Source organism: Bacteroides fragilis (assembly GCF_019583405.1).
Taxonomy (GTDB): domain Bacteria; phylum Bacteroidota; class Bacteroidia; order Bacteroidales; family Bacteroidaceae; genus Bacteroides; species Bacteroides fragilis_B.
Map to the genome: position 1 here is coordinate 1 of NZ_SZUU01000010.1, position 115343 is coordinate 115343.

The window sequence follows — 115343 nt, forward strand, 5'->3', positions numbered from 1 at the left end:
GAACGTCTTTTGAAACACTCTATGATGGGTAATATGTTTGTTATTAATCTATTATATACTTATTGTTTAGGCTTTCGGGGATTTTTTCTATTGATTTTATTTTTAATAGAAAAGGGACAAAGCCCCCCGACTTTGCCCCTTCCAATCTTTTTCCCCGTAACTAATACGAAGAAAACACCACTAATCAAAATTTATACCTTTGTGTGTCAGAAATTTCTTCCGGTGTCCCACCATAGACGAGTACCGCAATTATCGGCTCCACCCAAAGCATTTACCAGTTGGGTATATTGTTCCGGGTTGGTTGTTTTGATACCTACGAAGAAGTTTAGTCGGCGTGGCCCGATGCCGGTGTCTACTGTACCTTCACTCTGATTGACCAAAACAGGGAATAATTTTGGATAACCAGTGCGGCGTTGTTCTGCCCAGGCTTCTCCTCCTTCCGGATACATGGCCAGCCATTTTTGTGTAATGATACGACCCAGTTTATCTTCGTTGCTGGCAGCATCGTCCCATTTAGGGGTCAGCGTATTGACGGCTTTCACATTGTTCTCCGCTTTGAAAGCATCTATGTAGTCAGCGGGTTTCTTCTCGCTTTCCAGGTAAGTTTCTGCTCCTGCAGCACCCCATTGGGCAAATGATGCTTTTACACCTCTCTCATAACAATCTTTGACGGACTCATTACTCCATCCCCTCAAAGCTGCTTCGGCACGCAGGAACCATATTTCGGCAGAAGTCATCAGTATGGCATCACTCTGCTGGGTGATAGTACTTTTTGAATGTCCGTTATAGTTTTTGTGATTGAAGCCCGTACCTTGGCGGATACCTTTGTAAGTGCCCTTGTAATTGATAATGCTTGTTGCGTCGGAACCGGCTGCTTTATTAAAGTATTTTTCCAGACGGGGATCTTCATAGCCTACTAACAAGGACTCCATATTGGCGTTCATAAACACCTCGCCCCATCCAATATTGATTTCTCCGAAAGGATTGGTATAGCCCGACGCTGTCGATACGGCTACCACCTCATCATTTCCTTCCAGCAATCCTTCTTTGTCTGTAAGGGATTTTTGCGCCTCTGCAAGAGCCAGTTTAGAGTCTGCCATAGCGATGCGGACAGCCAGGCGCAAACGGAGAGAGTTCGCGAACCGGATCCACTCACTGAAAGTGCGTTTCCCCTGAGGCATCAGGATATCGAATTTAGCAAAACTCTCTATCTCCGGATTGGCTTTTTGATATTCACGTATCTTTGCGATACCTTCGTCCAGATCGTTGAAGAAAGCTTTGTAGGCTTCCGGTTGCGTATCGGGAGTAGAACCTGTTTTCGATCCGAACTGAGTATAAACGATCGGACCATACAAGTCGGACAAACGGTGCATCAGTTCCACCTTCAATATCTTGGTGATGCCATAGAATCCTATATTGTCTTTTTCGTTGATTGTCTCAGACTTCTGGACTTCCGGCATGATGTATCCGTAGGTGTTATCCCATGTGGAGCCGTTCCATCCGTCCATCATATAATAGGTGCTGTTGTTCTTCCCTTCGTTGAAAGGGTTAAAGTCGTGTACGTATCCCGAGAATAAATCTGCTCCCAGATTTTGCATGGTCTGGAAAGGCCAGTTCTTACCGCTTCCCCAGTCGTAATTAAAGTAGATTCCTTGCTGGATAATGCCCAGTGGAATACCATAATAGTTGAAATCCTGTTTCTTGCTATCGTTATCGAATCCCGCTTCGTTGGTATTGAATGATTCGAAAGAATCGGTACAGGCTGAAAATCCGATCAGTCCTCCTAAGAGTATACTTGCTATATATTTGATATTGTTTTTCATGATGAATCTCTTTTAGAATGTGAACTTAATATTGAAACCTAAGCTGCGGGTAGTCGGCATGCCGAATACGTCAATACCCTGATTATCGTTACCTGTTGAAAGAACAGCATCCGGGTCGAACGGAGCTTTCTTGGAGATAAAGAACAGGTTGCGTGCTACGAATGACAACTGGACATCTTTGAAAGCACCGCCGGCTTTGGCCAACCAGCTTTGAGGAAGTGAGTAGCCTAATGAAAGTTCACGGAGGCGGATGTTGGTGGCATCGTACATATAGTATTCCGTACATCCGTCACGTCCGCTGACTGCGGTATAGAACTTTTGCGGTTTCACTTGAGTCCCATCGACATTGACATAACCTGCATCACGGGCTTTTCCACTGTTCAGGCTGACACCTCTTTGGTCAAGTTCGGCCTGAGTCTGTGAAAGTACATCGCCACCGAAACGTCCGTCAATCAGGAAGTAGAGTGAGAAACCTTTGTAAGTGAAAGTATTGCTCCATCCCAGCATAAAGTCCGGATTACAGTTCCCTACTTTTTCTGTATTGCCGCCACCGATAACGTTTGGAATCTTGTCACCGTCTGCGTCTGTAGTGAACACCACTTTGCCATTCTTGTCACGCTCGAATGCCTTGCCATAAATATCACCGAATGAACCACCTTCTACCAGGCGCATGGAGTAGGAGGAAGAGAAACTTTCGTCACCATAAACAAATGTTTTCAGGTCCGGATGAAGCTTGATAATCTTGTTTTTGTTGGTAGAGAAGTTAAATTGAGTCTTCCAACGGAAAGCGTCATTCATTACCGGAGTAGCTCCTAAAGTGATTTCTATACCTTCGTTCTGAATGTTACCGGCATTTACCATGTAGTATTTATACTCGGCACCTGCCGATGAAGGCAATGTAAATAACTGATTCTTGGTGTTGGTACGATAATAGGTGAAGTCAAAATCCAGTCGGTAGTTGAAGAATTTCCATTCGGTACCGATTTCATAGGAAGTACTCATCTCGGGTTTCAGATCATTGAAAGGAGCTTTAGAGTAAGTAACGATGGCACCACCTGCACCGATGATATCATTACTGCCCGGAATCGTGTTGCTGATGAACAACGGGAGATCGTTACCAACTTTGGACCATGAACCTCTGATCTTTCCGAAAGAAATCCATTCGGGGAGTTTCACTGTATTGTTCAGCACCCATGACAGACCTACCGAGGGGTAGAAGAAACTGCTATGTTTGGTATAGGCCAATGTAGACGACCAGTCGTTGCGTGCGGTGACATCCAGATACAGGCTTTCTTTCCAACCTAACTGGGCAGTGCCGAACAGAGACTGTAATACTCTCTTTTGATTGATTTGTTCGTCGATATAAGCAGCCTGTGTCATTTTGATATTGGCTACGGTGAAGACGTTGGGGTAGTACAGTGAAGCTGTTTTGGAGTCCAGTCTCAAAGAATTGACATTCGTACTGTTAATGCTGCCGCCGATCGCGCCATTCAATGAGAAGTCATTCCATTTTTTGTTTATCATAGCCATGACATCACCGTAATACAATGTTTCAGTATGGTTCAAGTCAATATAACGTCCGTTTTGTCCTGATAGGGCAGGAGCAGTAGAAGCGTACATACGTTGTTGATACTGATCGTGTGTGTAATCGGCAGTACCACGAGCCTGGATATTCAGCCAGTCAGTGATTTTCACGTTGGCGGTCAGTGAAGCGATGGCGCGTGTACGTTTATCGTTGCTGTTGATGCGGTTGGTGATCCAGTAAGGATTCTGTTCCATATCCTGATAAGAAGTATACCAGTTCTGTACATTCATATTACGTGCCGGGTCAAACACTTCGAAGTTGTTTTTATATTCGGATAAGTCTTCACCTCTCGGGAAACCGTAGAGTCCCACCAGCGGATTCATATAATAGCCACCGGAAGTCGGACGATTTTTGATTGTTTGTGTCATCAGGTTGACATTGGCATCCAGCTTTAGGTAGTCGTTAAAGAAATTGGCTGTTTCGCGGAAATTCAGATTGTGCTTCTGCATTTTGTTTTTCTCGACTATACCTTTGGCAGTGGTATTAGCATAAGAGAAGTAAGTTTGCATCTTTTCACTGCCGTTCATAAAGGATACGGAATTGATAGCTGTTACACCATTCTGGAAGAAATTATCTGCATTGTCATAATCTTTTAGAGTTGCCTTTTTCCCCCAACCGTTTTTTGCTTCGGGATCCATGGCATAACTGTTTTGGAATTCGGGCAGGCAGATGGCATGGTCTACAGTCAAGTTAGAAGAGAATGTAATCTTCTGGATACCGGCTTTACCCTTCTTGGTAGTAATCAGGATGACACCATTGGCAGCTTGTGAGCCGTAGAGGGCTGCTGCGGAAGCTCCTTTCAGGATACTCATGCTTTCGATATCATCCGGGTTCAGGTTGGAGATACCGTCACCGCCATCACGGTTACCTGCATCGGCAGTACCACCGATGGCTGTGGAAGCCTGTTCGTTGCTGCTATTCAGCATCGGTACACCGTCAATCACATAAAGGGGTTGGTTGTTTCCGCTGATAGAGCGGCTGCCACGAATAGACACTTTGGCTGAGCCGCCCAGTCCGGATGAACTTTTGGTGATTTGTACACCCGCTGTTTTACCGGCAAGGGCATTAATCATATTCGGATCTTTGGCACGGGTCAGTTCATCGCCACCTACTTGTTGTGTTGAGTAGGTCAAGGAGGCTTCTTTTTTCTTGATACCCATGGCGGTTACGACTACCTGTTCCAGTGCCATGGCTTCTTCCTGTAGCTTTATGCTGAGGCTTTGCCGTCCGTTTACCTGTATGTTTTGTGGCTGATAACCGACATAGGTAATTACAAGGATAGAGTTGCTGGGTACATTAAGGCTGAAGTTGCCTTCCATGTCGGTGATGCAACCGTTTGTGGTACCTTTCTCCAATACATTGGCACCGATGATGGGATCGCCATTCTGGTCAGTAACTACTCCTTTTACGGTTACTCTGTCCTGCTGGGCTGTTGAGGCGTTATCGTTGTTTTTGGTCAGAACAATGTTGTGCCCTTCCATTACATATTTAATGTTGGTACCTTTAAATGCCTCGTCGAGAACTTCGGATACGGCTTTGTTGTCGGCCTGTACGTTTACTGTACGTCTGGTATCTACATTCTTTTTATTATAGACAAACAGATATTCCGTCTGAGATTCAATCTTCGATAGTAATTCGCTTACTTTCAGGCTTGAACGTGGTATGCTTATTTTAGCATTTTGAGAGTATCCATTCTCACTGTAAGCTTGGAGTGCTACGAAAAAGAGAAGGAATAATGTGATCTTCATGGTTAACAATATTTGTTTTGAAACAAAATTTTTTGGGCATAAATGCCTTGGCAAAGAAATTTTTCTCATATCTTTGTAACGTGTTAAGTTAATAAATTGATTAAGGTCGATTTTTGACTGTTTCGAATCGGAAAGTATGGGGGTACTTTCCGATTCTCTTTTTTGAGAATAATGGACTTTCTTTTCTACTTTTTCATGCGTATCTGGTTTTTAATGGTTTGTACTAATTTAAGGTTTATATTGAGCTCTTTCCTTATTTCTATTCAATGATGATACTGTCTTTTTCTTCATTGATGCGATATGTGAACTTATGATCCTTCTGAATGACTTTCAGAATATGCTCTATGCCATCCTGCTCTTTAAACTTACCTGTACAGCGGTAGTTCAGTATTTTCAGATTTCTTACGCTTATGTTCACATTGTAATATTTTTCCAGTTTGTTGAGCAGGCTGTTAAGCGGTGCGTCATCAAAACAGTATAATCCTTCTTTCCATCTCAGATAATCGTACGAAGGTAAAGTAGTCTTCTTGTACTTTCCGTTGTATGATCCGAAGAACTCGTCTTTGGTCAGTCGGGTGATCACTTGATCACTTCCTACCGGATAGATGTCGACAATACCTTCAATCAAGGTCGTTTCAAATTCGTTACTGCCTTTGTAGGCACAAACGTTGAAATGGGTTCCTACCACTTTTACCCGGTTTATTTCCGTGTTGACAAAAAATGGTATCTTTTTGTTTTTGGCTACTTCAAAATAAGCTTCTCCGTCCAGCTCTACGTTTCTTTCTTGGCGTCCGAAGTTGGATGCATAAGTCAAAGTAGACTTTGAGTTCAACCATACTTTTGTTCCATCTGCCAGTGTGATCTGTGCACGTTGTCCTGCAGGAACAGTTATGGTTTGCCGGTGGGCTGATTTTTCATATTGGTAATTCTTAAACAAGAACCCACAACTGACAGCTACGATGAGTACGGCAGCAATACGTGCACTCCACTTCAACATCGGGAGAATCCGGTTTTTTTTGTCTCTCCGGCTTATTTGTTTTTCATCCGTGAACAGAGCTATGTCGTATAGCATCCGTTCTTTTTGAAATGCTTTCCGGTTTTCGGGAGATGCATCCACCCAGTTTAGAATTAGTTTTTCTTCTTCTTCGGAGGCAGTTCCTTTAAAATACTTGTATAGTAGTTCCTGTTCCATAAAATGTTTTTAGTTTATATATTATCGGAGGCCTTATTTCCTCTTTCTGTATATATAACAGGATACTCCCGGACAACCCTAAAGGAAAATGAAGTTTTTTTTAGAAAAGTAGGGAAATAAGATAATCTTTGAGCTCAAGCCGCAATAATTTTAGCGCTTTAGTGATATGGAACTCTACACTTTTGATGGAAATGCCAAGTTGTTCGGCTATCTTTTTATTGGGAGCATTGTGATAACGGCTTAATATAAAGATGTGACGGCTTTGTTCCGGTAGCTGTTCAAGTGTTTTATATACAATGCGTTGTATTTCGGTGTCGAAGATCGATTCGGGTTCACAAGCTTCCAAAGTAGCAATGCGGAGGTCGAGTTCCCGCTGTTTGTGTGTGTTGATGGCTTCTTCGGCCCGCATACGTACCTGTTCGTGCTCAAGGTAGTTAAGAGATTTATTCTTGATGATAGTGAGCAATAATGCGTGGAGATTAGAATCCTTTTCCCATTTTTCACGGTTTTCCCACAGGCTAATCATTGCTTCCATCAGGATGTCTTCAGCTGCGGCTTTATTCCGGGTATATGAGTAAGCAAACGACAGAAACCTCTCCTGGTTTTCTTGGAAGAACCGACTGAATAGGTCCATGGTATGAAGACTGTTGTTGCTTGACATGAATAGATTTTAAAGGTTCGTTGGATTTTGTTATGACAAAGCAACATAAACTTTTTGGAATATCAAAATAAAAGAATGACTTTTATACTGATTGCCGGTTAAAAAATAACCTGGCTATAAATAATAGCCAGGTTATCAATCTGTCAGTAAGGACAGGAATTATTTATTTTTTTTCCGGACGGGGTAACAAAACTTTTCTTGAAAGTTTGAACTTACCTGTCTTCGGGTCAATGTCGATCAATTTCACTTCGATCTCGTCACCTTCTTTGATGCCGGCTTCTTCTACAGTTTCAAGGCGTTTCCAGTCAATTTCTGAGATATGGAGTAGACCGTCTTTTCCCGGAAGGAATTCAACGAATGCACCATAAGGCATGATTGAGCGTACCTTACCTTTGTATACTTCACCTATTTCGGGAACGGCAACAATGCCTTTGATCAGGCGGATTGCATCATCGATTGATTTCTTGTTGGTTCCGGAAATCTCGATGCGACCCACATTGTCGATCTCTTCGATAGTGATTGTAGCACCTGTCTCTTCCTGCATGCCTTGAATGATTTTTCCACCCGGGCCGATTACAGCACCGATAAATTCTTTAGGAATAGTCATTGTTTCGATACGAGGAGCATGATCTTTCAGTTCGGTACGCGGTTCAGAAATAGTTTCTTCTATTTTGCCAAGTATGTGCATACGTCCTTCTTTTGCCTGATTCAAGGCACGTTCCAGGATTTCGTAAGACAGACCGTCTACTTTGATATCCATCTGGGTAGCTGTAATACCGTCTTTGGTACCTGTCACTTTGAAGTCCATATCACCCAAGTGGTCTTCATCACCGAGGATATCAGATAATACGGCATATTTTTCTTCGCCTGCATTCTTAATCAATCCCATAGCGATACCCGATACCGGTTTCTTAATCTTCACACCGGCATCCATCAGGGCCAGAGTTCCGGCGCATACAGTAGCCATGGATGAAGAACCGTTTGATTCAAGGATGTCTGAAACAACGCGTACTACATATGGGTAATCTTCCGGAATCATTCTCTTCAGTGCTCTATGTGCCAAGTTGCCGTGCCCAATTTCACGACGGCCTACGCCACGTTGAGCTTTTGCTTCACCTGTTGAGAAGGGAGGAAAGTTATAGTGTAATAAAAAGCGTTCTTTTCCGTGGGCCAAAACGTCATCGATAATTTTTTCATCCAGCTTGGTACCCAAAGTGACTGAAGTCAATGACTGAGTCTCACCACGGGTAAAGATGGCTGATCCGTGAGGTCCGGGCAGGTAGCCGACTTCACACCAGATAGGGCGAATTTCAGTAGTCTTACGTCCATCCAAACGTTTTCCTTCATCGAGGATACAACGACGCATGGCCTCTTTTTCTACGTCATGGTAATAACGATCAATCAGTGCGCCTTTTTCTTCCAGCTCTTCTTCGGAGAACTGAGCTTTGAATTCGTCACGGATAGCGTCGAAAGCATCCTGACGTTCATGTTTGTTTCTGTTTCCGGAAGCTGCGATGGCATACGATTTATCGTAGCAGGCATCGTGAACGGCTTTGCGGAGTTCTTCGTCGTTTTCTTCGTGACAATATTCACGTTTTACGGTTTTACCAACCATTTCAGTCAGTTCCATCTGCGCTTTGCAATGTACTTTGATAGCTTCGTGAGCTACTTTCATTGCTTCCAGCAATTCGGCTTCCGATACTTCACTCATTTCACCTTCTACCATCATGATGTTTTCATAAGTAGCGGCAACCATGATGTCCATATCAGCTTTTTCAAGCTGGTCGAAAGTCGGGTTGATAACGAACTTGCCATCAATACGTGCAACACGTACTTCTGAAATAGGTCCGTTGAAAGGAATATCTGAAACAGCAAGTGCTGCTGAAGCAGCAAGTCCAGCCAATGCGTCAGGCATATCAACACCGTCTGCTGAGAAAAGGATAATGTTTACGTAAACTTCTGCGTGGAAATTATCGGGGAATAAAGGACGGAGAGCACGGTCTACTAAGCGGCAGGTAAGGATCTCATAATCAGATGCTCTTCCTTCTCTTTTTGTAAAGCCACCGGGGAAGCGGCCGAATGCTGCAAATTTTTCTTTGTACTCTACCTGAAGCGGCATGAAATCTGTTCCGGGAACTGCATCTTTAGCGGCACAAACAGTAGCTAACAACATGGTGTTACCCATGCGAAGCATCACAGAGCCATCTGCCTGTTTTGCCAGCTTTCCCGTTTCGAGTGTGATGGTTCTGCCATCTCCCAACTCGATCGTCTTAACAATTGGGTTAATCATAAAAATTGTTTTATCTAATATCTTTCTTTCAAAATTCCCGCAAAGATATACATTTATTGCACTAATATCGTGAAAATGAGATAAAAAGTTAGCAGGAATTTGATTTTTTTCAATTTTGGAACGAAGAACGCGGCAAAATGCTTTGACTAATCTTGAAAAGAAGTATATTTGCAGCTTGAAAAATAACACGCATATTATGAAAAAAGTAACGTTAGTAGCTCTTGTGGCTCTTGCTTTAAGTTCTTGTAATTCTGACCCTAAATTTAATGTAAAGGGAGATGTTTCGGGAGCAGATGGAAAAATGCTTTATCTGGAAGCTTCCGGACTTGAAGGAATTGTGCCTTTGGATTCTATAAAATTGAAAGGAGACGGTTCATTCAGTTTTAAACAATTGCGTCCCGAATCTCCTGAGTTTTATCGTTTACGGGTTGAAGATAAAGTAATTAATTTCTCGGTTGACTCAACAGAAACTGTTAGCATTCAAGCACCTTATACAGATTTCTCTACTGCTTATACAGTGGAAGGGTCGGAGAACTCTGCAAAAATTAAAGAGCTGACTCTGAAACAGGTTCGTCTGCAAAAAGATGTAGATGCGTTGGTAAAGGCTGCACAGGCTCATCAATTGGGTAACGATGTTTTTGAAGACAGCTTGGCCGTACTACTGAAAAATTATAAAGATGATGTGAAAATCAATTATATCTTTGCGGCACCCAATACTGCTTCTGCTTATTTTGCACTATTTCAGAAATTAAACAATTATATGATCTTTGATCCGTTGAATAATAAGGATGATATTAAATGTTTTGGTGCAGTGGCTACCAGTCTGAACAATACTTATCCACACGCGGTGCGTTCAAAGAATCTATATAATATAGTGATAAAAGGTATGAAGAATACCCGTACTCCACAACAGAAGACCATTGAGATACCGGAAGAAAAAATTGCTGAAACCGGTGTGATTGATATTGCTTTGAGAGATATGAAAGGTAATATCCGTAAGCTGACTGACTTGAAGGGTAAAGTGGTTCTGCTTGATTTTACTGTTTATCAAAGTGCGGTGGCAGCTCCTCATAACTTGATGCTGCGTGATTTATACAATAAGTATGCAAGTCAGGGTTTGGAGATTTATCAGGTTTCATTGGATGCCGACGAGCATTTTTGGAAAACATCAGCTGATAATCTGCCTTGGGTATGCGTGCGCGATGAGAATGGAATTTACTCAACCAATGCAGCTTTGTATGGCGTACAGAACCTGCCGGCTTTCTTCCTGATCAACCGAAACAATGAACTGAGGGCCCGTGGGGAGACGGTGAAAGATCTGGAAGGTACTATCAAGTCTATGCTTTAAGTTGTTATAAATTAGAAGATTTCGTTTAAATATGTTACATAGCATTGCTTTTTGCTTGACACATGTCATTTAAAAGGTTATCTTTGCGAAGAAATCATTGAAAAGAGGGTTCCAGCATGACTCATGTTGGAATTCTTTTTTGTTTTATATGACCGTTAAAAATAAAAGGAGGAAAACATCATGGCTTATATGTCAGAAGAAGGTTACAAGAAATTGATGGCGGAACTTAAAGAACTGGAAACAGTGGAACGCCCCAAAATTTCTGCGGCTATAGCTGAGGCGCGCGATAAAGGTGATTTATCGGAGAACGCCGAATACGATGCTGCGAAAGAAGCTCAGGGTATGCTTGAAATGAAAATCAACAAACTCAAAGCTGTTATAGCAGATGCTAAGATTATTGATGAATCGAAACTGAAAACAGATTCAGTACAGATTCTGAATAAAGTAGAATTGAAGAATACCAAGAATGGTATGAAAATGACTTATACCATCGTTTCAGAAAGCGAGGCAAATCTGAAAGAAGGAAAGATTTCCGTTAGCACACCGATTGCTCAGGGATTACTTGGCAAAAAGGTAGGTGATGTTGCTGAGATCCAAGTTCCACAGGGTAAAATCAGTCTTGAAGTAGTAAACATTTCGTTTTAACATGAGGGCAGGTCCATATTCGGGCTTGCCCTATTTTATATATTAGGATTATGGCAACAATATTCAGTAGAATCATAGCGGGTGAAATTCCATGCTATAAGGTAGCTGAAAACGAAAAGTTTTTTGCTTTCCTTGATATCAATCCGTTGGTGAAGGGACATACTTTGGTTGTTCCTAAACAGGAAGTTGATTATATCTTTGATTTGAGTGATGAAGATCTGGCTGCAATGCACGTTTTTGCAAAAAAAATAGCCCGTGCTATTGAAAAAGCTTTTCCTTGTAAAAAAGTGGGTGAAGCAGTGATCGGACTTGAGGTTCCACATGCTCATATTCATTTGATTCCTATTCAAAAAGAATCGGATATGCTTTTCTCTAATCCAAAATTGAAACTGGCGGACGACGAGTTTATTTCTATTGCCAAAGCTATTAGTTCTGCTTACGAAACAGCCAAATAAAATTCTTCCTTCATTAAATAATAGTAAAGGGGCTGAACGGCAACGTTCAGCCCCTTTTTCTTATTAACTTCGTGGCACTTATAAAGTTAATTTCCTAAGTATACGAAGTTAACTTCTTAGCTCTAATAAGTTAACTTCGTATACTTAGGAAATTAACTTCGTACAGTACTAAATATAATCTTCTCCTAATTTCATTTGTGCATCATTCACATACTTGCGTATGGCATGTTCTTCGTCCTTTTTGCAGATCAGTAATACATTATCTGATTCGGCTACCAAGAACCCTTCCAGACCTTCTATCACTGCAAGTTTACCTTTGGGTAATACAACGATATTGTCATTGCTGTTGTAAATCAATGAGTCACATTTTAGAGTTACATTTCTTTGTTCATCTTTAGGTGATAAATCATATAGTGATCCCCAGGTTCCAAGGTCTGACCATCCGAAGTCTCCTAAAGAAACATATACATTATCAGCCTTTTCCATAATTCCGAAGTCTATCGAAACGTTAGGGCACGCCGGGAAGTTTTCTTCGATAAAGTCTTTTTCTTCAGGTGTACCATAGATCTCTCTTCCGGGAGACAGTTTAGATGCTAATTCTGGTAGAAGAGTTTCTCCTGCTTTAATGATTGTATTGACATTCCACATGAAGAGGCCTGAATTCCAATAGAACTCTCCACTTTCAACAAAAACCTTAGCAAGTTCCAGTTCCGGTTTTTCTGTAAATGTCTTTACTTTGTAGAAGTTGTCTCCTTCCTGCTCTGCTATTTGGATATATCCGTATCCGGTTTCCGGACGATTGGGCTTTATACCTAAAGTGAGAAGTTTATCAGATTTTGATACAAAGTCCAGTCCTTTCTCTATAGCGGCTAAAAATTCTCCCTCTTTTAAGATCAGATGATCGGAAGGGGCAACTACGATGTTGGCATTTGGATTTAAGGCACGTATATGATAAGATGCCCATGCAATGCACGGAGCCGTATTTCTTCTTGCCGGTTCCAGCAAGATCTGTTTTGAGTCTAATTCTGGAAGTTGTTCTTTTATCAAGTCTGCGTATATCGCATTGGTTACGATAAGTATGTTCTCCGTAGGAATAATTTTGTTGAATCGGTCGAAAGTCTGTTGCAACAGTGAACGACCTGTTCCAAAGAAATCCAGAAACTGTTTAGGCATTGTCTTGCGGCTAAACGGCCAGAAACGACTGCCGATACCTCCGCCCATAATGACACAATAATTATCTTTGCTTGTCATGATATTGACTGTTTTAAATGTTTCTGCTAAAATACGGTTTATTCTCTGAAAATAGAAGCGTTTATGCGATCTTTTATTCTTTTTTTCTCCTTTTTTTTATAAAACTCTTGCAAGTTCAAAAAAAAGCCGTATCTTTGCACCGCATTTGAAACCAATGCCCAGATGGCGGAATCGGTAGACGCGCTGGTCTCAAACACCAGTGGATTCACTTCCATCCCGGTTCGACCCCGGGTCTGGGTACGAATAAACCCTGATAATCACCTGATTATCAGGGTTTTCTGCTTTTATAGGGCGTACTAAATGTGTACTGAATGACGAATACAAAGAAAAGGTGTACTTTAATAGTTTTCTTCCCCATATCTTTATAATTTCTTAACGCTTATCCTATCTTTTCTACCTTATTATTGCCGATGTTTTCGGGAAAAGTGAGATTCTTACCTTATATTTGTAGTAAGAACGTTTAAAGGCGCACGATTATGGAAAATCATATGGAAAACAATTTCAGAGAAATACAGAAGATATTAGATAGTTGTATAGCTCATGACTATAAAACTAAAGTAGATGCACTATTTTTAAAACGTGAATATTTGACGCAAGCCCAGCTAAAGGATTATTTGCGACAAGAAATTTTCCGTGTGACTGAAAATATTGTAGCCATCCAACAAAAATACCGTGTCGTGCGTAACATTGTATTGGATATGGATATTCCCGATTTTTTGTGGGAAAGTGGTTATTTTGAGGACTTGAATTCTGATGAAAGAAAAAAGTATATCGGTTTCCGCTGCTCTGATTTTGATATGGATGCATATTTGCATGAACCGTCCTGTTATGATGGGCGGCTTCCTTATTTGTCCATTATCGTTAATCTTGTCGTGCTTTCCAAGTATTTGTGTCATCTTCAAGAACAGGAAAGCAATTACTATACAGATGCGGTTGCCATCCAAGAACAAGCCTTGCCAAAAGAGAAAGAAGCGAGTACGGAAAATAAACCAGTTAAGATTGTAGGTAAAAGTAATCCTTTTAAATCCGTACTTACCCAAAAGGAAATCAGTCTGCTTACCGACTGTATCAATGAAGCTCATGTTTTTACTACCACTATAAATGCAAGAATACTTACCGATTTTTTCAACTGTAAACTTGACGGGGTTCTAAAAGTTAATAATACACGTTTGTTTACCTATCTTATGATGCAGCTTGGCTGCTATAATTACATTGTTTATGAATGGCAGTCTGTCATAGCAAATAACAAGCTGATATTAGGAAAGATAAAAGGAGAACCACTTACACGTACTGACTTATCCAGTGCGACAGACCAAGCAAAAAACATCTATCCGAAAGGATATGAAATCATAGACAAGTACATCAAACAACTGAAAAAAGGTTGAGCATAGATTGAACGCTCAAACAAAGGTCAATTAGACTTCATTTTCAAGCTCTTAACTTTGCCCCCGTTAACAAAAAAACGAGGGTGCGCACCTTCATATTGTTTCACCTAAATTCCTAAACAATATGGAAAGAGATTTAGAGTTAAGAGTTTCCGAACTCGAAAAGATGTTGTTCCTTTCAAAGAACGTGCTTAGCTTCGATGAAGCGAGTAAGTTCTTGAACCTTTCAAAAAGTTACCTGTACAAGTTGACTTCGGGTAACTTGATACCCCATTACAAGCCGCAGGGCAAAATGCTTTATTTTGAGAAAGCGGAATTGGAAGCATGGTTACGTCAGAACCCGGTCAAGACGCAGGCGCAGATAGAGCAGGAAGCGCAGAAGTATATCCTTAATCGTCCTCTAAAGAAATAACGGCTATGGAAAATAGAAAAGCGACAGAAGCCGGGCAGGGTGTTACCATGCAGAAAGAGGATTTCGCAGCCCTTTGGAAAACCATTCATCTAAAGGTAACGGACACTTACGAAGTGCCGCCCGAAATGCTCTGGGTGAACGGCTCTACCATTGGCACGCTGGGTAATTTCAGCGCATCCACGGGTAAAGCCAAGAGCAAAAAGACATTCAACATTTCCGCTATCGTTGCGGCAGCGTTGAAGAATGACGAGGTACTGAAGTATTCGGCATACCTGCCACCGAACAAGCGGAAAATCCTCTATGTAGATACCGAGCAGAGCAAATACCATTGCCACAAGGTCATGGAGCGTATTTTGCGGCTTGCCGGACTGCCTACCGACAAGGACAGGGACGATTTTGTTTTTATCGTGCTAAGGGAGCAGACACCCGACAAGCGGAAACAGATTATCGGCTATATGCTTGAAAATATGCCCGATGTGGGGTTGCTCATCATTGACGGAATCCGTGACTTGATGTACGACATCAACAGCCCCAGCGAATCAACCGACCTAATCAACCTCTTGATGCGCTGGTCAAGCGGATATAACCTGCATATCCATACCGTGCTGCATTTGAACAAGGGGGATGACAACACAAGGGGACATATCGGTACGGAACTGAACAACAAGGCTGAAACCGTCCTGCAAATCACGAAAAGCCAGCAGGACGGCAACATAAGCGAGGTAAAGGCGATGCACATACGTGACCGGGAATTTGACCCGTTCGCATTCCGTATCAATGACAACGCTTTACCCGAAATCGTGGATGATTATGTATTCCAACAACCTAAGCAGGACAGGAATTTTCCGCTTACGGAACTGACTGAACAGCAACACCGGGAAGCGTTGGAGAACGGTTTCGGCAAGCAGGTGGTACAGGGCTATTCCAATGTCATAGCGGCATTGAAACAGGGTTATGCGAGTATCGGTTACGAGCGTGGACGCAATGTTCTTGTGTCGCTTAACAAGTTTCTTGTGAACAAGCGCATGATTGTGAAAGAGGGCAAGGGCTACCGCTATAATCCCGATTTCCATTATTAAAAATCAGTTTGGTTTAGTCCGGGTGTATATACAAGAGGAATGGACTTACTATTTCTCTGTATCGGAACAGGCAGGTTTAGTATGGTACGGGTATATATATAACGGACTAAACAGGACTGGCGCACTTTTCAACTATTTTTTAATCCCCAAAAAAGAAAATGTTATGAATATCGAAGATGTGAAACAAATACCCATCGCAGACTATCTGCACAGTTTAGGCTATTCTCCTGTCAAGCAGCAGGGCAACGGCTTATGGTATAAATCACCGTTAAGGGAGGAACACGAACCGTCTTTCAAGGTGAACACTGACCGCAACCTTTGGTATGACTTTGGCGCAGGCAAGGGCGGCAGCATCATTGCACTGGCAAAGGAACTCTATTGCTCCGACAGCCTGCCATACCTTTTAAACCGGATAGCGGAACAGACACCGCACGTCCGCCCGGTCAGTTTTTCTTTTCCCCAGCGTAGGGCAGAACCGAGTTTCCAACATTTGGAAGTCCGTGACCTTACCCATCCGGCATTGCTCCGTTACTTGCAGGGACGGGGTATCAATGTCGAACTGGCAAAAAGAGAATGTAAGGAACTCCATTTTACCAATAACGGCAGACCGTTCTTTGCTATCGGTTTCCCGAACATGGCAGGAGGTTACGAGGTTCGCAATTCCTTTTTTAAGGGCTGCATCGCCCCGAAAGACATCACCCATATACGGCAGCAGGGAGAGCCGAGAGAGAAGTGTTTGGTATTCGAGGGTTTTATGGACTATCTTTCTTTCCTCACGCTCCGGATGAAGAACTGCCCGACCATGCCTGACCTTGACAGGCAGGATTATGTCATACTCAACTCTACTGTCAATGTGCCGAAAGCCATTGACGTGCTGTACCCGTATGAACGCATCCACTGTATGCTTGACAATGACAAGGCAGGATATGAAGCGACACGGGCTATCGAATTGGAATACTCCTACCGTGTGCGTGACTTCTCGGACAATTACAGGGGGTATTCGGACTTGAACGATTATCTGTGCGGCAGGAAGCAGGAACAGAAGAACAGCATCAGCCAAGCGCAGGAGATAAAGCAGGAAACCGGACAACATGCCGCCCCAAGACAGAAAAGGGGCAGGGGCATTTAGTCCGGCAGGATTACCAGCGGCAGGCGGTTTAAATTGGAGAGCAAGGTTATGTTTCGGTAAACCGAAACTACCTTGCTTTGCTTGACAGCAAAGAAAATTTCTCCCGTTGGTCGCAATTTTTAAGATACCATTTAAATGTAAAAACCTATGACGAATATAAAGGATAAGCCGGGGGGACGTCCGGCAAAGAAACGGATAGAGAAGCAGCAACGGGTAGTCAGCACGAAACTGACCGAGTTGCAGTATTACGCCATCAGGAAGCGAGCCGGGGAAGCCGGGTTGCGTGTCAGTGAGTATGTCCGGCAGGCGGTTGTTTCGGCAGAGGTCATACCCCGGCTGAACAGGCAGGATGCGGACACCATTCGCAAACTGGCAGGGGAAGCCAACAACATCAACCAGTTGGCGCACCGGGCGAATGCCGGAGGTTTCGCACTGGTGGTGGAACTGGTGAAACTCAAAAACAGGATTGTCGAAATTATAAACCAGTTGTCGGATGATTGGAAAAATAAAAAAGGGAAGCGGGTTTAAGGGTTGTGTGAACTATGTGCTGGGCAAGGAGCAGGCGGCTTTGCTCCATGCGGACGGGGGTACTGACAGAAAGCCGGGGAGATATAATCCGCAGCTTCTGTATGCAGACCGGGATGAATCCCGACTTAAAAAAGCCAGTCGGACATATTGCGCTAAGCTATTCGGCAGTGGATGCACCCAAATTGACGGACGAGAAAATGATACAGCTTGCGCAAGAGTACATGCGTGAAATGAAAATCACCGATACGCAGTATATCATCGTGCGCCATCAAGACCGGGAACACCCACATGTGCATATCGTATTCAACCGTATTGACAACAACGGCAAGACCATTTCGGACAGGAACGATATGTATCGCAACGAGCAGGTATGCAAGAAGCTGAAAGCCAAACACGGGCTTTATTTTGCTGGTGGAAAAGAACAGGTGAAGCAGCACCGCTTGAAAGAGCCGGACAAATCGAAATACGAGATTTACCACGCTGTAAAGAATGAAATCGGGAAATCCCGAAACTGGCAGCAGTTACAGGAGCGGTTAGCGGAAAAGGGTATTACTATCCGGTTCAAGTACAAGGGACAGGCAAACGAGATACAAGGCGTTTCCTTTTCCAAAGGCGAATACACGTTCAAGGGTTCGGAGATAGACCGCAATTTCAGTTTCTCCAAACTGGATAAAAGTTTTGGGGATGTAGGGCAAACGACAGTCGGAAGCAATAAGCAGACGGTTACCGCACCTGTTCAGAAACCAGTATCAGCACCCGACAAAGCGGATAATTCTTTTATAACAGGTTTAGGTAGTCTGTTTTCCGGTTTGTCAGCCCCGGCTGATGAAATGCCCGATGATTCCTTTTTGAGAAAGAAGAAGAAGAAAAAACAACTAAAGTTATAAGCGTATGGAGGAAAATTTGATTTTAGAGGGGCTTCTCTCAATGGTTACTGAACTGAAAGAGAAGCAGGAAGCACAGGTAACGCCAGCCAGTCGGGAGGAAACTCTCGAAAGGCTGAACGCAATCGAACAGGCATTGTCGGAACTGCACAGTAACCCGGCTATTCCCGAAAAGGATTTGCAGGCTATCCGAAGCCAGCTTGACGAAATAAGGAACAGGATGCAAAGTCAGCAGAAACATATCGAGGACACTAAGAAAATAGTATTGGAAACCTATCGTTGTTTCAAGGTAATGATTGATGCTTTGGGCTCTTGCAAGACGGATAAAGAGGAAGCTACGCCCTTACCGCTCTATCAACGGATTTACAACAAAGTCGCTTCTTGGATTCGTCCGGGATTGTTCCTTTTTTCGGCAGTGCTGGTTATCTGTTCCGTTTCCATATTCTTGAATGTCCGTTTGGCTGAACGTATGCAGCAGTTGCAGGACAACGATATGAAATACCGCTATTTGCTGATGCAAGGACAGGCAGACGGGGAAACTTTTGATATGCTGGAAAACAAGTTCAAGTGGCAACGGGATAACGGTTTTATCCGAAGTCTGACCGATTCAGTGATAGATTTTGAATACCGCAGCCAAAAGCAGGCGGAAGCACTGGAACGTGCAAGGCTACTCAATGAACAAGCTGAACAGTTGAGAAAGGAAGTTGATAAGCTAAGTAAACCATAAGCGTACAAAACCGGAGCGATGAATAACATTCATTGCTTCGGCTGGTTATATTTAGTCTAACTTAGAAAAATATTTAGGGCGAAAAGAAAAAAATCATTTATTACGAATTTAAATCCAAAAATTCTTATTTTTGCATAGACTTTGAGTTTTTGAAGTCTATAAATGTTATATATTAAAGCGTTAGCTTTTATTCTTGCTTCTGAAATTTGGCGATTTTAAGTACTGCAATGAATTTAAGTGAACGCCTGCGCTATAGCGTGGGCTTTCCTTATTTGCAGTACAGGCTCGCCAAAGCCTCAGAAGCGTAGGGAATGTTCCACGCTTTATTATTTTTGAGGTATATACTGATAGAAAATATGAGAATGCTTATGAAGTACGTGTTGTTTTTAATTTTTTTTGTGGTTACTCTAGTTGCAAACGCACAAGTACAAACAAATATTACAGATATGAATTCTTTATTTAATTCATATTCTAGTTTTAAAGCGCTCAATTATGGAAACTCTTTTACGTCAGTAAAGAATATGAAAGTAGCAATAAATGGTACAAAGCTAAATATTTATTATGAGATAAAACCGGGAAGTGTATTAAGGAAATGTTCTGTATCTTTTGATGTTCAGAAATGTCAATTTGAACGATATTTTTCTGATGCACGTAAATTGTCGATTTATTCGAAAACAGGAATAGATTATCTAGAAAATTCATATTGGGAAGATGGAAGAGTATATGGGACTCCTAAAAAGGAAATGTTATCATATTGGTCTTTGGAAACGGGCAATGTAACTTTAACTGATCGTTTAATCAATGGCTTTTTGGCTATTCAAGCAGCGATAAAAGAACAAAAAATAGCTCCTACACCTGTACATCCATTAGATAATGCAGAAATTACTTTAATTGCAGTAAGTTTCACTGAACCTAATTCAAATCATCAACTTGATAAAAATGAAACTGGTTGTATAAAAGTACGTATAAAGAATAATTCTACAAATGATGCGTATGGTATCAAAGTACTTTTAACAGAAATAGGTGCTAGATCTGATAATTTATATTATGATCAGGTTGTAAATGTGGATAAAATTTCATCTTATACAGAAACAGATGTAAATATTCCTATAAAAGCGTCTTCTAATATAGAAAACAAGAAGCATTCTTTTAAGGTTGAGCTGATATATAAGAATTACGTAAAAACTACAAGCTTATCTATTAATTCAGGAGGTACTAATAATGAAAAAGGGCGTAAAGTTATTCAAATGAAGAAAATGGCAGGAGAGACATATTTAATAGCTTGTAAAGTTAATGGTTTGCCCCTTAATTTTATCTTTGATACTGGGGCTTCTTCTGTTACATTATCTAAAAAGGAAGCTGCATTTATGTTAAGTAATGGATATTTATCTACTGATGATATTATTGGGCAAGCATCATTTCAAACAGCTGATGGAAATATAGCTGTGGGAACTATTGTTAAACTGAAGAAAATTGAAATTAGTGGCTTAGTCTTATGTAATGTTAATGCCTCAATTATAAACAATGATAATGCACCTCTTTTATTAGGACAAAGTGCATTAAGTAAATTGGGAAAAATACAAATAGATTATAATAATTCTACATTAACAATTATCAGATAGTATGAAAAAGAGTAATAAATATTTGGCTAAAGTTTTGAAGCGGCTAAGTACTTTGGACTTTTCTAAGTATAAAAAAGGATATTTTAATCAAATAAAAATACTTAATAGAATTCCTTTTGAGGTATTTGATTTAGAACCAACTTCAACTAATTATGTTTATAGAGCTGTAATAAATAATCCAGATTCTCATTATGAGAAAATAAGTAGAATTGCATTCAATCCAAATCCTCAATATATTTCTAGGGCAAATCTTAAAGGGCAGGCTGTTGCATATTATGCTTGTGATTATGATATTGCATTAATAGAAGCTTGTCATGATAAATTAAAAGCGACAAATAAACGGACTTTTGAATTGACTGTATCTAAATGGAAAATTCAAAAAAAAATCTCAGTTCAAATTATCAATAGTAGTTCTTTGGCTCAAAGTGCAGGAACTGATTTAAGTTTGTATTATGAAAGGTGTAGATCAAAACGAAAAGCAATATTGCCTAAAAAAATGTACAGAACATGGTACTTGAAAACTAAATTTATAGCAGAGCAATTTGCTAAAGAAATTTCAAGTGATATGGATTATTATATAACAGCACGATATTCTAATCAAATACTTCATAAGACAGAAATCAAAGGTATTATTTATCCTAGTATTCGTTATTTATACAAAGGATTTAATTACGCTTTATCACCACAATTATTTGAAGATAATAGTTTACAGTTGGAAGAAGTGTCGGAATATAAAGTTGTTTTTGATGAAAGTGATATAACAAAATATCCAATCATAATAAAACAATATTCTACTTGTCGTTTTGATGGAGATAATATTCTGTGGTAATAGTGTGATGGTTAATTAATATAATATTATATAGGATGAAGACATTAAAATTAATTTTAAGTGCGATTGCTATAGGCGTTTGGACACTTGTTTTTCAAAATTTAGGGTTAATACCTAATATTCAAAAAGTTCGGGTTGTGAACGAAGTGGATGCAAATGTAGCAAATACCATAAAAGCAGATGTTTCAGGTTCTGTAAGCATAGACAATACAGTAGATGTGAATATTCATCAAATAAATGGCTATAATCAAGTAACAACAAAAATGGGAACACATTCTGTTTTTCCTTTTGGATATATGTTACCAGTAGATAGTTGGTAAATTAAAAAAGGAATATAAATTAAAGATTGTAGAATTTGGTTTGGTTTATGCTTTTGTCTATATAGCCAAAATGTACTAAACTTATTTTCAAAGATCTCCATATTTACTAGCGAAAAGAGAGATCGATTTCCTCTTTTCGCTAGTTTTGTTTTTTAACATTTTTAGTCTTTAATAGTTTGAGGAGGAAATGAATTTCTTTAACTCTTCCTCACTTGGAAGTTCTATCATGTATTTCTGTACAAAAATATTCGGGTCTAATCCGGCAGTGGCATACTTAACTAATGTATCTCCCTTTTCGGTGCAGAGCAAAATGCCGATAGGCGGATTATCATCCGGCTGCATCATTTCTGCTTTAAAATAGTTAAGATACATATTTAACTGTGAAGCATATTCATGGCGAAACTTGTCTATCTTCAATTCCACAATAACATGACATTTCAAAATACGGTGATAGAACACAAGGTCGGCAAAGAAATAATCTTCATCAATCAAGATGCGTTTTTGCCGGGCTTCAAAGCAGAAGCCATGTCCCATTTCCAATAGGAAGCGTTGCAAGTTGTCAAGAATGGCTTGTTCCAAATCAGTTTCTGTCACCAATGCACGTTCATTCAATCCTAAGAACTCCAAAGTAACAGGGGTGTTGATAACATCTTTAGGTTGTAATAAGGTTGCTTGTTGCTGGACTAAAGCGGAGAGGGCTTCTTTGTTTTTGGATAGTCCGCTACGTTCGTAATATAAAGATGCGATTTGTCGCTCCAACTCCTTTACAGACCAGCAGCCACGAATGGTTTCCATTTCATAGAAAGCACGTTTTACCGGGTTCTCAATTCCCGATATAGTGTTTAAATGGGTGGAAGATAATCTGTTGAATAATCTATCAGCTGGAATCATCCATGTTTCGGTTTGTGGGTATTCTGTTGATAGTTTCCAAACGCCATTTTCAGATTCGGCGGTTGGTGACCGCCGAATTTGAATTTGTGAAGCAATGTGTTGTGTGATAGGCTCTTTTAGTTGTGGATAAACAAGATACAACCGTCTAAATTCCCTGAATCTACGTTCATTCAGACCTTTTGTTTTCAGTCGTTGTTCCAACTTCTTCAACAGTTGTTCACCGTAGGCGGCACGGTCTTCTCCGTTCTGCTCAAATTCTACGATATAGTAACCCATAAGCCAGTTACGGGAAGTGAGGGCAAGGTTTACAGCGTGTGCGGCTTGTGCCTGCAACGTGTTCTGTATCGTGCTGATATGTTTTACTAATGCTTCAAAGTTCATAGTTACAAAGATAAGTCTTTTATGGTTAAAACTTTAGTTCGGGCAAGCTGTTTATTGCTTCCTCTTTCAATTTATCCACTGCACGGGTGTACTTCTCCGTATGCTTCAATCCGCTATGCCCTAAAAGGCTGGCTACAGTTTTGATATTAGCCCCATTGTTCAGAATGTTCACGGCAAACGAATGCCGGGCACAATGCCAGCTTATATGTTTGTCTATCCCGGCTCTCTTTACCCAACGCTTTACTGACTTACAGCAGCTTTCGTAAGTAGGCAAATCGAATATTAAACAGTTTTTATCTGCCGGGGCTTCACCAATGATAGACAATAGACCGTCATTCAGAGGAATAACCACACCACTACTGGTAGAATGTCCCTTTGTCTTGCTTTGCTCAAACTTCAATAACCGATTAGCGTAATCCACATTCTTATAGGTAAGGTCTTTTACATCACAGAAACGCAAACCACTGTATAAGCAGAAGATAAAAGCCCGTCTGACATTCGGGTTCTCGTTGTCATAATGGCAAGCCGCCAGCTTTTGGATTTCTTCGGGAGAAAGAACATCTTTCCGAAGCATTTGGCTATCCACTTTGCAGGTAACACTTTTGCATGGGTCTTTCAACATTACATCGTGGTCAATCGCATATCGAATAACTTTCTTGAAACGCTGGTAAATGCTTTTAGCACCCTCACCCACACTTCGGGATTGCAGATAGGCTACAAACTGCTCCATCATTTCTTTGGTGATAAGTTCCGGTTTGATACTAAACTCATTCATGGGGTATTGCTCTTTTAAGAAGTCCTTAAAACGGCTAAGCGCAATTTGTACCATGCGAATATCTTTCTTGGTATAACTGTTGATATAGGCTTGGAAATAGTCTAAGAAATTGACCGTTCTATCTTTTTTTAACCGATAGCCCAACATACTTTCTTTAAATTCCTGCTCACGCTCTGCACGTATCTTTGTGGCAAGCTCCAACGTTTCTTTGTTCTGCTGGCGTTCCGCAGGGGTACGGGGCTTATCTATCAGATACAGACTAAGGTTTTCTTTTCGCCTGTTGTGCTTTACTGCAAACTTGGGCTTACCTTGCATCTTTCCACTATCATAGTACACTTGATTGCCGTTTTCATCTAATACGGGCTTTTCCTCTCTACCTAAATAATACTCTAAGTAAAGGCTAATTCTACCATCTGAGAGCTTATTTTGCTCTAACTTGGGGTTTTCTTTCGTTTTATTTTCTAACTTTGCCATTGTTTAGAGGTTTTATCCCGATTTAGGTACCATAACCGGGTGATTATGCTAAATAGTTGATTTTCTTTTGTTTTCTGATATTGCAAAGGTACAAAAGAAAATGATATTTCAAAGTGTACTAAAAGTGTACTGAATAACGGAAAATGGGCAAAATATGGCAAAAATAGAGAAAATGGGAAATATACAAATAGCTGATAATAAGGAAAATAAATTCTCTTATTTTCCTATGATTTCTATGGCTTGTACCGGGTCTGGGTACGAAGAAAAAAGCTAAGTATTGAATAGTCAATTACTTAGCTTTTTCTTTTATCTGAATTTTCCTCACATTTTCCCCACACGTGCAAAAAATACGATATTAAATGAATGTTTTTCTTTGGCTGAACATAGTAAATACACTACCTTTGAAAAGAATAAAGCCTATTAAATAAAAAGCAATGGAACAAGGCGTTTGGCAAGAGATAGAACAGTTATACCAAAAGTTTCAGAAACTTGGTATCAATGAAGCGGTGGACTATGATAAGTACTACCTGTATTCTCTTATTACCCATTCCACAGCCATTGAAGGCTCAACACTTACGGAACTTGATACGCAGCTTCTTTTCGACGAGGGAGTAACAGCGAAAGGGAAACCGCTTGTGCATCATCTGATGAATGAGGATTTGAAGCAAGCGTATGAACTTGCCAAAACCGAATCCAGTAGCCTTGTACAGATAACTCCTGCCTTGCTACAAAGGTTGAATGCAACACTGATGCGCACTACAGGCAGTGTACACAGTGTAATGGGCGGTTCTTTCGATTCTTCGAAAGGGGATTTTCGTCTATGTGGTGTTACGACTGGTGTCGGTGGACATTCTTATATGAACTATCTGAAAGTTCCTGCTAAGGTAGATGAACTTTGCGCTATACTGCAAGCGAAGCAGAAGACAGTGGGGACACTTCGGGAACAATATGAACTGAGTTTCAATGCTCACCTGAATTTAGTAACCATACATCCGTGGGTGGATGGTAATGGCAGAATGGCTCGGTTGCTGATGAACTACATCCAATTTTGCTATCACCTTTTCCCGACGAAGATATTTAAAGAGGATAGAGAAGAATATATTCTTTCCCTACGCCAATGTCAGGATGAAGAAACCAATCAGGTTTTCTTGGACTTTATGGCAAGGCAATTAAAGAAATCCCTCTCTTTGGAGATTGAACGTTTCAATGCTTCACAAAAGAGAGGGTTCAGTGTTATGTTTTAGAGGTCTGAGAGCCTATCTTTCCGTAATAAACGCTGAAAATTAATAATTTGCAAATAAGCACCCAGTTTTATACCCAATAATGTAAAGCCGGGTGTTTTTGTACTATTTAACCAAATTCCTAAATTCCTCTTTTAGCAATTCAAAATAATGGCAATCTGTAAATACTCCATTCTTGAAACAGGCATTACGATGTATGCCACATTTACGAAAACCTATTTTTTCTAATACTCTCATCGATGCTATGTTGCCAGCATAAACATTTGCACAAATGCGCATCACATCTGTATGATGAAAATAGCAGCTAATAGCCAGTGCTAACATTTGGGTCATAATCCCTTTACCCCAATATGGTTCAGCAAGCCAATAACCTAATTCTGCATTGTAGCGCTCTACATCTATACCACGAGCAAAACTTATATTACCAGCCGCTTCCTGATTTACTTCGATACAATAATTATTTTGTTCGTTTTGAATTGAAACGGACAGGATGAATTGTTGCGCATCGTTTTCAGAATAAGGATATGGTAGGCTATCACGGCAATTATCCCATATCTTTTTATTATTAAGATATTTAGCTAAAGTGGAAAAATCGTCTTTAGACCAACTTCTTATTTTGTATTTATCCACATCCATTTCTTTATTCAATTCATTTACCATTATAAATTCGCTGTATGAAATAAATTACTTAGGAAATGTTTCTGCTATTTGTTTAGCAACACGTTTTATAGCACCTCTAATGTCTGCTGATGCGCTGAATCCTAAGGTTGTATATGCGCCACGGCATGAAGCTATCGGGCGACCAGTGAGATAATCTATGAAATTTACAGTTACGACAGATTCTTCTTCTAAAATATCTACTCCATATTTTACCATAAGCAACTTTGATTGTTGATTCGGAGAAAGTTCGCCAATACGTATATCATTGACAAGTTTAAGACGGGAACTCTCTATGGCATCAAATAGTTGTATTTCATATTCCATCAGTTGAGCCGGAATATGATAAGTGTTGTTGTTGATAATTGAGGCATATTCATACCTCGACAAGTCCGCCTTTTGTGATATTACACTTTTAGAGGTTGTACAAGATGATGCTACTATACCAATTAAAAGGAGGAATGTGACTATTACTTTATTCATTTTTTTATTGTTTAGGTTCAACGTGTAGATAATACTTCTCTTGTGTCAGGTCATCGGGGTCAGTGGAGAGTTGATGCAACATCAGTATACGGGTAGTCTTGTTTTCCCAATACAATTCAGCTTTCACATCCTCTTCGGGCAGGCATTTGAACAGGTTCTCTTTTCCACCAGCATTTTGCCCTTCACCAATGTTATTCTCCATCAGTGTTTTGATGGCTTTTTGCGCTGCTGCCGGGAAGTCTGAATCCGAGAGTTGCTTATGGTTCACCGGGATTATTTTAGAAAAGGGGTTATAATCCTTTGCCACGATGTCATACACCTGATACTCATAATCTGTGTCCAGCAGGCAATAGGTTGTAAGGTTCTGTGGACTCTGCAACACGATTGTCCCCCATTCAATCCCCAAGAAATCACGTTCGTACAGTCTCACAGCGAGCGAGGTCTCATATTCAACCTTTCCTTTGCGATAGCCTTTCAGGTAATTTTTGATGGTACCGCTTTTGAAGAAGTGCGAACTCCATTCCGTAGCAAGATGTGTTTCCGTCCCTCCCTCCGTTGTATTGCTTTCATAGACTCTGAACGTATGAGGGAAACCCTCGGCACTCCAAACAATAGAGTCGTAATATTGTGTAAACTCAGGAAAGCCCAGCGGGGTGTAATTGTCGTTTATATCCGTGATTCTGAACGTCACCAGATCGAGCGGTGCCGGGAATTGGGTGTCAAGGTGCATAAACGGAGTGAAGTATGCCTTTTTCATCTTGAATTTGGCTTCTTCGGGCAGAGGTTCCGGCTCTGGATCGGGTTGCCCTTCGTCCTTAAAGGTTCTAGACAAACAGATAATTGTACTTGCTGTTCTCTTTCCATCATTTGTCGAGATTGTAATCTCCTCGTATGCATCCGGGGCTTCCGCAACCTGACGGGGAAAATGAATCTTCAACTGATTGGCTTCCACCTTGAGCGTTGCCCATCCACAATCGTATGTGTAAGAACCGCCCGAAATAGGATTGAGCACATCGAAATTCTCGCAAGTCATCACGATATATCCCTCATTACCGTTTGCCTTGAAACATTCTTTAGGTATCCAACCTACGGTGCCACCTTCATACTCTACACTTTCCGGTGTCAGAATCTTATACGTCCAGAGCATCGGTCCACCGGGTAAAATATCATCCTTGTTGCAAGCCGTAAAAAGCAAGCAAACAAGCGTCATAAATGGCATAAGCAATTTATTCATATTCGTAATAATCCCTATGGCTCTATTGGGTTATTAAATTTATAATGAAAGAACGTGAGCCACCTATGCCACGTCTAAGTGAAGGTTGTAGGAAACCTTTGATGCAGATGTAACAATAACGGTCCACGCTATATGCGTGAGAACCACTATGCTATCTCTTACATCAGTCTGAAAATTTCTTACATTTTCACCTACAAGATAAACATAACGTTTCTTCTTTTCTCTAATGTCTTGGAAAGAGTTACCTTTATCCGAATACAAAATTAGCTATTTAATTGATATTTTGTATTATATAGAACGGAATTATAACTTGAATCCTCTACTTTTTCTAGGTTCTTCCGCAGACTGTCGTAAGCCAAAGTCTGCATTGCTGCCATATCCTCGTCATTGATTTACAGATTGATGTTGCCGTTTCCGTTTTGGATAATTGCCAATAAGTCTGTCATAGGCTTCTTAAAACTGCCGGTTGTAAGGCTTCTCGTTCTGGCAGTATTATAAACGAAAAGCCACTACCCCGATTAGGATAGTGGCGCAAATATATAATGAAAATCAATCGTAAAATAATGATATTCAGTTAGCTAAATTTGTGAAATCCAAAAGCGAATTAAACGAATTTTAATCGGATAAATAGGCTTTCAATTCTTCGATGGCATCATGGTCTTCGTCAACGTCTTTTATCAACTTTTTGCCGTTTCCAAGTGGCGAAATGAGATTTTTGTATGCTTTCTGAATACCTCTTTCATGAACGATTTCTTGTTTATTAAACTGGTTGTACAGGCATTTCTGAAAGTCTTGATGGGACACTTCCGCATAAAACGGTATTCCACTAATGCGATAAACAACCGTGCTATATCTGTTTCTGTGGCATGGGTTTTCAACCGTGTGCCAATTTTTTCAATTAGAATGTCATGCCTTTCTATCAGAAGTTCGGGTAGCGTGCGTGGGTCGGCTCTGCGCCCTGCGATCTTTGGCTGTTCTTCTGATAATGTATCTGTTTCTTCCTCATCCGTATCTTCATCTTCTTCTATAGCCCATTCCACAAGAGTATTTTCCTCTATGGCTTTCTGTGTCTTCCTGAAAATTTGCCAGTCCTCTTTGGTTCTCATTCCATTGGCAATGCTTTTTCTTATAATGAACTTGACCATGCAGGAAACAAGCCTATGTTCTTTGTAACGTTCAAGGATTTCTTTTGCCTTGTCATTAAGGGGGACACGTACTGTAACCGGATTCCCTTCTTTTGTTTTCTTGGGAATGTATTCTATGGCTTCATTAACCACATTTAGTTTGGTCATGCGGTATAGGTCGCTCACTCGACAGCCTATCAGTGTTTGGAATATAAATATATTCCTCTGTATTGCCAGTTGCGGAGTGGCTGATAGGTCGGCATTGATAATTCTGTCCTTTTCTTCAAGTGTTATGTAATGAGGTGTACCGTATGTACATTCTTCTATCGGGAATTTGTCGAAAGGTCTGTTGTTCAAGCTCCGTCCGGATATCTTGCAAAATCCGTAATCGTGTTACACTTATCCGTAATTTGTATACGGTAGATTTTGTTGTAACGGCATACTTTTGCATAGTGAATGTAGAGTAATAAATGTTATTAGAATTAGATCAAGGAAAAAGAGTTATGAATGACAGAAAGATTTTAGTGGCGTACTTTTCATGTAGCGGTGTAACTAAAGCTGCGGCAGAGAAATTGGCTGCAATTACTGGAGCAGATCTGTATGAAATTAAGCCGGAGATTCCTTATACGGAGGCTGACTTGGACTGGAATGATAAGAAAAGCCGTAGTTCGGTGGAGATGAGAGATGCTCTCTCGCGTCCTGCCATTTCCGGTACGTTGTTTCATCCGGAAGAGTACGAAGTTCTGTTTGTAGGCTTTCCGGTCTGGTGGTATATTGCCCCTACTATAATTAATACATTTTTGGAAAGTTATGACTTTGCCGGTAAAATAGTTGTTCCGTTCGCTACATCGGGAGGCAGCGGCATAGGAAATTGTGAAAAGAATCTTCATAAAGCATATCCGGATATCGTGTGGAAAGATGGAAAACTTTTAAATGGACGGATAACGAGTGATTTGGTTACGGAATGGTTTGAAAAGATTAGATTGTAAATTAAATGGAGGTATAAAAAATGTATATAGAAAATATTAGTTCACCGAAAGATATAAAAGAATTGTCAGTTGAACAACTAAGTGTGCTGGCTGAGGAAGTAAGAACTGCGTTAATCAGGAAATTAAGTGAACACGGTGGTCATATCGGCCCGAATCTTGGTATGGTGGAAACTACAATTGCACTGCATTATGTTTTTAACTCTCCCATTGATAAAATCGTTTTTGACGTATCTCATCAGAGTTATGTTCATAAAATGCTTACCGGAAGAATGACTGCATTTCTTGACCCGGCTAAATATGATGATGTCACCGGATATACTAATCCGGATGAAAGCGAGCATGATTTCTTTACGATAGGACACACCTCAACATCTGTTTCACTGGCAATGGGACTTGCAAAAGGACGTGATCTCACAGGTGGTAAAGAAAATATTATCGCTGTAATCGGTGACGGTTCGTTGAGTGGGGGAGAGGCTTTGGAAGGACTCAGCAATGCGGCAATGCTTCGGTCTAACATGATTATTATAGTCAATGACAATGATCAATCCATTGCTGAAAATCATGGAGGACTTTATAAAGGATTGAAAGAGCTTAGAGACACGAATGGGGAGAGTCCTGATAATATTTTTAAGGCTATGGGGCTGGAGTATTATTACCTTGGAGATGGGCATGACGTGTCAGCACTCATAAAATTATTTACGTCAGTCAAAGATATAGACTGTGCAGTAGTATTGCATATCCATACGATCAAAGGTAAGGGATTGAAATATGCAGAAGAAAATAAAGAATACTGGCATGCAGGAGGTCCTTTTCACATCGAAGATGGTTCTCCCAAAGGACCCGGATGGCCGGTGAATGAAACTGTCAGGGAGTCTGTTTTAGACTTGATTGAAAAGAGGTCGGATGTAGTTGCAATTACTGCGGGAACACCGTCTGTAATAGGATTTACGGAAGAGTATCGGAAGCGTGCCGGCAAACAGTTTGTAGATGTAGGTATTGCGGAAGAACATGCTGTTGCAATGGCAAGTGGTATTGCCAGGAATGGAGGAACACCGATTTTTGGAGTTTTCAGTCCGTTCTTGCAGAGAACGTATGACCAACTTTCGTCAGACTTGTGTTTAAATAATAATCCGGCTGTAATCATGGTGTTTATGGCTTCAGTATATGGGATGAATAGTAATACTCATTTGGGGATCTATGATATTCCGATGATTTCACATATACCCAATCTGGTATATCTTGCTCCGACGAGCAAGGAGGAGTATCTTGCCATGTTTAAGTATGCCACTACACAGAAGGCGCATCCCATTGCTATCAGAATTCCAATGATGATGCCTGAGACGGGAATTGAGGATACCACGGATTACTCTTTACTAAATAAATATCAGGTTGTACGAAAAGGTTCAGGTGTTGCGATTATTGCACTTGGAGATTTCTTTGAACTGGGCGTACAAATTGCCGATAAATATAAAATCCTGACAGGTAATGATGTAACACTGATAAATCCTAAATTTATCACAGGTATTGATGAAGAGCTGCTGGAATGCTTAAAAGCGGATCATAAACTTGTGCTTACTCTTGAAGACGGCATAGTGGAAGGAGGATTCGGGCAAACAATTGCAAGTTTCTATGGCTTATCGGATATGAAGGTTAAAAATTATGGAATAAAGAAATCATTCCCCACAGATTTTCGGCCTGAAGAACTGATGAGAGAGAATGGAATATCTGTAGAGCAAATAATAGGGGATATAGAATCCGTATGCAGAGAGAACGTTATGTGAGAACACTCACAATCTGTGGAATAAGTAAAAAGGAGGAAAACTCAGAATAAAAGAGATATTATGAAAAAGAATTTGGGTGCGACGCTGGCTTTATATCCAGCATAGGCTGTTGTCGTAGAAACAATGGAGGAGTTACGTGATGTAGTTCCTCCATTATTATCAGAAAAAGTTTCTAATTCTGTGAGAGTCTGTAATTATTCGGAACTACTCCGGTAATTCTCTTAAATAAACGGCTAAAGTATCGTATATTGGGGTATCCAAGTTTTTCCGTAACTACACTTACCGTATTATTAGAGTCGAGCAGCATGCTTTTAGCCATTTCCAAACGTTTTGACTCGAAATATTCATCGATATTTTTTCCACTTTCAAATTGTAGCAGGTCGTTGAAATAATGAGATGACAGTTGAAGTCTTTTTGCACAGTATCCCAATGAAGGCGATGTATTGCATTTTGATTTTCCGGATAGAATATAATCTTTCAACAATACATCTGTTTTCTTTATAATCTTTTTGTTAGCTTCGCAACGTGTGATAAACTGACGCTCGTAGAAACGGTTGCAATGATCTAATAACAATTCTATGTACCGTGAAATCAGTGTTTTGCTGTGGCAGTCTATCGCATGACAAAGTTCCTCTTCGATGTTGCATATGCATTCTACAGCCTTGGCCTTTTCCCGTTGAGAAAGGTGGAGTGCCTCCTCCGGATTGTAAAAAAAGAAGGAGTAATCTTTTATATGTTCTCCCAAAGAGGTTTGAGAAATCAAGTCCGGATGAAATGCCAGCAGCCACCCTTTTGAGGGAAGCGCTTTACTTTTGTTTATTTTGATAGATTCTCCCGGTGTGAGGAATACCAATGATGCATTGGAATAATCATAGTACTTGCGGCCATATAAAACATCATCGATCTCCCCTTCCATCATCAGGATGGTATAAAAATCAAATTTAATAATTTGCTGCTCCAGATTGGTCTTTGACAGGTTGATTACACTTACCAGCGGATGGAGTGTTTTGCAGCCCAGGCAGCAGTTGCATTGATGGACGGTTTCTATATTTAATATTCTTTCTTTCATAGGAGTCACTTATTTCTTGCGAAGATAGGATGTTCCGGCCAATATTGTTCTTCCTTGTCACTTATATCCGTAATCAAGGTTATGATATCTGTAATTTGTGTAAGAAGAGGTATGTCTTGCCACAATTTGCTATCATTGGGATAAAAGTGGAATGTTACGATAGATTGCTTTTGGAGTCTTTTCTGTTAATGAGGGTTAAATCTGCTTTTCTGAACAACTTAATAAACAATATTAGTAACACAGAGGTAAGTGACTGACATAGAAGTTCCTTATTGTTAGATGATTATAAACTACTTACCTTTGTATCATCTCAAACACAGAAAAGGAGATCTTTTTAATACTATTATTGATTAATAAATAAAGGAGTTATGAAGAATTATCAAAAAATGAGCGTAGCACAAGATGCACGTGTAGAGTTGCATGACAGTCTTGCCCTGACGGGTGCCGAAGTATCTATCAATCATCTTCCGGCCGGTGCCGGAGTCCCTTTTGTTCATTCACATAAACAGAATGAAGAAATTTACGGCATCCTTTCGGGGAAGGGCTTTATCACCATTGATGGCGAAAAGATAGAATTGCAGGCTGGGGATTGGCTCCGTATTGCTCCGGATGGAAAACGTCAGATTTCTGCTGCATCTGACAGTCCTATCGGTTTTATTTGTATTCAGGTGAAAGCAGGCTCCTTGGAGGGTTATACCATGACTGATGGAGTCGTACAATAAAAAGAATAGTTGATAAAACCGGTAAAAGGCTGAAGTGCACCCTAAAAGTTGGACAAAAAACTTTTGGGGTGCACTTCAGCCTTTTTAGATATTTTTACGGGATATAGCTCCGAAACGTGAGCAACTGTAGGGATTGGATATAATGGAAGTCTATGGCAGTAGAGAAAATTCGGATATTAACGTTTTTAGCTGTGATAAAATCTTTAGGTAAAAACAAGAAATTTAGTAACTCTCCGGCTGGTTTCATCCGGAAATTCTGTACATTTGCTGTGTAGGGTATAGATTGCGAGTATATGGTATGTATAGGTGATCATTAATTTCTCATTAAACAGAAAGGAAAAATATGGAAAATGTTATTCAGATACAATATTATCAATCGCCATGCGGAGAACTGATACTGGGGGCATACCGGGAAAAACTTTGCTTATGTGATTGGAAGATAGAAGAACGCAGGATCATCATCGACAGAAGAATACAAAAAGAGTTGCAAGCTTCTTATAAGGAGGGCATATCTGAGGTAATCACACGAACGATCGGTCAACTGGATGAATATTTTGCCGGACAAAGAACTACATTTGATATTCCTTTGCTTCTTGTAGGTACTGATTTTCAGAAAACTGTTTGGAACGAACTGCTGAATATTTCTTATGGAAAAACAATGTCTTATGCAGGGTTGTCTCAAAAGCTGGGGAATCCTAAAGCTATCCGTGCCATAGCTTCCGCCAACGGAGCGAACCCTATTTCGATACTTGTTCCTTGTCATCGTGTGATCGGCAGTGACCGTAAATTAGTAGGGTATGGCGGTGGGCTGCCTGCTAAGAAGATCTTGCTTGACCTGGAGTCCTCCGACAGGTTATTCTAACTGTTCAGGCTTATAAACGACTGACCGTATTATTAATGAAAGGTAGTCGAAAAATTGATTAGAAGAGTAACTTAAGCTCTTTGGCAATTCTGCAAGCTTCAATGGAGTTCTTTACCTGAAGCTTTTCCAATATATTTTGTCGGTGTCGGCTGACGGTATTTTTGCTTATAAACAGTTCCCGGGCGATCTCATGACTTGTTTTTCCCATATCGATCAACTGTAATATTGTCTTTTCCCTATCGGATAGCAATCTGCTACAATCTTGCTTTTCCAGTTCTATGACCTGTCCGTTTGTCGAGTTGATCACTCTGCAACTCATTGTAGGATCGACCGACAAATTGTAAAGACACAGAGCCAGCCACATACTGTCGTTTGAGTGAGTGGCTACATAGAACATCCTGTGTAGGATAGGGACATATTTCCCGGAAGGATCACGCATACGGAGTTTGCTCATAAGAAAGTAATCTGCACGTTTTTTGTGTGGAATCTGTTTCAGGAAATGGTAGAAACGGAGTTCCTGTACATACTTTTCCGCCAAGTCATCCGGATGGATATATTTAAAGACTTCTTTTTCCCAGATTGATTCAAGATTTTGATTGTCTCCTTTTCGGGCTATGCCCAATGTCTCAGCTGTTCCTCCATAATAGATATAGCTGATATTGGTATGCATATCACTTAGAACGGCAATTGAATTTTCTATTCGTGCATAGTTGTATGCGATTCGTTTGTATTCATTCAGTTCTTCCGGCAGCTGTTCATCTTTGCAGAAGGGCTGAGTCAGGAACTCTTTGTTCAGTTTGTCAACAATGTCCATATCGGGAAAAGAAATGGTTATTAATAAGCATTGTGTACTTAGATACAAGCTTTTACCTTTGCAAAGGTAATCATAAAACATAGTTATTTATGGAAAGTGAAAAAGAAAAAATGGGTACAGGCAGGCTTTACGATGCTAATTATGATACAGAATTGATAGCCGAACGTCAGTCTTGCAAAGAGCTGTGTTATACCTTAAATCATTTACCTCCCTCGCAGATAGCTGAACGGGAGGCCATTATCCGTCGGTTGTTTTGCAAGACGAAAGAACGTTTTCTGTTGGAACAGCCTTTTTATTGTGACTATGGCTATAACATTGAGATTGGTGAAAATTTCTATGCCAATATGAACTGTGTCATTCTGGATGAGGCTAAAGTAACGTTCGGTGATAATGTCTTTATCGCTCCATCCTGTGGCTTCTATACTGCAGGTCATCCTTTGGATGTGGAGCAGAGAAATCGAGGGTTGGAATATGCCCGTCCCATTCGTGTCGGAAATAATGTGTGGATTGGGGCACAAGTGTGCGTATTACCGGGCGTGACGATTGGTGACAATACAGTGATAGGTGCGGGAAGTGTAGTAAATAGAGATATTCCTGCCAATGTGATTGCTGCGGGTAATCCTTGTCGCGTGATTCGGGAAATTACGGAAGAAGATAAAACAAAATATTTATTATAGAATAAACATAATCAAAAGGTAGCAATGAAAAAAGTATGTTTAAGCCTGCTTATGGGCCTGATGGCACAAATGATGTTTGGGCAGACACTGGAAAAAATGCAATGGTTCAACGAACCGGAACAATGGGAGATAAAAAATAACGTATTGTCTATGTCCGTTACTCCGCAAAGTGATTACTGGCGTATTTCTCACTACGGTTTTACAGTAGATGACGCACCTTTCTATTATGCTACTTATGGCGGTGAATTTGAAGCGAAAGTCAAGGTTGTCGGAGAGTATAAAGAACGTTTCGATCAGGCCGGCCTGATGCTCCGTATCGATCATGAAAATTACATTAAAGCGGGTATTGAGTTTGTTGATGGAAAATTTAATTTGAGTACCGTTGTCACTCATAAAACGAGTGACTGGAGTGTGATAACGTTAGATAAAACGGTACCTTATATCTGGATAAAGGCTGTCAGGCGGCTGGATGCAGTAGAGATTTTCTATTCATTTGATGATAAAACTTACACGCTGATGCGTAATGCCTGGTTGCAGGATCATATTCCTGTGAAGGTTGGACTGATGGCAGCTTGTCCCGATGGTAGTGGATTCAACGCTAAGTTTGAATACTTCCAGGTAAAGCATCTGCCGGACCAGCGCAGAGTGGAATGGCTGAAGAAGAGTATGGAGTAAGCTTGGAATATGATCTGATTTTTTTATATATTTAATGTAAGGGCTACAATCTCAAGTATAAAGGTTTGCTATAACCAATGATATCTGGAGTTTGTAGCCTTTTTCATTGAGTATAATAGAAAAAATCTTATTTTGTCATCTCGCAAGGAGAGATTTTCGTTTTTTGTTTAAACACACGTGAAAAGTATTGTGGTGACTGAAATCCACACTGGAAACATACTTCTTTTATTGACATATCTGTATTTCGTAACAACTCAATGGCTTTATTGACCCGTGTCTGGTTCAGGTAGTCTAATGGAGCCAGATCTAAATTCTGGGAGAACATGCGTCTAAGTTGCCTTTCACTGATACCGATATGCTCGGCAACATTTTTAACATTGATGTTCGAATAGTAATTCAGACGGATATATGCAATGGCTTTTCTCAAAGAATCGTTTGTGCAGACTGGCAGGTAAGCTTCATCCATATAGCGATGAATAAGAATCAGTAATTCGGCATAATACATTACTACCAGATACTGGTAATGCGGACTCTTTACTTCCAGTTCGTTAATAATGCGTTGTACCGTACGTACGATGCGGATGTTGTTTGCTATTTTAATTAATTTGTTTTTCTCCGAAAACAAAGAAACAGAAGTATGGGCGAAATCATTCGTTTCCATGCTGGCATTCAAGTTGAAAAGTGAAAATATATCCGGCAGAAACTCCAGTTGCATTAGGATCGTTCCTTTTGGACCTGCCTCGAATAGATGGTTGACATTTGAAGTGATAATCATAGTTTCTCCTTCACGGAAAGTTACGCTTTCATTGTCCAGATGGAGAATACAACTTCCTTTCTTAACGTAGTTAATCTCAATGCGTTGATGTTTATGAGCCCCATACGTCTCTGAAGGGTGGAATGATATAAAACGAAAAACGTCCGCCAGGCGCTTGTTTTTGAGATTCTCTACAATATTATCTAATAAACTCCAAATAGAGTGTTGTTGTGTAGAATGGTTTTCCATAGTTCTGTTCCTAAATTATTTTGAAGTTATATCAAAAGTCTTTTTTATATCCTTGAAATTTTCAATGACTGCGGGGTCAAAATCTGTGCTATTCATATATCTCAATAACGAAATGAGCATCTGTTTGGCCACCGGTCTGTTTTCCAGATCCGACTGTAAATCAAATGTAGCCAACATTAACTTACCTTCATGCACTTTACCTTCATACAAAGAAGCCAAGCAGCGGTTGTTCGTAAAGTTATCAACCATTTCTACAATAGGAGTTCCTCCCCGGATGCTATCTACTATCATTGTTTTCGAATTTTTGTTTAAATCCCACCATTGCCAGTCGGTGTGCATGTCTGTCGGGAAATCAGCCAATGCTTTATGTGTCGGGTTGCATAATACTCCCATTGTTCCGGCCTGATTCGGAAAATGTACCGGGCTCCAGAATACAGGTACGAATTTGCCTTCAATACCTTTCATCTTTTTCCAATCCGGATTGAAAAGGACTTTTTGACCTTCACCTAACCATGTTAGGGCTTGATCATAGCTGCGGGTATATTTCACGCTGCCCCATTCTACTTTTTCTCCCTTTGGATAAACCCAAATATTCCATCTGTTTGCATAATCTGTTCCGTCCACCCGTACGCATATTTGAAGTTTAGAAGCACTGTGTACGTCTGTTAAGGGAACAGATATTTCGCCTAATTTCCCATTATAGCCAAACTTCAATTCCTTCGCTGGTGTTTTTCCATGCTTTATGGAATGTCCCTCTGAGAGGATGTCCCAGCACAACGTTTGGTCTGTTAAGACCTGGTTGCCGTAATTGCACAACTCGATTTCAGCTTGAAACGTTTCATCGTTTTTATAGATAGCTTTCGGAAAGCGCAGTAACGGTACCACCGGTGAGCAGAATTCCCGGAAATCTTTTCCACTGATAATTCCTTTACTTTCCCAAAAGGCGTTCAATAGTCCGACAAGTGCTGTCCCTTGTCCCGGAAAGTCATGTAAATCAAGTAATTGGAAACCACTGATTCCGTCAGTCTTCAATGCACGCTCAATTTCTTCTTTATATAAGATTGCGGCTAACTTTCCGGAAGCCATTAGATAATCGGGCGCTTTATCAAGTAACTTCTTTCTTTCAAGGTCATTCTTTACAGCCATAAAATTCAAGGGCTTCAGAACTCCGGTATATTTGGGAATCTCGGTTAAATCGGGATAAACCGAATATTGGCCTATTTCGTGCGTAATCAGAGGAACCTGTATACTTGCAACCGATTCACTGTAATCCTTATCGAATGCAGGGGGCAGTTGATTAAAAACTCCCTGCCCGCGTACCCAACCTTTATTGGTCCACTGCGTGACAAAAAAATCATCGTTTGATTCCGGCCATCCGCCATGTCCGCCTTCGAACGTGAACGAAGTTGTTACATATAAGTGTCTGTTATCTTTTGCTTTCAATTCGTCTAACATAGCAGACAGAATGGTAAAATCTCCCTGCAGTTCGTTTCCCAGACTCCAAAGGCAAAAAGAGGGGTGATTGCCGTAATTTTTGATGATCCGGTCTGCTTCTTCTCTTAAAAAGCGTACGGCACTTGAATCCTGCCCAATTGTAAGTACCCATGCGGGAAGTTCAACCTGTAAATAAAATCCCATTTCATCCGCTGCTTCAAAAGCTGCTTCGGGAGGGCACCATGAATGGAAACGGAGGTGATTCAGCCCATATTCTTTGGCTGCGGCATATACTTTTTGCCAACCTTCTTTATTCATCGGAGGAGTTCCGGTCAATGGGAATATGCAACACTCCAATGTACCTCTTAAGAACAAAGGTTTATTGTTCATCAGCATTTTATTACCGTTTGTTTCCAATTGGCGCATACCGAAATCTTCTTTTATTTCGGATACTTTTCCATTGGCCTCCAATGTGATCGTAGCCTGATACATTTCAGGAGTAAATTCATTCCATAACATCGGCTCATCTCCCATGTTATAAAGCAACTCAACCGATGAGGCTCCGGCTTTTACATCCATCTTTTTTATCTGTCTCTCGAGTTGCTGGGAGTCGTTTTTGGCAGATACTTTCATCGAAAGCAATGCATGTTCTGCGGCAGGCGTATCGTTTGAAAAAGAAATAACGGCTTTTACCTGTTTGTTTTTTACATCGGGGTATAGTTGTACACTTTCTAAACGTATTTTTTCCATGGCCCGGACAGTCATATCTCCTAAAATGCCATTCCATTTAATTTGTGTATGATCCGTATATGCATGTGCCATACCATTGGAGATATCATAGCGTTTGCGATTATCTACGCGTATGGTCAGAATATGCTTTTTACCGCACGTCATATAGGGAGTCAGATTGTAACGGTGCGGCGTGCTTAAGCTTTCTTCATGTCCTTCGACTTTCTTATTATCTACCCAAACCTGAGTATCCCACAAGGCCCGTTCCAAATCCAGAAACAGCTCTTTATCGTTCCATTGGGCAGGGACTGAGATCTCTCTTGAGTACCATGCAACTCCTACGTAACTGTGCAAACGTGTGAGATATAATAACTGGGGTTTGGACAGTGCAGGTTCCAAGGCATTGGGGGTTCCAAGTCCGGCATCGTCAGTTGTACCCGGTAACTGCATGGACGTTTCAAACAGGTTGCCTTGCCATGATTCTTTTATTCCAACATCTGTACTGTCCAGCCTGACAGTCCACTCTCCGGAAATATCCAACTGTTTCTTTTCAGAGGAGCATGATGTCAACAGAATAATGATCAATAAAGAAAATAGTAGTTTTTTCATATTATTACATTTAAAATATAACAAATAGCTGATCTTTCAACATTGCAAAATAGCTAAGAAAATATAACTTTGAAAATGTAAGAAAGGACTGTTATGATGTATAAAATCTCTGATTTTAAGTACTTGTATCATTGGTTGTCTTTAGAAATTCCTTAATAACCAGTGTCTTTAGATTAATTCAATAAAAAGAGTCGAAAAATATCTCGTTTTATAATAAAAATGTATATTTGCAAAAAGAGTGTAACTATGGAACGCAAAAAAGAAGGATTTACCAATCAAAGAGCGATTGTTCTTCCTGAAGCTATAAAAAAAATATTGGTCGGCAACGAGCTGACTAATTTGTTGTATGTAACGGATATCGGGTATTATCCACATGCCACCGGACACTACCGAGCCAGAAGATATGGTTCGCAACAGCACATTCTTATATATTGCACTGAGGGAGAGGGCTGGTATAGCATTCACGGTCAAAGGCAGAAAGTATGCAAAGATCAGTTCTTCATTATCGAAGCGGGTTTACCACACATTTACGCCGCTTCAGAAAACAGTCCATGGAGTATATATTGGTTGCATTTCACCGGAGAAAAAAGTCATTTGTTTAATTCATTCTACAACAAACTGCATAAAATAGATGAATCCCCCAACGCACGTATTAAAGATCGGATGCAGTTGTTCGAAGAAATTTACCAGAATCTGGAAATGGGATATAGTATTGAAAACCTGGAATACACTACACTGTGCCTGTGGCATTTTATAGCTTCTTTCAAGTTTGTTTCACAGTTTAGGGAAATTAACCGGGTCAAACAAGGAGATGTCACTCAGGAAGCGATCAGTTATATGAGAAAGAATATCGAAAAGAAACTCTCGCTGGATGATATAGCCGGCAGTGTCCACTATTCACCTTCGCATTTCGGGCAAGTGTTTTTAAAGAAGTCCGGATACACTCCTTTAAATTACTTCAATCAATTGAAAATCCAAAGGGCCTGTCAGTTACTTGACTTCTCCGACCTGAAAATAAAAGAAATAGCAGAGCAGCTTGGTTTTTATGATCAATACCATTTCTCTAAAGTATTCTATAAACAGATTGGAGAGACGCCAAGCAGTTACAAAAAAAGGAATAAAGGATAATGTATAACTGATAAATGTATCAGAGTAGTACCTAAAGTTTGTTTATAGGGTAAATTGAGTGTGTCTCAGCAGTCAAGGTGTATATCTTAGCGGCCAAGATGCAAATCTTAGCCGCTAAGATGCGTATCTTGCGACGCAAGATGAAACTTATCGTTTAGGGAAAAACACTTAACGAAGTATCTGGAGCAACTTTGTCCGGTATACTTGCCAAGTTTTACTTCCGACAAGCCCACTCTTCATCGGGTATCTTTACTCCTTCGCTGGGGTTGCGTGGCAAGGCCACACAGTAGTTGAAACGCTGGGCTAAACAACCCGAAACAGGTATTGATTATCGGAGACAGAGTTCGTACAAGATATATACGCTTCGTCCTCATCCATGAGTGTGTCCTTAATTTGCTAATAAATCCCAAACAGAGCGCTGTTGTGTAGAAAGGTCCTTCATAGTTCTGTATCTATACTATGTGTAAAATGTAAAAGGCTGGCAAATTCATATAAAATCATAGTGGAAAAATAGATATTGATACTTTTTTTGTGGATTTAATAACAACTCTTCCTTTTTGTGCACTTTTTGCTCTTTTCCTGTCCTAATAATACAAACCCATGTTGCCGGTTTTTAGTGTTCTACAGATTATTACTATTTAACTTTGCAGCAACCTTTAAAAAAAGTTATAACCTTTAAAAAATGAAACAATGTTTAGAAAACTAAGATCAGTAAGTATGCTGTTGTTCCTTATGGGAATCTTTGGTCCGGCAACTTATTCGGTTGCCCATCCGGGTGTTACCGATGTGAAAAGCACACAGCAGGCCGGTGCTTGTACCGGTATAGTAAAAGATGTAGCAGGGGAGCCTATAATTGGAGTATCTGTAGCTGTTAAGGGAACTTCCACTGGAACAATTACCGGATTGGATGGTCGTTTTTCTTTTGCAAACGCAAAGAAGGGTGATATTATTCGGATTTCTTATGTGGGCTATGTTACTCAAGAGATAAAATGGGAGGGTAAGCCCCTTAATATTATCATGCAAGAAGATAGCCGCGCTTTGGATGAAGTGGTGGTAGTGGGTTACGCTGTACAAAAAAAGGTAAATTTATCCGGATCCGTTGCTACTGTTTCCACTGAACAATTAGAAGACCGTCCGGTAACCAGTGTGGGACAAGCGCTGCAAGGAACGGTAGCCAACCTGAACGTAACTATAGGTAGTGGTAAGGCAGACGATGCTCCTTCTTTTAATATTCGTGGTACCACTTCTTTGAATGGTGGCGAACCGTTGGTTGTAGTTGATGGCGTTATTTCAAGCAGTTGGGCGTTGAATCACATGAACGGTAATGATATTGCCAGCATTTCGGTATTGAAAGATGCTTCTTCTTCAGCTATTTATGGTTCGCGTGCAGCATATGGCGTAATTTTGGTCACTACCAAGGTTGGTAAGTCGGATAAGCTGACCATTAATTATAATAATAACTTCTCTTTGCGGCAAAATACTAAGACACCAGAGGTTATCACCGATCCGTATCTTGTGGCTCAAACAAAAAACATCATGGGACGCCCTTTGTATAATATGTTTAATGAAGAGCAGTTGGCGTATGCCAAGAGAGTATCGGAAGATCCATCGGTTTCACCCTATTTCTTGAATCCGAATGGTACCTACAGCTATTTTGGGAATACGGACTGGGTGAACGAGGCTTACAAGAAGAACGGATTCTCGATGAACCATAACGTAGATATCTCAGGCAAGACGGATAGGGTAAATTACTTCTTCTCTGCCGGATATAACTTCACGGATGGTATGATTAAATACAATCCCGATAAGTTTCACCGATATAACCTGCGTTCTAAACTGAACTTCAAGATTACCGACTTCTGGAGTATCTCTAACAACACAAGCTTCACCATAAAAGACTATGAACGACCTACGTCATTGGGCTCGAGCTATTTTTGGGAAATCAATCGTATCAGCCCTCTGGAATTGTTGACAAATCCCGATGGCTCGTGGACCAAAAAGGGAGCACAGGTTCTTGGAGTGATGCAGGAGGGCGGACGTGCATCTGAACAGGGTTCAAGTATAAAGACTCAGTTTGCGACACGTCTGGATATTATAAAGGATGTGTTGTTTGTGAACGGAAATTTTTCCTATAACTTCGATAAGAACAGGAATAGGTGGCATTATCTGCCGGTTGCTTACTATGAAGGTCCTGAGATGGAGCCCAAATATTTCAATGAAACGACAAGCGCCTATAGCCAGTCGAATGAGACAACGCGTCTGACGTTCGATGCTTACGCTACATTCAACAAGACATTTAATGAAAAGCATGCGATCACTGTAATTGCCGGATTCAACCAAGAGGAATATCGTTATGAGAATACCCAGTTAGGTCGTAAGGATTTGATTTCCACCTCTCTTCCTACTTTGGGGTTGGCAACGGGCGATATGTCTGTCAGCGAATCGATTACTACTTGGGCGCTTCGGGGAGGATATGCGCGTTTCAATTATACGTTCGACGATAAGTACATCGCCGAGTTCAACGGACGATACGATGGAACTTCACGTTTCCCCAAGGATTCGCGCTTTGTCTTCAACCCGTCCGGTTCGGTCGCATGGGTAGTTTCGAGAGAAAAATTCTTTAAACCTCTTGAAAATATATTCAGCTTCTTTAAGTTACGCTATTCTTACGGCGTATTGGGAAACCAGGATGTAGGTGCTTATGCATATATCGCAACGATGGGATCGGGCAAAACGTCCCAGATTATTGACGGAGAACAACCGGTATACGTCAATGCGCCGGGACTGGTATCCGGAGGTTTGACTTGGGAGAAAGTATCCACTTCCAATCTAGGCGTGGAAATGAACTTTCTTAATAACCGATTGACTTTCAACGGAGATTATTATGTACGACGCACAAAAGACATGCTGACTACGGGAGAACCTTTGCCCAACGTGTTGGGAACCCCCGTGCCTACGGAAAATGCAGCCGATTTAAAGACCGAAGGTTGGGAAATCACATTGGGATGGAAAGACCGGTTTAAATTGGGGGGTAAGTCGTTTGATTACCAGTTAGGATTTAACTTGGCTGACAGCCGTGCTTACATCACTAAATTCAGAAATACGACCGGTACGTTAAGCAGTAATTACGAGGGCAAGGAAATTGGAGAAATATGGGGATACACTACCTTGGGATTCTTCACTTCGCAGGAAGACATCGATAACCATGCAGACCAGTCGAAGCTGGCATCTTATGCGAGCTCGCGTCCGATAGCTCCGGGTGATTTGAAATTCGCGGACTTGAATGGTGACGGTGAAGTGTATAGAGGTGCCAATACGTTGGATGACCATGGTGACTTGAGAGTGATTGGTAACTCAAGATCGCGTTTCACTTACGGCTTTACCGCGGGTGGAAATTGGAACGGATTTGACCTCAGCCTCTTCTTGCAAGGTGTAGGCAAGAAAGACTACAATCCATCGGGAGACTTGTATTTCTGGGGAATCTATGCACAACCTTGGACCAATATCACCAAAGGAAACTATTACGATCGTTGGACAGAAGAGAATCCCGACGGTTATTTCCCCCGCCTGAAAGGATATGTGGCCGAATCATCATCCAAAGAAGCCGGATTGGCGCAAACCCGCTATTTGCAGGATGCTTCTTACATACGTTTGAAAAACCTGACTTTCGGTTATACGTTGCCTGCGCAATTGATGAACAAGGTCGGGATCAACCGTGTGAGAGTTTATTTCTCCGGTGATAACCTGCTTACGATTTCGGGGTTGTATAAACATTATAAGGTAGATCCGGAAGGATTGGGGGGACAGCAATATCCGTTGCAGCGTTCTTACTCTTTTGGTCTTAATGTAACATTTTAAATAAGCAGAATAATATGAAATCAATAAAAAAACAATTATATACCACCGCCTTAGGCTTTGGTCTGTTGAGCATGCTGAGCAGTTGCAATGATTCTTTCATGGATCGTTTTCCGGAAACATCAATTACCGAGAAAGTCTTTTTTCAGAATGTGGGAGACTTGGAGTCGTACACCAATGGCATGTCTGGATATCTGAGCGGTTCTTATTGGGACGCTGTCTCGGACAACATGGTTTACAAAGAGGAAAGCTCTACTTATGAACTATTGAACGGTTTGCTTTCTCCGGAAACCTGGGGCACTTGGTCGTGGGGGGATATCCGTAAGGTGAACTTTATGCTCGCGCGTACCGGGAAGGTGACCGGTGACAAAGCCGAAATCAATCACTATATAGGGCTTGCCCGGATGTTCCGTGCTAAGCTGTATTACGACAAAGTAAAATCATACTCGGACGTGCCCTGGTATAGCACCGATTTGCAGACTACCGATACCGAGGAACTGTATAAACCACAAGACTCCAGAGCTTTGGTTGTAGATTCGATCATGGCCGATCTGGATTTTGCCGTAAAGAACATGAAGACGGGAGCAAGCAAGACACGCATTTTCAGGAATGTGGCTTTGGCGCTTCAGGCCCGGATCGCCTTGAACGAAGGTACATTCAGGAAGTATCATCCCGAACTTGAGCTGAATGACGCGGACCGCTTTCTGAATGTTGCGGTTTCGGCGTCAGAACAACTGATGGATGGCACATATAGCCTGTCGGAAGTGAAGAACGACGGACTGGAGGCTTACGAATCCCTGTTTTGCAGTCTGAACCTGACAAACAATCCGGAAATGATTCTGGTGAGTGATTACGACAAGGCGTTGGGACGTTTTCATAACTCACAGCAGGTTTGTGACTTTTACCATGGTCTCTCCCGTGATCTGATGGAGGATTACCTGGTCATTGACGGGAGTCGGACGAAGACCTTCCAATCGGTGCCGGGATATGCGACAAAAACGTATCAGGAGATCTTTGAGAACCGCGATCCGCGCTTGCGGCAGACCATCATGTGGCCCGGATATCAAAAGGCCAGCGAGAGTGATCCCCATCGTATAAATGTGGATGCGGGTGGCTATCCTCAGATTAAGTTCGACCCTCGTACGTACGACCAGATTGGGTGGAATAAAAGTTATACGGATTTGCCGATATTTCGTTACGCCGAGATCTTATTGATTTATGCCGAAGCAAAAGCGGAGTTAGGCACGCTGACTCAGCCGGATGTGGATCGCTCTATCAACTTGATTCGCAAACGCATCGGAATGCCGGAAGCTTCGTTGGCAGATTGGCTGGCGAATATCGATCCGGTGCAGGAGGCACGTTATTCCAACGTTTCCTCTACTCAGAAAGGAGCGGTTCTGGAGGTGCGCCGTGAACGCCGTATTGAATTGGCTTGCGAGGGTTTCCGCTATAACGACCTGATGCGTTGGAGTTGTGGTAAACTGATGGAAAAGACACCCGAGGGATCGTATATCCCGGGAATGGGATTGTACGATCTGACAGGTGATGGCCAACCGGATATTGCTTTCGTGAGAAATAAGGCAGAGGCTGACAATATCCCGGAAGAGGACAGAAAAAAAGTCACCGTTTATACATTGGAAGGGCATACCATCGAGCTGACCGAGGGAGATAAGGGATATATCCGTTTGAAATCTCAGGTAGGTAAGTTTAAGTTCGAAGAGCCTAAATATTATTATTCTCCGATAGCGGTGGATGATATTACATTGAATAAAAATCTGGTTCAAAATAAGTTCTGGGCACAATAAGAAGAGCGTCCTTATCAATAATAACGATGAATCGTTATTATTGATAAGGACTTTGTTTGGTTACGTTGATAGATAGATGAAGACTTGTGTATCGGTTTAAACCGCCGGTATGCAAGTCTTTCTTTTTGTCACTTTGATAATCAGTCGCCTTCAGAATCGTTTCTTTTCGTCCCGGAATACTTGTTGTGGCAAAAAACGCCTCCTGCTTGATTACTTTAATATCTTATTGCTTCTTATCTTTTTTGTTTGCGATTGAAAAGAAACCAAGTTATGCTCTTGGGCGTTTTATGGTGTCTCTCTTGATAGAAATAGGTGTCTTTCTGTCCTGCTGCCAAGCACGGTTTCTTTTCACCAACCAGAGATGAAAAAGCTCTCGTAAACCATCATTTGGGAAATAACAGGAGAAAATTCCGAAAATACAAGGATGTATTTTGAAAACATAAGGACTTATTGGGGAAATGTAACCGTCTTTAGAGGTAAATGCTTCCTTCTTTCCGCGAAAAGCAAGGCTCTTCATCCCCTGGAGCCCGGCTTTCCTCTTCGGAAAGCTCCTGTTTCTATCTTTTTATTTCCTGACTCATCCGTTTTTAACAAGGCTACTGTTACTGAAATGGGGCGTTTGATATCTTTTTGTCTTGAGATTTCGGCTGTTGTCTTACAAAACGTTGAGAGGCTGCTCCCTTGCGGAAGACAGCCTCTCTTTCCTCAGACTTTTCTTTTTACCTCTCTATGTGCGAATCAGGGATATGTGAGGTTGATTCGCGTTCTTTATCATTTCTTTATCGTACTGAAAGCGTATACATTTCCTCCAAAGTCGGTTGCTATCAATGTATTGCCCGATATGGCCACCGAACTGAATACAGGTGCTCCGGTGGTGTATTTCCAGACGATTTTTCCGGTTCTTTTGTCAATGCCGTATATGCCTCCGTCCGATGCGCCTACATATACGGTTTTTCCTGCCAATGCTGGGCTGGTTTCTATGGTTCCCGAAGTCGGGCGGCTGTATGGTGCGGTGTAGATCAAGGCATCGCCTATCGGGCAATTCCATTTCTCTTCCAACGTTTCGTTATCCAGCGCCACAAGTCCTTTGTTTGCCGTGCCGAAGATAATTTCTTTGTCGGTGAGTAGTGGAGTGGAAGTTGCGTCCAGGTTATAAGGCAAGGGCTTTCGTACAATTGTTCTTCCCGTAGCGGCTTCTAAGATGAAGAACGATTTTTCGGATATCAGGTATAACAGCGATCCGTGCATGGCGGCAGATGCGCCTCTGTTCCGCAGTCCATGGTTGCTGACGCTCCATAACATCTTGCCTGTTTTCGAGTCGTTGCCATAAAGTGCGCTCCATTGTACCGAACCTATCAGGATGCCGTTTCCTTGTGTCAGTGTCGAAGTGGTCCCTTCTCTTTGTGACCATCCTTCGTTCTTCCAGATTCTTCTTCCTGTCCGGGCTTCGAAGGCCGACAGGGCTTTTCCTGTACCCGCATATACCACTCCATCGCAGGCCACCAATCCGTCTATCAGTGCAGGCAATCCGTTTACGGGCAGTTTGCTTTCCCAGCATAGCTTTCCGCTTTCACAGTCCACTGCGTAGAGATTTCCCAGTACATCTTGTGCGAAAACAAGACCATTATCTATCGCGATGGTGTTTTTAACGGAACTTTTCACCGGATATTTCCATTTTATCTCACCGCTTTTTCCGTCCAGTGCATAGATATGCGCTCTCCCTTTCAGGTCTTCGTCTACCGAAGCGGTATATATGTTGCCATTATGTATCAGCGGAGAAGTCATGTATATATTGGCTCCTACGTTCTTCACCCACGCCAATCCGGGCATGCTGTCCAACGCGGCAGCGGCCTTGGCCGTGTGGGTGGCATTTCCCAACAGGTTGTCCCAGTTCTCGGTCAGTCTGATGTCGGCTTGTTGAGGCAGATAGACAAAGTTTTTTTCGGAACGGGCTGTCTCTCCGTTCTTGAATTCCGCTTCTACTTGTATGGTGAGTTCTTTGCCGGCATGCGTTTCCTTCAAAGGCAATGTTGCCGTCCAGCACCAGTCAGAGCTTTGGCTGAGGCGTTTATTTCTCAATACAGGTTTATCCCGATCCAGACAGGTGTAAGTGACCCGGCGCGCCGGCGATGCCGATGAATACACATTGACGGTCACTTCCGGTGAGGCTGTATGACCTGCAGGCGAAGCGATGCAGATGCTATTGTTCAGATACGAGTAGCGCAGTTCAGAGCTGAAATCTCCTTTCCCGTCCACATGCATGATTCGGAAAGCGCTGGTCGAGTGATCAATGCCGCCTTTGTCCAGTGAGCTGGTGCACACCGTGTATACATTTCCCTGTTTCTTCATGTGGTTGATGTGCCAATGGCCATATACCCATGCTTTCAGGTTGTGTTTGTTCAGGTCGATACTTTCCGTTTCGCTACCTTTATATATAAACTCGTCGCCATACGTCAGGATGTCGTGATTGAAAACAACAATCGGTGTCCCCGGTTTGATGTGTGCCAGATCATTTTTCAGCCATCTGCACACATCCAGGCGAGTATATCCCGGCTTGTGGTCTCCACCCGGCATCGGTGTGACGATGTAGTGCACATTGGCCACGTCGAACGAGTAGTACACAGGGCCATAATTGTTTTCGAACACCTCTTCGCCATACTTCCCTTTCACCAAGTCGTGGTTGCCGATGCAATAGAATACGGGAACGTTCATGTTTTCGGTGTTCATCAGCTTGATGTGTTTCTTCATGCCGTTCTCGTAACAGATATCTCCGGTATGTATAATGAACGCTGCGTTTTCATTGGCGGCATATTCCCGGATATTTCTCACCCAGGCTTCGTTGCCTTCGGTGTTGAATATTTCGGTATCCGAAACATGGACGTATTGATGCGATCCGTCTTTGCCAATACCCGGGTGATAAGTCAAAAGACCGAAATCGTACCCATTCGTCCGGGAGTCTATCTTATGATAGTGTTTGTTGAGCGTCTTGTATCCCGATGGGGTGGTGATAAAGATAAATCGTTGACGGGCGTGTCCGGGCAGTGTGTACGTTCCGTCTTTCGCGGTTTCCGTTACATTTAGTCCGTCAGACACTTTGATGCCTCCCAGTGTCTTCTCTCCACGCTCAAACTGCCCGTTGCTGTTCTTGTCAACAAACACGCGGCCGCTGTATGCGGCAGTTGCGCTTGTGGCAGCGGTCAGTAACAATAAGAATAAAATGTTTTTCTTCATGAATCATTATATATTTTAGAATAAATCAATTTCAGTGATGGTCACCGTCTTTCCGCCGGCAGCGATCTCGGTTGTTTCAATGCGTACGTAGCGTGCCTTCACCGCTTGTTTGAAGTAATGAAACCGCTTACTGGGATCATTGATTAAATTGCCGAACACGAATGTTTCCGCTTTTTGCCATTTCCTGCCATCCTTGCTGATCAGGATATCGCCTTTTGCCATCATGCCTTTCGAGTGTTCTTTCTGTGGAGTATAAGCGAAGCCACTCAAAGATTCTTCTTTTCCCAGATCAATGGTGAGGGTGGGAGGACCCCCCTCTTCACTGGTCCAATAGGTGCGCGGGTCAGCGTCAAAGGCTTTGTGCATCTCCTTTTTGCCTATTCCGCTGCTGCTCTCCAAGGGCTTCCATCCTTGCTTTATCAATCCGAACAGTTCGCTATGTACAGCCCCTTTCTGACGGTTGAGCACGGCTACGGCCTTCAGCTCCCCCTTTTCCATTTTGAAAGGAGCGGTGTAGAGTGAAGAGTTCGCATCGGGTTCTGTTCCGTCGGTTGTATAATAGATCTTAAATCCTGCGTTCAGATTTCCAGCGATGTCTTCGCCATGTGCTTTCCAGTTGAACTCCTGTTGCAATGGCTCGATGGTCATTATGCCATTCAAGGCTCTTTTAAAACTCAGTTGAGGGGGGCGGGATTGGTAATGATGTGCCGAGATGTTACTGATGGCGGGAGTGAGGCGCGCTTCATTGATGCGAATCCTGATTTTATCGGTAGTCACTTCCGGGAATCGCAGAATACGCTTGTAGCCGATGTTGGTGGCGTGGGCAATCTCTTTCCATGCTCCGTCTATCCATGCCTCTACCGTATGTTTTTCCACTCTTTCCCCATTCGTGCGGATAGCCTCTTGGATGAGTAGACGGTTGAATGTAATGGGGGCATTCATGGAAATCACAATATCGTCAGCTGATTTTATGTAAGTTTCGGCATCTCCGTCCAGCACCTCTTTGGGACCATTGGCATTTTTCAGTAAGTCTGTGCCGTACGTTTCCCTGATCCTTTTTCCGGTTTCCTTCAATACCTTGACATCGGCGGGAGAGAAGCGTCCCTCACGGTTGGGAGGAATATTCAGCAAAAAGGTTGAATTCCCCCCCACGGCACGTTCGTAAATATCGAATACATCATCCGTACTTCTCACTTTCTGTCGCGTATCATCTCTATAGAACCAGCCTTCGCGAATGGAAGTGTTGGTTTCCGCCTGCTGATAATGCAGGAACTTACCTTTGTATAATTGTTCCCGGCTTCCTAAGTCTTGGGCTTCCATGTCTGGAAAATAGGACGCTGTATCCGGATTCTGCATATATGGGATAACGTTCCATTCGGTTGATCGGGTACCTCCGGCTTCATTTCCGCACCATCGGATGTCTTCTCGTCCGAAAATAACCGCTTGGGGTGCCAATGTCTTGATGAGTTTCTTCCAGGCAGGATAATTGTAGGTCTGGCCTCCTTTCCGTTTGGGATGCGCTCCGTCGAACCATACTTCATGGATGGGACCGTATTCTGTCAGGAGTTCGAACAGCTGATTGAGGAAATATTCATTGTAATCATCCACCTCAAACTTGAATTGGGTTTTGTTCTTAAAAGGTCTTCCCGCAACTTCGCGCGGAATGGTTCTCAGCGTATATTTGCTCAGGTTGCCATACAACCCTTCCGGGTTTTCTATCTGATACAAGTCTGCCGGAGAGAGATAAACGCCCAATTTCAGATCGTATTTACGGCAAGATGCAGACAGCTCTTTCAACACATCTCCTTTCCCGTTTCGGAATGCGGTGGACATGATGCCGTGTCGGGTATATCGGCTTTGCCAAAGAACAAACCCGTCATGATGTTTCACCGTCAGGATCACCATTTTTATGCCGGCTGCTTTCATGGTCTCGCACCATTGGTCGGTATTTAGTTTCTTAAGGTCGAATATCTTCGGATCTTCCATACCGTTTCCCCACTCCATGCGGGTGAACGTGTTTGGTCCGAAATGGATGAAGGCGATAAATTCATTCTGCAATGCCTTTAATTGATTGGGGGTAGGCACTATGTGGGCCGCCTTGCTGATGATGGTTCCTTTGCTGTCGCCCGGAGCAATCTCAATGGTATTCGCAAAATGTATGTTTTCATTTTGTGCCTGAATACTTGTTAGAGCCATGAAGCTAACCATGGATAATAATAACTTCTTCATAGGGCATTTGTTATTTATTTGAAGATTGATTTAGGTACTTCTCCTGTCCAGGAAAGTGGCTGGTTCACCTTAAATAAGCGCAATATAACCGACGCGGTGTTCACTGTATTGTTAGGTTCTTCCATCTTGAAATCTTTTCTTATACCGGGTCCTGTAATGCCCCATGGTACGATCATTTCATTCACACTCATTCCTCCATGGCCATAGTTAATACCTCCGTGATCGCTTAAAAACATGAAATGTGTGCTTTCATACAAATTCTCCTTTTTCATCTTTTCGATGAATTTGCCTATCTCGACATCTGCTTCTTCGATGGATTTGATATATTCCGGAGACATCCATTTATGATTGTGCCCCGCATGGTCTGTATGTACGGAATACAGAAATACGAGGGTGGGTTGTTTCCGGTTTTCTACGATGAACTCGAAAGCCTTGTCGTAATTGGGAAGGTAAGCATCGTTCTCCAGATAGCTGACTTCATCAAAATAGGCTTTGTTATAGGGATAAAACAGGTTAATCCAATTGTAGTAGAAAGCGGTTTTCATTCCGCTAACCTTATCTTTCAGTACTTTGAATACTGACGGATAATAACCATCGGCATCGGTTTCGACAGACGGGAACTTCTTTTTATTGATTTCCCAGCCATTGTCTACGATCCCATGTTGTTCCGGTCCGCTGCCTGTTAAATGACTTGTCCAGTTGGGCAAGGTTACCGAAGGCATCACTACTCTGGTTTGAATCGAGAGCACGCCTTCTTTTAGCAGTGCGTCCAGATTCGGAGTGTTTGCTTTCTGAAAGCCTTCTACAGATATTCCATCCAAGGCAATTAATACTACTCTTTTGGCTTTGGGAGCGGAAAATCCTGTGAGTGAGCAAAAGCATACAAGTACTAATAAAAATGTTTTCATGACAGTCGTTTTAAAGAAGTAATCTTTTTGTTTATTGAATCTTTACTGATCTGATGAAGTATGTTTCATTTAATCATTTTTCTGAGTTTCTTTTCTACGGCAGCCGCTTGCCGCATCATGCCTACATCAGAAGGATGCACATAGTCGACCCATGCGTCCGGATCGTATGCCAGTTCTTCTCTTGACAGGTAATAGATCTCCTTTATTCCCGCTTTTTTCAGTTCTTTATACGCTTCCGCTTGTCCTTTGTTGGTGTGGCTGTAGGTTTCATATTGCTTTTGGTTTGTGGTTCCATTGCTGTATCCTGCATGTTCTACCAGTAATATAGGTGTATCGTGCTTTTCACGTATTTGAAGAACAGCCTGCTTTACCAGCTTTTTTATTTGTTCCACGTCATAGTCGCCTAAATTGGCCATGCAGTCAATTATATAAGCACATGCTTCCTGTTCGTTGATGAGGTCGAGCACTTCTTTCTCCAGTTTTCCATTTCCGGAGAATCCCAGATTAATAAGAGGGATCTCCAATGACCGGTTCACGATGTTTCCCCATGCCATTCCCGGGCGTGATGCGCAAGCTCCCTGCGCAATGGAGGTTCCGTAAAGAACGATCGGTTTTTTGGTTATCCGGGGTATGAAAGAGAACTTACTACCTTCGGGGATTCCTATTTCCATCGCTTTCACTCCATTGTACAGCGGCAGATACAGCGTATATTCCTGTTCGCCGCTTGAAAGGTTGCCACGGTCTATCTGATAATTATAACGGACGGAATCTCCGAAAGAATAACTGCCGAAGCAGAACCCACGGTCTGCGTTACGGTAAAGGTCGACTCCCGAAACTCCGGTAGCAGGCATGTGTGGCATGCTGTAGTTTCCTGTTGTTTTATACTTTACTTTGACCTCTTTCGCATCCGTTTTAAAACGAATGGCAAGTCCGGCCGATTCACCGGCAAGGCTCCATACTTTTTTTCTGACTTTAGCTTTGGCTCGTAATGGCAGGCGGCAATAATTGCCCCCGTCTTCGTTCCATCCTTGATTCTGGATAACGGAACCCTGGTTGGTTCCGTTATCCAGCGGGTTGTGCCACTCCCATTGTGCGTACACTCCTGATGCAATGAGCATCAGGCATACCAGTATAATGTTTCTTTTCATCTCTGTCGGTTAATAGTGGTTTATTGTTTCTTTCGCCTTTTTCACGACTTCTGCTGCCGGGTGGGTCTCCAGGCCGAACTCATCGAATGTCTTTAGAATTTTATGGATCTGATTCAGCCCCTGACGATTATTTTTCTTCTTGAACTCTTCTTTTAGCAGATGAATTTTTTCAAATGCCTGTATACCTTCTATCAATCTCTCAAAGCGAATGGAGCTACGTCCTCCCGGGTAGATGAGGTAAGTGTCTCCGGCAGCCCATGCCGTGAAACGGCTGTCTTGCAACGGATTCTTTACCCAGCTATTTAATGCCCAGCGGACATATCCGTCCAGATTCTCTTTGGCGGCAAACCATCCCAACCATTCGGCTTCGGCGGGCGGGCTGAAAGTAAATGTGTTAGGGCGGGGTTCTGTACAGCAAGTATAATAAGTGGTGACTTTGCCTGCTTTTCTGCGCGATTCAATAACTTCGGGGGGGAATTTTTCGCCGATGGCAATGCAGTAATCGTTCAGTCCTTGTACCAGTTCGTCATGATAAGTTCCGGCAAATGATACTTTGAAATTTTTGTCGGCTTTGGCAATGACTTTCAATGTTGCCTGCATCACGTCCATGGGGCGTTCGTCCATTGCGATATGTGTGATCTCGAACCATCCTTTTTCTTTCAGGTGTTGCGCGAACGATTTCAGCATGGTTTCCCAGAAAACTTCGTACTCTTTTTCTCCCGGTTTACAATTCTGATATTTGAATGAATTGCTTGCTTGGTCAAAGTATTGGAATGAAAGTTTCCATGGAACCATCGAATAACAGTCTATCTGCTTCTTGATGCCGAGTGACATCATAAACTCTACCCATTTGTCGAATACGGTATAATCGAAATACCAGGTTCCATCCGCCTTCTTGAGCCAGGTCACCATGCTTTCAAAGGCATCATACGTCTGTCCGTTCCAAGGCTTGTGAATGATAGAAGCGGTAATTACTTTTCCTCCGGCATCGGCATATCGCTGCATGATGGGGCGCATCAGATCAAAATGCTCCTTACTGAATAAGTCCACATCATAATAGCGGGCAACCGCATAAGGGTTTTGCCATAAATCCAAATGGAACTTCCAGTCGGACGATGCGGGAAGTGTACGGTTTTTTACATGGATGGTCAGGTGCAGTTTAGATAATGTTTTATCACCGTTTTTCACGGTAACGGTTCCTGTATACTTTCCCTCTTTAGTTTGTTGTGGTATGCGGATGCTAATCCATCCTGCCTGTGTAGAGCGTGCCGGAATGGAAAGTATGTGGGTATGATGATCGATAGGGTCGGCAACTAAAGTCGAATCAAAATCAGCTTTATTCCGATAACCGCAACCCCCTTTGCCGTCTTTGTTTAGTTCGTCAGTCACCACATAACGTACAAATCCGGTCTGTATGTTTCCGGTTGTGGTGATCTTGCCCTTACTTGAACGTAAATCACTGACTATGAATGACAGACGGTCCACATCCTGTGTGCTCCATACAACGAACTGTGCGGAAACTTTCTCTCCTTTCCAGGCAGTCAGTTTCATGCTTTTTTGTATACGGGAGATCGGAGCCGGTTCCTCTTTTTTATATCGTGAGTCCGTGCTTCCCCAACTCACCTGCGTAGTCTTGACTTTTGCCCATTGTGCAGGGTTGGTGGCAACCGGATTTGCCAATTCCCTATATGTCTCTTTTTTCTGGGCATTCAGTGTGATGGCAGATAATAATAAGGCACCTAATAAAATGACTTTTTTCATTCTTGTTCTATTTTTTTTGAAAATAAAAGGGGGTTAAAGGTATATTTTAGAATCTTATGTCTGCGTCTTCTATGACTGACACCAAAGGGAAAATGTCAATTGAGTCTTTCATATTCAAGTCTTTGGGTGTAGGAGGGGTGAAATCAGCTTTTGTTCCTTTTACCTTTGCTCCCTTACTATTCAAACTTACAATAGCATATAAAGGTTGGGTGTAAGTCATTGAATATTGTAAGATACCGTATTTTTTATTTATCTCTTCCGGATAACGTTTCTCTGTCTGTGTCGGTTCGCCTATCCATACATACGATGCACTGTTCATCTGCATGTAAGTGATTCCGTTTATTTCTTCAGTATAGTTGCTATGATTATGTCCGCTGAATGCCAGTACTACTTTCTTAAAGCCCGCGCGTTTGTTTTCGTCCTCCAGAATCCGGCGTACGACTTCTTTATTGTTCATCGCTTTTTCGATGCTTTGATGAGAGAATAAGATACATTTCTTGTCTGTGGCTTCCAAATCCTTTTTTAACCACTCCAATTGTTCCGGATCTACAAATGCGCGTTTTTTGGCATCGACATAATAGTTGGCCTTAGAATAATGGGTATATTTCTTGCCGTCATAGAGGTTATTTCCATCCAGGACGATGAAATGGAAATCTCCTTTGTCGAATGAATAGTATCGTCCCGGCATATTTCTGCCTTTTACGTATTCTTCAGGAGAATACCGATCCATGTCGTGATTCCCTATCACATGATATTTGTCACCGGTAAAGCTGTTCCAAACATTTAAATAAGGTATTGAAGCACTATCCAAACGGATGAAATCGCCTAATTCAATAATAAAATCCACATTATTATCTTTTGCGGCTTTGATAAAAGCTTCTATCCGCTCTTTTCCGTCGGGTACATCTTGCGCATGGAAGTCTGACGCAATGGCAAAAGTAAGAGTTTTCTCTTCTTGTTGTTTGCAAGCAGTGAAGTTGAATGTTAACAAAGCAAATAGGATATACTTTGTAATAGTACAGATTTGTTGTTTCATGTTCTTAATAGTTTTAATAGGATGGATAACAATAATTGTCGCAAAGTTAATCTGTCTGTTACTGTTTATGGCGATAACTCTATTTGGAAAATAGATACAAAACGGACTATATGCATCAAAGAAGTGTATAATTAGGAATATGGTAGAGGTGCTGTATTATATACTGTTGTCTGTACGATAGAAAAAATAAAGAGTAAAGCTCATTTGAACAGATGCTTTACTCTTTATTTAAATGTGATTGGAAGATATTTACCGGATATCCTGAGCCGGATAATGGTAACGTAGCGGAAACCTTTCTTTTTATTTATAAATCAAACGGCTTATAAACAGGTATCCTCCGAATATTTGCAGAGCCATTCCCGGCAGGCCGATACGGAAATCCTGTGCGGCACTGGAGAAATCGTTGACAAGGATCCACTCACCCAGAGTACCGGCCATCTGGTAGGCCAACACCACAACCAGCAGAATGGGAATGGAGATACGCTTATAATGATGGGCGGCATAACCGGCCGCTACAGCCAGAAGCACTGATTTTAAAAGGATAGCAGGTAAAACTGCCGGATGGGGCATACCGAATAACAATGAATTCAGGACAGGTGAAAAGAGTGCTGTCAACAATCCGACTTTCCACCCATATTTATAGGCTCCGATCAGAGTAAAGAAATAGATCGGTAACCAGGTGATACCCCCTTGGGGGATGAGATGAAAAAGTTGGGGCAATGCCATATTTCCTATGACAAACAGCATCGCTGCCAGATATGTTTTGGCATCGTTGTAATTTAATGAATAAAGCTTGATAGATGTTGTTTCCATATTATGATATGATAATTAAAAGTTAATGTTGATTCCTCCCATAAATGTAGCTTTCGGCATAGGGTAACCGGCATTTATTTCATAATGTTGCGCCAGCAGATTCTCTCCTTTTACAAACAGACTGGCGATGGAGCAGATACGATAATTACCCCGAAGATTCCATAGAAGAAAGTTTTCTTTCTTTTCTTCAGGGCTCACTACAGTATAAAGTCCTGCCACATATTGTATTCCGGTGGAGAAATTCCATTTGCCTTTTGTGAAATCAATTCCTGCATATAATTTATGTTCCGGTGCGGCAACCAGAGGGTGTTCCATATGAAGCCAGCTGTAGTTGGCAGTCAGGTTCCACGTAGGATGGATGTGGTACGCTATACTGGCTTCTGCTCCCCAGTTCTCTACTTTACCGGTGTTTACGTTCAGCGGACGTTCGTCTGTGCGGATAGTCTGGATCATATTGTCACCATTGATATAAAAGAGGTTAACCCCATAATAAAATGTTTGATCGAACAGTCGTTGAGAATAAGACAATTCGTAATTCCATAACCGTTCCGGCAATAAATCGGGATTGGCAGGGCGGAACATATATAGTTCGCGGATTGTAGGGTTGCGGAATCCTTTACTGGCCATAGCTTTCAAGCTTGCGTTGTGTGGCAACTGTACCGACAAGCCGACTTGTGGTATCCATTCTGTTCCGGAGACAGTGTGATGATCTGCACGGATACCCGCGTCTATTGTCAGATGACTACCGATTGCCTGACGGAAATCAACGTATCCAGCAATTTCATTTTCCGATTTATCCGAGATATTTTCTTTATGGCGGTCTGTAATGAAGCGATTCCATGCTTCACCGCCAAACCGCATATAGTCTAATCCTACAGTCAGCCGGTTACCCGTAAATAAAGAAGTACTCTGGTACCAGGAAATTCCCGTCATCCGGTCTTTAGAGTTGAAACGGTAGTTCAGTGGTTCTTCGCCTGTACCGTATCCGTCATTAATGTGATGTTTACCCCAATTATAAAAAAACTTGAGTGCCCCCGATGTATGTTCATACTTATTCTCCAAAGCAAATGAAGTCATGCCACGTGTAATGCGTGAATCGTTATCGAAAACCGGAGTGCTGACTGTTCCCGGATTAGAGGCATTGAAATGCGTCAGGTTCAGATCTGCGGATATGTTCCATGTGCGGTTCAATTCATAGCCCAGCCTTGTATATCCGCCGTATTGCTCAAACTCCATATCGGGGCGATGTCCGTCTGTCCGGTTGTAAGAACCGGTGATAACACTGCTGAAACGTCCTTTTTTTACTTGGTTGGTAACTTCGGTCGTCCATGTATTATATGAGCCATATCCCAGCCGGGCTCCCGTTTTCACTCCGTTTTCCCGCTGCTGACGGGTCACGATGTTGATTACTCCGCCCATTGCATTCGAACCATAAAGTACGGATGCAGGGCCACGTACTACTTCCACTTTTTCAGCCAGCATCGATTGATAAGCGTCGGCAATAGGATGCCCCATTAGCCCCATGTACTGTGGATGTCCGTCAATCAATACTAATAATCCTGTAGTGGGGCTGCCTCCGATGCCACGCAGGCTGATACCACCTGCCGCACCGCTCGACACGCCATACCCCATGATGCCACGGCTGGTTGTGAATAACCCCGGGATCTGTTCTGTCAACATGGGGAGTAAAGAAGGCTCTAAACGTTTCTCTATGGTTTCGCGGTTCAGGACCGAAACAGTCATAGGCAGATGGCGGATGTCAGTTTCATTTCGTGTGCCGGTGACTACTACCCCATCTATCTCGTAATTCTGTGTCGTGTGGGTCGTGTCTCTCCGGACTTGTGCCTCTAAAGAGGTACTTAGAAAAGTACAGGCAAACAGGATGCCAAGCAGATTTTTCTTCATCCTCATTTTGGAGAGGAAATTTTCAATGATCCGGAATATTTCTTCTAAAGAACTGATTTCATGGCAAGCTGTTTCCAGCGGACACCATCCGCTTTTGTCACGATTCTCAATGAAAGGCACCAATCGGATATAAGTAACCTCAACATTGGCATCATGCAGGAGTGTAAGTGCGGGTTGGCTGATGACATCTGCATATACCCGCCGGATTCCTCCCAGAACCATTAGTCCTGCGGCAGCTTTCCCAATCACCTTGTCGGCAATGCAGGCTCCTTTCATGAAAGAGGGTTCTTGCCGGAACAGATCGTATAAATCGGCTACGCCCCGTTGAGTGAAGGTGCGTATTTCCGCTCCGTTCCCGATCACACAGGAATAGCCTCCGGAGTGGAGTAGATCGATTATCTTTTCCATTATAGCGTTTCCTGTTTGAGTTGTTCTACAAAATGATCGATACGGTGCAGTTCGTCCGGAATCCGGATAGACTGCGGACAATGTGAGGTGCATTGGTTGCAGCCAATACAATGGCTGGCTTGCCGTAGTTTGGGTACACTGCGGTCATAGCCTATCAGGAAAGCGCGCCGTGCTTCTTTATAGTTTTCGCTTGTTCGGCTTTGCGGAATATTCCCTTCGTTTACGCACTTGTTGTAATGAACGAGGATGGCAGGAATATCGATGCCGTATGGGCAGGGCATGCAATATTTGCAGTCATTGCATGGGATGGTAGGATATTGCATCATAAGTTGCGCAGTCTCTTCCAGATATTCCTTGTCGTCATCGGTCAGAGGAACCAGTGGTGAATAAGTACGGATGTTATCTTGCAAGTGCTCCATGTAGGTCATACCACTCAATACAGTCAGTACCAGTTCCGGTGAACCGGCAAAGCGGAAAGCCCACGATGCTATGCTGTCTTCAGGACGTCGCTGTTTCAGTCGTCCCACGATGTGTTCAGGGACATTTGACAGGCGCCCGCCCAACAGTGGTTCCATGATGACAGCGGCAATGTTTCGTTTGGCCAGTTCTCCGTAGAGATATTCCGCATTGACATTGTTTCCTGTAGCGTGGCGCCAGTCCATATAGTTGAGTTGAATTTGTACAAAATCCCATTTCACCGTATCATGCATGGCGAGTACCTGGTCGAAAACCTCGACATCACCATGAAATGACCAGCCGAGGTGCCGGATACGCCCGGCTTCACGTTCTTTGAGAAGGAAGTCAAGCATGCCGTTATCGATATATCGTTCGTTGAACACTTTCATTCCGCCGCCACCGATGGCGTGCAGCAGATAATAATCAAAGTACTCTACCTGCATATCCTCAAACGACTGGTGATACATAGCCAGTGAGTTTTCACGTGAGAAGTTTGAAAAATTCGATAGTTTGGTCGCTATGTACAGTTTTTCACGCGGATGCCTTTTGAGGGCAATTCCTGTTGCTTTTTCCGACCAGCCCTGTACGTATACGGGCGATGTGTCGAAATAATTCACCCCATGAGCAATGGCATAATCTACCAATTCGTTGACAGCTTCCTGATTGATAAGGTCTCCTTTCCCTTCCGGTGAAGGAACGGTAGGCCAACGCATACAGCCATATCCCAGGAGGGATACTTTATCTTTGATTCCGCCTACTGAGCGATAGGTCATTTTATCTGTGGGGACAGGAGAAGAGGCACTCCGTCCCTGACCGGCTTTATCTCCGGAGCCGCAACCATAAAGAGCGGCAGTTGTTGTAGCGGCGCTGATACCCACAATTTTGAGGAATCCTCTTCGGTCTATATGCTTATTCTGTTTTTCCATATGTTTCTACTTTTGGGATGTGTTATATGATACGGTGTCTTTCGTGACCTTCTACATAGATGGCACTGAACGGGCGTGCCGGGCAAAGATTTTCACATGCTCCGCAACCGATGCAACGTTCGGTATTGATTGCCGGTATTTTGGGGGAGTCTGTTTGGTCCGGTATGGATAGAATCATCTGAATGGCTCCAGTCGGACAATGACGCGCGCAATTGCCACATTCCACCCCGTCAGTCAGTGGTACGCAGTTCGCTTTTATCCAGACCGCATGCCCGATTTGAGTCGAAGACTTATCGGCTACCGTGATAGGGCGGATTGCTCCTGCCGGACATACCTGGGAACAATCGTTACACTCCGGACGACAATAGCCGCGTTCGTACGACATTTCGGGCTGCATCAGGTTCATCAGTTTCGTGGAAGGACGCAATACCTGATTGGGGCAGGCTGATACACACAGTTGGCAGGCCGTGCAGTGTGCAGACATATTACGCGCACTCAGCGAGCCGGGAGGTGTGATGGGTGTCTGCCGATTGGGTATTTTTTTATCTTCTATGGTGGCGAGTCCGCCATCTACTTTTTTCTCCTGTGCTTTGAGGACCGATGTTGCGGCTACCATTGCCGTTGCGGTCATGAAGTTGCGGCGTGCTTCATTTACTTGGGCGGATGAAGCCAGAGGGGCATTCTGCTTCACTTGCGGTGATCTTGTTTTGATTGTCCGCAATTGGTAACTGAGCGCTTTCTGCTTGCATTTACCGAGGCAATCCATGCAAACCACGCATCGGCTGTAATCTATCGTATGTTCTTTGGCATTGATGCAGGCCGCTTTACAATGGCGTGCGCAAATTCCGCACTTATTGCATTTTTCCGTATCTATCGTGATACGGAACAAGGAGTAGCGTGAAAGAAATCCCAGTACCGTCCCTACCGGGCAGATTGTATTGCAGTAAGTACGTCCGTTCCGCCATGCCAGTAATATCAGGATGACAAAAGTAGCTGCGGCTATAATGAAAGTGGGCAGACTTTTTATCCAGATGTCTACTTCATAAAATGCATAGCTGCCGGCCTGTTCGGCTAAATGGGCAAACAGGTTATTTCCCCATAGCCAAATGGGTTGGAACAGGTTGTTTGCAATACGTCCGTAAGCACTATACGGAGCAAATAAAGTTGCGATGAAGCTAACTCCTGCTATCAGGGTAATGATGAATATAGCCAATGCCCCGTAGCGTAGTGAAGAGAGTGCCGGAGAATAGGAGTAAGGCAACTTTTTCCGTCTTTTCCCAACCCAGGCTGCCACATCCTGGAATACTCCGAGCGGACAAATCACCGAACAGTAGATTCGTCCGAATAGGGCTGTCAGAATTATTAAAAAGGCTACTACCCCTATGTTCAATGCCAGTATCGCAGGTAGGAACTGGATTTTTGCCAGCCAGCCGAACCAACCGTGCAGTGTTCCGGTGAAATCAAGGAACAGCAGGGTGATCAGTGTCAGGCAGATGATGCCACATGTTAGTCTGATTTTTCGTATCATTGCGTTTGTTTTTATTGAGTTTGTTATTTATCGTTTACAAGCCACGTCTTAAACTCCGATGCTTTGTTTTTGCTGACATAAACACGTTCCGGCACTTCGGTATCGAGTGTGATAAGCAGTCGGCTGTCAAACCAGATAGTTATATCCGTTACGCTGTCTCTGGCTATGACAAACTGTTTGTTAGCCCGGATGAAGTCTTCCGGGTTCAGTGAGGAGACGATCTGTTCCAAGGTCTTGGAATAAGGATAACAGTTGCCGTCCTTCAGGCATATATATGTGTTTTTACCGGTTGCGTAGAAATAAGAAATCTCTTTTATGCTCACCGGGAGCAGTTTGTCTTTATGTGCAATCAATAGTTTGTCTTTGTACTTGGGTGCGGGTTTCAGCTGCGTCAGTTGTGCCAAATATTGCAAAAGGTCCTGTCGGGTCAGTTTGCTGTATTTTTCCAGTGCGTGTTCTACATCCTCCACCTTGACAGGCTTCAGTAAATAGTCTATGCTGTTCACTTTAAAAGCTTCGATGGCATATCGGTCATAAGCCGTTGTAAATATAATAGGAGTCTCCAGCTTTATTCTGTCGAAAATGGCAAAGGCCGATCCGTCTGATAAATGAATATCCATGAATATCAGATCCGGAGCCGGATTTGACTGCAACCATCCGACAGTCTGCGTGACACTTTCTGTATTGGCCATGACCCGGATATCGGGGGCTACCTCCGCGAGGATATCCTTCAGGTTTTCATAGGCAGCGGTTTCGTCTTCTACAATCAGTACTTTCATAACAACTACTATATTAGAGGTAGATATACCCGGAATGTCTCTTCGTCGGATTCCACCCGGATTTGCTTATTCATTAACAGATTGAATCGATTTTCCAAGTTACTTAGTCCGGTTCCGTTTGTGTCGGGCGGGGATAGTTTAGGGTAAATGGGATTGGACACCACCAGTTCAGATTGCTCGTTCAGCCGGATGGAGATCTCCATCTTGTGTTCGCTGTCTATCCGGTTGTGTACGGTGACGTTATCGACTAACGGAAGTAGTGAGAGTACAGGCAGTGTCAGCAAATCTTTTTGCCTTTCGGCTACGTCGATGGCAAAAACCAGTTTATTGGCAAAACGTACCTCCATTACGTATTGGAAAGATTGGATGAACTCCAGTTCTTCTCTCAGCGTGACGAGCCCTTTCCGGTCGCTTTGCAAGATGTACCGGAAGATATCAGATAGCTGATTGACGTACATCAGCGTGTTTTCATCATTCTTTTTTCGTATTAATGAAGATATTCCGTTCAGTGAGTTAAAGAAGAAATGCGGGTTTACCTGATTGGCCAGTGCGTCACAACGACTTTGTAAGTTCTCAAAACGAAGACGTTCTATTTCCTGCTCTTTTTCTCTTTGCCGGGTATAAAGTATGGAGATGTATCCTACCAATGTGCATAAAAAGCAGAGCGTGAAGAACTGGGAGATTAAAGTGCTTCCCAGAAAATCCGTACGGAAACCATGCGAAGAGATGGTGTACGAAACGGATGCGAAGAACAGATAACCGGTCAGTGCAAACAGGAAGTTGTGAGTCAGGCGTTTCCGGAATAGCGCTGTCGGGATCTGCCGCAGATTGTAGTTTATCAGGAAACCGATCATCCCCCAAAAGAAAAGGAAGCGATATATAAAATAAGAAAAGAAACCAAGGTAGTCCGATGGCTTCAAAGAGTTTAGCTCCCACGGAGTGCAGGCTATATTGGGGTATATGATAAAAACCGCACTGATCAGGCTGACCAGCGGAAGGTTTCGGGATATATATTTATCAAAGGAATCCATGATGCTTTTCTTTTTCACTGCAAAGAAAAGCAAAATAATGATTCCTTATTTGTTATGTCATGTCAAAACGAAAAAAGAGGCATAAAAGCGAAACTTTTTCATTTTTTCAGCATAAATACAATGTAGTCTCTACACAAAATAAGAATGCAGAATGACAAAACCAGAGAAGCGATCAGCATAAATTCTTTCATAATGTTTGTTGGTTTTATAGGTTCTTTTCTATAAAGACAACACCCAATGAAAGATTCCCTACCCGGATAACTATTTTATTTGATCTGTTTTTGTTCTGCTATATATTTCCAGAGCGGTGCCGCATGTAATGCCTGTATGATTTGGTTGCTTTTCAGGAGTTCTTGCACCTCTTCGAAACTGAGTAAATGTACTGTAAGTGACTCCGTATCTTCCAGATGTTGTATGTCTACTCGTTCTACATCCGTTGCCAGAAAGCAGTGAGTCAGATTGGTATGTGTGCTTGGATTGGCCGAAATCACCATATATTCCTGCCAGTTACCATTGCCGTATCCGGTTTCTTCCAGCAGTTCACGTTGTGCCGAAACAAGTGGTGATGCATCCTCTTTTTCGCATACACCTGCACAAAGTTCATATAGCTGTTTGCCGATTCCCGGTCGGAACTGGCGGACAAATACAAATTTTCCTGCTCTGGTGATGGCGATGGTATTCACCCAGTCGGGATACTCAAGGATGTAGTACTCCGGGATATGATTGCCGTTAGGCAAAAGCATGTCGTCGCACCGTACGGTCAACCACGGGCGGCGAAATAGATATTTGCTGCTGACTACTTGCCAGGCTTCGTCTTTTGTTTCCATTGTTTTATTGATAGCGGTTGCTGGCAAAGGTAATTAGAATAATTGTCAGGAACAATTGTTTTCATACGTATCTTCTTTGGTTTGAAAACCGTTGTGTATCTTTGGGGCGGATAAACTAACAGAATAATGAAAAACGCAATCATCTCTTTATTCCTGCTTTTTATTGCCGTGCAATATGTAGCAGCACAAAAAAAGGTTATTAAAATAGCCTGTATCGGTAATAGTATCACGTATGGCGTAGGTACACGTAATCCTGCCAAAGACAGCTATCCCGCTGTGTTGGGGCAGATGTTGGGCGACGGTTATGAGGTCCGGAACTTTGGAGTCAGTGCCCGCACCATGCTGATGAAAGGGGACAATCCCTATATGAAGGAAGAGCGCTATCGGCAAGCATTGGACTATCATCCCGATATTGTGACCATAAAATTGGGAACCAATGATACGAAACCTCAGAACTGGCGGTATAAATCTGATTTTAAGAAAGATATGGAGACAATGATCCGTACCCTTCGGGCATTGCCATCGAAACCGGAAATTTATTTATGTTATCCTATTCCCGCATACGCTGTCCAGTGGGGCATCAATGATAGTATCATTGTTCATGGGGTGATGCCGGTTATCGATCAACTGGCTACCAAATACCGATTGAAGATAATCGATCTGCATGCTCCGCTGACGGGGATGAAAGAGTGTTTTGCCGACAACGTACATCCCAACGAAAAAGCCGCTGCCCGCATTGCGCAGGTCATTTACCGGCAACTGACCGGCGAGGAACCACCGGCACATGTTTCTCAACCCTTCCCGGGACTTAAAGGTAAATGGAAAGGGTTTGATCAATATACTTTTGCTTATCAGGATCGGGAGGCTATTGTTGTCTGCCCGAAACATGTGGCAACCGGCAATCCCTGGATCTGGCGTCCTGCTTTTTTCGGTGCTTTTGCTTCAGTTGATGAAGAATTGTTGAGGCGTGGTTTTCATGTGGTATATTATGATCTGACTCATCTTTATGGAAGTCCCCGTGCCCGGAAGTCCGGTACTGATTTTTATTGGAATATGGTACGTATGTATGGACTATCTCCCAAAGTAACGCTTGAGGGTTTCAGTCGTGGAGGTCTGTTTGCTTATAATTGGGCGGCCGATCATCCGGATAAAGTGGCCTGTATCTATGTGGACGCTCCGGTTTGTAACGTATTCAGTTGGCCGGGACGTTCGCCTGAGAATGCCGGACTATGGAAAGGTCTGTTAGAGGAATGGGGGCTGACGGATGATCAGATGAATTCATTTTCCGGTAATCCGATTGACCGGCTGAAACCTTTGGCGGATGCGAGGATTCCGGTGATCTGTGTATGTGGAGACAGTGACAAGGTAGTGCCGTTTTCAGAGAACTCGGCTATTGTCCGCCAACGATATACAGCCATGGGGGCTCCATTCGAACTTATCTTGAAATCAGGAGTGGATCATCATCCGCATAGTTTGTCAGATCCTGCTCCGGTGGTCGACTTTATTATCCGCCATCAGCCGGGTTATGAAGCCAAACAATGCTATACATTAAGAGGGGACTATCGTAACTCGTATCAGATGTTTGAGAAAGAACGTGTTGGTACGGTTGCTTTTCTGGGGGGCTCTATCACCGAGATGAAGGGATGGAGGGATATGATTTGTGAAGATTTGAAGCAGCGTTTCCCTTATACAAAGTTTACCTTTATCGATGCTGGGATTCCTTCTACGGGCAGTACGCCTGGAGCATTCCGCTTGGCGGACGATGTGTTGTCCAAGGCCAAAGTCGATCTGCTTTTTGTGGAAGCGGCGGTGAACGATGATACCAACGGCTTTAATGCCATTGAGCAGGTAAGAGGAATGGAAGGTATCGTACGCCATGCTTTGCTTTCCAATCCGTCTATGGATATCATGATGTTGCATTTTATCTACGATCCTTTCATCCCGAAACTGGACGGAGGTCAGATGCCCGATGTCATTCTGAATCACGAACGGGTGGCGAACCATTACCTGATTCCGTCTGTCAATCTTGCTTCTGAAATTGCTGCACGGATGCGCGGTGGTGAATTTACATGGGAACAGTTCGGCGGTACGCATCCCAAACCTTTGGGACATAGCTATTATGCAGCTACCATAAATAAGGTGCTCGATGAAATGTATGCCCCTTGTGCTGTTGCCGATGCTGCTGTCAAGCCTCATGTGCTTCCTGCCGTGCCGTTGGATGGATATAGTTATACAAATGGCAAGTTGGTCGACATCCGGCAAGCTCATATAAGTAAAGGTTGGCAGCTGGTTTCTTCGTGGACTCCCCGGCTTACTGCCGAAACGCGTCCGGGCTTTGTCGATGTGCCCATGCTTGAAACCGATCGTCCCGGAGCGAAACTGACACTCGACTTTGAAGGGACGGCTGTCGGTATCTTCTGTGTAAGTGGTCCGGCTGCCGGGATTCTGGAATATAGTGTCGACGGTGCTCCGTTTAAAAAGTTAGATACGTTTACGGCTTGGAGCGGCGGACTGTATATTCCCTGGGTGTATATGTTCGATACGGAGTTACCGAAAGGAAAACATCGCCTGACGCTCAGGATGTCAAAAGATCATCATCCGCAAAGTAAGGGAACGTCTTGCCAGATTAGGCAATTTGTGGTAAATGATTCTTGTGAATAGCAATTCTTCCTCCTCTCATACAAAAAATGCGTTTCGATCTTCCATCTTCCACCTTTTGAAAGATAACTATCTGATTCGCAGTAAAATAATAGGGTGGAAGATGCGGTTTTTTAGCCGTTTATCTTCCACCCTCATCTTCCATCTTCCACCCGCTAAATTTCCTCTTTGGAAGGCGATTTTTTGATAAATACCAGTAGGCTTCCTCGCCCTTTGGGTTCGATAATTCCCTGATCTACAAATCGGTGTAGATCTTCTAACGCTTTATTTTTCAGTCGTCCGGTCAGCCGGGTGTAGTCCGAACGGGTGATAAAAGCATTTTCATTTAGATACCTTTCCAGTCGAAAAAGCTTTTCTTCTTCGCTGAGCTGTGACGAGCTTCGTGAACCGTATTTACCGGCACGTTCCACATAGCCCTTGGTATGCTTGCGAAACCACATCGAAGCCCTGAAATTAATGTTGTCGAAGTAAATGGATTGTGCGCGGATCTCTTTTTTATCTTTCACCGGATGCGTTGCCTTCAGGCTCGCCGAGAAATAGCCGATCTTGCCCAACTCCACATGGTATCCGTCCACCAGATATTTGGAGATTTTCTCTGTCAGGGCACAGAGCACTCCTTCCAGGTCGCCTACTGTGAAGGTGGAGGCTTCCGAAATTTCTTCAAGAATGGTGCGTGTCCGGATGGTTCCACCCGAAATGATGTGGGGATAAAGTTTAGGTTCTTCTTCGCTCCCTTTCTTAGAAGGGGCTTCTCTGAAATCATAACGTGCTGCCATAATTCGTTTGGTTTTTAATTGTTGATAGTTATTTGTTTATTGACTTTTCTTTCTTTGTTTTAGTCTTTTTCCTTTGTTCTTTATTCCGGCCCGCATACCCGGGCCCATGAGCCCGCATACCTGGGCCGATGAGCCCGCGTGCCCGGGCTGATGAGCCCGCATACCCGGGCCCGGATAATGTTCCTATAAAGATACATAATATTTATCGTGAAAACAAGTAATACTCCTTTTGTTTGTTATTAAATATAATTGATTTATATGTGACGATCCGCTTGCTTTATCCGGTAAGAAAGAGTACCTTTACCACATTATAAAAAACCGGAAAACCATGAAAATAACCCTGATCCGAAAGAAAGAAACCGTAGTAGTGCAACGGGCGGTGAAACTCGAAACTGTGTTGGAGAATATGAAAACCGAAACCAAAACCTGCCCTGTGAGCGCTTTGCGCCGGACACTGAAGCTTTCGGGTGGAAGTGGACATGTCATGGCAGTGGACAAACTGCCCCGTATCCTTTTTTCGGTGGAACTGGGCAAAAGCAAAGAAGTATCGGTGATGAAGGCTTATCATGGATTGGTGCTTCTGAGCGTGAAGGGACTCACCGGAGTAGAAGAGGCTGTCCGCTTGCGTGACAAGCTGGCCGGACTGCCCCAGACGATGATTGCTTTTGTCGGTTCGAGCGGCCGGAGTGTAAAGATACTTGTGCCTTTCCTCCGTCCCGACGGTTCATTGCCCGTAACCGTAGAGGAAGCCGGACTTTTTCATGCCCATGCCTACCAATGGGCGGTGAACTTTTACAGAGGGCAGCTTTTGGCGGAACACCGGGATGTTACGCTTGAGAATCCGGTGCCGGAACAGAGTTGCCGCTATTCATTCGATCCGGGACTCTATTTCAATCCGGATGCCTACCCCATCCGTCTGGAACAACCTTTATCGATGCCCGGCGAAGTTACCTACCGCGAAACAGTGGAGGCGGAAACTGATCCTTTGCAGCGTATGATGCCCGGTTACGAACGGAGCGAAATTATCTCGACATTGTTTGAAACTTCACTGTATGAAGCTCTTAATACGGTAGACTGCGACCGGGAGGAGGATTCTAAATCTTTGATCGTGGAACTGACCCGGAACTGTTTTCGTTCGGGAATCCCCGAAGAAGAGGTAGTGGGCTGGACGCTGATGCATTTCCGGGGTAAAGTGTCCGAAATACTGATACGTGAGACGGTTCACAATGTGTATGCCGTCGAGAAGCGATTCGGAAGTAATCCTTGCATTTCCTCCAAGCAGACCATGGCCATACGTACCGACGAGTTTATGGGCAGACGTTATGAGTTTCGCTATAACATACTGGCCGGAGTGGTGGAATATCGTGAACGGAAGACATTCTGCTTCGATTTTCGTCCCGTGACGGACCGGGTGCTCAATACAATTGCGGTGAACGCCATCAGCGAAGGGCTTGAACTTTGGGACAGGGATGTGAAACGCTGGATTAATTCCGAACGTGTACCGGTCTATTCACCTGTTACCGACTTTTTGTATGGCTTGCCCCGTTGGGATGGAAAAGACCGCATCCGGGCGCTGGCCCGCTACGTACCTTGCGACAATTCGCGTTGGCCCGACTTCTTCCATCGCTGGTTTCTCGCCATGGTGGCCCACTGGAAAGGAAATGACAAGCAGTACGCCAACTCCGTTTCACCCCTGTTGATCGGTTCGCAGGGATGCGGCAAGTCCACTTATTGCCGCAATATCCTGCCGCCTGACTTGAGAGCCTATTATACCGACAGCATTGACTTCAGCCGGAAACGCGATGCCGAGCTTTATCTCAACCGCTTCATGCTGATCAATATTGACGAGTTCGATCAGGTAAGTGTCAATCATCAAGGCTTCTTGAAACATATACTCCAGAAACCGGTGCTTAATGTGCGTAAGCCCAACGAGGCGGCTGTCCGCGAGTTGAAGCGTTATGCTTCGTTCATAGCGACCAGCAATCATAGCGATCTGCTTTCCGATCCTTCGGGAAGCCGCCGTTTTATCTGTATCAATATCACCGGCAGAATCCGTAATGATGCTGTCATCAACTATCCGCAACTCTATGCGCAGGCAGTGCGGGAGCTCCGTGACGGTGAGCGCTTTTATTTCTCTCCCGAGGAAGAGGCCATTTTGATGGAGAGCAATCAGGAATTTGAACTGCAAACTCCGGTTGAACAGCTCTTTCAACAGTATTTCCGCTCTGCCGGCGAAGGAGAAATGTGCGAAACGCTGCTCGCTGTCGATATTTTGGGGCGCATACAAAAGAAAAGCGGCTTTAAACTGTCGGCTACGAAGATAGTGCATTTTGGCAGAATACTTCGTAAGTTAGGAGTGCCTTGCAGGAAAATGAAAAACGGGAATTTCTATTGTGTGGTGGAGTTGTAAAGGGATTGAGCCTTAAATTCCGGCATTTATATGCTTGTTGGCTTAACGCATTGGATGGAATTGGATGCCGATGTGCATTATTAACAAATAAACAGCTATATTTGCATTCAACTCTCTGATATATTAATTACTATGATGGACTTCGAACAATTTTACATAACATGGTATTCGCGTGCGAAATATTTTGCACGCGAATACGTTACTTCTGAAAGTGATGCTGAAAATATTGTTCAAGACGTTTTTTTGCATCTGTACGAGAGGCGCGATTTAATGGATGCATATACCAATCTGACTGCTTATCTTTTTACTTCCATCAAAAACAGATGTTTGGACTATTTGCGCAAATGGGTTCTTGAACAAGAAACCGCACAGGAAATGCAAGATGAATTTGATATGGAACTTCGGATGAAATATGATTCTCTGGAGATATTCAATACGCAGTTTTCTGATGAAACCGATATAGGGGAACTATTGAACAGTGCACTTCAGAAACTTCCGGAACGATGTCGTGACATTTTTATAATGAATAAGCTGGAAGGGAAAAAGCAAAAAGAAATTGCAGAAGAATTGAATTTGTCTATCAATACCGTAGAGTCGCAGATGGGCATTGCTTACAAGAAATTGCGTGAAGAATTGAAAGACTGCCTGCCTCTATTCATATTTTTGTTTGCTATTTCCTGATTTTTTTTATTTCCTTTTGGCGGATTTTTTCTTTTGCTTCGTTTACCATATAGAACAGATGCAATATGAATAGTCAAATTATTAAATATTATGCAGGAGAACTCAGTAAGGAAGAACGAAAAGCCTTATTGCAGAAAGCCTTTTCCGATCAGGAATTGAAAAGCGAGATGATGAAGTATCAACATTTGCAATCGCTGATGAATCTTCATCCGCAGGAGAAAAACGAATTATTAGGTAGGGAGAGCCTAAAGTGCTTTATGGAAGCACGGCAGGCGGAAAAAAGGAAAAGATTGTTTTTTTATTTTTTACGTTATGCGGCAATTGTCTTTGTGTGCATCGTTTCCACTTGGTGGATTACTTTCTCGTTCGTCGGTACGGATATACTTCAGCCTGTTGTTGCCCAGGAATTATCGGTTCCGGCTGGACAGCGTGCGCATATCCTGCTGCCGGATGGGAGTAAGGTATGGGTCAATGCAGGCTCAACTCTTAGTTATCCGTCAGTGTTTGGTGACGAACGGCGTGTCAAACTGACTGGAGAAGCGTTTTTTGAGGTAGCGAAGGGGAATAAGCCTTTCATTGTATCGACAGGAAAGGTAGATGTAAAAGCACTTGGAACCCAGTTTAATGTATTTAATTATCCTAAAGAGGAGTTAGCGGTAGCTCTACTTGAAGGCTCTGTACGCATATACCGTCCCGAATGTGAGCGACAAGGGGTTATATTGAAGCCCAATCAGCAATTGACAGAGGATAATGGACGTTTTCTTATAAGTTCCATTGATAAGAATCCTATTATCTGGAAAGAAGGGCTCTATGCTTTTGATAAACAAAAACTGAAAGATATACTGAAAAAGCTGGAACTCTATTATGATGTGAGAATACTTGTCAAGAATCCTTCCATCCTTGAATATGAATACACCGGAAAATTTCGTCAACGTGATGGTGTGATGGAAGTCTTGCGCATCATCCAGAAAATTCATCCGTTCAAGATAGAACAGAAAGAAGATACGAATGAAATCATTTTATATCGTTAACCTTATTGTCGAACCTATAAAATCAAAGAAGATATGAAAACATAAAAGATTTTTCTTAATTATGTATGATCTTAATAAAGAAAGGTCGGCAGATGCGTCAACACCTGCCAACCCGGGTTATTAAGTAATACGTATTCCAAACCCTTTCAAAAATTCAGAAATTATTAACTTAATCGGAAACAAAGATATGAAAATAGAACCTTTGTTAGCACATCTTTTGTGCCTAAAAATACATAGTAGGACGTTAAATATTATGAAAGTAGCTGTGTTTATGATGTTTTTCTGCGTTTTCCAGTTGTTTGCCTCTAATGGCAAAGCGCAAAATGCAGTAATAGAACTATCCTCTAATTCTGTGACGGTAGAGACACTGTTTGCGGAGATAGAGAAACAGACGGATTATTTAGTGGTTTATAGTAGTCGTGAACTGGATGTGAAAACCAAAATCCTGTTTTCAAAGAAGAAGGCCAAAGTAAGCGAAATGCTGAACGAACTTTTGCGGAATACGAATCTGAAGTACGAGCATACTAATAATTACATCGTATTTTCCAAAAAGGTCAGCGAAGCTGATGTATCGCGGCAGACCGGAAGAAAAGTAACCGGAACGGTGGTGGACAATAATGGAGAAGCGGTTATTGGTGCCAGTGTACAAGAAAAAGGAACAACCAATGGAGTCATTACTGATATTGAAGGTAAATTTAGCTTGGAAGTAGCGGATAAAGCTTTGTTGACTGTCTCTTATATCGGCTATGTAAGCCAGACCGTGCCTGTGAATGGTAAAAATCATGTGATCATAAAATTGATGGAAGATACAAAGGTATTGGATGAAGTCATCGTGATCGGTTACGGTGAGACCTCGGCTAAAAAGATGGTGGCCGCCGTTACTGCCGTAAAGGGAGAAAAGTTACAAGATCTCCCGTTTGCCAATGTAACTTCCGTTTTGCAAGGACGTGCGACAGGCGTTATCGTTCAGAATTCGGGCGGCGAACCCGGAAGCGTTCCTTCCCTGTCTATCCGTGGTGGTGGAAAGCCATTATATGTCATTGATGGGGTAATCAGTACGGATGATTGGGAGTTTCAGACTTTGAATCCCAATGATATAGAGAGTCTGTCGGTTTTGAAAGATGCGGCTTCATTGGCGGTTTATGGTTCTCGGGCGGCCGATGGTATCATCATGGTTAAAACCAAGGAAGGAAGAAAAGGAAAAACTTCTATCGTATATACATTTAATGCGCAGTTTAGCCAACCGACGGTTCTGGCTGATAAAATAGATTCTTACACCTACGCTAATGCGCAAAATCAGGCGGCAATGTCCGATGGACATGGAGAATATCACACATATAGCAAAGAAGAGATGGATATTATCCGTAATCAGTCCGATCCTTTGAAATATCCCAATACAGACTGGTTTGATTTAGGGTTGAAGAACTTTGCGCCCGAGTACAGGCATTCTTTGTCGATGACAGGCAACCGTAAAGATATTAATTATTACATTTCATTGGGTACTTTTGAGCAAGGTAGTTTGTACAAGTCTGATGCACTGAACTATTCAAGATATAATTTGCGAAGTAACGTAAATACTACTTTTGAAGAAATTGGTCTTAAAGTGGCGGTAAATATTAATGCTGCATACGAAAAAAAGAAGTACCCTTCGTTTAGTGCCAATACCATCTGGGATCATTTAAATAATAAACAGCCGCTGGAGTTGGCGTATAATCAGGATGGAACCTTAAGCTCTATATCCGATCATCCTTTGATGGAGATGGACGAACGTTCGGGATATGATAAGAATGACGGGTTATATGTCAATACTCAGTTTGTTGCCGACTGGACGTTGCCTTGGGTGAAAGGTCTGTCACTCGGAACCATGTTGAACTATCGTTTGAACTCCAGCCATGTCAAGGGACTTTCAGCCCGTGCTCCCCAATATAATCAGGATGGAACATTGGTTGTTGTGACCAAGCCGTCATTGAAAGAAGAAGCTTACTTCGGAGATTCGTACAGTCTTGAGCTGAACGCAGCTTATACACAGACTTTTGCAGAGAAGCATACTATAGATGCGAAGGCTGTATTTACTGTATCCGAGAGTAATGGAAGCTACTTCTGGGCTTCACGCAAAGACTATCTGTCTGCCACTGTAGATCAGTTATTTGCCGGTTCAAGTGTTGGCATGCAAAATTCCGGTAATTCGGATGAAGGAGGACGTATGGGACTCGTCGGACGTTTGAAGTACGACTTTGACAGCCGGTATTATATTGAAGGAAGTTTCCGTTATGACGGGTCCGACAATTTTGCACCTGGGCATCGTTGGGGCTTCTTCCCTTCTGTTGCATTGGCTTGGGATATCACGGAAGAGCCGTTCTTTAAAAGTCTCAACCTGAAGAATATAAACCTTTTGAAACTGCGCGGCTCTTATGGCCAAACCGGAACAGAAGCGGGTGTAAACCGATTTGGCTATTTGTCAACTTACAGCTTGGCTGAAAACGCGATTTGCATTGGCGGCAATTTGCAATCCGGTTTCAATGAAGGGGCTTTGGTTTCACCGGAACTGTTAAGTTGGTATACCCGTAATTCTTTGAATTATGGCGTTGATGCCGCTTTCTTTAATCACCACCTGAAAGGTTCTGTCGATTATTTCTTTTATGTCACCAAAGGGGGACTGGTTAGTCCGGCAGACCGGTATGTAGTTCCCTTAGGAACGTCTCTTCCTCAAATAAAGTCGGAGAATGAACATCGTCGGGAAGGTTTTGAAGTCTCCTTGAGATGGGATGATAAGATAGGATCTGATTTCTATTACGAAGTTGGTACGAATATGACCTATTATAATAATCTGTACGTTAAAAACCAAGGTGAATCATTGTCTGATCTGAAAAATCCATACAAACGTAATACGCATCAGACAGATTACTATGGCATTATGTATATGAATAACGGACTGTATCAAACTCCGGAACAAGTACTCGGATTACCACGGAGATTGCAGTCTTCTGCTACTAAATTAGGTGATATTGCCTACGAAGATATTAATGGCGATGGTAAAATAGATGGAGAGGACCAGGTGCGTTGGGGAATGCCGACAGCTCCTCATTTCACTTACGGTTTCGATTTTATTTTGGGTTACAAAGGATTCACTTTGTCAGGATTGCTATATGGAACAGGAAAACGTAATATGGAATTTGGGGTCACGACTAAGAAAAATGAAGCTATATGGGTGCTGAATGATTATCAACTGGATTATTGGCGTGAAGACAATAGAGATGCCACTTTTCCCAGAATCTCTTTGGAGGCATCGGCCAATGGTTCGAACAATCAGGCTGCTTCTACTTTTTGGGTCAAGAACGCTTCATTCCTACGCTTGAAAAATTTGACGTTAGAATATGATTTTAAATATAAATTGTTGAGGAGGGTAAAATGGTTGAATACTTGTAGAGCCAATATTACGGGTACAAACTTGTTTACGATATCGGATGTCATGGATTATTTCGATCCGGAAACAGCCTCAACAAGTGGAGGCTATCCGGTGCAGCGTGTTTATTCTTTAGGTGTAACAATTGGATTTTAATGATTATGAAAAAGATAAATGTAATAATAGCGTTATCCCTTATTTTGGGATGTTCTGCTTGCAGTGATATTTTAGACAAAGGTCCGTTGGATAAGTTCTCGGAGAACGATGTATGGAGCAGTCCGCAACTGGCACAGGCTTTTTTGTATCCAACGCTGAACGATGCGACTGGAAAGCTGATCTGGGATGATAAATGGACGGATAATGATGTGATACAGGACGATGGCAACGCTTCGAACGTGAATAAGGAACAGATAGATCGTTATCATGATGCCGGATGGAATGTGTATGGGCAAATCCGTAAATGTAACCTGACCATTCAGAAGATGGAAGAAAATGAAACATTTATAGAACAAGACAGGAAATATCTGACAGCACAGGCAAAAATGTTGCGTGCTATGATCTATTTCACTCGTGCGCGCTTGTTCGGTAAATTAATGATTGTGGATCGGGTTCTTGATGCGGAGGAGAACATGGAACTGCCAAGAACAAATACGATTAAAGAGACTTATGATTTTATCCTTAAAGATTTGAGGGAGGCAGCACCTGACTTGCCTGTGTCATTGTCCAGCCAACAAGGTATGCTAAGCAGGGGAGCGGCTTATGCGTTGATTGCGGAAGTTGCGTTGCATGGGGCTGCCTACATTGAATCGGGACAAAATGAATATTATGCTACAGCAAAGAAAGCCAGTGAAGATCTTTTTGCCTTGGGCATATATGAATTGGATAAGAATTATGAAAAGCTTTTTAATGAGTTTGATTATGCGCTAAATTCGAATGAAGTTATCCTGGCTCAGTGGAGACATGAAAATAATACGACTTTTGCCGGGACGTGGATGCAATATCTAGTTCCTAACATCAGCAATGATAAATTAAAGGAGTTTGCCAATCCTAAACTTGTCGATAGCTTTGAAGGCTGGATCGGAATGTTTCCTTCTGTAGATTTAGTCAATGAATACGAAGTGGTAGATACGGATGGAAACGCAAAGAACTGGGATGAAAGTAGCTACTATAAAGAGTATCAACAGAATGGAGGATATGTATCAAAGGCGATATACCGGAATAGAGATAACCGTTTTTATGCCACTGTTGTACAGGACTCTTCCAAGTACTTCAATAGTCTGGTGACGATGCGTGAAAAGGGTAACTTGCATTGGGACAGTAAGACAGGCAGTGACTGGGGAACTGCATTGACGGGATATATCTATCGTAAAGGGGTATACACTGGTAGGAATTTATGGAATTCAGATCCGACTTACTATCATCAGATTGTTATGCGTCTGGGACGTTCTTACTTGAACTACGCTGAAGTGATGTTACGACTGAATGATATAGAAACGGCCATTGAATATGTCAATAAGACCCGTACAATTCATGGCGGCTTGCCGGCTCTTTCCAAAGATTTGTCCTTGAGTGAAGCTTGGGAGGCGTATAAACGCGAACGCAGGGTAGAATTGGTTCATGAGGGTGACCGTTACTGGAGCCTGCTGAGATGGGGAAAAGCGGATGGTAAAGAAACAATATCCGAACTAAATAAAACCCATCATTCGATCAGTATATCAGAGGATGGAAAAACATTTAAGATTATCCCATTGCCTTATCAGACTGTATTTAATGAACGTGTCTTTACAAAGAAAAGATACTTATATCCTGTTCCGGAAGGTGAAAGAGTAAATAATCCGTCATTAGACCAGAATGAGGGATGGTAATTTCAAATACAACAAAAAAAGTAAAGTTATGAAAACATTGTATCGCTATTTAGCATTGGCATTACTGATCGTATTAAATACTTCTTGTCTTAAGTCAGGTTTGGATGAACTTGAAACCTATGATCAAAATGATATTACCAACATCCGATTTGAATACAGATGGTGGGATGAAGCTACTCAAAGACTTCGTGTGATAGAGATGGGAGTGACAAAGACGATTGATACGAAAGCAAAAAAAATAGAATGTTCTATCAAAGTTCCCGAAGTGACGAGTGCTTTTACAGCTGGCATCAGGAATCAGGTTTCTTTGAGTACTTTATCCATTAATGTGGATGTGTCTACAGCCGCACGTATTAGTCCGGTAGGAGATGCTCCTGCAATGGGGACCTTTCCGGCAGACTTTTCCGCTAAAGAATTTATTTATAGCGTAACGGCTGGAAATGGTGACAAAGCAAATTGGACGATTAAAATTGAAGATTTCAGTAAATAAGACTTTCAAGCTATTTTAAATTGATTGTTTCGAACAGAAAAAGTATGAATGACTTTTTATCTGTTCGGAATAATCATTGTATGGAGAACATTATGATAATGGTAACTTATAAAAATATTGATTAATGAAAAAAGAAATACTATTCGTTCTATACTCTCTGATTATTGGAACTGCATCTGCACAATACAATATTGATTTAAGTAAGGTGGTTTCTCCCCCTATTAATTATCTGCAAATGGGGAATGCCGGTCCTGTCGGAAAAGAAATCCGCGTCAATAATTTATATATGGAAGAAGGGGGCATCCCACAGTTGCCGGTAATGGGAGAAATTCATTATAGCCGCATGGATTCAAGGTATTGGCGAGATGCATTGCTGAAAATGAAGGCATCTGGAGTTGATATTGTAGCTACTTATTGCCTTTGGTCATTGCACGAGGAATTTGAAGGGGAGTTATCATGGGAAGGCAATCTAAACCTTCGCCATTTTATAGAGCTTTGTAAAGAACTGGATATGAAAGTACATTTGCGTTTCGGACCTTATTGTAATGCAGAGATCAGAAACGGTGCCTTACCTGACTGGATTATAAATAATAAAAATCTCAAGGCACGTTCAAACGATCCTTTATATCTGGAATATTCACGTCGATGGTATCAGGCTGTGTATGATCAGGTGAAGGGACTTTTGTATAAAGACGGAGGCCCTATCATGGCTCTCCAGTTAGAAAATGAATACGTGAGAAAGGGGATGATCATTTCTCATCTGCTTAATTTAAAGAAAATGGCAGTGGAAATAGGGTTTGATGTACCGATTTATTCGATGACTCACTGGATGGATAGCGAATACCCGAAGGGGGAAATAGTACCTTATGCCGGTTTTTATATTGAGGCTCCCTGGACGGCTTCCGGAAAAAATGAGATCCCCACATCCAATTTTGAATATTTCACTTATAACCGGCTTTCGGATAACATAGGCACAGACATCATAAAAATAGAAGGGGAGGTGGAATCCTTGAGTGGAAAGAATAATGATTCTCCTTTCTTTACGTGTGAAGTAGGAGTGGGAACGACTGCTTTCTATCATCGTCGTGCGGTTGTACCCGAAGAAATGGCGGGAGAGAATATAAATTTACGCTTAGGGTGTGGAGCCAATATGATGGGGTATTACATGTATGTCGGTGGGACTAACCCAGTGGGGAAAATAAGCACGTATCAATCTTCCGGTCCCCGGGTGAGTTATGACTATCAGGCTCCCATACGCGAATTCGGGACATTGGGGACGGTGATGCAAGAGACTAAAAAATATAACTATTTTATGAATGATTTTGGTACATCGCTTGCTCCGGCCATAGCTTATTTACCTACCAGTAATCAAAATAGAGAGAATCTGCAATGGGCCGTTCGTTCAAATGGGAATGCCGGCTATTTGTTTTGCTCTAATTATTTATATAAAAACAGTAGGAAGGATTATAAGGATGTCCGGTTCACTATAAAGTTGAAAGATGAAACAGTACGCATACCACGTAAAAAAGTGACAGTTAAAAATGGCACTTATTTTCTCTGGCCTTTCAATCAGTATCTGAATGAGGTTTGGCTGAAGTATGCGACGACGCAACCTATCTGTTCTTTGAAAGATGGAGAGGACTGTACTTTCTTCTTTTTCGAGGATGACCAGATTCCGGCGGAGTATTTGATTGCAGATAAGAATGTCAAGAATATAGAAGTGAAGAATGCTGTTTTGAAGGAAGAGAAAGAGGGATATTTTATTGATCGAATTGTTCCAGGAAAAGAATGTATTATAAATATCACCAAGACAAATGGTTCTATGGTTCGTTTTGTTACGTTGACAGAAGAAGAATCAGACTATATCTGGAAAGGAACTGTGGCGGGGAAAGAGTTTGTAGCGATAACTCATGCTTCATTAGTTTATGATAAAAGTAAAATTACCTTAATTGGAGACTCGTCCCAAGCAGATATATGGATGTTTAAAAAAGGTTGTTTCAAACAACAAACCTTCCAGTCGAAGCCCCGTCACCTACGTGCGGCATACAGCTCTGTCGCTCCTATGGCAAGGGGAAAATGGATTTGCCCGTCAAGCGGCGATAAGGTGAAACGCGAGTTCACAGTCCATACATTCTCAACAGTTCAAAAGGCTTATTTACGTTATGTTTCGTTTGCCCCCGCCCACTGCATCTTAAACGGGAAGAAAATAGAAGCCAATACAATGGGCGGATATAAACGGGCTGATGTTACTGCACTCATCCAGAAAGGAAAGAATACAATAGAGTTTTCTACCTCTGGTAAAGGAGTAGTGGGTGAGATTGAAATTCTGCTGCAAAACGGTGAGCGGATTATTTGGAATACGGATGCTACCTGGTTGTCTGCGGCCGATAATAAGCCCGTGCGAATTCTTTTCGGACAAGAGAAACCTTTGGCTTTTGCACCCGAAGAACATTTGGCCGTTTATGAAGTCAAAGCACCGGTACCTCTATGTGGTGACGAGGAAACACGGATGTATCTTTCTTATAAAGGAGATGTGGCCAATGCGTATTTGAACGGAAAACTCGTCGCTGATTCTTATTATGACGGAACCGATTGGATTATCAGTTTGAACCGTCTGAAAGAGGGTGTTGATGTGAACCCATTAGTGATTCGTATAGACGGGTTGAAATCGGCGGATGAGCAAATTTATTTTGAGAAAAACGTAGATCCTGCTGAATGTGTAATTCCTGTTCTGTCAGATATCCGGGTGAATCAGGAATATAGATTCGAATTGGAGATGGATTAACCGCCATCCTTGGAGGTTCATAGATCTTTAGGACTTTGTAGATTGAGTGTCTGTCTTCTGCGAAAAGTTCTAAAGATCTCTCTGAAACCACAGGTTGCTTATTCGCTGTTTTAGATAATGATGTGAGTATGCAAAGTATTCGAAAGGAATGAAAATATTACCAATAAATCGCAATAACTGATTATGAGCATAGAGAGAATACTGCTTTGCCTTATTTTTGCCTTTCTTGTCCATTTATCCAAAGCACAATGCACAGATACAATTTACATATCCGATTTCGGGCTAAAACCATATTCATACGAGAATAGTGTTGCCCAACTTCAGGCTGCGATTGAGGCTTGTAAGCAGAAAGGGGCGAAGGTGCTGTCCTTTTCAAAAGGGAGATATGATATATGGCCGGAAGGAGCTGTCCGAAAAGAATTTTATATCTCGAATACATCTACAGAAAAAGAGTGTCCTTCTAAAATTAAAACGATCGGACTATTGTTTAATAAGATGCGAAACCTGAAGGTAGAAGGTAACGGAGCTTTATTGATGTTTCATGGGAAAATGACTACAATCGTACTGGATAGCTGTCAGGATGTTACCTTAGAAGGATTGTCCGTTGACTTTGAACGTCCGGCAGGCTCTGAATTACATTATGAGTATGTGAGTGAAAATTATGTGGACGTTTCTGTACATCGTGATACTAAGTATGAAATAGTTAATGGGAAATTGAACCTTTATGGTGAGGGGTGGAAATCTAACAAAAATCATTGTATCGAATATGACGGGCAAACAGAAACCTGCCATTATAGCCAGGGGTGGAAGGTTTTATCCAACTTACATGCGCAAGAGATAGTTGCAGGGCGAGTTAGGTTTACTACTTTGCCCGGTTTCCAACCGAAGCAAGGCAATACATTGACGATTCGTGATGTGATCCGTGATCAGGTCGGTATGTTTATCCATCGAAGTAAGAATGTGGTTCTGAAGGATATGCGAATGCATTATATGCATGGTCTGGGGATAATAAGCCAGTATTCTGATAACATAACAATGTGTAGGGTAAAGTGTATGCCCGAACCCAAATCAGGAAGATTGTTGGCTGCTTCAGCGGATATGATGCACTTTTCCGGGTGCAGAGGGAGGCTTCTAATTGACAGCTGTTACTTTGCAGGCGCTCAGGATGACGCGATCAATATACATGGAACCAACCTGAAAGTAGTTGAGAAAGTTAGTTCCAATACATTGAATATGCGGTTCTCGCATGGACAAAGTTATGGGTTTCAAGCATATTTCACGGGAGATACGGTTGCTTTTGTGAAGGCGACTACCATGGAACGGCTTTCAACAGCATCTGTACATTCGGTTAAGCGCTTGTCGGACCGTATTTGGCAGGTTAAGTTCGACCGGGAGGTTCCTGAATGGTTGGAAATAAATCATGATTGTGTAGAGAACCTGACTTATACTCCTTCTGTGGAAATCCGGAATAATTACTTTACTCGAACCAGTACAAGAGGAACGTTGGTCACAACGCCACGCAAAGTCGTGATTGAAAAAAATACTTATTATAAGGTCGGTATGAGTGCTATTCTGATAGAAGGTGATGCAGAAGGGTGGTTTGAGTCGGGGCCCGTCAATGATGTGCTGATCAGAGAGAATACATTTGTAGACTGTGCTTATAATGGAGGACCGGGAAATGCCGTGATTGCGATTAATCCGTCTAATTCTGTCATCAATGCCAACCGGCCTGTCCATAAGAATATCCGGATAGAAAATAATCTTTTTAAGAGTTTTAATACTCCTTTGTTGTTTGCAAAAAGTACGGAAGGTATTTTATTTGCGAATAATACGGTCGAACGTACCATGCAATTGAGGTTTTCTGCTAAAAATGATATTATGTTTTATTTAAATGGATGTAAAGACGTTACTATCCGGAATGTGATTTGCAAAGAAGGTGTCTCAAACAAAGAGATTTATATTGATAACATGAAAAGGGCATATGTGAAGAAGCCTGTCGGCATGAATATACGTATAGCTAAATAATTGTCGGTTGTTCGCGGATAAATAAAGGCTAAATGTATAATTTAGTTTATGTCATTTAGCCTTTGTTTACTATAAAGATATGTATTCGTTTGATTGTATAGTAATTCGTGTGTTGCTATTCTGCTGTTTTCTATTTAAAGCTGCTACAACTCACTTCTATTCCATTAACATAAATGAGAACTTTATACTGCGTATTATTTTTCAAAGTTTGAGTAACATTTTTAATTGATAAGGTTGTTTTCTCGTAAGGATGAAGAGCTTTTACCTTGATATTTTTTAAGCAGATGTTATCGCTTGATATTTCTAATATTGCAGGTTCGGAGGATGATAAGCCAAAATTCTGTATTTCTATCTGAAGTGTTTCTGTCTCTTTGTCATATATTGGACGTCGTGTGGAGAGCAAAGCCGGTTCGTAATTTACAAATGGCATCCGGGCGTAACCGTAAATCATATTTCCATTTTTGTCCGTTCCTATTATTTTGGGTGCAAATTCCTCTGAGTTTATGCCGGTGTCTTTCATTTTGAATACAACAATCAGGTCATTTCCTACATGTTTTGTTTTAACTGGTCTGGCTCCACGCCCGAAATTCACTTCGGTATATGAACCGAATCGTAGTGATTTTACATCTACATCTGTTTGAGGAGCAAATCCCTCTTCTGCTAAAATTCTCACTTCAATGTTGCGGGTTGATGGAGTTATTTTCTTTTTGTTGAGAATGGAAAGCCTCATTCCTTTATTTAATGGGATGCAGATATTTTTAGAACTGTGCTTGTCGTTCGGTAAATCATTCCATTTGATAGTGTCGATCACTGCAAAATTCATTTGAGTGGCTCGGCCATATTGGTCTTGAAGCACTTTGGGGCGTTCATACTTGAACCACCTCTCTACTTTTCCGTCCTTATGAAAGGAGATTCCCGGCATATAGGCTTCGCCCTGTTCTGTCACCCAATTCACGCCATCTTTTGAGCGTTGGTAGAATGCAATCCTCCCCAACCAGTCGTTTACAATCAGATGATACTGAAGTTCATCTTTCCACACCACGGGATCTTCGAATCTTCCTTCGACAGCCGGGTATATTCGTTTGTCCGTCAATTGATGATAGGTTGAAAGGCCGTCTTTGCTGATCCATACACCTCCACCGCGGCACACCATCAGGTATGAGCCATCCGATCTGCGGGCAAAAGTCAAATTGGAAAGCCCCTCTATAATTTTCCTATCACGAGAATCAAAATTGAAATGACCGAATATCCATTTCGATGCATCTTCTCTATCTGCGATGTAATAACCGTCTATTGTATAAACCACTATTCGTCCATCTTTTAGGCGGAAAGCTTCGGGGTTATGTCCTTTACCGATTGAATCTTGTATTTTGAAAGGACCGGTTGGCCTGTCGCTTACAGCACGGAATACGGTGGAATTAGGCCAAAACATATGCCCCTTAGGAGAAGACTCCGGCCATCCGCACACATATAAATGATATTTTCCTTCGGCATCCCGCAAGATGTTTCCACCCCAGAAAGATAAATCGGCATCTTCTATCCCATTATCAACATATCTGTTACGTACCTCATCCGTCCCCCATATATTTTCTGCTTGAGTCCCATTGGGCATAGGCAAAAAGCGATCCATGAAGCGTGCTCCTTTTGCCAGATGTTGCCATTCTGTAGGACGTTCGCGTTCCATAACTTGAGATGTAGCGGAGGCAAAAAAGCAACTCACGATCACGAATGCCAAAAATCTATTCATAGTAAAATGGATTTGCAGAAATATCATAATTTATTTTGTTGGATATTTAGATACAAAAGTAAGGTTGAAAATTATATCATAAAATGGATGAAAGTTATAAAAGCATGGATTATTTTACGAAATAGACATTGGGGCATCCGTTGCTTTATGGTTAAAGTGGCTCGATCTGTATACAATCCAGTCCGAACAATGTTCCTGTCGATAGCGGATTTCGGCCGATTAATTCTATCCGCAGGATAAATTTGCCGTTTACAGGTTTATATGTGCCTAAATCAATGGCATTTGTGGCTTCGACTTTCTCGCTGTAACAGTCCAACTGTCTTCCGTTTTTGGGGTGATTTACATACAACCTTATATTGCCGTAGTCGGTTGCTTTGGTACAATATAGACTCAAGCTGTATTCACGATCCTCAAAACCGGAGAATTCGAACTCAATGTAATCGCCTTCCTTACCGCCATGGCATACCAGGTGGTCTTTTAAGTTCCATTTGCCCGGATGCCCGCTGAGTCTTTGTCTGTCATAACGCAGCCTTTCTGATTTGGAAGTTGGTCGGATTTGGCAAAAATCAATGGCATTTGGTATGCTGCAGACAGGAGATTGAGTGGGGGTAGGCAATAATCCTGCTTCTATTTCTTCTATGCCGGAAGAGCCTGTGGCTTCGGAACCTAAGTCTCCGTACCAGAATACAGTCGAAGAGTAATCTACCGTCCCGTTTTCCCAACCTAACAATTCGAAATCGAACTTCAATTGCCGGTTGAAGGGAATGGCATCTAAGCATCTGACTCTGAAGAAGCTGTTGTAGCCATAAAAATCTCGCATATCCTGGCGGGGTTGCCCGGCAAATGGTGTCTGACTTTTAAAATAACCATCGAAACTGTAGTAGTCTTCAGTGCCTGTTCCGAAATGGGAGGGAAATGGTTCGTGATCTACGGTTATTTTTTCATCTCCTTCCCCATACCACTCTGTCGTATGGTTGAAAAGTGATAGCAGGTCTCCCCGATAAACTCCTCTGCCGGATATAGTGGCGAAATTCCAATCCATACATTTTTCATGTTCCATCCAGGTGACGACGGGCAGACCACGTTCCTGCTTCCAGGCTGTATGGAAATAGAGAGACCGGTTGTCCCACTCATAGGGCTGTGAAACAATATCTGTTTGTATATCGGCTTTGTATGGAGAGAGGTTCAAGATCGTGATTTCACAATCTTGCTTATAGGGCATCAACCATTTGCTGCAGACAATCCCTTTGCCGTCGGAATAGAAGAAAAAACTCCTGGACGCAAAAGATCCCATGCCGGAGCCTGCAAAATCGGATAGTGGAGCCCATACGGTTTGTTTTCCGTCAAAGCTTATGGTTACGATCAGGCTACGCATCAATAGGGCAAAATTGTCTGTTCCGGGTTTCAGGTTTTTATCTGTTTTCACATTGAACTGAAGAAGGCTGATCGCTCTTTTTCCTGTGTGAAGGTTCAGCTTTTGTTTTTCACCTTTATTTAATGAAAAACTCTGTTGATGGTTAAGTGAACCTTTGCCATAATCAGACTGGGGATCAAATCCCTTATCCATATTTTTATAGAGTGTGTCGGATGTTTTTTCTGCTAAAGCGGGTATGCGGTCTGCCACTTCCTGTGAGAAAGTTTCTACCGGAGTACCTGTGGGGTATTTGCGGTAATTGAACAAAAAGTGTCGGTTAGTCCGTTCGGGGGTAAGTTCCTCCATGGTTACTTTGCAGCCGTTGTTATAGGGGACAGGTAGATAAATCAGGCTGCCTCTGTTCCATCTATTGTCCGGTTCGATTAACCCTTTCTTCAATCCTCGCACACCGAACTTCTGGAGATCATAAGAGGGCACCTCCCAGCCCGGTTCGTCTTTTCCGTCAAAATAGAAACGTAAGATTGTATTTATGCTGCCAAAGGTTGTGAGCCATATACGGGTAATGGCACCGGGACCTTTGTCCTCAAAAAGAACCTTTTCTTTTCGTCCGTCGCGTTCTTCAAGGCGGATAAATCCTTCGCCGTCGTCGTTGGCAAACCAGCCCGGCTGGTCGGGAGAAACGGATCTGCGATCGTAACTGCTTTGCTGCATGCTATGATAGGGCAGGGCCGGATAACGAGTCATCTCGTCGCGTGAAGTCATCTCTTCCAAGAGGGTTTCTACGGTGATCGGGGACTTTTTCTGTGCAAATGAACCCATGCATAGAATGGAGAAGAGCAAGGTGATGCTCAACCTTATCATTCCTGTTGTAAACTTGGGTTTCGAGTACGATAGTAAGAGTTGTTTTGATTTTGTGTTCATACCATAATTTGATTAATGATTCGTGATGGCAATATTAGGAAAGTATATCGACTTAGACTATAATAAAACGTACTAAATCATAGTACTGTGGTTACATACTATATGAAGCCTATCAGGACAAGCTAACTGAAAAACAACAGGCCGAAGCGCGAAAAACACTCGGCATCGGTTAGTGAAAACATACCGGAATACACAGACAGGAGTTTTACCTGGTTCTTCTGCCTGTCCGGTACTTTTAGTGTTGCACCGGAAGGCTCCGCGAGGAGGTTTCCGGTTTTGTGTTCTTGCTGTCGGGATCTGTAAGAGTGATCACTCTGCCCGGCAGTCGTCGGATGGAGTCCGGATTTCGCTGAAGGTAGCCTGATGATTATTCCAGTACCGGTACATCTATCGTTTCGTTCTCTTCTTGCCAGTTATCAATGGTGAATCCCCCGGAAGTTTCTTCCGAGAAGATATCACCCAAAGTTAGTGTAAGGGTCAGTTTGTTGTTGGCTTTTAGCGGGGCATTCAGTGGTTGCTGATAGACCTTGGTGTTTCCGTTTTTAAGTTTGATGATCAGTTTGAACATCGGCTTGGCGGACGATGGGAAAAGCATGACCGTGGCATTACTCATCTGAGTGCCATCTGTCGACAATACAAGTGGGAAAGATACTGTTTTGGTTTGATTGACCGGAGCGGCTGTATACATGTTCAACTTCTCGGCAATGCCTCCTACGTGTACTTCCATGCTGGCAATACTGGAACTGAGAATACCGTTGTTCTTGTTCTTGACGATTACTTTCAGTCCGGCAACAACACGCTGCATGGCTGCACTCAGTTCCTCCGTGCCGATATGTGCCGGTTTCACTGTATACACCAAGTCGAATACCGGATAGTAGGTCGTATCCGCCGAGACCTTCCGGAGCCCGAAATACTGTTGTGAAAGGTCACCTCCGATACTGATCTGGGGATCGACGACGACCGGATTGCTGTAAATCGGTTCTTCATATTTCGGGGTACCCCAGTATATCATGTTGTAAGTGCCTACCGGGAGAGATATTTCCCTGTTATTATCTCCGTAGATCTCTCCGTTCTGGAGGTAATACATTCCCGGGAAGGGTGTTAGCTTGCCTCCGATATAATTGCCATAATAAATGGCACCTCCTGCCTGGCAAGGGTAGGCTTCCAATACACCCGTCATCGGACTCTGTGTATCGGATAGGGTAACACTTAAATCGGGAGTGACCAAATTCCCATTATCGTCTTTACAGGTTACGCATGAATCATCATCCGAGCAGCTGTAAAATATTGCAGCGGTCAGAAGGGTCAGGAATATTAATTTCTTCATAAATCTTCTGGTTTAGGTTTTTAATTACTTGCATATAACACTTTACTTCTCAAATGGTTTTATATATCTTTGCGCATTGAACGCGATATATTTCAATTTATTATGAACGGATTTCTACTGTTGAAACGTCCTTTTATCTGGTTGGCCCGCTTTCGCCACCGTTGTGGATATGGGGTTCATTCACCGTTTGCTTTCGACCTGATAACCAACGTCATCTATGAGCGTACGCCTTACTATGCTTATAATTCGCTGGAAGCCGAGCAAAAGAAGATGTCGGCAAGTCCCGGCAGGAAGTGGCGGCATGAATCAAAAAAGGTGAACCGGTTATTGTTCCGGTTGGTCAACCGGATGCAGCCTGCTACGATTGTGGATGCCGGAACGTTATCGACATCGTCCTTGTATCTGCAGGCCGGACATGCCAAAGCCGGTTATCTGGGCGCTTCTGATTTGTCGGAACTCTTTTTAGAGAAAGATACACCTGTCGATTTTCTTTATTTGCATCATTACCGTAATCCGGAATTTGTAGAGAAGGTATTCGATATCTGTGCATCGAGAACAACGGAACAAGGAGTTTTTGTGATTGCCGGTATCTGCTATACGAAAAAGATGAAAGCACTCTGGAAAAAGATACAGCAGGATGACCGGACGGGTGTTACATTCGACTTATATGATCTTGGAATCGTCTTTTTCGACCGTACGAAGATAAAACAGCACTATATCGTCAACTTCTGAATCCTTTTGTGTGTTAACCTTTACAGAAATAATAAACTTACTATCATTATGAAAAAGAGTCTTGTATATACAAAAACGGGTGATAAAGGAACAACGGGTCTGATAGGAGGAACCCGTGTGCCGAAAACCCACATCCGCCTTGAAGCGTATGGAACGGTCGATGAACTGAACTCGAATCTGGGATTACTGGCAACTTACCTAATGGACGAGCATGATTTGGATTTCGTACAGTCGGTGCAGGATAAACTGTTTGCCATTGGTTCGCATCTGGCCACTGACCAGGAGAAGATCCAACTGCACGATGTCAGTATTATTACCCCTGCCGATGTAGAAGCTATTGAACGTGAAATTGATGCTGCCGACGAAATTCTTCCGCCTTTACATTCCTTCATCATTCCGGGAGGAAGTCGTGGCTCGGCACTTTGCCACGTTTGCCGTACCGTTTGCCGGAGGGCGGAGCGGCGTATTCTTGCATTATCCGAAAGCTATACAATCTCTGCCGATTTGCTGGCTTATGTCAACCGGCTGTCTGATTATTTATTTGTCTTGTCTCGTAAAATGAATTTTAATGAGGGAAAAGATGAAATATTTTGGAATAATAGTTGCAAGTGAAATATTTTATTATACTTTTGCCGAAAAATAGAGAGTAGGTAATAATATTCACATTTTAAATACGAAAGCTTATGTATTGGACGTTGGAATTAGCATCTAAACTGGAAGATGCTCCTTGGCCGGCAACTAAGGATGAACTGATTGATTATGCCATGCGGTCGGGTGCTCCTCTTGAAGTGATTGAAAACCTTCAGGAAATGGAAGATGAAGGCGAAATCTATGAAAGTATAGAAGATATTTGGCCGGATTACCCCAGTAAAGAAGATTTCTTCTTCAATGAAGAGGAGTATTGATACGGACGAATGAATTGAAAATAATGAATAGTCCCGATAAACCAGATCGTTTATCGGGACTATTTTATTGGGATTAGAACATTGGTAGCTGATAGATGAAACCTAAAGACAAACGATTGGTACTGTAGTTCTCCTGTCCCAAAACTTTGGCACGATGTGTGAAATCGTATGAACGCCCCACGTAGGTCAGGAAGAAATGCAGGTTGGTCTTCATCGGGTAAAATTCTACTCCGGCCAGGTATCCCCAAGAAGTACGATAGTTACCTTTTTCAATGCCATCAGCCGCTTTAGTAACCGAAGCTGTTTCGTACATACCTTTTACAAAAGCATTCCATTTCGGGAGGAAACGGTAGTTGAGCTTGGTCACCACAGATAAGTAATCGGCGTTGAAAGCATTGTGTCCGCTGGCATTACCCACGATTCCTGTGATAGTACCGTTGCGGTCGATACCTTCCTGTGAATACATGAAGTCGACAAACATATTGAACTTATCCAGATTCAGTTCGTTGCCCACTGCATAATAGTAAAGGTTCTTGCCCTTAGCTTCACTCATGACGGAGGCCGACCAGCGGGTTTTGAATACCTCATTGAAGTTGCCGTTCCAGTTCAGGGTATAGACCAGTGGCATCTTCCCCGATCTGAGATCCGGCAATTTGCCTTCCGAATCTTCGGTGATTCCGTATGTCTTGTCAAACGAACTGTTACGGCTATTCAGAATCTGCAGGTTGAGTTGCTGGGTGGGGGTAATATTATAACCCACGTTCAGTCCGGTCATAAAATTACTCATATTCTCAATCATGTCACTGTATTCGTAAATGTCGATTGGATTCAGGTCGAACTCAAATCCTCCGTAAGCGGCACATTGCTTACCGGCAAAGAAAGAGAACTGATCGTTCAGTTTCACACCGATTCCGGCATAGTCTATCGAGGTAGGGATGTTATCGATCATTCCTCCTCCTTCGTTCGAACGGTTCAGGCGTTGACGATAGCGGTAAGAGAGCCAGTTGTTGAGATTACCTTTTGCTTCGATGCGGAGTTGACGCATTTTGAATACTCCTTCGTCGAAACCATCGCGGAAGTTAGCGTCAAAACTACCTTGCATATTGAGGTACAGATTGAACTTATCCGTCTTTTTTTGCACGTTGGCCAACTCTTCGTACAACGATTTGTTTTCCAGAAACATTTCTTTCTTTTCTGTCTTTTGTGCATACACTCCTTGAATGCTGCCCGCAAGGAGCAGCATTGCCATTAATTTCTTCATAAGTGTTCAGGTTTTATCGGTCTAATGCCCGGTTAATACTCATTAAAATATTGCTGGATCTGCTTCCAGTCGTTGGTTTTGGTCAGTGCAAGCATCAGCAGTACACGTGACTTTTGCGGGTTCAATTCCTGCGAAGCGATAAATTGATATTGAGCATCATCCACCTCGGCATCCAGTGTCGTAGGTCCGGTCGGTACACGGGATGAACGGACAACGAGTATTCCTTTCTTACGGGCTTCCGTCAGTACCGGGAAAATGTTCTTGTGAATGTTTCCGTTACCTACGCCGGCATGGATAATACCCTTATAATCGTGGTGTAGAAGTGGGGTTACCATATCTGCCTCAATGTTTGAGTAACTATAAACGATACCTACTTTAGGCAGAGTGTTCAGGTTGGTTACGTCGAACACAGACTGAGTGGTATGCTTTTTCAGTGGGGCTTGGTTGTAAAATACCTTTCCGTTGAAGATATAGCCCAACGCTCCGGAGTTGGGGGCCTGGAAGGTTTGTACATCGATTGTATTCATCTTTAATACGCTTTCTGCCCCAAGAATCAATCCGTTCATGGCTACCAGTACGCCTTTGCCTACAGATTCTTTGGCTCCTGCGGTGACTACGGCGTTATAAAGGTTCAGCGGACCATCGGCACTAAGTGCGGTGGAAGGACGCATGGCTCCTACCAGCACCACCGGCTTGTCGCTTTTGACGGTCAGGTTCAGGAAGTAAGCCGTTTCTTCCATTGTATCTGTTCCGTGAGTGATAACGATGCCGTCGATATCCGGACGTTTCAACAACTGGTTGATCTTTTTGGCAAGTATCAGCCATACTTCGTCGTTCATGTCCTGCGAACCGATGCGCACAATTTGTTCACCGGTCACATTGGCAATGTTTTTTAGTTCGGGTACTGCATCCAGCAGTGTACCGATTGCTACTTGTCCGGCTGTGTAATTGGTAGAGGTTGCCGAGCCGCCTGTCCCGGCAATCGTTCCTCCGGTAGCAAGGATGTGAATGTTTGGCTTCTGTGCGAAGGCCATCATTGTGGAAAGCAGTAGTGTAACCACTACAAGGCTTAGTCTTTTTAGTTCTTTCATGACTCAACTGTTATTTAGGTTAAAAAATAGATAGTTCGTATTTTTAAAATACCTGGATGAAGAGCAATCCGAGTACGATAGCTACAACGGTTGATACCAATCCGGGCATCATAAACGAATGATTCAACACATATTTACCGATTTTGGTTGTTCCTGTACGGTCGAAATTGATGGCAGCAACCACCGTCGGATAATTCGGAATGAAGAAGTATCCGTTTACGGCCGGGAACATGGCGATCAGCATATACGGCGAAATGCCGAGGGCGATGCCCAGTGGCATCAGTGCACGTACTGTGGCCGCCTGACTGTAAAGCAGGATAGACATTACGAACAAAGCTATTCCGAATAACCACGGCATCTGCCGAACCAATCCTTCGATAGATTCTGTCAGTTGCCCCATGTTGCCTTGCAGGAATGTGTCACCCATCCAGGCTATACCGAAGATGGCGATTACCGCCTGCATTCCTGCCGGGAAAACAGAACCTTGTGTTGCTTTGATTCCATCCGTCTTGGTAATTATCAGGATAAGCGCAGCTGCCGAAAGCATTACGATTTCAATAATGGCAGACATCCCTAATGTAATGGTTTCTCCGTCTATCAGGAAGGTGGGGCGCATACCGTCGAAAGACCCGAAGAGTACGATGAAGGCCGTTGCTAAAATGAAAATCAGAACCGAGATCATTGCATTGCGCTTGTTGTGTACGTCCTTAATTTCCACTTTCTTAGAGTCGAAATACCCTTCTGCCAATCGCTTCTGATATTCCGGGTCGTCTACCAGTTCTTTACCCACTTTCATTGAGAACAGTGCACCTACCAGCACACCGATAATAGTAGCGGGGATTGTTATTTTTAAAATGTCAAATAAAGTAATGTCAAAACCTGCCAGAAGTCCGAGCAAGGCAACTGTGGCTGCCGAAATGGGACTGGCCGTGATGGCTTGCTGGGAAGCGATAACGGCGATGCCGAGAGGGCGTTCCGGACGGATTTTTGTTTCGGTGGCCACTTCGGCAATCACCGGCAGTACGGAATAGGCAACATGTCCCGTACCGGCAACGAAGGTGAACAGATAAGTCACAATAGGGCTCAAAAGAGTGACGTGCGACGGGTTTTTACGCAATAACTTTTCTGCCAGCTTCACCATATAGTCCAGTCCGCCGGCTGCCTGCATGCACGATGCAGCCGAAATAACTGCGGCAATCATCAACATTACATCGATTGGAGGGGCTGTGGGTTGCAGTCCGAAGACAAAAGTCAGTATTCCTAAACCTACGCCGCCCATTACTCCGAGTCCGATACCTCCTAAACGGGCACCGATAATAATAGCTGTCAGTACAAAAGCCAATTGTAAAATCATATCTTTCTTTTTTAATTTTTGGGCAAAGATAATTTAATAAATTGTCTCTGAATTGGTAAATGATATGGTAATCAACAAAAAAGAAGTTAATTGGTTTTTGCTGGTTTGCATATTTTTTCATTGTGAAGGAGATTTTATAAAATATCTCTCAATCGGATGCTATTTACAATATGATACATGTATTTGCTTTATTATACGTAAATTACTCCTTGTTTAAAGTATGTTAACTAAATAGTGAATATGATTGCTTTCAAAACAATATTGCTTAAGTTTGGTTATTATAAACACAGTTAAGATTATAATTGTTAATAAAGATATATTATGAAAGAAGAATTATCGAAAGCAACTCGTACAGAGAGTGATTTAATAGGTGAACGTGAAGTACCCGAAACCGCCTTATATGGCGTACAAACCCTTCGGGGAATAGAGAACTTCCGCATTAGTAAATATCATCTTTGTGAGTATCCCTTATTTATCAATGCACTGGCCATTACCAAGATGGGAGCCGCTATGGCTAACTTTGAACTTGGATTGCTGACCGAAGAACAGGCAAATGCCATTCTCCATGCATGTAAAGAAATTCTGGAAGGCAAACATCACGACCAATTCCCGGTAGACATGATTCAGGGTGGAGCCGGAACTACCACCAATATGAATGCCAACGAGGTGATAGCCAACCGCGCACTCGAGTTAATGGGACATAAACGTGGGGAATATCAATATTGTTCGCCCAATGATCATGTTAACCGTTCGCAGTCTACCAATGACGCTTATCCGACCGCTATCCATATCGGTATGTATTATACGCACCTCAAACTGGTGAAGCATTTCAAAGAAGTGATCGGTGCTTTCCGGAGAAAAGCAGAAGAGTTTGCACATGTGATCAAGATGGGGCGTACACAGTTGGAAGATGCGGTGCCGATGACGCTTGGGCAGACATTCAATGGTTTTGCCAGCATCCTTCAAGATGAAATTAAGAATCTGGACTTTGCTGCACAGGACTTCCTGACAGTCAATATGGGAGCTACTGCCATCGGAACCGGAATTACCGCCGAACCGGAATATGCTGCCAAATGCATCGCGGCCCTCCGGAAGATTACCGGGCTGGATATCCGTTTGGCCGACGATCTGATAGGAGCTACTTCCGATACTTCCTGTCTGGTGGGATATTCTTCAGCCATGCGTCGTATAGCTGTAAAAATGAATAAGATTTGTAATGACTTGCGTCTTCTGGCATCCGGCCCGCGTTGCGGGTTGGGTGAGATTAATCTGCCCGCTATGCAACCCGGTTCGTCTATCATGCCCGGTAAGGTAAATCCGGTTATCCCCGAAGTGATGAACCAGATCGACTATAAAGTGATAGGCAACGACCTTTGCGTGGCTATGAGCGGTGAAGCGGCTCAAATGGAGCTGAATGCGATGGAGCCGGTTATGGCACAATGTTGCTTTGAATCTGCCGATTTGCTGATGAATGGGTTCGATACACTGCGTACCTTGTGTGTAGACGGCATTACGGCCAATGAGGAGAAATGCCGGAAAGATGTTCACAACAGCATCGGTGTGGTGACAGCCCTCAACCCTGTCATCGGATACAAGAATTCTACTAAGATTGCCAAAGAGGCACAGGAGACCGGTAAGGGAGTTTACGAATTGGTGTTGGAACATAACATTCTTTCAAAAGAAGATCTCGATACGATCTTGAAGCCGGAAAACATGATTCATCCGGTGAAACTTGATATTAAGCCCAATCATTGATACCAAGCATAGAAGCCTAATTTTCAGTAAGTAGGGGAGGAAATGCCCGAACGGGCATTTCCTCCTTTTTTATTTTTAGGGTGTGGTAGCGTACAAATTTCGGCAATAATATGTATCTTTCCCGTCGGTTAATAATTTGTACTATGAAAAGACTCCCGTTTTATTTTTGGGTATCCCTTGCGTTGGCTTCGTGTCAGGGGGGCAAGGAAGCATTGAAGCAGGCTCTGCCTGTAATTGATATGACCGAAGATTATCCCGAAAAGGAGATCGTGTTGCAGGATATTGCTGACATAAGCTATATTCCTTTGGAGACTAACGATGAATTTCTGTTCGACGGTTCGGTTGAAGTGGTCACCGATCAATATGTGATAACCAAAGGACATCGGGGAAACGACGTCTGCTTCTTCAGCCGGCAGGGAAAAGCACTCAACCGCATCCACAGGGTCGGTAACGGTCCGGGTGAATACAAGGATATCGGTTCGATAGATGTAAACCCGGCGAACGGCGAACTTTACCTGAAGGAGATGAACCGTCAGCAGATTCACGTCTATTCTCTGGACGGAAAGTTTAAGCACTCTTTTACTTTCCCTGAAGGGAAACGGATGAGTCGCATGTGCCTGTTCTCTCCCGACTATTTGATAGCGGAACAGGAGTCAAAGGTGTCGGACGATCAGGATGCCAACTTCTATCCTTATCTTTTGGTCTCTACCCGGGACGGGCATCTGGATTCACTGGACTATGTGCAGAAAAGAAATATTCTCGTCAAGCTTATTGTCAATGCGGAAAACCATTCATACGCTTATCTTCTGGAACCCTCTTTGATTCGTAATGGCTCCCACTTTTATATCGGCAATCCCGACTCGGATACCTTGTTTGCAATGAATCCGGACCGCACCTTGGAACCATTGTTCGCCCGCATTCCTTCGCATTCGGAAGAAGGAAACAAGTATGGTTTGTTTTTACGCGGAGTAGCAGGATCCTATTTCTTTCTGACTAAGCAACCTATGGAAGTGCCGATGAACAGTATCGAGGCATTGGATTTGAAGAGTGAAGAATGGTTGTATGATTGTCGTACACAGGAAGTCTGCCATTACTTATTGAAAAATAAAGATGATACTTCGAAGCATGTGGAAGGTATTATGTTCTATAGCTATCCCGAAGACTGCGGTTTGGCGGTTCTGAAGTCCGAAGACCTGATGGATGCTTATGAAGCCGGTCAACTGAGCGGTGAATTGAAGGAGATAGCCGCCGGACTGAAAGCCGACGACAACCCGGTATTGATGTTGATTCACTTCAAAAAGTAAGGAAGCCTTCCTCACCGAGGACGCAAGAAGAAAGTCGCGTCGTATGCTCTCGTCCGGCATAGAAAGCTTCCGCTTGCATTTGACATAAAAAAAGAGATGTGCCGTAGATTCTTATTTCTCGGTGCATCTCTTCTTTTTGAGTGGCCCCACTTGTGGGGAGACGGACAAACAACAAAATTATTGCGGAAAGAGTGGGATTCAAACCCACGGAACGGACAAGCCGTCCACCGGATTTCGAGTCCGGCCCATTCGATCACTCTGGCATCTTTCCTTGAAGTAGCACAAAGGTACATGGATTTTCGGTCCGTTGTTCCGGTAAAGGTGTTTTTTTCTTCTTGTCTGCATCTGAATGTTTCCATCCTGAGACGGTAAGGGTATTTTTTAAGGAGAGGATTTACCGGATGGGCAACTGGTATATGCTGCCTTAGGAAGATGTTCACACGGGCTTTCCGATAGATGGCATGTGCCTTTATGTGAACGTTACTAAAAAACAAAACAGGGTAGCGTAATGTTATACAATAGAAAGCTTTGCTGAAAATATGCAAACAGATTTAATGTTTTTTTAATTTAAAACTATATCTTTGTCCCGAATTTTAAACACAACTTAGTTATGAAAAAGATTATTAGTGCTTTAATGATAGCTGTATGTATCGGTATGGCTATGCCTGCTCAGGCACAACTTATCAAGTTTGGTGTGAAAGGTGGTGTAAACCTGGCAAAAGCTGATTTTAATAAGTCTGATTTAAAAACAGACAACTTCACCGGATTCTTTATCGGTCCGATGGCTGAGGTTACTATTCCATTGGTAGGTCTGGGTGTTGACGGTGCCCTTTTATTTGCTCAGAGAGGTGTAAAAGTCGGTGATGAGTCTATCAGACAGAATGGGCTTGATATTCCAATCAACTTAAAGTATACTATCGGTTTGGGTAGCGCATTGGGTATCTATGTAGCAGCCGGTCCGGATTTCTATTTTAACTTCTCCGGTGATAAAAACTATGGAGAGCTTGGACGGTTGAATAAAAAAAATGCTCAGGTAGGAATCAATGTAGGTGCTGGTGTGAAGCTGTTGAGACACTTACAAGTAGGTGCCAATTATAACATTCCGTTGAATAAAACGGCAGAATGGAAAGAAGCTGATTTCTCTTATAAGACTAAAATGTGGCAGATTTCCGCAGCTTACATTTTCTAAGAAGACAGAATCATTTTATGATAAACGAATCCCCGGCGCTTGCGTCGGGGATTTTTTGTATCTTTGTCCTCACAATGAAAAAGTATGTAGATGTCATATTACCTTTGCCTCTGCCCCGTTGCTTTACCTATTCCCTTCCGGACGAAGGGGCTGAAGAGGTGCAAATAGGTTGCCGGGTAGTTGTACCTTTCGGGCGGAAGAAGTACTATACAGCCATTGTTCGCAATGTGCATCACTATGCACCGACCGAATATGAAGTCAAAGAGATCTCTACCGTACTTGACACCTCTCCGATACTGCTGCCCGGTCAGTTCCGGTTCTGGGAATGGCTGGCCGATTATTATCTTTGTACGCAGGGTGATGTTTACAAAGCCGCATTGCCTTCCGGCCTGAAGTTGGAGAGCGAGACGATTGTGGAGTATAATCCCGACTTCGAGGCGGATGCTCCTCTTTCTGAACGCGAGCAACTGCTGCTCGACCTGCTTGCCAAAGAACCCGAGCAATGTGTCACCAAACTTGAGAAAGAGAGCGGATTGAAAAACATTCTCATCGTTATCAAGTCGCTGCTCGACAAGGAAGCTCTGTTTGTAAAAGAAGAGCTCCGCCGCACCTATAAACCCAAAACGGAAGCCCGGGTCCGGCTGGCGGCAGACGCTTCCGGTGAAGAGAATCTCCGGCGTATCTTTGACGAGCTGGAGCGCGCTCCGAAACAGTTGGCGTTGTTGATGAAGTATGTGGAGCTTTCCGGCGCGTTGGGGGACGGTGCATCCAAAGAAGTGTCCAAGAAAGAACTTCTGCAACGTGCCTCTGCTTCTCCCGCTATTTTCAACGGATTGGTAGAAAAACAGATATTCGAGGTCTATTATCAGGAAATCGGGCGGTTGAACCGTTTGGTCGGAAAGACGGTAGAACTGAACGTGCTGAACGAACACCAGCAACGGGCTTATCATGAAATCATGCAGAGCTTTCAGGAGAAGAATGTCTGTCTGCTCCACGGAGTGACTTCCAGCGGAAAGACCGAAGTATACATCCACCTGATAGAAGAGACGTTGAGGCAAGGCAGGCAGGTGCTTTATCTGTTGCCCGAAATAGCATTGACTACCCAGATCACCGAACGGCTGAAACGAGTGTTCGGTTCCCGGTTGGGAATCTATCACTCCAAGTTCCCCGATGCCGAGAGAGTAGAGATCTGGCAAAAGCAGTTGACGGAGGAGGGTTACGACATCATTCTGGGGGTACGCTCTTCGGTGTTCCTCCCGTTCCGGAATCTCGGACTGGTCATTGTGGACGAGGAACACGAAAATACGTATAAGCAACAAGATCCCGCACCGCGCTATCATGCCCGGAATGCTGCCATCGTGCTGGCTTCGATGTATGGGGCAAAGACGTTGCTGGGTACTGCCACTCCTTCGGTGGAGACTTGGCAGAATGCCACTACCGGCAAATTCGGGTGGGTGGAACTGAAAGAACGCTATAAGGAAATTCAATTGCCGGAGATTATTCCGGTAGATATAAAGGAGTTGCACCGCAAGAAGCGGATGACGGGGCAGTTCTCTCCGTTGCTGCTGCAATATGTCCGCGAGGCACTCGATAATAAACAGCAGGTGATTCTATTTCAGAATCGTCGGGGATTTGCTCCGATGATAGAGTGCCGCACGTGCGGATGGGTACCAAAGTGCAAGAACTGTGATGTCAGCCTGACCTATCATAAAGGTATCAACCAGCTGACTTGCCACTATTGCGGGTATACCTACCAGTTGCCCCGTTCGTGTCCGGCTTGCGAAGGGGTCGAACTGATGCACAGAGGGTTTGGTACGGAAAAGATAGAAGATGATGTGAAGCTGATTTTTCCGGAAGCTTCCGTAGCGCGTATGGATCTCGATACTACACGTACGCGGTCGGCATACGAAAAAATTATTGCAGACTTTGAACAGGGAAAGACCGATATACTGATCGGTACCCAGATGGTATCCAAAGGACTCGACTTTGACCACGTCAGCGTGGTGGGGATACTTAATGCGGACACGATGCTGAATTATCCCGATTTCCGTTCGTACGAACGTGCCTTCCAGTTGATGGCGCAGGTTGCCGGACGTGCCGGACGAAAAAATAAACGGGGCAGGGTAGTGTTGCAAACCAAAAGTATAGACCATCCCATCATCCGTCAGGTGATGACGAACGATTATGAAGATATGGTGGCGGGACAACTGGCTGAGCGGCAGATGTTTCATTATCCTCCGTATTACCGGATGGTGTATGTCTATCTGAAAAACCGGAACGAGACGTTGCTTGATGTGATGGCACACACCATGGCCGAGAAACTGCGCGCATTGTTCGGAAACCGGATACTGGGACCGGATAAACCGCCCGTTGCCCGTATTCAAACTTTGTTCATACGAAAAATAGTTGTTAAAATAGAACAAAATGCGCCGATGAGTCGTGCCCGTGAATTACTTTTGCGGGTACAACGTGAAATGATAGAAGACGAACGGTTTAAATCGCTGATTGTTTACTATGATGTAGATCCTATGTAATGAAAACCAATCTTAATATATTACCCTTAAAAAATGAAACCATGAAGCGAATCACGACACTTTTGCTTTCTTGCCTGGTTAGTACAGGCCCGCTTCTTGCCCAGCAAGGAGTGACACAATGTGGAACACCGACCGGACAGGCCCCGTTCCCCATCCAGTCTTATAAAGAATTGCCCGATCCGGTTGCTCCTTCCGAAAAAGAATGGGCGGCAGTCAAAGCCCCTCGGGTGCAATGGGGAAATACCGATACCCGGTATGCGAAACATGCCGTACCTGTGATCCAGCCGCAGAAAAGCATTACGCTGGAGGGATGGCGCGGTGAGAAACTCCATGCGCAGGCTGTTGTCTGGACCGGTACCGACCTGAAAGGATTGAACTATTCTCTCTCCGAATTTAAAAACTCCAAGGGAGATGTACTTCCGGCCGATGCATTCAGCGGAGGTTTTGTCCGCTATGTGATGACCGACGAATTGAATAAAGACGGACGTGGCGGCTGTGGTTATCGTCCCGATCACTCCATTTACGACTCTCTGTTGGTTGCCGATCCGATTGACCACTTGCTGACTTCGATGCCTATGGAAGCTAAAAGCACTCAGGCCATCTGGATCAATTGCCAGGTTCCCCAGACTGTGTCACCGGGAGTCTATCGTGGTACGGTCGAGGTGAAAGACGGAGATAACCGCCTGTCTACCTTGAAGATGGACATCAAAGTCTCTTCACGCGTGTTGCCTGCCCCGTCTCAGTGGGCTTTCCACCTCGATTTGTGGCAGAGTCCGTTTGCCGTGGCACGTTATTATCAGGTTCCGCTCTGGAGTCAGGCACACATAGATGCCATGCGTCCTGTGATGAAGATGCTGGCGGATGCCGGACAGAAGATTATTACGGCTTCCATCATGCATAAACCCTGGAACGGACAGACTTATGACTACTTTGAATCGATGGTCACCTGGACAAAGAAAGTGGACGGCACTTGGGCTTTCGATTATGATGTGTTCGACAAGTGGGTAGAGATGATGATGAGCGTGGGTATCGACAAGCAGATCAATTGCTACTCGATGGTTCCGTGGAAGTTGTCTTTCCAATATTTCGATCAGGCTACGAACAGTATGCAGTATGTGAAAACCGCTCCGGGCGAAAAAGCTTATGAAGAGATGTGGGTGGCTATGTTGAAGTCATTCTCTAAACATTTACGTGAGAAAGGTTGGTTCGATATTTGTACCATTGCCATGGACGAACGCCCGATGGAGGTTATGCAGAAAACATTGCAGGTGATCCGCAAGGCTGATCCTGAGTTTAAAGTATCGCTGGCGGGCAATTTCCACAAAGAACTGGAAGCGGATATCTACGACTATTGTATTCCTATCGGAGCTTCTTATCCTGTGGAGGTATTGGCACGCCGTGCACAAAACAATCTTCCTACTACCTATTATACGTGTTGTACGGAAGCTTTCCCGAATACCTTTACCTTCTCCGATCCTGCCGAGGCTGCCTGGATGAGTTATTATTCTGCCAAAGATCATCTTGACGGCTATCTGCGTTGGGCTTATAACAGCTGGCCGAAAGAGCCGCTGCTCGATTCACGTTTTGAGGCTTGGGCCGGTGGAGACACTTATCTGGTTTATCCGGGAGCACGCTCTTCCATTCGTTTCGAGAAATTGATCGAGGGTGTTCAGGCTCACGAAAAGATAACGATCCTTCGCAAGGAATTTACGGATAAGAAAAACAAGACCGGATTTAAGAAGCTGGAAAAAATGCTCTCTACATTTAACTTGAGAGACTTCCCTGAAGTTCCAGCTGCCGAAACAGTGAATAAGGCGAACAAAATACTGAATTCGTTGTAGAATTATTGACTGTACTTATATGATACCGCATGCAGAAACGCGTAGCTGGGAGATCCATGCGGCACGTTGTTGCATGCGGATTTTTATATCTTTATATTTCAAAAGTAAGAAAGCATGAAAAAGAAAATACTTTTTGTTTGCCTCGGCAACATTTGCCGCTCTTCTACGGCAGAAGGCGTGATGCTTCATCTGATTAAAGAAGCCGGCCTGGAAAAAGAGTTTGTGATTGATTCAGCCGGTATATTGGCTTATCACCAGGGGGAACTGCCCGATAGCCGTATGCGTGCCCATGCCGCCCGCAGAGGATATGAACTGGTACATCGTTCGCGTCCTGTCCGTACGGAAGATTTTTATAACTTCGATCTTATAATCGGTATGGATGATCGGAACATGGACGATCTGAAGGAGAAAGCGCCCTCTCCGGCAGAGTGGAAAAAGATCCACCGGATGACGGAATACTGCACCCGCATCCCCGCCGATCACGTGCCCGACCCTTATTATGGAGGTGCGGAGGGCTTTGAGTACGTACTCGATATACTTGAGGATGCTTGTGCCGGACTCCTTACTTCTTTAACTCAGGATAGCTGATGCGTGTGTGATAAATCGTTTTCAGCTTTTCTTTGAATACAGCTTTTATCGTCGCGATGTCTTTGAATGTGATCGGGCATTCTTTGAAATACCCCTCTTGTACTTGCGAATCGATAATTTTATCTACCAGATTACTGATGCTCTCTTCGGTATACTCCGGCAAGCTGCGTGAGGCGGCTTCTACGGAGTCTGCCATCATCAGTATGGCTGTCTCTTTCGAGAACGGGTTCGGGCCCGGATACGTGAAAATTTCTTCGTTCGGCTCTTCACCCGGATGTTCGTTTTTCCAGGATATGTAGAAGAACTTGGTCTTTCCGCGCCCGTGGTGAGTACTGATAAAGTCCTTGATCACTTTGGGCAGATTATGCTTGTCGGCCAGTTTTAATCCGTCCGTCACATGGCTGATAACCACCTGCGCACTCTGTTCATAACTTAAATTCTTATGGGGGTTCACTCCGGACTGGTTTTCGGTAAAGAAAGCCGGATTTTCCATTTTGCCGATGTCATGATACAATGCTCCGGTACGTACCAACTGGCTTTTGGCTCCGATACGTATCGCAGCTTCAGCAGCCAGATTGGCCACTTGCATGGAGTGTTGGAAGGTACCCGGAACAGTTTCGGACATTCTTCTCAACAGATCATTGTTGATGTTCGATAATTCTACAAGCGTAACATTCGACGTGAAGCCAAAAGTCTTCTCAAGCAGGAATAGCAGAGGATAAGCGAACAGTAATAGTACGCCGTTAATAATGAAGTAAATATACATACTTACGTTCAGCTTCGAAAGATCGTTTTCACTGATCAGTTCAAAAGCGAAATAGATAGCTGCATACGTCAGTATGACCAGAAGGGCCGTGCGGAACAACTGCGAACGTTGTGACAGTTCTCTCAAACTGAAGATAGCTACCAGGCCGGCGGCTATTTGTGTCAGGATAAACTCGTGGGGATACCTCAGGGTGATGGAGCAGATCAGTATGGTGATGACATGTGTCAGGAATGCCGTACGCGAATCGAGGAAGACCCGGATAATAATCGGAAGCATGGCATAGGGCAAGATGTACACATTGAATATATTGTTTGTCACCATAAGCGCCGTGATGACACAATAGAACACGATCAGGGCGAAGAGTAACGATAAGCTGCCTTTGCGTTCATAATAATCTTTGCGGAACAGTTCCAGGTAAAGCATAAAGCAGAGTATCAATATGCCGACAAACAAGATCTGTCCGCCCAGGATCAGTCGCTTCTGTCCGATGGATTCGCTTCGCTTGATAGATTCCTTGCGCAAAGATTCCAGGATGTTATAGGTCTGTTTGTTGACTATCTCTCCACGGTCAATGATTTTCTGGCCGCTTTGTACTACTCCGTTTGCCCAGGAGTAGTTGTCGAGCAATTCTTTCCGGGCTGTCTCCGTACGCACAGAATCGTAAATGAGATTGGGGGTGATGTATTCGTTGAGTGCACATTGCCGCAGGATGTCTCTGTTATAATGGGCGGTATCACCCGATATAAGATTCTCGTAGGCTCTCTTTACGGTATAGATGCCGTCAGTTGTCCGTTGGTTGGCCAACTTATCTTCAATCACCATGACAGAAGAGATACTGTCGTGGAGGAGGGTCCGCATCTCTTCTGTCGATACGACTCCCGATTGGTAGATGGCTTTCAGGCCTCTCTCGATATACCGGATGTAGTCCGTCGAAGGCAATATACCTTTCAGATGGGCGTGATAATTCTCTTTCAGTTTGGCAAGGGCACTCTTCTCCACTTCTTTGTCCAGTTCAAAGTAAGGCTGGAAAGAAGCCAGAAGACTGTCTTGTTCCCGTTTTACTACCGCTTCGTCTTTGTAGATCGGAAAATCGAAAGTTGCCATTAACTGGCCATACTTCCATGGTTTGTTCATGTCAAACTGATAGTTAAACTTCCCGTCACGGGGCAGGAAGTAAACAATGAACGCCACGGTACCGACGAAAATCAGCGCTTTATATAACAAATCTTTGTATGAGAAACTATTTTTCTTCTTCCAGTGTTCCATAACCCTTGAATTTTTTGCGAAAAGTACAAAAAAAAACAATAGTGTGGAAAAAAAGGTTTAATTTTGCCACGATTTACCTATACTAACGCAAATTATGGCAGAAAGAAAAGTAAGAGTTCGTTTTGCTCCGAGCCCAACAGGAGCATTGCATATAGGTGGTGTGCGTACCGCTTTGTATAATTATCTGTTTGCCCGCCAGCATGGGGGAGATTTGATTTTCCGTATCGAGGATACGGATTCCAACCGTTTCGTTCCGGGTGCGGAAGAATATATCCTGGAGTCTTTCAAATGGTTAGGAATACAGTTTGATGAAGGTGTAAGCTTCGGAGGAGAATACGGACCGTACCGCCAGTCGGAACGTCGTGAAATATACAAGAAGTATGTACAAGTGTTACTTGATAACGGAAAGGCCTACATCGCTTTCGATACTCCGGAAGAACTGGATGCCAAACGTGCTGAAATAGCTAATTTCCAGTATGATGCGTCTACCCGTGTGGGAATGCGCAATTCGTTGACGCTTCCGAAAGAAGAAGTGGAAGCGCTGATCGCTGACGGAAAACAATATGTGGTACGTTTCAAGATAGAACCGAACGAGGATATCCATGTGAATGACTTGATTCGTGGCGAAGTGGTTATCAATTCGTCTATCCTTGATGATAAAGTTTTATATAAATCGGCCGACGAACTGCCTACTTATCACCTGGCCAATATCGTAGATGACCATTTGATGGAGGTATCACACGTGATTCGTGGTGAGGAGTGGCTGCCTTCTGCTCCGTTGCACGTGCTGCTGTATCGTGCATTCGGCTGGGAAGACACTATGCCGGCTTTTGCCCACTTGCCTTTGCTGCTGAAACCGGAAGGCAACGGAAAACTGAGTAAACGTGACGGTGATCGTTTGGGATTCCCTGTATTCCCTCTTGAGTGGCATGACCCGAAGAGCGGTGAGATTTCTTCCGGTTATCGTGAATCAGGCTATCTGCCCGAGGCTGTTATCAATTTCCTTGCTCTGCTGGGATGGAATCCGGGTAACGACCAGGAGGTGATGTCTATGGACGAGCTGATCCGTCTGTTCGACCTGCATCGCTGTAGCAAGTCGGGTGCAAAATTTGACTATAAAAAAGGTATCTGGTTCAATCATACTTACATTCAGCAGAAATCTGACGAAGAGATAGCCGAGCTGTTTGTACCGGTGCTGAAAGAGCATGGAGTAGAAGCTCCTTTCGAAAAGGTAGTGACGGTGGTTGGCATGATGAAAGACCGTGTCAGCTTTGTCAAAGAACTATGGGATGTATGCAGCTTCTTCTTTGTGGCTCCGACGGAATATGACGAAAAGACGGTTAAGAAACGCTGGAAAGAGGATTCGGCTAAATGTATGACCGAACTGGCAGAGGTATTGGCCGGAATTGAAGATTTCAGCATTGAAGGTCAAGAAAAAATAGTAATGGACTGGATTGCCGAGAAGGGTTATCATACAGGTAATATTATGAATGCTTTCCGCCTGACACTGGTAGGTGAGGGCAAAGGTCCTCATATGTTCGATATTTCCTGGGTGTTGGGAAAAGAAGAAACATTGGCTCGCATGAAACGCGCCGTAGAGGTTTTGAAATAAGGATCCGGAGGTATGTTTTACGATCTGGCAATAGGAATTTACGATCTTTTGGTGCATCTGGCTGCACCATTCAGTCGCAAACCCCGGAAGATGATGAAGGGGCACTGGGTGGTGTACGATCTTCTTCGCCAACAGGTAGAGAAAGACGAGCGCTACATTTGGTTTCATGCCGCTTCTCTGGGGGAGTTTGAGCAGGGACGTCCTTTAATTGAGAGTATACGGGAGCGATATCCCGATTATAAAATACTGCAAACGTTTTTTTCTCCTTCGGGATATGAAGTCCGGAAGAACTATAGAGGAGCAGACATTGTTTGCTATTTGCCGTTTGATAAACCTCGTAATGTGAAGAAATTTTTGGATATTGTGAATCCTTGTATGGCTTTCTTCATTAAATATGAATTTTGGAAGAACTATCTGGACGAATTGCACAAACGTCGTATTCCCGTCTACAGTGTTTCGTCTATTTTCCGCAAAGATCAGATTTTTTTCAAATGGTACGGAGGGACTTATCGAAATGTACTGAAAGATTTTGATCATCTGTTTGTGCAGAACGAGGCTTCAAAGCGTTTTCTTGCCAAGATCGGGATCACAAGGGTAACAGTAGTGGGAGATACCCGCTTCGACCGCGTCCTGCAGATTCGGGAGCAGGCAAAAGAGTTGCCGTTGGTGGAGCAGTTTAAAAACGGTGCATTTACTTTTGTGGCAGGAAGTTCATGGGGGCCGGACGAAGATCTTTTCATCGAATATTTTAATAGTCACCCTGAGATGAAGTTGATTATAGCTCCTCACGTAATCGATGAAAATCATCTGGTAGAGATTATAGGTAAATTGAAACGTCCTTCTGTACGCTATACCCGTGCAGATGAAAAGAATGTCCGGAAGGCGGACTGCTTGATAATCGATTGTTTCGGTTTGCTCTCTTCGATCTATCGTTATGGGGAAATTGCTTATATCGGTGGTGGTTTTGGAGTCGGGATTCACAATACGCTTGAAGCGGCTGTATATGGCATTCCGGTAATTTTCGGACCCAAATACCAGAAATTTATGGAAGCTATGCAACTGATCGAAGCCGGGGGAGCCTATTCCATTAAGGATTACAATGAACTGAAAACATTGCTCGACAGACTTTTAACCGATGAAACATTCTTGAAGGAGAGCGGTACGAATGCCGGTAATTATGTCATTGGTAATTCCGGAGCAACGGGGAAAGTGCTGCATATGATAAACTTTTAAGTTTCCAGTTCGAAAGGAGATAAATAAAATAGGGGGTGTTTCATAACTCACCACAGATTACACAAATTTACAAGAATGATTTTTAATCTACTGATAAACAATGATATTTATCTGTGTTAATTCGTGTAGCCTGTGGTGAATACGAGTTTTGAACATCCCCTGTTTTGTGTATCATGTAGAGATGGAATTATTTATACCAGTCAGAGTACATCAGGTAATTGTGAGCTATTTTCTGGTTCAGTTCTTTAGCTTGTTCCGGATCTACCTTTTTTATGAACTTGGCCGGTACACCTCCCCAAATACTTCCCGGTTCGATGATGGTATTGCTCAGTACAAGTGAGCCTGCAGCAACGATTGCGCCTTCGCCAATGACTGCATGATCGAGCAAGGTCGATCCCATGCCGATCAATGCATAGTCCTTTACTGTTGCACCATGGATTGTCACATTGTGCCCTACCGATACATAGTTACCTATTTCGATGGTTGATTTTTCATAAAGAGTGTGTAAGACGCTTCCGTCCTGTATGTTCACTCCATCACCCATGCGGATTGAGTTTACATCTCCTCTCAACACGGTGCTGAACCAAATACTACAATTTTGTCCCATCTTTACATCGCCGATGATGGTGGCGTTATCGGCCAGAAAACAGTTCTCTCCAAATTCGGGAGTAAAACCTCTTACTGATTTTATTAAAGCCATAGATTGTTGTTTTATATTTATTTCAAATTCAGCCGCTGACTTGCATAAATAACTATTTTACAGCCAGTAAGGACTGAGCTATTTCCCGATTCGTCAGATTGCTGCTGTAGCTTCTTTCAGCCATGCTTTTTCTTCTTCGTTCAGCTTGGGAGACAGCTTTTCGTATACCTGCTGGTGGTAATTATTCAACCAGTCGACCTCATCGGCAGTTAATAACTTTTTGATGATTCCCTTCTTGCAGATAGGGCAGAGCGTAATTGTTTCGAACTTCAGGTATTCACCGAACAGGCCTTCACCGGCGCTGCATACCAGTGTCAGGTTTTCCGTACGGATTCCATGACTGCCGCCTTTGTACACTCCCGGTTCATTTGAGGTGACCATTCCGGGTTGCAATACAATGGGGTTTTCGTTCATGCGAATGCTTTGCGGTCCTTCGTGTACACTTAAGAAATGACCTACACCATGACCTGTACCATGTAGGAAGTTCATTTTATGACTCCATAACGGCATGCGTGCGAGGACATCCAGCTGTGCCCCTCTGGTTCCTGAAGGGAATACGGCCATCGCCAGTGCGATATGCCCTTTCAGAACCAATGTATAATCTGTTTTTTCTTCTGTAGTCAGTTCACCTAACGCAATGGTGCGTGTAATGTCCGTAGTACCATCCAGGTATTGGGCTCCTGAGTCGAGGAGAAGAAAACCTTTCGGGTGCAATGTTGAGTTGCTTTCTTCGGTTGCCGAATAGTGTACAATAGCTCCATGTTCTTTGTAGCCTGCGATGGTGTCGAAGCTTTCGCCTACATATAAATCTTGTGTCGCACGAAATGCGTGCAATTTACGGTCGATGCTTAATTCTGTTTCTGTTCCGGAAGGAACAGCTGACTCCAGCCATCTCAGAAACTTGACTAATGCTACGCCATCACGTTGCATGGCTGCATGAATGCCTGTGATTTCTTGTTCGTTGCGTATGGCTTTTAATAGAGCTACCGGCGCTTCTCCCCGTATAATCCGGCATTTGGGATTTACCGAAGAGAAAACAGAATAGTTGGTTTTTGCAGGATTCATTAAGATACTTGAACTATTGAGCTCAGATAAGTAAATCTCTGTATTTGAATAGTTTTGTATTTCTATCTGCTGCTCTTCTAAATAATTCCGTACCCCTTCTGTCACTTTCTCCGGTGCAATGAATAATACTGCATTATTTTCTGTTATAAGCAGATAGCTCACTACTACCGGATTGCAATGTACATCATTGCCACGCAGATTCAAGGTCCAGGCTATTTCGTCTAAAGCTGACAGCATCACGCTTTCTGCGCTTTTCTTTTTCAACTCTGTACGAATAGCTGCAATCTTTTCAGAGCAACTTTTGCCGGCGTATTTGATATCGTATACAAAAGCGGGAGACTCCGGCATGGGCGGTCGGTTTTCCCAAAGCTCGTCCATGGGGTCGGGGCAGAACACAATCTGAATGTTATTTGCTGAAAGTTCCGCTTGCATACTTTCTACTTGTTCAGCAGAGAACATTTTTCCATCGATACCTACGGATTCGCCTGGCTGTAGCTCGTCGGAAAGGAATTTTGTGATACTTGGAGTTTCCGGTAGCATCTCTTTGTATAGATCGATGCCGCTTCCCTGCAATTGCTCTGCTGCCTGTAGAAAATATCTTGAGTCAGTCCAAAGTCCGGCCTTTTTTTCAGTAATCACTACCGTACCTGCCGAGCCGGTAAATCCTGATATCCACTCTCTTGATTTCCAGTGCGGTGCTACGTATTCGCTGAGGTGAGGGTCTGTGCTGGGAATGATGAATGCTTGAATGTTGGGTTTAAACCACATGCGTAATGCATGTATCCGTTCACTGATTGACTGTTTCATACATTATATATATTATATCGTTATACTCTCCAAAGATAACTACTTTCTGTACCTTTTGCATTGATTTTGAGAAATAATTGCCGAAAGTTTTGTGAATAAAGAAAGTATGTGTAATTTTGCGGCGCAATTTGACTGCGGAAATTTTAAACCATAACATATTTAATAATAACAAAATGATTGTAGTACCTGTAAAAGAAGGCGAAAACATTGAAAAAGCGCTGAAGAAGTTTAAGAGAAAATTTGAAAAAACTGGCATCGTTAAAGAGTTGAGAAGCAGACAACAGTTTGATAAACCGTCTGTAACTAAAAGACTTAAGAAAGAACGTGCAGTTTACGTGCAAAAACTTCAGCAAGTAGAAGATTAATAATTCGTAATTTCCTTTGAATTATTGAATTCTTTTCATACATTCGTTGCAGAATTATAGATGTAGCGATATTATGTTAACAGATTCTTTTCTTGATTATCTCCGGTACGAGCGGAATTATTCTGGGAAAACCGTACTGGCTTACGGCGAGGATATTTCGCAGTTGCGGGAGTTTGCTCAGGAAGGGATGGAGGAGTTTGATCCGGCGGAGGTGAAGCCAGAACTGATTCGTGAGTGGATTGTTTCACTGATGGATCAGGGATATACTTCAACTTCGGTAAACCGTAAGCTAAGTTCTCTCCGGTCATTTTATAAATATCTTCTCAGGCAGGGAGAGGTGAGTGTCGACCCGTTGCGTAAAATAACGGGGCCGAAAAATAAAAAGCCACTTCCTTCTTTCTTGAAAGAGAGTGAAATGAATAAATTGCTGGATGATACAGATTTTGGTGAGGGATTTAAAGGTTGTCGGGATCGCCTGATTATTGAGATGTTTTATGCTACGGGCATGCGTCTCTCTGAGTTGATTGGTCTGGATGATAAGGATGTGGATTTCTCTGGTTCTCTTCTGAAAGTAACAGGAAAGAGAAATAAGCAACGTTTGATACCTTTTGGCGATGAGTTGAAAGAGGCAATGCTTGAGTATGTTGATATAAGAAACGAAATGATTTCCGGAAGGTCGGATGCCTTTTTTGTAAGAGAGAATGGTGAGCGGCTTTATAAGAATCTGGTCTATAATTTAGTGAAACGGAACCTTTCGAAGGTGGTAACGCTTAAAAAGCGTAGTCCTCACGTGTTGAGACATACTTTTGCCACAACGATGCTGAATAATGATGCGGAGTTGGGTGCGGTGAAAGAGCTTTTGGGTCACAGTAGTCTGGCGACTACGGAGATTTATACGCATACCACTTTTGAAGAACTTAAAAAAGTGTATAAACAAGCTCATCCACGAGCCTAAAAAAGGAGGTAAGTATGGAAATTAGAATTCAATCGATTCACTTTGATGCAACAGAACAATTGCAGGCTTTCATTCAGAAGAAAGTGTCTAAGTTGGAAAAATATTACGAAGATATAAAGAAAGTAGAGGTGTCATTAAAGGTAGTTAAACCAGAAACTGCGGAGAATAAAGAAGCCGGCATTACGGTGTTGGTTCCGAATAATGATTTTCATGCAAGTAAAATATGCGATACTTTTGAGGAAGCAGTCGATTTGTGTGTGGAAGCATTGGAAAAACAGCTGGTTAAATACAAGGAAAAGCAACGAAATAAATAAAAATATCGCAAATGTTTTGCGGGAAAGAAATAAATAACTAAATTTGCAGCCGTTTCGCTCGCATTAGGACGTGACGGTTGCATTTTTTAAGTAAAAACGCCTCTTTAGCTCAGTTGGCCAGAGCACGTGATTTGTAATCTCGGGGTCGTTGGTTCGAATCCGACAAGAGGCTCAAGGAAAAAGAAAAACCTAAATAAGTGGAATCGGGAGTTTTATTATCTATTTCAGTGTTTGGGTTTCGTATAAAGGGCAAATACCAGAGTGGCCAAATGGGGCAGACTGTAAATCTGCTGGCTTACGCCTTCGGTGGTTCGAATCCATCTTTGCCCACAAAGAAGACAGAGTGAAAACTTTGGCAAATGCGGAAGTAGCTCAGTTGATAGAGCATTAGCCTTCCAAGCTGAGGGTCGCGGGTTTGAGCCCCGTCTTCCGCTCTCTTTTTCGCTGTTATAGCTCAGTGGTAGAGCACTTCCTTGGTAAGGAAGAGGTCCCGGGTTCAAATCCCGGTAACAGCTCTGTAAGATGTAAATGCTGATTATTAATCAAATAAATAACAAGTAAAGCTATGGCTAAAGAGAAATTTGAACGTACCAAACCGCACGTAAACATTGGTACAATCGGTCACGTTGACCACGGTAAAACCACTTTGACTGCTGCTATCACTACTGTGTTGGCAAAGAAAGGTCTTTCTGAACTTCGTTCTTTCGATTCTATCGATAATGCTCCTGAAGAAAAAGAAAGAGGTATTACTATCAATACTTCACACGTTGAGTATGAAACTGCTAACCGTCACTACGCACACGTTGACTGTCCGGGTCACGCTGACTACGTAAAGAACATGGTTACTGGTGCTGCTCAGATGGACGGTGCTATCATTGTAGTTGCTGCTACTGATGGTCCGATGCCTCAGACTCGTGAGCACATCCTTTTGGCTCGTCAGGTAAACGTTCCGAAGTTGGTTGTATTCATGAACAAGTGCGATATGGTTGAAGATGCTGAGATGTTGGAACTTGTTGAAATGGAAATGAGAGAATTGCTTTCATTCTATGATTTCGACGGTGACAATACTCCGATCATTCAGGGTTCTGCTCTTGGTGCATTGAATGGCGTAGAAAAATGGGAAGACAAAGTAATGGAACTGATGGAAGCTGTTGATACTTGGATTCCACTGCCTCCGCGCGATGTTGATAAACCTTTCTTGATGCCGGTAGAGGACGTGTTCTCTATCACAGGTCGTGGTACTGTGGCTACAGGTCGTATCGAAACTGGTGTTATCCATGTAGGTGATGAAATCGAAATCCTCGGTTTGGGTGAAGATAAGAAATCAGTTGTAACAGGTGTTGAAATGTTCCGCAAACTTCTGGATCAGGGTGAAGCTGGTGACAACGTAGGTCTGTTGCTTCGTGGTGTTGACAAGAACGAAATCAAACGTGGTATGGTTCTTTGTAAACCGGGTCAGATTAAACCTCACTCTAAATTCAAAGCAGAGGTTTATATCCTGAAGAAAGAAGAAGGTGGACGTCACACTCCATTCCATAACAAATATCGTCCTCAGTTCTATCTGCGTACTATGGACTGTACAGGTGAAATCACTCTTCCGGAAGGAACTGAAATGGTAATGCCGGGTGATAATGTAACTATCACTGTAGAGTTGATCTATCCGGTTGCACTGAACATCGGTCTTCGTTTCGCTATCCGCGAAGGTGGACGTACAGTAGGTGCTGGTCAGATTACTGAAATTATCGACTAAAACCAAATATTGATCAGTTCCCGGTAGTAATATCGGGAACTGATTATGTACAAACGGGAGTAGCTCAGTTGGTAGAGCACCGGTCTCCAAAACCGGGTGTCGGGAGTTCGAGCCTCTCCTCCCGTGCTAATATTTATGAAATGAAAAAAGT

The 115343-nt window shown here is 42.9% G+C and carries 85 protein-coding genes, 7 tRNA genes and 4 pseudogenes (1 of these 96 running past the window's edge); 55 read left to right on the plus strand and 41 right to left on the minus strand.

Annotated elements, in window-relative coordinates; all coding sequences use genetic code 11:
- Positions 1-206: 206 nt before the first annotated feature.
- The 5 genes from FDF36_RS17650 to pnp all read right to left on the minus strand — a co-directional run bounded on the left by FDF36_RS17650 (position 207) and on the right by pnp (position 9299).
- Entirely contained in the window at positions 207-1823 is a 1617-nt protein-coding gene (locus tag FDF36_RS17650) for a SusD/RagB family nutrient-binding outer membrane lipoprotein (protein ID WP_005782026.1), read from the minus strand.
- A 12-nt stretch (positions 1824-1835) separates the two neighbouring features.
- Entirely contained in the window at positions 1836-5156 is a 3321-nt protein-coding gene (locus tag FDF36_RS17655) for a TonB-dependent receptor (RefSeq protein WP_259281473.1), read from the minus strand.
- A gap of 259 nt (positions 5157-5415) precedes the next feature.
- Positions 5416-6348 carry a FecR family protein gene (locus tag FDF36_RS17660; RefSeq protein WP_220392250.1) on the minus strand — a complete coding sequence of 311 codons (933 nt, stop codon included), beginning with the start codon at positions 6346-6348 and terminating at the stop codon, positions 5416-5418.
- 100 nt (positions 6349-6448) lie between these two features.
- Positions 6449-7009 (minus strand): RNA polymerase sigma-70 factor, encoded by a 561-nt coding sequence (locus tag FDF36_RS17665; protein WP_032537606.1) that lies wholly within the window; start codon positions 7007-7009, stop codon positions 6449-6451.
- A gap of 163 nt (positions 7010-7172) precedes the next feature.
- On the minus strand, positions 7173-9299 hold the full coding sequence (pnp, locus tag FDF36_RS17670) for a polyribonucleotide nucleotidyltransferase (RefSeq protein ID WP_005822256.1): 2127 nt from the start codon (positions 9297-9299) through the stop codon (positions 7173-7175).
- Positions 9300-9495: 196 nt separating this feature from the next.
- On the opposite strand from pnp, the gene FDF36_RS17675 reads away from it, so the two are divergent.
- From FDF36_RS17675 to FDF36_RS17685, 3 genes are all read left to right on the plus strand, one after another.
- The gene (locus FDF36_RS17675; protein ID WP_005791376.1) at positions 9496-10647 is read left to right on the plus strand and encodes a TlpA disulfide reductase family protein; all 1152 of its coding nucleotides are present in this window, start codon (positions 9496-9498) and stop codon (positions 10645-10647) included.
- Positions 10648-10827: 180 nt separating this feature from the next.
- Positions 10828-11292: a transcription elongation factor GreA gene (gene greA / locus FDF36_RS17680; protein ID WP_005791379.1), complete on the plus strand. Its 465-nt coding sequence runs from the start codon at positions 10828-10830 to the stop codon at positions 11290-11292.
- 50 nt (positions 11293-11342) lie between these two features.
- Positions 11343-11747 (plus strand): HIT family protein, encoded by a 405-nt coding sequence (locus FDF36_RS17685; protein ID WP_101603984.1) that lies wholly within the window; start codon positions 11343-11345, stop codon positions 11745-11747.
- Positions 11748-11915: 168 nt separating this feature from the next.
- On the opposite strand, the gene FDF36_RS17690 is transcribed toward FDF36_RS17685, so the two are convergent.
- Positions 11916-12998 (minus strand): mannose-1-phosphate guanylyltransferase, encoded by a 1083-nt coding sequence (locus FDF36_RS17690; protein WP_005782042.1) that lies wholly within the window; start codon positions 12996-12998, stop codon positions 11916-11918.
- 156 nt (positions 12999-13154) lie between these two features.
- On the opposite strand from FDF36_RS17690, the gene FDF36_RS17695 reads away from it, so the two are divergent.
- The 11 genes and pseudogenes from FDF36_RS17695 to FDF36_RS17745 all read left to right on the plus strand — a co-directional run bounded on the left by FDF36_RS17695 (position 13155) and on the right by FDF36_RS17745 (position 21913).
- Positions 13155-13238 (plus strand) — tRNA-Leu (locus FDF36_RS17695).
- 236 nt (positions 13239-13474) lie between these two features.
- The gene (locus FDF36_RS17700) at positions 13475-14383 is read left to right on the plus strand and encodes a hypothetical protein (RefSeq protein WP_220392251.1); all 909 of its coding nucleotides are present in this window, start codon (positions 13475-13477) and stop codon (positions 14381-14383) included.
- 124 nt (positions 14384-14507) lie between these two features.
- Positions 14508-14795, plus strand: coding sequence for a helix-turn-helix domain-containing protein (locus FDF36_RS17705; protein ID WP_004310673.1), 288 nt, complete (start codon positions 14508-14510; stop codon positions 14793-14795).
- 5 nt (positions 14796-14800) lie between these two features.
- Positions 14801-15874: an AAA family ATPase gene (locus tag FDF36_RS17710; protein WP_220392252.1), complete on the plus strand. Its 1074-nt coding sequence runs from the start codon at positions 14801-14803 to the stop codon at positions 15872-15874.
- Positions 15875-16037: 163 nt separating this feature from the next.
- A complete protein-coding gene (locus FDF36_RS17715; RefSeq protein WP_220392253.1) occupies positions 16038-17003 on the plus strand; it encodes a toprim domain-containing protein in 966 nt (321 codons plus the stop codon).
- Between the two features lie 147 nt (positions 17004-17150).
- Positions 17151-17531 (plus strand): MobC family plasmid mobilization relaxosome protein, encoded by a 381-nt coding sequence (locus tag FDF36_RS17720; protein ID WP_220392254.1) that lies wholly within the window; start codon positions 17151-17153, stop codon positions 17529-17531.
- A pseudogene (locus FDF36_RS17725) lies at positions 17497-18418 on the plus strand (relaxase/mobilization nuclease domain-containing protein). The gene FDF36_RS17720 and the pseudogene FDF36_RS17725 overlap by 35 nt, the downstream one beginning before the upstream one ends.
- 4 nt (positions 18419-18422) lie before the next feature.
- Positions 18423-19142: a hypothetical protein gene (locus tag FDF36_RS17730; RefSeq protein WP_220392255.1), complete on the plus strand. Its 720-nt coding sequence runs from the start codon at positions 18423-18425 to the stop codon at positions 19140-19142.
- 521 nt (positions 19143-19663) lie between these two features.
- A complete protein-coding gene (locus tag FDF36_RS17735) occupies positions 19664-20764 on the plus strand; it encodes a retropepsin-like aspartic protease family protein (protein WP_259281474.1) in 1101 nt (366 codons plus the stop codon).
- Between the two features lies 1 nt (position 20765).
- Positions 20766-21593 (plus strand): RES domain-containing protein, encoded by an 828-nt coding sequence (locus FDF36_RS17740; protein ID WP_032589094.1) that lies wholly within the window; start codon positions 20766-20768, stop codon positions 21591-21593.
- A 35-nt stretch (positions 21594-21628) separates the two neighbouring features.
- On the plus strand, positions 21629-21913 hold the full coding sequence (locus FDF36_RS17745) for a hypothetical protein (RefSeq protein WP_032589092.1): 285 nt from the start codon (positions 21629-21631) through the stop codon (positions 21911-21913).
- A 168-nt stretch (positions 21914-22081) separates the two neighbouring features.
- On the opposite strand, the gene FDF36_RS17750 is transcribed toward FDF36_RS17745, so the two are convergent.
- Complete coding sequence (locus tag FDF36_RS17750) at positions 22082-23185, minus strand: PDDEXK nuclease domain-containing protein (RefSeq protein WP_220392256.1); 1104 nt, start codon at positions 23183-23185, stop codon at positions 22082-22084.
- A 25-nt stretch (positions 23186-23210) separates the two neighbouring features.
- Positions 23211-24434 carry a site-specific integrase gene (locus tag FDF36_RS17755; RefSeq protein ID WP_220392257.1) on the minus strand — a complete coding sequence of 408 codons (1224 nt, stop codon included), beginning with the start codon at positions 24432-24434 and terminating at the stop codon, positions 23211-23213.
- 434 nt (positions 24435-24868) lie between these two features.
- Here FDF36_RS17755 and FDF36_RS17760 point away from each other — a divergent pair, with 434 nt between their 5' ends.
- Entirely contained in the window at positions 24869-25678 is an 810-nt protein-coding gene (locus tag FDF36_RS17760; protein ID WP_220392258.1) for a Fic family protein, read from the plus strand.
- 102 nt (positions 25679-25780) lie between these two features.
- Here FDF36_RS17760 and FDF36_RS17765 read toward each other — a convergent pair whose 3' ends face one another.
- From FDF36_RS17765 to FDF36_RS17785, 5 genes and pseudogenes are all read right to left on the minus strand, one after another.
- Complete coding sequence (locus tag FDF36_RS17765) at positions 25781-26311, minus strand: GNAT family N-acetyltransferase (RefSeq protein WP_005782068.1); 531 nt, start codon at positions 26309-26311, stop codon at positions 25781-25783.
- A gap of 48 nt (positions 26312-26359) precedes the next feature.
- Positions 26360-26815, minus strand: coding sequence for a hypothetical protein (locus FDF36_RS17770; RefSeq protein ID WP_005822232.1), 456 nt, complete (start codon positions 26813-26815; stop codon positions 26360-26362).
- A gap of 4 nt (positions 26816-26819) precedes the next feature.
- Positions 26820-28034, minus strand: coding sequence for a hypothetical protein (locus FDF36_RS17775; protein ID WP_220392324.1), 1215 nt, complete (start codon positions 28032-28034; stop codon positions 26820-26822).
- Between the two features lie 630 nt (positions 28035-28664).
- Positions 28665-29194, minus strand: a pseudogene (locus FDF36_RS17780) (DUF6043 family protein).
- A 15-nt stretch (positions 29195-29209) separates the two neighbouring features.
- Positions 29210-29524, minus strand: a pseudogene (locus FDF36_RS17785) (site-specific integrase); the annotation flags it as partial.
- Between the two features lie 152 nt (positions 29525-29676).
- Between FDF36_RS17785 and FDF36_RS17790 the strand changes: the two are divergent.
- Positions 29677-30162: a flavodoxin gene (locus FDF36_RS17790; protein ID WP_220392259.1), complete on the plus strand. Its 486-nt coding sequence runs from the start codon at positions 29677-29679 to the stop codon at positions 30160-30162.
- 20 nt (positions 30163-30182) lie between these two features.
- The gene (locus FDF36_RS17795) at positions 30183-31943 is read left to right on the plus strand and encodes a 1-deoxy-D-xylulose-5-phosphate synthase (protein ID WP_220392260.1); all 1761 of its coding nucleotides are present in this window, start codon (positions 30183-30185) and stop codon (positions 31941-31943) included.
- A gap of 172 nt (positions 31944-32115) precedes the next feature.
- Here FDF36_RS17795 and FDF36_RS17800 read toward each other — a convergent pair whose 3' ends face one another.
- A complete protein-coding gene (locus FDF36_RS17800) occupies positions 32116-33012 on the minus strand; it encodes a helix-turn-helix domain-containing protein (RefSeq protein WP_220392261.1) in 897 nt (298 codons plus the stop codon).
- Between the two features lie 368 nt (positions 33013-33380).
- Between FDF36_RS17800 and FDF36_RS17805 the strand changes: the two genes are divergently transcribed.
- Together FDF36_RS17805 and FDF36_RS17810 are read left to right on the plus strand one after the other, a co-directional pair.
- Positions 33381-33734, plus strand: a complete 354-nt coding sequence (locus tag FDF36_RS17805) for a cupin domain-containing protein (protein WP_005782089.1) — start codon at positions 33381-33383, stop codon at positions 33732-33734.
- Positions 33735-34077: 343 nt separating this feature from the next.
- Complete coding sequence (locus tag FDF36_RS17810; protein WP_005782093.1) at positions 34078-34596, plus strand: methylated-DNA--[protein]-cysteine S-methyltransferase; 519 nt, start codon at positions 34078-34080, stop codon at positions 34594-34596.
- A 58-nt stretch (positions 34597-34654) separates the two neighbouring features.
- Here the strand turns inward: FDF36_RS17810 and FDF36_RS17815 are convergent, their stop codons facing one another.
- Positions 34655-35491, minus strand: a complete 837-nt coding sequence (locus FDF36_RS17815; RefSeq protein WP_220392262.1) for a response regulator transcription factor — start codon at positions 35489-35491, stop codon at positions 34655-34657.
- Between the two features lie 8 nt (positions 35492-35499).
- Here FDF36_RS17815 and FDF36_RS17820 point away from each other — a divergent pair, with 8 nt between their 5' ends.
- Both FDF36_RS17820 and FDF36_RS17825 read left to right on the plus strand, forming a co-directional pair.
- Complete coding sequence (locus tag FDF36_RS17820) at positions 35500-36087, plus strand: sugar O-acetyltransferase (protein WP_005782098.1); 588 nt, start codon at positions 35500-35502, stop codon at positions 36085-36087.
- Positions 36088-36111: 24 nt separating this feature from the next.
- On the plus strand, positions 36112-36762 hold the full coding sequence (locus tag FDF36_RS17825) for a DUF1349 domain-containing protein (protein WP_032580576.1): 651 nt from the start codon (positions 36112-36114) through the stop codon (positions 36760-36762).
- Positions 36763-36889: 127 nt separating this feature from the next.
- Here the strand turns inward: FDF36_RS17825 and FDF36_RS17830 are convergent, their stop codons facing one another.
- Complete coding sequence (locus FDF36_RS17830) at positions 36890-37765, minus strand: helix-turn-helix domain-containing protein (protein ID WP_220392263.1); 876 nt, start codon at positions 37763-37765, stop codon at positions 36890-36892.
- A 15-nt stretch (positions 37766-37780) separates the two neighbouring features.
- Positions 37781-40537 carry a sugar-binding domain-containing protein gene (locus FDF36_RS17835; RefSeq protein ID WP_220392264.1) on the minus strand — a complete coding sequence of 919 codons (2757 nt, stop codon included), beginning with the start codon at positions 40535-40537 and terminating at the stop codon, positions 37781-37783.
- A gap of 246 nt (positions 40538-40783) precedes the next feature.
- Here FDF36_RS17835 and FDF36_RS17840 point away from each other — a divergent pair, with 246 nt between their 5' ends.
- From FDF36_RS17840 to FDF36_RS17850, 3 genes are all read left to right on the plus strand, one after another.
- Positions 40784-41665, plus strand: coding sequence for an AraC family transcriptional regulator (locus tag FDF36_RS17840; protein WP_220392265.1), 882 nt, complete (start codon positions 40784-40786; stop codon positions 41663-41665).
- A 732-nt stretch (positions 41666-42397) separates the two neighbouring features.
- Positions 42398-45523, plus strand: a complete 3126-nt coding sequence (locus FDF36_RS17845; RefSeq protein ID WP_409013163.1) for a SusC/RagA family TonB-linked outer membrane protein — start codon at positions 42398-42400, stop codon at positions 45521-45523.
- 14 nt (positions 45524-45537) lie between these two features.
- On the plus strand, positions 45538-47325 hold the full coding sequence (locus tag FDF36_RS17850; protein WP_220392266.1) for a RagB/SusD family nutrient uptake outer membrane protein: 1788 nt from the start codon (positions 45538-45540) through the stop codon (positions 47323-47325).
- Positions 47326-48096: 771 nt separating this feature from the next.
- Here FDF36_RS17850 and FDF36_RS17855 read toward each other — a convergent pair.
- From FDF36_RS17855 to FDF36_RS17915, 13 genes are all read right to left on the minus strand, one after another.
- Entirely contained in the window at positions 48097-50556 is a 2460-nt protein-coding gene (locus FDF36_RS17855; protein WP_220392267.1) for an outer membrane protein assembly factor BamB family protein, read from the minus strand.
- 15 nt (positions 50557-50571) lie between these two features.
- Positions 50572-52785 carry an alpha-L-fucosidase gene (locus FDF36_RS17860; protein WP_220392268.1) on the minus strand — a complete coding sequence of 738 codons (2214 nt, stop codon included), beginning with the start codon at positions 52783-52785 and terminating at the stop codon, positions 50572-50574.
- A 14-nt stretch (positions 52786-52799) separates the two neighbouring features.
- The gene (locus FDF36_RS17865) at positions 52800-53693 is read right to left on the minus strand and encodes an alkaline phosphatase family protein (protein WP_220392269.1); all 894 of its coding nucleotides are present in this window, start codon (positions 53691-53693) and stop codon (positions 52800-52802) included.
- A gap of 65 nt (positions 53694-53758) precedes the next feature.
- Positions 53759-54841: an SGNH/GDSL hydrolase family protein gene (locus FDF36_RS17870; RefSeq protein WP_220392270.1), complete on the minus strand. Its 1083-nt coding sequence runs from the start codon at positions 54839-54841 to the stop codon at positions 53759-53761.
- Positions 54842-54850: 9 nt separating this feature from the next.
- On the minus strand, positions 54851-56602 hold the full coding sequence (locus tag FDF36_RS17875; protein WP_220392271.1) for a DUF4091 domain-containing protein: 1752 nt from the start codon (positions 56600-56602) through the stop codon (positions 54851-54853).
- Between the two features lie 46 nt (positions 56603-56648).
- A complete protein-coding gene (locus FDF36_RS17880; RefSeq protein ID WP_220392272.1) occupies positions 56649-57638 on the minus strand; it encodes a metallophosphoesterase family protein in 990 nt (329 codons plus the stop codon).
- Positions 57639-57938: 300 nt separating this feature from the next.
- Positions 57939-58451, minus strand: a complete 513-nt coding sequence (locus tag FDF36_RS17885) for an ECF transporter S component (RefSeq protein WP_220392273.1) — start codon at positions 58449-58451, stop codon at positions 57939-57941.
- A gap of 15 nt (positions 58452-58466) precedes the next feature.
- Positions 58467-60764, minus strand: a complete 2298-nt coding sequence (locus FDF36_RS17890; RefSeq protein ID WP_259281476.1) for a TonB-dependent receptor domain-containing protein — start codon at positions 60762-60764, stop codon at positions 58467-58469.
- Complete coding sequence (locus FDF36_RS17895; RefSeq protein ID WP_220392274.1) at positions 60764-62146, minus strand: aldo/keto reductase; 1383 nt, start codon at positions 62144-62146, stop codon at positions 60764-60766. Before FDF36_RS17895 ends, FDF36_RS17890 begins: the two co-directional genes overlap by 1 nt.
- Before the next feature lie 22 nt (positions 62147-62168).
- Positions 62169-63674, minus strand: a complete 1506-nt coding sequence (locus FDF36_RS17900; RefSeq protein WP_220392275.1) for a 4Fe-4S binding protein — start codon at positions 63672-63674, stop codon at positions 62169-62171.
- A 23-nt stretch (positions 63675-63697) separates the two neighbouring features.
- Positions 63698-64453 carry a LytR/AlgR family response regulator transcription factor gene (locus FDF36_RS17905; RefSeq protein WP_220392276.1) on the minus strand — a complete coding sequence of 252 codons (756 nt, stop codon included), beginning with the start codon at positions 64451-64453 and terminating at the stop codon, positions 63698-63700.
- An 8-nt stretch (positions 64454-64461) separates the two neighbouring features.
- Complete coding sequence (locus FDF36_RS17910) at positions 64462-65484, minus strand: sensor histidine kinase (RefSeq protein ID WP_220392277.1); 1023 nt, start codon at positions 65482-65484, stop codon at positions 64462-64464.
- 266 nt (positions 65485-65750) lie between these two features.
- A complete protein-coding gene (locus FDF36_RS17915; protein WP_220392278.1) occupies positions 65751-66311 on the minus strand; it encodes an NUDIX hydrolase in 561 nt (186 codons plus the stop codon).
- Positions 66312-66437: 126 nt separating this feature from the next.
- Between FDF36_RS17915 and FDF36_RS17920 the strand changes: the two genes are divergently transcribed.
- Positions 66438-68972, plus strand: coding sequence for an alpha/beta fold hydrolase (locus FDF36_RS17920; protein ID WP_220392279.1), 2535 nt, complete (start codon positions 66438-66440; stop codon positions 68970-68972).
- A gap of 152 nt (positions 68973-69124) precedes the next feature.
- Here the strand turns inward: FDF36_RS17920 and FDF36_RS17925 are convergent, their stop codons facing one another.
- Complete coding sequence (locus FDF36_RS17925) at positions 69125-69745, minus strand: HU family DNA-binding protein (protein ID WP_220392280.1); 621 nt, start codon at positions 69743-69745, stop codon at positions 69125-69127.
- 328 nt (positions 69746-70073) lie between these two features.
- Here FDF36_RS17925 and FDF36_RS17930 point away from each other — a divergent pair, with 328 nt between their 5' ends.
- The 8 genes from FDF36_RS17930 to FDF36_RS17965 all read left to right on the plus strand — a co-directional run bounded on the left by FDF36_RS17930 (position 70074) and on the right by FDF36_RS17965 (position 84435).
- Positions 70074-72155, plus strand: a complete 2082-nt coding sequence (locus tag FDF36_RS17930) for a VapE domain-containing protein (RefSeq protein WP_220392281.1) — start codon at positions 70074-70076, stop codon at positions 72153-72155.
- Between the two features lie 132 nt (positions 72156-72287).
- On the plus strand, positions 72288-72836 hold the full coding sequence (locus FDF36_RS17935; RefSeq protein ID WP_032543015.1) for an RNA polymerase sigma-70 factor: 549 nt from the start codon (positions 72288-72290) through the stop codon (positions 72834-72836).
- 65 nt (positions 72837-72901) lie between these two features.
- A complete protein-coding gene (locus FDF36_RS17940) occupies positions 72902-73867 on the plus strand; it encodes a FecR family protein (RefSeq protein WP_122142216.1) in 966 nt (321 codons plus the stop codon).
- A gap of 253 nt (positions 73868-74120) precedes the next feature.
- Positions 74121-77426, plus strand: a complete 3306-nt coding sequence (locus FDF36_RS17945; protein ID WP_259281477.1) for a TonB-dependent receptor — start codon at positions 74121-74123, stop codon at positions 77424-77426.
- Entirely contained in the window at positions 77426-79135 is a 1710-nt protein-coding gene (locus FDF36_RS17950) for a RagB/SusD family nutrient uptake outer membrane protein (RefSeq protein ID WP_022012289.1), read from the plus strand. Before FDF36_RS17945 ends, FDF36_RS17950 begins: the two co-directional genes overlap by 1 nt.
- A 28-nt stretch (positions 79136-79163) precedes the next feature.
- Positions 79164-79625, plus strand: a complete 462-nt coding sequence (locus FDF36_RS17955; RefSeq protein WP_220392283.1) for a DUF5018-related domain-containing protein — start codon at positions 79164-79166, stop codon at positions 79623-79625.
- Between the two features lie 124 nt (positions 79626-79749).
- On the plus strand, positions 79750-82410 hold the full coding sequence (locus FDF36_RS17960; RefSeq protein ID WP_220392284.1) for a beta-galactosidase: 2661 nt from the start codon (positions 79750-79752) through the stop codon (positions 82408-82410).
- 183 nt (positions 82411-82593) lie between these two features.
- Complete coding sequence (locus FDF36_RS17965) at positions 82594-84435, plus strand: alpha-1,3-galactosidase-related protein (protein WP_220392285.1); 1842 nt, start codon at positions 82594-82596, stop codon at positions 84433-84435.
- Between the two features lie 130 nt (positions 84436-84565).
- Here FDF36_RS17965 and FDF36_RS17970 read toward each other — a convergent pair whose 3' ends face one another.
- Together FDF36_RS17970 and FDF36_RS17975 are read right to left on the minus strand one after the other, a co-directional pair.
- Positions 84566-86182, minus strand: a complete 1617-nt coding sequence (locus FDF36_RS17970; protein WP_220392286.1) for a glycoside hydrolase family protein — start codon at positions 86180-86182, stop codon at positions 84566-84568.
- A gap of 151 nt (positions 86183-86333) precedes the next feature.
- Positions 86334-88478: a glycoside hydrolase family 172 protein gene (locus FDF36_RS17975; protein ID WP_220392287.1), complete on the minus strand. Its 2145-nt coding sequence runs from the start codon at positions 88476-88478 to the stop codon at positions 86334-86336.
- A gap of 89 nt (positions 88479-88567) precedes the next feature.
- Here FDF36_RS17975 and FDF36_RS21590 point away from each other — a divergent pair.
- A pseudogene (locus FDF36_RS21590) lies at positions 88568-88651 on the plus strand (DUF4369 domain-containing protein); the annotation flags it as partial.
- A 194-nt stretch (positions 88652-88845) separates the two neighbouring features.
- On the opposite strand, the gene FDF36_RS17980 reads toward FDF36_RS21590, so the two are convergent.
- The gene (locus FDF36_RS17980; RefSeq protein WP_220392288.1) at positions 88846-89805 is read right to left on the minus strand and encodes a FimB/Mfa2 family fimbrial subunit; all 960 of its coding nucleotides are present in this window, start codon (positions 89803-89805) and stop codon (positions 88846-88848) included.
- A gap of 102 nt (positions 89806-89907) precedes the next feature.
- Between FDF36_RS17980 and FDF36_RS17985 the strand changes: the two genes are divergently transcribed.
- The 3 genes from FDF36_RS17985 to FDF36_RS17995 all read left to right on the plus strand — a co-directional run bounded on the left by FDF36_RS17985 (position 89908) and on the right by FDF36_RS17995 (position 91442).
- The gene (locus FDF36_RS17985; RefSeq protein WP_220392289.1) at positions 89908-90537 is read left to right on the plus strand and encodes a hypothetical protein; all 630 of its coding nucleotides are present in this window, start codon (positions 89908-89910) and stop codon (positions 90535-90537) included.
- A 48-nt stretch (positions 90538-90585) separates the two neighbouring features.
- A complete protein-coding gene (locus FDF36_RS17990; RefSeq protein WP_005782133.1) occupies positions 90586-91149 on the plus strand; it encodes a cob(I)yrinic acid a,c-diamide adenosyltransferase in 564 nt (187 codons plus the stop codon).
- Positions 91150-91220: 71 nt separating this feature from the next.
- Positions 91221-91442, plus strand: coding sequence for a DUF2795 domain-containing protein (locus tag FDF36_RS17995; RefSeq protein WP_002558131.1), 222 nt, complete (start codon positions 91221-91223; stop codon positions 91440-91442).
- 73 nt (positions 91443-91515) lie between these two features.
- Here FDF36_RS17995 and FDF36_RS18000 read toward each other — a convergent pair whose 3' ends face one another.
- From FDF36_RS18000 to FDF36_RS18010, 3 genes are read right to left on the minus strand one after another with little or no spacing between them, the layout of a single operon-like run.
- Positions 91516-92703, minus strand: coding sequence for a porin (locus FDF36_RS18000; RefSeq protein ID WP_220392290.1), 1188 nt, complete (start codon positions 92701-92703; stop codon positions 91516-91518).
- Between the two features lie 32 nt (positions 92704-92735).
- Positions 92736-93794: an L-asparaginase 2 gene (gene ansB / locus FDF36_RS18005; RefSeq protein WP_220392291.1), complete on the minus strand. Its 1059-nt coding sequence runs from the start codon at positions 93792-93794 to the stop codon at positions 92736-92738.
- A gap of 43 nt (positions 93795-93837) precedes the next feature.
- Complete coding sequence (locus FDF36_RS18010; protein WP_220392292.1) at positions 93838-95148, minus strand: anaerobic C4-dicarboxylate transporter family protein; 1311 nt, start codon at positions 95146-95148, stop codon at positions 93838-93840.
- A gap of 321 nt (positions 95149-95469) precedes the next feature.
- On the opposite strand from FDF36_RS18010, the gene aspA reads away from it, so the two are divergent.
- The gene (aspA, locus tag FDF36_RS18015; protein ID WP_220392293.1) at positions 95470-96903 is read left to right on the plus strand and encodes an aspartate ammonia-lyase; all 1434 of its coding nucleotides are present in this window, start codon (positions 95470-95472) and stop codon (positions 96901-96903) included.
- A 143-nt stretch (positions 96904-97046) separates the two neighbouring features.
- Positions 97047-98207 carry a 6-bladed beta-propeller gene (locus FDF36_RS18020; protein WP_220392294.1) on the plus strand — a complete coding sequence of 387 codons (1161 nt, stop codon included), beginning with the start codon at positions 97047-97049 and terminating at the stop codon, positions 98205-98207.
- 183 nt (positions 98208-98390) lie between these two features.
- Here FDF36_RS18020 and FDF36_RS18025 read toward each other — a convergent pair.
- Positions 98391-98478 (minus strand) — tRNA-Ser (locus FDF36_RS18025).
- Between the two features lie 339 nt (positions 98479-98817).
- Here FDF36_RS18025 and FDF36_RS18030 point away from each other — a divergent pair.
- From FDF36_RS18030 to FDF36_RS18045, 4 genes are all read left to right on the plus strand, one after another.
- Entirely contained in the window at positions 98818-99396 is a 579-nt protein-coding gene (locus tag FDF36_RS18030; protein WP_005791491.1) for a porin family protein, read from the plus strand.
- A 74-nt stretch (positions 99397-99470) separates the two neighbouring features.
- Positions 99471-101930 (plus strand): replication restart helicase PriA, encoded by a 2460-nt coding sequence (gene priA, locus FDF36_RS18035; RefSeq protein WP_220392295.1) that lies wholly within the window; start codon positions 99471-99473, stop codon positions 101928-101930.
- Positions 101931-101971: 41 nt separating this feature from the next.
- Positions 101972-103771: a DUF4091 domain-containing protein gene (locus FDF36_RS18040; RefSeq protein WP_220392296.1), complete on the plus strand. Its 1800-nt coding sequence runs from the start codon at positions 101972-101974 to the stop codon at positions 103769-103771.
- Between the two features lie 114 nt (positions 103772-103885).
- Entirely contained in the window at positions 103886-104359 is a 474-nt protein-coding gene (locus FDF36_RS18045) for a low molecular weight protein-tyrosine-phosphatase (protein ID WP_005791496.1), read from the plus strand.
- Here FDF36_RS18045 and FDF36_RS18050 read toward each other — a convergent pair.
- Positions 104334-106391: an HD family phosphohydrolase gene (locus FDF36_RS18050; protein ID WP_220392297.1), complete on the minus strand. Its 2058-nt coding sequence runs from the start codon at positions 106389-106391 to the stop codon at positions 104334-104336. The two genes, FDF36_RS18045 and FDF36_RS18050, sit on opposite strands and share 26 nt — an antisense overlap.
- A gap of 94 nt (positions 106392-106485) precedes the next feature.
- Here FDF36_RS18050 and gltX point away from each other — a divergent pair, with 94 nt between their 5' ends.
- Positions 106486-108003, plus strand: a complete 1518-nt coding sequence (gltX, locus tag FDF36_RS18055) for a glutamate--tRNA ligase (protein ID WP_220392298.1) — start codon at positions 106486-106488, stop codon at positions 108001-108003.
- Between the two features lie 12 nt (positions 108004-108015).
- Positions 108016-109236 carry a 3-deoxy-D-manno-octulosonic acid transferase gene (locus tag FDF36_RS18060; RefSeq protein ID WP_220392299.1) on the plus strand — a complete coding sequence of 407 codons (1221 nt, stop codon included), beginning with the start codon at positions 108016-108018 and terminating at the stop codon, positions 109234-109236.
- Between the two features lie 187 nt (positions 109237-109423).
- Here FDF36_RS18060 and FDF36_RS18065 read toward each other — a convergent pair whose 3' ends face one another.
- On the minus strand, positions 109424-109936 hold the full coding sequence (locus tag FDF36_RS18065) for a gamma carbonic anhydrase family protein (RefSeq protein ID WP_005791506.1): 513 nt from the start codon (positions 109934-109936) through the stop codon (positions 109424-109426).
- A 93-nt stretch (positions 109937-110029) separates the two neighbouring features.
- Positions 110030-111808 carry an aminopeptidase P family protein gene (locus FDF36_RS18070; protein ID WP_220392300.1) on the minus strand — a complete coding sequence of 593 codons (1779 nt, stop codon included), beginning with the start codon at positions 111806-111808 and terminating at the stop codon, positions 110030-110032.
- A gap of 173 nt (positions 111809-111981) precedes the next feature.
- Here FDF36_RS18070 and rpsU point away from each other — a divergent pair, with 173 nt between their 5' ends.
- From rpsU to secE, 10 genes are all read left to right on the plus strand, one after another.
- Positions 111982-112173, plus strand: a complete 192-nt coding sequence (rpsU, locus tag FDF36_RS18075) for a 30S ribosomal protein S21 (protein ID WP_005782152.1) — start codon at positions 111982-111984, stop codon at positions 112171-112173.
- 73 nt (positions 112174-112246) lie between these two features.
- On the plus strand, positions 112247-113128 hold the full coding sequence (gene xerC, locus FDF36_RS18080) for a tyrosine recombinase XerC (protein ID WP_220392301.1): 882 nt from the start codon (positions 112247-112249) through the stop codon (positions 113126-113128).
- A 14-nt stretch (positions 113129-113142) separates the two neighbouring features.
- On the plus strand, positions 113143-113442 hold the full coding sequence (gene hpf, locus FDF36_RS18085; protein WP_005782154.1) for a ribosome hibernation-promoting factor, HPF/YfiA family: 300 nt from the start codon (positions 113143-113145) through the stop codon (positions 113440-113442).
- A gap of 98 nt (positions 113443-113540) precedes the next feature.
- A tRNA-Thr gene (locus FDF36_RS18090) sits at positions 113541-113614 on the plus strand.
- Between the two features lie 75 nt (positions 113615-113689).
- A tRNA-Tyr gene (locus FDF36_RS18095) sits at positions 113690-113772 on the plus strand.
- A 31-nt stretch (positions 113773-113803) separates the two neighbouring features.
- A tRNA-Gly gene (locus FDF36_RS18100) sits at positions 113804-113876 on the plus strand.
- 9 nt (positions 113877-113885) lie between these two features.
- A tRNA-Thr gene (locus tag FDF36_RS18105) sits at positions 113886-113957 on the plus strand.
- Positions 113958-114007: 50 nt separating this feature from the next.
- A complete protein-coding gene (gene tuf, locus FDF36_RS18110; RefSeq protein WP_005782155.1) occupies positions 114008-115192 on the plus strand; it encodes an elongation factor Tu in 1185 nt (394 codons plus the stop codon).
- A 53-nt stretch (positions 115193-115245) separates the two neighbouring features.
- A tRNA-Trp gene (locus FDF36_RS18115) sits at positions 115246-115318 on the plus strand.
- A gap of 14 nt (positions 115319-115332) precedes the next feature.
- Positions 115333-115343 carry the 5' end (the start) of a preprotein translocase subunit SecE gene (gene secE / locus FDF36_RS18120; RefSeq protein ID WP_005782157.1) on the plus strand. Its footprint extends 181 nt past the window's final position, so only the first 11 of its 192 coding nucleotides appear in the window; the start codon lies at positions 115333-115335; its stop codon lies beyond the right edge, outside the window.

Coding starts and splice junctions, on each gene's coding strand:
- FDF36_RS17650 (WP_005782026.1), bottom strand. CDS start 1,823: ATGAAAAACAATATCAAATATATAGCAAGTATACTCTTAGGAGGACTG.
- FDF36_RS17655 (WP_259281473.1), bottom strand. CDS start 5,156: ATGAAGATCACATTATTCCTTCTCTTTTTCGTAGCACTCCAAGCTTAC.
- FDF36_RS17660 (WP_220392250.1), bottom strand. CDS start 6,348: ATGGAACAGGAACTACTATACAAGTATTTTAAAGGAACTGCCTCCGAA.
- FDF36_RS17665 (WP_032537606.1), bottom strand. CDS start 7,009: ATGTCAAGCAACAACAGTCTTCATACCATGGACCTATTCAGTCGGTTC.
- pnp (WP_005822256.1), bottom strand. CDS start 9,299: ATGATTAACCCAATTGTTAAGACGATCGAGTTGGGAGATGGCAGAACC.
- FDF36_RS17675 (WP_005791376.1), top strand. CDS start 9,496: ATGAAAAAAGTAACGTTAGTAGCTCTTGTGGCTCTTGCTTTAAGTTCT.
- greA (WP_005791379.1), top strand. CDS start 10,828: ATGGCTTATATGTCAGAAGAAGGTTACAAGAAATTGATGGCGGAACTT.
- FDF36_RS17685 (WP_101603984.1), top strand. CDS start 11,343: ATGGCAACAATATTCAGTAGAATCATAGCGGGTGAAATTCCATGCTAT.
- FDF36_RS17690 (WP_005782042.1), bottom strand. CDS start 12,998: ATGACAAGCAAAGATAATTATTGTGTCATTATGGGCGGAGGTATCGGC.
- FDF36_RS17700 (WP_220392251.1), top strand. CDS start 13,475: ATGGAAAATCATATGGAAAACAATTTCAGAGAAATACAGAAGATATTA.
- FDF36_RS17705 (WP_004310673.1), top strand. CDS start 14,508: ATGGAAAGAGATTTAGAGTTAAGAGTTTCCGAACTCGAAAAGATGTTG.
- FDF36_RS17710 (WP_220392252.1), top strand. CDS start 14,801: ATGGAAAATAGAAAAGCGACAGAAGCCGGGCAGGGTGTTACCATGCAG.
- FDF36_RS17715 (WP_220392253.1), top strand. CDS start 16,038: ATGAATATCGAAGATGTGAAACAAATACCCATCGCAGACTATCTGCAC.
- FDF36_RS17720 (WP_220392254.1), top strand. CDS start 17,151: ATGACGAATATAAAGGATAAGCCGGGGGGACGTCCGGCAAAGAAACGG.
- FDF36_RS17730 (WP_220392255.1), top strand. CDS start 18,423: ATGGAGGAAAATTTGATTTTAGAGGGGCTTCTCTCAATGGTTACTGAA.
- FDF36_RS17735 (WP_259281474.1), top strand. CDS start 19,664: ATGAAAGTAGCAATAAATGGTACAAAGCTAAATATTTATTATGAGATA.
- FDF36_RS17740 (WP_032589094.1), top strand. CDS start 20,766: ATGAAAAAGAGTAATAAATATTTGGCTAAAGTTTTGAAGCGGCTAAGT.
- FDF36_RS17745 (WP_032589092.1), top strand. CDS start 21,629: ATGAAGACATTAAAATTAATTTTAAGTGCGATTGCTATAGGCGTTTGG.
- FDF36_RS17750 (WP_220392256.1), bottom strand. CDS start 23,185: ATGAACTTTGAAGCATTAGTAAAACATATCAGCACGATACAGAACACG.
- FDF36_RS17755 (WP_220392257.1), bottom strand. CDS start 24,434: ATGGCAAAGTTAGAAAATAAAACGAAAGAAAACCCCAAGTTAGAGCAA.
- FDF36_RS17760 (WP_220392258.1), top strand. CDS start 24,869: ATGGAACAAGGCGTTTGGCAAGAGATAGAACAGTTATACCAAAAGTTT.
- FDF36_RS17765 (WP_005782068.1), bottom strand. CDS start 26,311: ATGGATGTGGATAAATACAAAATAAGAAGTTGGTCTAAAGACGATTTT.
- FDF36_RS17770 (WP_005822232.1), bottom strand. CDS start 26,815: ATGAATAAAGTAATAGTCACATTCCTCCTTTTAATTGGTATAGTAGCA.
- FDF36_RS17775 (WP_220392324.1), bottom strand. CDS start 28,034: ATGCCATTTATGACGCTTGTTTGCTTGCTTTTTACGGCTTGCAACAAG.
- FDF36_RS17790 (WP_220392259.1), top strand. CDS start 29,677: ATGAATGACAGAAAGATTTTAGTGGCGTACTTTTCATGTAGCGGTGTA.
- FDF36_RS17795 (WP_220392260.1), top strand. CDS start 30,183: ATGTATATAGAAAATATTAGTTCACCGAAAGATATAAAAGAATTGTCA.
- FDF36_RS17800 (WP_220392261.1), bottom strand. CDS start 33,012: ATGAAAGAAAGAATATTAAATATAGAAACCGTCCATCAATGCAACTGC.
- FDF36_RS17805 (WP_005782089.1), top strand. CDS start 33,381: ATGAAGAATTATCAAAAAATGAGCGTAGCACAAGATGCACGTGTAGAG.
- FDF36_RS17810 (WP_005782093.1), top strand. CDS start 34,078: ATGGAAAATGTTATTCAGATACAATATTATCAATCGCCATGCGGAGAA.
- FDF36_RS17815 (WP_220392262.1), bottom strand. CDS start 35,491: ATGTTTTATGATTACCTTTGCAAAGGTAAAAGCTTGTATCTAAGTACA.
- FDF36_RS17820 (WP_005782098.1), top strand. CDS start 35,500: ATGGAAAGTGAAAAAGAAAAAATGGGTACAGGCAGGCTTTACGATGCT.
- FDF36_RS17825 (WP_032580576.1), top strand. CDS start 36,112: ATGAAAAAAGTATGTTTAAGCCTGCTTATGGGCCTGATGGCACAAATG.
- FDF36_RS17830 (WP_220392263.1), bottom strand. CDS start 37,765: ATGGAAAACCATTCTACACAACAACACTCTATTTGGAGTTTATTAGAT.
- FDF36_RS17835 (WP_220392264.1), bottom strand. CDS start 40,537: ATGAAAAAACTACTATTTTCTTTATTGATCATTATTCTGTTGACATCA.
- FDF36_RS17840 (WP_220392265.1), top strand. CDS start 40,784: ATGGAACGCAAAAAAGAAGGATTTACCAATCAAAGAGCGATTGTTCTT.
- FDF36_RS17845 (WP_409013163.1), top strand. CDS start 42,398: ATGGGAATCTTTGGTCCGGCAACTTATTCGGTTGCCCATCCGGGTGTT.
- FDF36_RS17850 (WP_220392266.1), top strand. CDS start 45,538: ATGAAATCAATAAAAAAACAATTATATACCACCGCCTTAGGCTTTGGT.
- FDF36_RS17855 (WP_220392267.1), bottom strand. CDS start 50,556: ATGAAGAAAAACATTTTATTCTTATTGTTACTGACCGCTGCCACAAGC.
- FDF36_RS17860 (WP_220392268.1), bottom strand. CDS start 52,785: ATGAAGAAGTTATTATTATCCATGGTTAGCTTCATGGCTCTAACAAGT.
- FDF36_RS17865 (WP_220392269.1), bottom strand. CDS start 53,693: ATGAAAACATTTTTATTAGTACTTGTATGCTTTTGCTCACTCACAGGA.
- FDF36_RS17870 (WP_220392270.1), bottom strand. CDS start 54,841: ATGAAAAGAAACATTATACTGGTATGCCTGATGCTCATTGCATCAGGA.
- FDF36_RS17875 (WP_220392271.1), bottom strand. CDS start 56,602: ATGAAAAAAGTCATTTTATTAGGTGCCTTATTATTATCTGCCATCACA.
- FDF36_RS17880 (WP_220392272.1), bottom strand. CDS start 57,638: ATGAAACAACAAATCTGTACTATTACAAAGTATATCCTATTTGCTTTG.
- FDF36_RS17885 (WP_220392273.1), bottom strand. CDS start 58,451: ATGGAAACAACATCTATCAAGCTTTATTCATTAAATTACAACGATGCC.
- FDF36_RS17890 (WP_259281476.1), bottom strand. CDS start 60,764: ATGGAAAAGATAATCGATCTACTCCACTCCGGAGGCTATTCCTGTGTG.
- FDF36_RS17895 (WP_220392274.1), bottom strand. CDS start 62,146: ATGGAAAAACAGAATAAGCATATAGACCGAAGAGGATTCCTCAAAATT.
- FDF36_RS17900 (WP_220392275.1), bottom strand. CDS start 63,674: ATGATACGAAAAATCAGACTAACATGTGGCATCATCTGCCTGACACTG.
- FDF36_RS17905 (WP_220392276.1), bottom strand. CDS start 64,453: ATGAAAGTACTGATTGTAGAAGACGAAACCGCTGCCTATGAAAACCTG.
- FDF36_RS17910 (WP_220392277.1), bottom strand. CDS start 65,484: ATGGATTCCTTTGATAAATATATATCCCGAAACCTTCCGCTGGTCAGC.
- FDF36_RS17915 (WP_220392278.1), bottom strand. CDS start 66,311: ATGGAAACAAAAGACGAAGCCTGGCAAGTAGTCAGCAGCAAATATCTA.
- FDF36_RS17920 (WP_220392279.1), top strand. CDS start 66,438: ATGAAAAACGCAATCATCTCTTTATTCCTGCTTTTTATTGCCGTGCAA.
- FDF36_RS17925 (WP_220392280.1), bottom strand. CDS start 69,745: ATGGCAGCACGTTATGATTTCAGAGAAGCCCCTTCTAAGAAAGGGAGC.
- FDF36_RS17930 (WP_220392281.1), top strand. CDS start 70,074: ATGAAAATAACCCTGATCCGAAAGAAAGAAACCGTAGTAGTGCAACGG.
- FDF36_RS17935 (WP_032543015.1), top strand. CDS start 72,288: ATGATGGACTTCGAACAATTTTACATAACATGGTATTCGCGTGCGAAA.
- FDF36_RS17940 (WP_122142216.1), top strand. CDS start 72,902: ATGAATAGTCAAATTATTAAATATTATGCAGGAGAACTCAGTAAGGAA.
- FDF36_RS17945 (WP_259281477.1), top strand. CDS start 74,121: ATGAAAGTAGCTGTGTTTATGATGTTTTTCTGCGTTTTCCAGTTGTTT.
- FDF36_RS17950 (WP_022012289.1), top strand. CDS start 77,426: ATGATTATGAAAAAGATAAATGTAATAATAGCGTTATCCCTTATTTTG.
- FDF36_RS17955 (WP_220392283.1), top strand. CDS start 79,164: ATGAAAACATTGTATCGCTATTTAGCATTGGCATTACTGATCGTATTA.
- FDF36_RS17960 (WP_220392284.1), top strand. CDS start 79,750: ATGAAAAAAGAAATACTATTCGTTCTATACTCTCTGATTATTGGAACT.
- FDF36_RS17965 (WP_220392285.1), top strand. CDS start 82,594: ATGAGCATAGAGAGAATACTGCTTTGCCTTATTTTTGCCTTTCTTGTC.
- FDF36_RS17970 (WP_220392286.1), bottom strand. CDS start 86,182: ATGAATAGATTTTTGGCATTCGTGATCGTGAGTTGCTTTTTTGCCTCC.
- FDF36_RS17975 (WP_220392287.1), bottom strand. CDS start 88,478: ATGAACACAAAATCAAAACAACTCTTACTATCGTACTCGAAACCCAAG.
- FDF36_RS17980 (WP_220392288.1), bottom strand. CDS start 89,805: ATGAAGAAATTAATATTCCTGACCCTTCTGACCGCTGCAATATTTTAC.
- FDF36_RS17985 (WP_220392289.1), top strand. CDS start 89,908: ATGAACGGATTTCTACTGTTGAAACGTCCTTTTATCTGGTTGGCCCGC.
- FDF36_RS17990 (WP_005782133.1), top strand. CDS start 90,586: ATGAAAAAGAGTCTTGTATATACAAAAACGGGTGATAAAGGAACAACG.
- FDF36_RS17995 (WP_002558131.1), top strand. CDS start 91,221: ATGTATTGGACGTTGGAATTAGCATCTAAACTGGAAGATGCTCCTTGG.
- FDF36_RS18000 (WP_220392290.1), bottom strand. CDS start 92,703: ATGAAGAAATTAATGGCAATGCTGCTCCTTGCGGGCAGCATTCAAGGA.
- ansB (WP_220392291.1), bottom strand. CDS start 93,794: ATGAAAGAACTAAAAAGACTAAGCCTTGTAGTGGTTACACTACTGCTT.
- FDF36_RS18010 (WP_220392292.1), bottom strand. CDS start 95,148: ATGATTTTACAATTGGCTTTTGTACTGACAGCTATTATTATCGGTGCC.
- aspA (WP_220392293.1), top strand. CDS start 95,470: ATGAAAGAAGAATTATCGAAAGCAACTCGTACAGAGAGTGATTTAATA.
- FDF36_RS18020 (WP_220392294.1), top strand. CDS start 97,047: ATGAAAAGACTCCCGTTTTATTTTTGGGTATCCCTTGCGTTGGCTTCG.
- FDF36_RS18030 (WP_005791491.1), top strand. CDS start 98,818: ATGAAAAAGATTATTAGTGCTTTAATGATAGCTGTATGTATCGGTATG.
- priA (WP_220392295.1), top strand. CDS start 99,471: ATGAAAAAGTATGTAGATGTCATATTACCTTTGCCTCTGCCCCGTTGC.
- FDF36_RS18040 (WP_220392296.1), top strand. CDS start 101,972: ATGAAGCGAATCACGACACTTTTGCTTTCTTGCCTGGTTAGTACAGGC.
- FDF36_RS18045 (WP_005791496.1), top strand. CDS start 103,886: ATGAAAAAGAAAATACTTTTTGTTTGCCTCGGCAACATTTGCCGCTCT.
- FDF36_RS18050 (WP_220392297.1), bottom strand. CDS start 106,391: ATGGAACACTGGAAGAAGAAAAATAGTTTCTCATACAAAGATTTGTTA.
- gltX (WP_220392298.1), top strand. CDS start 106,486: ATGGCAGAAAGAAAAGTAAGAGTTCGTTTTGCTCCGAGCCCAACAGGA.
- FDF36_RS18060 (WP_220392299.1), top strand. CDS start 108,016: ATGTTTTACGATCTGGCAATAGGAATTTACGATCTTTTGGTGCATCTG.
- FDF36_RS18065 (WP_005791506.1), bottom strand. CDS start 109,936: ATGGCTTTAATAAAATCAGTAAGAGGTTTTACTCCCGAATTTGGAGAG.
- FDF36_RS18070 (WP_220392300.1), bottom strand. CDS start 111,808: ATGAAACAGTCAATCAGTGAACGGATACATGCATTACGCATGTGGTTT.
- rpsU (WP_005782152.1), top strand. CDS start 111,982: ATGATTGTAGTACCTGTAAAAGAAGGCGAAAACATTGAAAAAGCGCTG.
- xerC (WP_220392301.1), top strand. CDS start 112,247: ATGTTAACAGATTCTTTTCTTGATTATCTCCGGTACGAGCGGAATTAT.
- hpf (WP_005782154.1), top strand. CDS start 113,143: ATGGAAATTAGAATTCAATCGATTCACTTTGATGCAACAGAACAATTG.
- tuf (WP_005782155.1), top strand. CDS start 114,008: ATGGCTAAAGAGAAATTTGAACGTACCAAACCGCACGTAAACATTGGT.